Below are 91,383 nucleotides of genomic sequence, written 5' to 3'. Positions count from 1 at the left end.
CTGGAACGTCCCGCTGGAGCCCATTGCAAAAAAAGTGGCGCAATACAACGAAGGCAAGTAGGTCGATTTAGCGGCGCTTACACTGGGACGCGCATAAAGCCGCGCGCCCCATAACTAAAATGTTATGCATATTTAAGGAGATAGCTGGTGACCGAAGATAAAATCAAAGAAATTCTTGATATGCTAAATACTTTGAATGAATATTTCCTTTCTCTGCCTGATGATATGTTGCTTGATATTGATCCAAGGGATAATGAATCATTGGAAAGAGGATTGATTTTTATTAAAGAATTCAATGATAGCCTATCGCAATTTGCTAGCGGTTCAAACAGGATTGAGTTGCAGATAAAAAAATATTTTTCTATCAACCCAGAAGAAGATGATGTAGAAAAAGAAATTACGCAAGATAGAAAAAATAAACGTATTATCAAAGAGCTAGATGATTCCATTTCCCATACATTAGATGAAAACTTTACATACAAACGACCGTATGGATTTATTCTTCAAGACTCTGCATATAAAGGGTTGAAAACATGGAAAAATCTCTATTCTCATGTATTGAAAGAACTTAAGGCGTATGATCCTCAACGTTTTTCAAAATTACCAGAAGAAAAGAAATTTATTAGCAAGCGAGGAAATCCTCTTTTTTCAAGGAAGAACGATGAATTAAGAGTAGGTGAAAGATTTGGTCTAGATTTTTATGTAGAAGTGAATTTATCTGCTAATCATATAAAAAACACCATAATCGACTTATTAGGTTATTTTGGAATAAATTACAAAGAGATGAAAATTTATCTCAGGGAAGATAGAGATGCTTAACATACTTAAAAATCAAATGTGCATAACAAGGCGCTCCACCGGACGGCAATTCCGCTGCGCTTCATTGCCGCCGGTGAGCTTGGTTGTTATGTAGGTCATTATGCCCAGAGAAATATCAGAATCGGAAAGAGCTGCGGGAAGGTTAATCTTAGCTATCCAAAAAGAATGGGGGCTTGAATTGGGCGAGCCTGAAGCTGAGCAAAGTGAGTTGGTAATGGGCCGAGCGCACGAATTGCTACAAGCCCGTAATGCGGTTTCTATGCTGAGTGTTCTTGGTTCAAAATCAGTTGCAGAATTTCTAGGCGAAAGCTGGCTGCAATCTCATAAAGGGGTAAAGCCTTCAATTTGTGAATTGGAATCAGCAATGAAAAATGAACGTGCATAACAAATAGTTTAAGTCGTTCGCTTCGCTCACTGGGACGCGCATAAAGCCGCGCGCCCCATAACTAAAATGTTAAGTTATCTAGAGAGTTGGTATGTTAATCAACAAAATCACAATTAGCTTTTTTGTTTTATGTCTAACTGTTTTATCTAGCTATTCAATTTTTGCCGAAGATTCAGAATCAGCCTTATACCAAGCTTATGAAAACCATCAAAGTGGTTTGCAGATTCAAGGTGGCGGGATCGTTATAGAAATACTGCCTGATGATAATGAAGGTTCGCGACATCAGCGTTTCATATTACGCCTTGCAACAGGGCAAACTCTATTGATTGCGCATAATATAGACTTGGCACAGAAAATCGATAATCTCAAATTAGGTGATACAGTCGAGTTCTATGGTGAATACGAATGGAACAGTGAAGGTGGCGTAGTTCATTGGACGCACCATGATCCACAAGGTGGTCATTTAGCTGGTTGGCTCAAATATAACGGCCAGACATATCAGTAAAAACGTTACACATAATGAACAAAGTAAAACTTAACAAATAGTTTAAGTCGTTCGCTTCGCTCACTGGGACGCGCATAAAGCCGCGCGCCCCATAACTAAAATGTTATGTGTAAACATATATGAAAACTCAGTTCCTATATCATCCAGAAAATGATGCATATATTGCATCTGAAATTATCGAGGCTATAAAATTTCATCAATCGCATTCTTTGCAAGGCATGAGAATTGGAGATATTAATGCATTGGGTGACGATCTGTTCGAAGCAATCAAGAACTGTGATGTATTGATATTACTCATAGGCACTACCTTCGAGAAAATTGCACCGATAGTATGGATGAATGCGCTTCAGCATCAAAGGCCAATAGTTGGCATTGATATTCATACTATTCCTGACGAATGGGGTGAAACCAGAAAGAAGGGTGGTGCATTCAATACTGATGGAACCTTTGTGGGTGGTAAGAAGGCCGAGATCTTTAAGATCTATGATCTGCCAAAGGAACAAGATGGTATTTCATACATTAAGAACAATATTGAAATGTGGTGTGAAAAAGCAATTGAGCATGTTAGATCAAACTATGGAATCACATAACCAGTGCATCTTACCGGACTTGGGTAAACTGTCACCTTTTTCGCGCTGCGCTGCAAAAAAGCCGCCAGTTCACCCAAGCCGCAAATGCAGGCGTTATGCGGTAAAAACAGACGGATTGTGAGTCTTTAAAAGGATTTTGTTATGTTTTTGTTTACTCGAATGGGATGGCTTGTTCCAGTTTTATGGTTATCTGCTGTTTGCGTGGCATCTCAAGTTCCAGCCGGTTGGTTTTTTGAAAACATCCCACAGTTATCAGGAGTAGCGGCCATCTTTATTTTGGCTGCAATTCTCTCTACCCCGTTAGTGCTTATTGCAGGTTTGATTTTAAACAAAAACAAAGTGCAACGCACCATAGTAAGATATGGAAAGAAGAAAATAGTAAGCTGGGGCACTCACACTTTCTATTTCCTGCCAATTGAATATTGGGCTTGGCTTATTCCTGTGTTCACCATTTTATCCTGGGCCATTTGTTCATTCGTATGAACTCCCCCCATTAAATTGCCAACGCATATTACTCCGTATCAGCATGTAGCAAAACAAAAAGTGAATAAACTGAAAAACGCATAACCAATAGTTTAAGTCGTTCGCTTCGCTCACTGGGACGCGCCTAAAGCCGCGCGCCCCATAACTAAAATGTTGGGCAGGTGTTCCTGCGGCAGGCTGTCGCACTTAGAATTCAGAAGGTAGAAGAATGGAAGCAAGGTTCTACATTGAAGCGGGGCAGCCTAAAGTCATGATCGACGGAGAGTGGAATGCGCTTTCATTGTTCTTGGAGTCGGACTCTTCCTTTTCTGAAGCTGTAAGGCATATCGAACTAAAAAAGCAGCGGCGATGGATAGGCAACACCTCAGTGCTTCATCTCGTTTCTGGGAGTAAATTTGAAGTTTCTACAGAACTTGATCTAGAGCTAAAGAAAGTAGATATATACCAAAATCAACTACTAGCCTTAATTGGCGCTTGGCGTGAGTTTGAGAAAAAAAGGGAGCCTCATGTCGTCAACGTATAACAATCGCTATTCAGCGGATTTGGGCAGGCGTTGAGCTGCACGTGCTCGTTTGCAGTGTTTTCGGGCCGTCGGCAGGTTTATTTCGCTTGCAGGGTCAAAAGCGTGGTTGTTGGGTTTCGTGGCAAATAGCCAGTGCGGTGTAGCAGCCCAACAAAGTGTTCAAATTCGCCCCTATGGGGCAGGCAGGGCGGGAGCACACTTTGTTGATCTTTTAACCAAAGAATAACTGAGCCCGATAATAGTCATTCCAGCCGGCTCTTTTTAGCTTGTTTCTCTGACTTCGAGCACCACAATTGCTCTGTTTTACGATATTCAATACGAACCGCCGGAATAGCGCCATATTCTCGACCGCATCCTCCATCGCTATCCTGGAGGCATCCTCGTTAAACACCACATCAAGAATGTAATGCTGGCTGTTCTCGATCCGCCAATGCTGACGAATATAGTGCCCGAGCAACTTGTGCTTGGGGGATAACGAGCTGACATAGTAGGAGGTATCTACCGTTCCTTTTCCGTTAGCGCTGCGGTGACGCTCAACGGCTATGAAGCTGCGGATTGTCGGCCATTTCTCCGCCAGATCTGGCAGTAATTTTGCTTTTAATTGAAACACATAGCGTTCTTCCTGGCGGCCATGTCCACTCTCTTTGTGCTCGACGACAATCTTCTCTTTCTGGGCGTCAAACAGTGATTGAAATTGCGATTGAACCGCTTGATACAGCTTCGGTTGATTCTTTTTTACCTGTACCACTACATGAGCCTTCTTCTCGCTGATTTTCTCCAGAGTCTCGCGTTGACAATGCAACGCATCGAGTGTCACAACGGCTCCTTTTAGCTCAAGAATGTCCAGCATCTCTTTGACGGTTTCGATTTCCCCCTTCTTGTTAGGGGTTGCTTTCTGGCTTAACACCAGCCCATTTTCGGTATCGTAGGCTGTGACCAACTGCAGCGCATCCTTGGTATCACCCCGAAAGGAGTTGCGTAGCACCTTGCCGTCAAAGGCAATGATGGGTTTGCCCTGATAAGTGCGCTGTTCATTGACCCAGCACAGCAACGCTTCAAGCAAGGTATCGATGACAATGCAGCGCAGAATGCGGGCAACCGTGTGACGACGGGGGATGCCATTGGCAAAGGGGCGATGCTGACGGAGCCAATCGACTTTTGAATCGCCATAGGTTTCGATGTCATTCCAGCCCTCGGCACCACTCATGATGGCACTGATGACAAGGAACATGACATCAACGAGATCATGTTTACGATTGATATCAGAGCGAGTTTCTTCGACAAGGGTAAGGTGTTCAATCAACGTCATAGCGCAAGCCTCCTGCATGGAGACGCGATTAGATCACTGACGATCTGCCTGTTCAAATTTCATTAACAAAGTGCGATCCCGCCCTGATGGGGCAGGGAAGCTTCCATTGGCGACTGATTCTCCGAAAGGTATATCAACTTGAAAAGTATCAACTTAGCAGTTGCACTGGCCACGTACCTTATTTCAGCAATGGCGTTCACGCAAACACGAGAGGACACATGTGCGCCAGACGATTACGAGGCAGTGAAACAACATCTGAAGATCAACGAATTCGCACCGAGACAGGATGGCGGCAATGTTATTTCTGCCTCCTGCCGAATTTGGCCGTATAAGACCAATCAGCTTCTGGCAACATTCGCCTACGACGAGGGCGTCGAATATGAAAAGCGATTGGAAGTCCTGATTCTTGATAAAAGGACAAAGAACGTGATCAGTAGTTTCCGTAGCGATATTGGTGAAGACGCGGTTACAGAAGTAGGCGAGGACAGCCTCAAACTCGACACTGCACGATATAAGCTAGGCGAAAACGTAAGAGCATTCGGCATCAGATTTACGAGTTCTGCGCGCGGCGCTAGCTGCGGAGAAGGATACTGGGGCAATGAACTTACTCTGTTTGTCCCCGAGGGAAATAACCTACGACCTGTTGCCGCGCTGAATTTGTATCAACAACGGTGGCAGGGCTGACGCATCAGTGTTTATACTTTGAACAACCCCATACATTCGAACAAATATTGTTCATTCAGACAGCAGAGCCTGCGCTTGTTGGCCATGCTTAGATTACGTGATTTGTTTTGCTTCAGCATGTTCAGTATCCACTGCCTGATGACCGCTAAGTTTTCCCCAGCGAAGCCCGCTCTGGCCTGAAGTTGATCCTCTCCGAACGCAATATCTAAAGTCCAGTGCAGCAGATTTTCTACCGACCAGTGCGCTCGGGTTGCCTTCAGCGCTGAGGTGGCATCCAACGCTCGGCTACTTATATAAAATCTCACGAAATCATAGCCTTTGCCATTTTCAATTCGCTCAGCCTGCACGGCTATGATCGTCTTCGCTTTCCACTGCTGGCAAACTGGCATGCTTTCATCAACCATCAGAACCCAACAACGTCGATGCTCTTTTCGCCCATGTTCTGAGTCAAATTGTTCAGTAAAGCCGTGCCCCGAAACATCGGTTTCATTCTTATCCCAATACGCTTGGAACTGTTCTTTTACTTCAGTATTGAGGCTAGGTTGGTTGTCTTTCACTGCAAGCAGGTAATCACCCGACTTTTTGAGGATGGTGTCGGCGATTTTTACCTGTGTACCCATCGCATCAATACTGACTAAACACCCTTTTAATTCAAGAAGTTGGAGTAGCTCAGGTATTGCCGTGATCTCGTTAGATTTGTCAGCGACTTTTTGCTGGCCAACACACATCCCCAGCTCAGTTGACCAGACATTGACCATATGAACAGCGTTGGCACCTCGCCCTTTAGCGGTAGCACGAAGAGCTTTACCATCAACCGCTAGTTGGCCAACCAGCTTATCATCGCCCATGATGTCGCCGATCCACGCTTGAAAAATGGATTTCAGACTGGCGGGAGGCAGAGTGGCAAAAATGCGGTTGAATGTGTCGTGTGATGGAATGCCGCCAGGCAAGCTCAACCAGCGCCGGAACCATGGCTCTCGCTCTTGAGCAAACAAGGTAATCTCGCTCCAAGTATCAAAACCGCACATCATGGCGCAGATGGCCATGAAAACAACCTCTGACAAGATATGCGAGCACTTGGCCTGATTGCGTGGGTCTGGAATTGATTCAAGGTAGTCGAGCAAAGACTTCTGGGCCATAAAAATAAACAGTTAGTTAAGATCTCGACTATTTACAGCTTGGCAACGCAAGGTACAATTAAAATCGTACTTGGCGCCGCTCAACTGATCGATGCTTGATCAACTAGCGCAAAGAATGATCATGCGTCGGCCCTGACAACGGTGGCTTGAAGGTTGCCCGGCAGCGGCATCCCATGCTCTCTGGGAAGACGCCATGCTTACAGTCAGCATGGGCAAAAACAGTACAAATGGTTTTTTCGACTTGGTGGTTACCGCAAAGATCACTGTGAATTCGATTGAGGCATCCACCCGAAACCTTAAAGACCGCACAGAGCGGTACACTTTGCGGTACGACGGCAAGTATTACAAAAAAGGCAAGTCTGTCCCATGGTGGCTTGAGATCTAATCCACTTAGGCTACATGAGTGTTATGCCCAACAAATAGTTTAAGTCGTTCGCTTCGCTCACTGGGACGCGCAAAAAACACGCGCGCCCCATAACTAAAATGTTAGCGGTTATTTAGCATGCACAATGACGCCAAAGGTCGAGAAATACTTGAAGGGTCCATGGTGAGAATCATCGATCCGGATGAGCAATGGTTCAACTATCTAGCTAGTGATGCATATGCAATTCTTCAGGCTGCCTGCAAAGCGCCACTCAAGGTCGCCTATCTCGACGATGACGCAACCGTATCACTAGAGCTGCCGCCCACCCTTGAGTCAGACGGCGACTACGTATCCAACAGCATTACATTAAAAGCTAGCGAGGTGCTTCTAGTTGAAGGCAACCGCTAACAATGCGCTCAACGCTGCTCACTTCGTTCGCCGGATGTCCAAAAGCTACGCTTTTGGCCGCCAGTTAGCTTAATCGTTAGAGGTTAATGTGAAAATTCGCACAATCATTGTCACTCTTAGCCTGCTGCTGGTCGGGAGTAATATCTTTTGGCTATACAGAACGGTCGACTCTGCAGTCACTCGATCATATATGGAACAAGAGCTTTATGAGCTGAACGGCTCTAATACTCAAGCAATTGGCATGCTGAAAGAAGCGCTTGCTGGAAAAACCAAACAAAACGTACAGGCCATGGCAGCTAAATTCACAGACCTGCAACCGTTTGAAAAAGATGGCTGCTTGTGGTTCGGCTGGTATGGGTTCAAATTCTCAAAATCAGAAATATTTGTAGATATAGCTCCGACTCAAGAAAGCCAAAATAAACCAGTCTGCGAACCAGACCTCTAACAAATAGTTTAAGTCGTTCGCTTCGCTCACTGGCAGGGCGGGATCGCACTTTGTTAATGAAATTTGAACAGGCAGATCGTCTGTGATCTAATCGCGTCTCCATGCAGGAGGCACGCGCTATGACGTTGATTGAACACCTTACCCTTGTCGAAGAAACTCGCTCTGAGATCAATCGTAAACATAACCTGGTTGATGTCATGTTCCTTGTCATCAGTGCCATCATGAGTGGTGCCGAGGGCTGGAATGACATCGAAACCTATGGCGATTCAAAGATCGATTGGCTCCTGTTCAAAACAATCAATTACTGGCTAGCCGAAGCAGGCGTCATGATGTCCCAATGCACCTTGGTTGTGGCGTGGTTGACCAGGCAGCAGTTCCCCTGCGGCATTTCCTAGATTAGTTCAGACACGAGAATTTTTAACCAACGAATCAGTTGGGAAGACATAACCCGCTTATACGCACCTTCCCTTGCTTATCGACCCAGATGGTCAGAGAGCCGCATTGTACCAAGACTTGATGGTACTGCTGCCACTTGCTGAACTTGTGTTAGGATTTGCCCATCTGGTGCTCCCAGTAGTAAGCCTAAGAGAACAGATCACCAAACTGCGGGATAGTTCCCTGATTTGAGCAACAACGCCCCTTTCCCCACAAAAAATCCGGCGTACTGATCGACTGGATCTGTCCTAACGTCTCCAGCAGCATTAAGCGAATGCTGGTTTCAAGAGCAAACTCACACAACTCTGCACTGCTATCGTGATGAGCAAAATGGTGCTCGTTAACGTCTCCCTTCCTTGCCTGCAGCCGCGCATCGCAGCTGGGGCAACGACATGCACACGCCAATCCTCTTGGCACATCCTCAATGCTGACGATCTTTCGATCCGCTTCTCTGATCGCAAATGGAATCTTGTTAAATGCCGCCACCACATCCCCCTCGACGCTATTTATTCGCTGGATAAATCAGCAGATAAGAGCCGCATGAGGCAGTTTTATCATCAAGCTCACATTAAGTCATCATTTTGATTGCGTGACTTGTTCGTTATGATAGGTTAAGTCTCTATTGAACATATCTGACCGTAACCGCATGCAGGTTTTAGACGAGCTTCCCTATGCCCAGCGTGAGCGCTTGGCGTATATCGATTTTTGCCTCAACTACTTTGGCTCTATCACCCGTGCTGCGCTGATAGAGCGCTTCGGTATTGGCCCTGCGGCTGCGACCCGTGACTTCGGGGCCTACAAGGAGTTTTGTGCGGGCAACCTGGTGTTGCGTCCTCAAAACAAGGTCTATGAGCGGACGCCTGCATTCAAACCTTTGTTTGACCATGAGCCTACCGCCGCGCTCTCTTGTCTGGCTTTTGGCTTTGGGAATGGCATCACGCAACCCCAGTTGCCGAATGCGCGTTGCCTGGCACCGCAGCAACTGATCCAGCCCAAGACCGAAATATTGTCCGCTCTAATGCGGGCCATTCATCTACAAAAAGCCATCAGTTGCAGCTATGTATCGCTCTCGTCCGGGCGAACGCAACGTGAGCTGGTGCCCCACAGCTTGGCCAATGATGGTCATCGCTGGCATGTCCGGGCCTTTGATCGGCTCCGGCAAGCGTTCCGTGATTTTTCCTGTTCACGCTTTGAAACTGTCTCGCTGTTAAACGATGTTCCGCCGGAAAAAGAGACTCGCGAGTTTGATCATCAGTGGAACCGAATTGTCGATTTGGAGTTGATCCCGCATCCTGCGATTGCCTATCCCGAGGCCATAGCGATGGACTATGGCATGGTCGATGGTCAGCGCTGTGTGCAGATCCGCGCTGCGTTGGCGGGCTATCTGCTCAACTACTGGAATGTGGACTGTTCACCGGAGCACAGCTTGCCAGCTGAGCGTCATCCACTGGCCTTGAACAATCAGGCCACCTTGTATGGCGTTGAGAATCTGGTGCTGGCTCCAGGCTATAAAAATCAATGATCTCTGTAACGAAGCAATTGCACTAGATATGCGACAATGCGTCGGCAAACAAATGAATGAGTAAGAAATGAACGAGCAGTCTTTGTTAATAACGCTTGGCTTTAAATTTGGTAAGAATGGCGCCCATTCTGCCAGAAGCATGATGCTGGCCGAGCTAAGCACCCTGTTGGCCGCTCGCCCCCTCGATGCTACGCGAGCCGATTATCAGCAAGACGTGGAGCAATTTAATCTGCTGCATAAAAGCAGTGACAATGCTCGTAAGCTGACATTCCGCCATCTGGTTGATCTCTACGGTATGTCGCCCGATATCCCGCTGTTTCGCGTGTTTCGCCAGCTTTGGGAGCTCTCCGAAGAGGCGCAGCCGTTGTTGGCGTTGCAGCTGGCCCTGGTGCGAGATCCCCTGTTACGCCTGAGCTGGCCTTTAATTCTGGGGCTACAACCCGGTGAGCCTCTGGCGCGGGAGCAAGTTGAAGCGTGTCTCTCGCAAGAGGATCCCACCCGTTTCAGCCCAGCCTCTTTGAAGTCTTTTGCTCAGAACATCAACGGCAGCTGGACTCAAGCCGGTTTTCTGCAAGGCAAGACCCGGAAGGTTCGTTCCGAGCCCAAGGTCAATTATGTCAACGCGGCGTTTGCACTCTTCCTGGGGCACTGTGAAGGGCTCTCCGGACAAGGTCTGTTCAACACCCCCTGGTTTGCGCTGTTGCAACAAGACAAGGCCGTGGGTTATGAGCTGGCCTACATGGCCTCACTGCATGGGGTGATTACCTATAAGCAGGCTAGCGGTGTGGTTGAAGTCCGCTTTCCTAACTGGTCAATAACGGAGTGATAGCCATGGGCGACCGACTGTCAAAACTCATTCAGCGCTTCACCACCTATATTTCGGTGCCGTGGCGCTCCGTGCTCTCTGCCGAAGAGCGCGCCGTATTCGTGGTCTATCACAAGGAAGACGAGCTCAAGCTCCGGGCGCGGGTCTGTGAATTTGAAATCGCCGCAACCCAGCATGGCCACCGCTGGCAACTGCTGGACATCACCAATGGCTTTGCGCAGTGGATGGGTGAGCAGGACTACAAAGAGGCCTATTTCGACGACCCGGAGCTGCTATTGGCGAACTATGAGTTTTTTGCCGAAGAGCTGGCCCAGCGCCTGCGTGCTGAGATCGATCCAACGCTCGGTAGCAATGACATCGTCGCCATCCTCGGCACCGGTACCCTGTTTGGCTTTGCCTCCGTATCCGATCTCATCAAGACCTTGTCGCCTGCGGTCAAGGGCAAGCTACTGGTGTTTTTCCCCGGGGAGTACCACGACAACAATTTCAGTCTTTTGGACGCCAAAGATGGTTGGGGTTACCACGCCACCGCCATCTGCCACCATAACGAATAAGGACAGAGCACATGCTTAACCGTGAGATTTACGTCAGCGATCCGTTGCAATCCGAACTGGCTAACAACGGGGTTGCCGTGGTCAATGATGACCAAAGCGCCGAGTCGTTTGCCACTCTGCGCTATGAGCTGAAAACCTTCGTCTGTGACGGAGCCTATGAAGATGGCATGCAGAAGATCCTCAATGCCTACCTCAGCAAGCTCGAAGCCAAGGTGGAGCAATCCGGCGTCTGGATCAGTGGTTTCTACGGTTCGGGTAAATCTCACCTGGCTAAGATGTTGCGTACATTCTGGACTAACCAGCGTTTTGCCGATGGCTCCGATGCCCTGGGGCTGGCCGAGCTGCCAACCACCATCCGCGAGCAATTTGCCAAGCTAGAGCAGATCTCCAAAGGCTATCCTGGCCTGCATGCGGCCTCGGGTACCCTGGGGGCGGGGATGAAAGGCGATGTCCGCCTGGCATTCTTGTCCATCATTTTTAAATCCGTTGGCCTGCCGGAGCAGTACCATCTGGCACGGTTTGTCATGTGGTTGAACGCCGAAGGTGTGTTGCCGCAGGTGAAAGAGTACGTGCGCTTGCATGCCAAAGTTGCGGGTGAACAAGACGCCTGGCAAAAAGAGCTGCGCAATATCTATGTCTCGCCCATTCTGGCGGCGGCCTTGTTACAGGTCTTTCCGGATCTGGCGCCGTCGACTGCCGAAGTGAGCAAAGCGCTGCACGCCCAATTCCCCAACGTGGCCACCATTACCAATGATGAGATGGTCGATGCGGTGATGGATGCCCTGGCACGCGATGGTGAACTGCCTTTGACCCTCATCGTGCTGGATGAAGTGCAACAGTTTGTTGGTAGCGATGAAGATCGGGCCCATGTGGTGCAAGAGGTTATCGAAACCTGCTGTAAAGACAGTGCCTTCAAATCCAAGATGCTGTTTGTCGCCACAGGGCAAAGTGCCCTGAGCGATACCCCTAATCTGCAACGCCTGATGGGCCGCTTTGTGGTGAAGGTGCAACTGGCCGATACCGATGTGGATGCGGTCATCCGTAAGGTGATCTTGCAGAAAAAAGAGAGCGCCAAGCCGATGATCGACTCCCTGATCCAGACCAATCTGGGTGAGGTCACGCGCCATCTGCGCGGCTCCAAATTTGAGCATCAACGGGATGATGAGAAGTGGATGGTGGCTGACTATCCGCTGCTGCCGGTGCGCCGTCGCTTCTGGGAACGATTGCTGCCTGCACTGGATAAGACCGGCACCGGCTCACAGCTGCGTAACCAGTTGCGCATTACCCATGAGGCGACACGCTATGGCGCTGAACGCCCGCTGGGCTGTGTTATTCCGGCCGATTTTATCTATGACCAGATCGTCAATGACCTGGTCAACAGCGGCGTGGTGGGGCAGGAGATCTATGCCGAAATCGGCAAGCTCAAAGATGGCTCCCCCGAGCAGGTATTGCAGGGGCGAGTGCTGTCACTGATCTTGATGATCAGCAAACTACCCAGCGAAATTGACTATGGCATTCACGCCACAGCCGAAACCCTGGCCGATCTGCTGATTGAAGATCTGAATACCGAAAAACATGAGCTGCGGCCACGAGTGAATGACGCCCTGCAGGCGTTGGAGCAGGCGTCGCTGATCATGGCCGTGCAGTCGGCGGGCGGCGTGGAATATCGCCTGCAAACCGCTGAAAGCCAGCAGTGGTATGAGATGTTCCGCCAGCAACAGTCCGAGCTGCGTGCCGATCCGGCCCGTCTGGATGGCTTGCGCAACCAGCTGATCCACAATCTGGTGCGTAAGCTGGTCAGTCAGGTGCGCTTAACCCAAGGCAACGTGGCCGAGGGCCGTACCCTGAATGTGGCGTTTGATGATGAGTTGCCCAACGATGCCCAAGAAAAGCTCTATGTCTGGGCACCGGTCTTGTCCGAGAGCCGCCTAAAAGATCTGGCCCGCGCCGACAGCGCCGATAATGGCACCCTCTATCTCTATATCCCATCGGATCGTAAGAGTGCCTTGAATGCAGCGATTGTGGACAAACGCGCTGCCGAGATGACCTTAGAGGTCAAGCAGAATGAAATCAGAACCGAGGCTGGCAAAGAGGCTCGCACTGCAATGCAGTCCAGCCTTCGCAATGCCGAAGCGGAGGTCAAACGCCTGACCGCCGAGATGGAGGCCCTGATGTGGCTGCGTCTCTCTGGTGGCAGTGAGGTGGGCGGTGACACCCTGGCCGATCAGCTGCAAGAAGGGGCCAAAACAGCCTGCATTCGCCTCTATCGCAACTTTGATATGGCCGATCACAAGGGGTGGGCGACTGTCTACCAACGTGCCAGCCGGGAAGGGGGGGAAAATGCCCTCGAAGCGGTGGAGCACCAGGGTGAGGCGGATGCCCATCCAGTTTGCCGTGAGATCAAAAAATTCATCGGCCTGATGAAGACCGGTGCCGAAATCCGTGACCACTTCGGCAAAGCCCCTTATGGCTGGTCACGGGATGCCATCGACGGTGCCTTGTTTGCCATGCTGGCCGCGGGGGTCTTGAAGGCCACCGACAGCAAGTTCAATGCTACCGATGCTCGCAGCCTGGATCGCGCGCAGGTCGGGCAGACCCAGTTCCGTCCTGAAACCGTGACTATCTCCAAGGTGCAACTGCTTAAGGTGCGTGGCCTGATCAATGGCCTGGACGTCTCCTGCAATGGCGGTGAAGAGAGCAGCAAGCTTAACGAGGCATTGCTCAATGCCAAGGCGTTGGCGCGTAAACTCGGTGGCGAACCTCCCTTGCCGGTGCCGCCCTCAACCCAGCTGCTCGATGAGCTGATGGCCCTCTCCGGTAATGATCAACTGCTGGCGGTACACGACAAAAAAGATCAGCTCAGTGCCGACTACGCCAGCTGGAAAGCCCAGCTGGAGCTGGTGGCCGAGCGCAATGAGCAGTGGCGTAATCTGCAAACCCTGATGCACTACTGCCGCGATCTGGCGATCCACAAGGTGCTGGAGCAAGAAATCGCCGCACTTAAGGCGGGCCGCACCCTGCTGGCCAATCCGTCACCGGTCAGCCCCTTGCTCACCCAAGCTCTGGATGCCCTGCGGGATGCCATCATGTCCCACTGCAGCCGTTATGAGCAGTGTTACCACGACTGCTACCGTGATCTGGAAGCCGATCCCAGCTGGATCAAACTCTCCGCCGAGCAGCAAAAGGAATTGCTCGCCAAGCATCGCATCGGCGAGCTGCCAAAACTGCATCTGGGTAGCCAAGAGCAGGTACAGGCCTCGTTGGATAACTGCTCCTGGCAGGGGTGGAATGACCGGATTGCGGCACTGCCATCCTACTTTGATCTGGCCTTAAGCGACGCCGTTAGCCTGCTCAAGCCGAAAACGCGCAATATCTCGGCGCCCAAGACGGTGATTGAAACCGATGAGGATTTAAAAGCGTGGCTCGCCCAAGTGGAGCAGATGGTGCGCGCCGAGCTGGCCCAAGGTAATCCGGTCCGCGTCAGTTAAGTCGACAGACAGGTAGGGCAGCACGCCCTACCTGTTATGCCGCTTACGCGGCCTCTGTGACCGGATCCATTGTAACCGAATCCATGAGGGTACCAGCCGCCGCCCGGCGCAGTGCCTGCACCAACAGATAAAGAGTTCATCGCCATGAGACAAGCCCTGGATAAGACCCTGCGTAGCCAGTTGGAAAACGCCGTCCTCACCGCCCGTGAGATCACCGAAACCGCCTGCCGCGAAGAGATTGAACGCTTAGGCATTGGCGATGCCAGCGTACCGGCCTTTTTAAATGAGGCGCAGCGCAAGCTGCGTAACCGACTGCGCGCCCATGCCCGTCAGTTGGGGGATAAGCTGCATGCCAATGGGGAACAAGAGACCGCCCATCTGCAGGCTGAGATGGCCTATGAGCAGTGGCATCGCATGTTGTTTGCCCGCTTTTTGGAGCAAAACAACCTGTTGATGTACGACGCCCATACCCCGGTGACCCTCGATGAGTGCGCCGAGCTGGCCGATGAAGAGCCCGATTGCGCCAGCGGCTGGGAGTTGGCGGGGCGCCTGGCGGCCAAGATGCTGCCCCAGGTATTTCGTATCGACTCGCCGGTGCTGGAGGTGCGGCTGGCGATCAACCATCAGCGCACCCTCGAAGGGCTGATCAATAGCCTCGCGCCTGCGGTCTTCCAGGCCCAAGACAGCCTGGGCTGGTGTTATCAGTTCTGGCAAACCAAGCGTAAAAAAGAGGTGAACGACTCAGGCGTGCCGATTGGTGCCGATGAACTGAGCCCGGTCACCCAGCTCTTTACCGAACCCTATATGGTCTCATTCCTCTTGGATAACGCCCTGGGTGCTTGGTGGGCCAAGCGCCGGTTAACGCAAGATCACCTGCGCCATGCCAGCAGCGAGCAAGAGCTGCGCGAGCGCGCCGCCATCGACAGCGTGCCGCTCTCTTACCTGCGCTTTGTCAAAGTCAGCGATGCACAAGGCGAGATCTGGCAACCGGCAGGTGGCTGGTATGACGCTTGGCCCTCTGAGATCAGTGAGCTAAAAGCCCTGGATCCGTGCTGCGGTTCGGGCCACTTTTTGGTGGCGCTGTTTCTAATGCTGGTGCCGATGCGTATGCACCTAGAAAGCATCGATGCCCGCACCGCCATTGAGCGGGTACTCTCCCAAAACCTGAATGGCTTGGAGCTGGATGGCCGCTGCATCGAAATTGCCGCCTTTGCTCTGGCGCTGGAAGCCTGGCGCTTCCCCGATGCCGGTGGTTATCGCACTCTGCCTGCTTTGCAGCTGGCTTGCTCCGGCCAAGATGTCGAGGCGGCAAGCCTGGAGTGGCAGCAACTGGCCAAGCAAAACCCGCAGCTGGAGACGGCGCTCAGCTGGCTCAAACGCCAGTTTAAGGACGCACCCGTGTTGGGGAGTCTGATCGATATCCAGCGTGCCCCCTATGAAGGCAAAACCCAAGGTGCCCCGGCCCCCTGGCAGCAACTGCTCGATGCCCAGGCGCAAAGCGACAGTGAGAGCAAAGAGACACAAGTGGCCGCTCAGGGCTTGGCCCTGGCTGCCAAGCTGCTAGCCGGTCGTTACCATCTAGTGGCTACCAATGTGCCCTATTTGGGGCGCGGTAAGCAGTGCGCCGTGCTGCAGGATTTTTGTGAAAACTACTACCCGGAAGCCAAAGCCGATCTGGCCACCGCATTTTTGGAGCGTTGCCTGGACTTTAATCCTCAGGGTGGCAGTTCGACGATTGTGTTGCCACAAAACTGGCTGTTTTTAACCAGCTATAAGAAGTTCCGCGAAAAATTATTAACCGAGCAGAGCTGGAATCTATTAGCTCGTCTTGGCCCACGAGCTTTTGAAACTATTTCCGGAGAGGTGGTGCAGGCGATATTAATTACCCTAAGCAAAGGTGTGGCACCTAAAGAGGCGTTGCTGCGCGGGGTGGATGTGTCTGAGTTTAAAACTGCAGCAGAGAAAGCTGAGTTTGTATCAAAAAATAGACTTGAATGTATACAGCAGTCGGTTCAGTTAAGTAATCCTGATATGAGAATATCATTCAAAGGAATTATGGATGAAGATCTTCTCGAGAATTATGCAAGTAGTATTGAAGGACTGACGACTGGCGACATGCCCCGCTTTGTCCAGCTTTTCTGGGAAAAATATTTTTTCAATGGTGGATGGGTTCCATATATGGGGGGCGTGACAAGCAAATCATTTTTTGGCGGTAGAGAACAGTCATTGAAATGGGATGGCGGTCAGGGTGTGCTGCGTTATTTCCCTACAGCGCATAACTTTCCTAGTGAGTATATGAATGGGCATAAAATACTAGGGAAGAAAGGAATTCGAATTGCTCAAATGGGACAGTTTTCACCAACAATTACCTACGGCGAAGTGTTTGATAAGAATTCGGCGAATTTAGTGGCTCACGAATCAGATGAGCAAATAAATGCTGCGCTTTGGTGTTTTATTGAGGATGATGGTTTTTATAATAAAGTTAAGGATATCGACCAGGCATTGAAAGTAACCAATGCAAGTTTCTTGAAAATTGAGTTTGATAAAAACTACTGGAGCTCAGTTGCAAAGATAAAATATCCGCATGGATTACCAAAACCCTATACCAATGACCCAACTCAATGGATTTTCCATGGCCACCCTTGTGCCTCGGTGATTTGGGATGACACCAGCAAATGGACCAAAGAGGGGCCGGTTCGCTTTGATGACACCGTGCTGCAGGTGGCGGTAGCGCGCCTGCTGGGTTATCAGTGGCCAGCCGAGCTGGACGAGGCGATGGAGCTGGCCGATGAGCAGCGCGAGCTGGTGCGGCAGGCCGCCAAGCTAAATATCTATGCCGATGAAGATGGCATCGTCTGTTTGCCTGCGGTGCGCGGTGAAGCCCCGGCCCATACTCGCTTGGAAAAGCTGCTGGTGGCGGCTTACGAGGATGACTGGAAGGCCGGTGCCCTGGATAAGCTGCTCGCCGCCGTGGGCAGCAAGAGCCTGGATCTCTGGCTGCGCGATAAGTTCTTCGAGCAGCACTGCAAGCTGTTCCAGCACAGACCCTTTATTTGGCATATCTGGGATGGCCTTAAAGACGGCTTTGCCGCCCTGGTTAACTACCACAATCTTGACCGCGCGGGGCTGGAGCGCCTGATCTACACCTACCTTGGCGATTGGATCCGCATTCAGGAGCAGGGCGTCAAAGAGCAGCGTGATGGTGCCGAAGAGCGCCTCACCGCCGCTAAAAACCTGCAACAGCGCCTGGAGGCCATTTTGGCCGGTGAAAAGGGGCTGGATATTTTTGTGCGCTGGAAATCCCCAGCTGAGCAGCCCATCGGTTGGGAGCCGGATCTCAATGATGGCGTGCGCCTGAATATCCGCCCCTTCCTCAAAGCGGCCGATGTTGGTAAAAAAGGCGCCGGTATCCTGCGCTTTAAACCGAATATCAATTGGAACAAGGATCGCGGTAACGATGTGGAATCCGCCCCCTGGTACACCCTAGGCCTGCAATACGGCGAAAAAGAGGGCGCCCGCATCAATGACCACTACCTGTCGCTCGCCAAAAAACGCGAAGCGAGACAACAAGCCGCTGAAACCAAAATCTAAGGATGGATTGGATATATGTCTAAAAAAATCACTGGTGCCGAATATCCATTGAGCAAAATTTTTAGCTCGGATTTTCACTATGAAATTCCACCTTATCAGCGGCCCTATGCCTGGACGACTGAACAAGCTGGCGAACTGTTTGATGATCTTTATGATTTTTATCAGAATGAGCGTGAGGATAGCTATTTTCTGGGTAGTATCGTCCTTATCAAAGAAGAGAACCTTCCCCACTCATATGTCATCGATGGTCAACAGCGGTTAACAACGCTGACGATCTTCATTGCGGCCTTGACCTCGCTGTTAAGCGGCAGCGATCGTGATGAGTGCCTGACCTATGTCATGGAGCCTGGTAAGCGTCTACAAGGCATTGAAGCCAAGCCACGATTGAAACTTCGCCCTCGAGATAAGGACTTTTTCACCGAGACAGTGCAAAGCCTCAAGTTTGATGCCTTAGCCGCCAAACCTGATGCGGCGTTAGAAAATGAGTCACAAAAGCACATTAAAAATAACTCTGCTCTGTTACTAAATCGGCTGAAAAATAACTTTGCGACCCAAGAGCAACTACTGGAATTCGGCATATTTTTAATGACACGCTGCTTTTTGGTGGTGGTATCAACGCCAAGTCAACAATCTGCGTTTCGGGTCTTTTCCGTACTGAACAATCGAGGCCTCGATTTACTGCCTAGCGACATCATCAAGGCGGAGGCAATAGGTAAGATATCTGAGTCAAAAAGAGATAGCTTCAATGACCGATGGGAAGAGATTGAAGTTGATACCGGCCGCGATGGACTCAATGATCTGCTTGGTTTTATTCGAATGATTTACGCCAAGAGCAAGGCAAAGCGTTCTTTGCTCGAAGAGTTTAAGGAGCATGTTTTATCAAAATCAATATCAGCCGAATCATTAATTGATGATGTGATAGAGCCTTATGCTCAGGCGTATATGAAGGCCAAGTTCTCCTGTTACGAGTCCAGCCACAATGCTGGGGAGATCAATGCGCTCTTCAACTGGTTAAATCGTATTGATAACGCAGATTGGTTGCCTGTAGCCATAAGCTATTTAGAGCGATATGGTGACGATCATGGTGCAATTTTGACATTCATTCGAGATTTGGAGTGTCTAGCAGCTCAAATGCATATCACTGCTGCCAATATCAATCAGCGAATTGAACGCTATGCCGAAGTATTGAATGAGATCGAGCAGAGTAACGGCCCTGCCATTGAGAGCATAAAACTCAAAACTGGTGAGAAACGTGACTTTGCAGAGGTAATAAGCAGTGATGTCTATTTTCTGACTGCGAAAAGAAGAAACTATTTGTTATTGCGGGTGGACTCTTTCTTGAGTGATGGCGCTGCGAGTTATAACTATAACGTGCTGACTATTGAACATGTCTTGCCACAAACTGTGGCCTCGGGTTCAGAGTGGGAGAGTTGGTGGCCGAGATCATTGGATCGTGAGTATTGGTTGCATAAGCTGGGTAACCTGGTGCCATTAACAAGAACAAAGAACTCTGCTGCATCGAATTACAATTTTGATAAAAAGAAAGTCAGTTATTTCACCGGTAGATCGGGTGTGAGTTCTTATGTTCTTACCTCACAGGTTTTGGGAGAGGCTCAGTGGACGCCTGACATAGTTGAAAATCGGCAAAAAATGCTTGTGAACGTCTGTAAACAGAATTGGAATTTGCATTAGTATGCAGCCTCTGCAGTCGTACATTAGTTTCAATGCCCGCGAGAAAGAGAGGACGCCATGATCCACAGCTTAAGTACAGATAATGTCGGACCCTCCGCCCAGATGTCGCTGACCTTTGGTCAGCGGCTTAATCTGCTAACTGGCGACAACGGGCTAGGTAAGAGCTTTCTGCTGGATATCGTCTGGTGGTCGCTAACCCGTAAATGGCCTGCCGAAATCAACCCCAAACTCACCGCAGGCAAAAAGGCGCTGCCTGCAGCCGAAGGGGAAGCGCGCATCAGCTTCTCGTTTACTGGCAAGAGTAAAGTGGAGCAGTACGACAGCAGCTATGTGCGGCGCGAGCAGAGCTGGACCGGGCGTTCGGGCCGTCCAGCGAATCCTGGTTTGGTGCTCTATGCCATGGCTGATGGCAGTTTTGCGGTGTGGGATCCGCATCGCAACTACTGGCGCACCCAAGGCGATCTGGATATTCAAGAGCGATTGCCCGCCTATGTCTTAAGCCCCAGCGAGGTGTGGGATGGACTGGCCAGTGGTGAGAGCACCTGGTTGTGCAATGGCCTGATCCGCGATCTGGCCAGTTGGCAAAAAGAAAAAGGGGCTGCCTTCAAGCATCTGAAGGCGGTGCTCCAGGCGCTTTCCCCGACGCCTGACGAGCTCCTCACATTAGGCGACCTGACCCGGATCAGCCTGGATGATGCGCGCGATATGCCCACCATCCGGATGCCGTATCAAAAGGATGTTCCCGTGGTACATGCCTCCTCGGGCATGCGCCGCATCCTGGCCCTGGCTTATCTGCTGGTTTGGGCCTGGCAGGAGCATCAGCAAGCCGCCAAGCAGCTCGGTGAGCCGGTCACGCCGCAGATCACCTTTCTGGTCGACGAGATTGAGTCCCACCTGCACCCCAGTTGGCAACGCAGCATAGTGCCCACGCTGCTGACCGTGATGGCACAGTTGGATAAGCACGCCAAGGTGCAGCTGATCACTGCAACCCACTCGCCTTTGGTGATGGCTTCCGTCGAACCATTGTTTGATGACAATCAGGATGCTTGGTTTGATCTGGATCTTTGCCAAGGCAAAGTGGAGCTCACTCAGCGTGATTTCGAAAAACAGGGCGATGTAGTCAATTGGCTGACCAGCGAGGCCTTCGATCTGCCCAGTGGGCGACCCAAAGAATACGAACAGCTGATCGATAAGGCTTCGGCACTCTTGGCGCAACCGGCTCCCGATTCCCAGGAGTTAGCTGCCATGTATCAGAAATTGCTACTCGCGTTAAAACCGACCGATGAGTTTTTGTTTCGCTGGCGCGCCATCTGCGATAAGAAGGGTTGGTTGTCATGATCCCGGTACAACTGCAACCCGAGCCTGCTGATTTTAATGCCGAGGTTCGCCAAAAAGGGCGAGATTGGTTAGCCACCAAAGGTATTGCGTTGACTGCGGCACCACCCAAGGCATCGGATCTGCCCAACTATTGGACGCACTCCAACAAGCAGCTCTGGGACGCTTACAGCGGCATCTGTTCCTATTTGGCGATATTTTTTGAATGGACGACCGGTGCCGCCTCGACCGATCATTTTGTCGCTAAATCCCAGAATGCTGGGGAGGCTTATGAGTGGAGCAACTATCGACTCAGTGCCTTGGGGCCCAATCGCAATAAAAACAAGTTTGATGATGTGCTGGACCCTGTGGGTCTGGCACCCGTCACCTTTGTGATTAACTTTGCTTCGGGAGAGATTTTGCCCAACCCCGCATTATCTGCAGCAGATCACATTGCGGCACAAGCCACTATTGACCGCCTAAAACTTGATAGTGAAGAACATAGACGGATGCGTGCTAGCCATTTTGGTGATTACCTAGCGAATGACTGTTCATTGGATTTTTTAGCGAGAAAGTCGCCATTTGTGCATGCCGAAATTGTGCGTCAAGGGCTGGTTTAGCCCGAACCCTATACCGGATAAGTAGAGAGCAAGATGCAAGTTATCGATTATCTCGTTGCGCAGCTGCGGCAGTGCAGTCAGTTTAATTCCGCCGCCCAGGTAGCACCTGCCGTGGTGTTGTGGACCGATGAGACTCGCCAATGGCAGTCGGCGATGCCGGTGATCAAACGCTATTTGCCTGAGTTGTTGGAGCTTGGTGATTACCAGCCGCAAGATAGAACCGGCCCGGCGATCTGGCTCAAGTGCGTGATTGCCGGAACCTTGCCCGAACTGACCTTGCCCAATGACAGGATACCGATCCTCTATTTACCAGGCGTCGGACGTAAAGATCTACGCGCCATTTCACAGTGCCCAGCCTGGCTACAGCCGTTGGCGGAGCTGCAATATCGCGGCTGTTGGTGGGCCTATAACACAGCCGGGCGGGATTGGACGGTCAGCTCGTTTCTGACCAATCCCAAGGTCGGTTTGGCGCTGGATGTGGCCAAAGACAGTCGAGCCCAATCGGCTTTGCTATCTGTGCTGCCTGATCTGTTGGAAAGCCAGGTGGAAGGCCTCAAAGGCAAAAAAATTGAGACCTCGGATCTGCTGGCTTTGGCTGGTGGCGACCCAATCAAGAATCTGCTGACGTGGCTGGAAGCGCCCACCGAGAGTGAGGCGCAATGGCGTGCGGCTGGGCATTGGGATCATTTTGTCGGTCAATGTGCCGACAGTTTTGGCGTCGAGCTGGCAAAGGCGGACATAGCGACACTGTTGAGCTTGCTGTGCGAGGGGAAGGGGCCCTGGGAGCCGGTTTGGCAGCGTTTTGCCGATACGGCGCAGCATCATCCTCAGCTAATCAAAGCCTTGTTGGCCGTGCAGCCTGCGGATCTACTGTGTGAAGAGAGCCATTACTGTAGCGAGAATGCGCGTGCTGAAGCTGCCTTGGCGCAACAGTTACAAGCGCTGGCCGAAGAGGCCTCGTCGACCCTGAGGCAACAGCTTCTGGCACTGGATGAAGAACATGCCGAGCGCAGAGCCTGGTTATGGAGCAGTTTTGGATTGTCGCCATGGGCCAAGGTGTTACAGCCGTTGGTACAGATAGCTCAACTGACCCAGCAGCAGCCCGGTGGGGCGAATGTCGCCAGCATGGCCGAGCTGTATCAGCAGCGGCTGTGGCAGGTGGATGCAGCGGCACTGGAGGCGATGGCGTTAGCGGTGGATGGCGTGATGCAACACTGTATCGCAGCCCTGTTAGCCCAGATCTATACCCCCTGGCTTGAGGCGTTGACGCTGCGCTTTCAACAATTGGTGCGCGAAGAGGGATACCCAGGTAAACCGGGTGTGCAGGAGCCACCAGCCCGTTATCAGGTGGAGAGTGCGGCGTTCTTTTTTGTCGATGGGCTGCGCTTTGATCTGGCTCACCGCCTGCAGGAAAAATTACAGCAAAGTAGCCTCTCTTGCTCGCTGGATACCCGTTGGAGTGCTCTGCCAAGCCTAACGGCGACCGCCAAGGCGGCGGTGACTCCGTTGAGCGAGCAGCTAACCGGCGCGCTCGATAACGAAGATTTTATTCCCATTTTCGCCGAAGGCGGCAGCAGCTTTAGTTCTCATCATTTCAAAAAGGCCCTGGCGCAGATGGGGTGGCAGTATCTGGAAGGCCTGGACTGTGGCGATCCGGCACAAGGCCATGCCTGGTTGCAAACGGGTGATATCGATAACCTAGGCCATCAACGTCAGCAATTGCTGCCTCAGGTCATAGAGCCCGTGCTCAATACTGTGGTTGAGCGTGTGTGCGGTCTGTTTGCTGCAGGCTGGCGCAAGGTGGTGATAGTGACCGATCACGGCTGGCTTTGGGCGCCGGAAGGGTTACCCAAGAGTGACCTGGATAAGTTTATGGCGCAAAAGCGTCTAGCACGCTGTGCCATCTTAAAAGGCAATGTGCAGACGGCAGCACTGAAAATGCCCTGGCATTGGAACCCTAATGTGACGTTAGCCATGGCGCCAGGGATCTCGGTCTTTACCGCCGGGGATTATTACAACCACGGTGGCCTTAGCCTGCAGGAGTGTTTAACACCCGTGCTGCAGGTGGTGGCTGAATCGTCTGATAAAAAATTGTGATGATGGTGAGTATGGAAACTAGAACCATAACGGATGTGGACTTTTTCTTGCAGTTGGGTGCAGATATTGGGAACTGGTACAACGAGGCTGTCGAGGTTCAGAGCTTATTCCCTGATTTATCGTTAATGCGATTTCGACAAGTCATCGAGGCGCTGTGTAAACAGATGGCTCATGCTGCCAATGTAAATCTGTTTAATAGTGACAACCTATATGATTCGATACAGGAACTGACTCAGGCTAGGATTATTAGTAAGTCAGCGGCGGATAAGCTTCACCGGGTGCGTATAGCTGCCAATAGCCGGGTTCACGCTAAAGATAATGAAGGGGATAAACGGGTAAGCAAAGATATAGCCATCAAGGTTCGAGATATAATGGTTTCGTTACTGGCCGATATTGGCCCAGTCCTATACCCAAATGAAGGTGGCTATACTTATACCCCCAAAACAATAAAAACGAGAGAGCGGGATGAAATAATTTCAAAAGGATTGAACTCACTCGAAGCAAAAGACAAATTTTTAGCCGGATTAGCATTTCAGGAAAATGCGGATGATTATGCTGGTTCACTGTCTGGTCTTGTGTTAACCGAAAAGCAAAGAGTTCATGTTGGCAGTTTAACAGCCAGCGCCGCTCGATTTCTAAAATCGGCAATTGAAATTGATGCGGAGCTCGATGACATTCCCATTCCCCATTGGGCTACACCAGAAAAATATAACTCAATAGTCTATTCCAGAGCCAAGGTTGAATATTTATATAACTTTGCTCTGATTGCCTATGACCTAGATGAGCAATATGGATTCAGACGTGATGCGGAAAGAGCTATTCAGGCGGCGGCAGATAAGGGGCATCTTCCATCTATAGCAATGCTAGGTGTCCATAAGTACAGAAGTCGTGATTACAAGGAAGCCTATACTTTATTAACTAAGGCGGCAGAGGTAGGGGAATTAATTGCATTAAGATATTTGTACTTTTATTTTGTAGAAGGGGAGGCGTGTGAGGTCGATGAAGAAGAGGCAAAAAAATATATTCAAAAAGCGATAGATCTCGGGTGTGTTACATCAATGTACCAGTATGGTGTCGACCTTGACTCAGGCCTCAAATTAAATAAAAACAAATCACAAGCTATGTATTATCTACAGTGTGCTGCTGATGCAGGAGATGCCCCAGCGAAGCGATACCTATCAATGGGAGGAGTTGAAGGTTTTGCGAGCGCCATGCAGCAACAATTTATTAATCTGATATCAGCAATGGATAGTCAAAACAACAATAATAAGAACAGTAGCACATTCATTCGAGGGAACAAAATTGGTGTAAATGAGTTGTGTCCATGCGGCTCAGGACGGAAATATAAAAAATGTTGCAAGAAAAATGGTATGTAGAGGGTTGTGTTTCATTTGAATATTGAGCTTTCACGTAGTCTAGAGTTCGACATGGATTTTTCGATGTTAGATGTTTCAGAAAGCTCTCCTCTCTTAAAAAGAACAATAACCGCAGAATCAAACGCACAGCCTAACAATTCACTGACTTCATGCATATCATCTTCATCCATGGTCCGCTTATATGCATCGATTTGGCCAGAAAGGTTATAGATGCTAAAAATAGACGCCATGATGCGTTTATCCTCGGTCGTTTCGCCACCGCCAGGATTAACCACGGTATTAAACTCCAAGCGTTCGCCATCATTGAGCATCTTGATAAATTTTAGGGTTCTATTTTTGGCGCAGCTTTCGGTATAGTCGTTATAGGTTGCACCATTGACCCACTGAGCCTTGATCCAATTTTGTTTTTCACCACGTAAGGCTCGGCCTCGTTTTATAAATGGCCCACCATCCTTAAGTAATTCGTCACGAATATAGGTGATGGCATCCAGGTAATCACTATCTTGGGTATAGCGTGTAAAATCGAAATCAGGTTGTGCAAGGTGGGCTGGTACAACCAAATAGCCTGCAGTGATATAGATCTTACTGTCATCCAATTTTGTGCTGATACTGGATTCTGTGCACGCAGAGATGCTTAGGCCACGATCAAAGGCGGTCACCTGATATCGTGAGCAAATTGCTTCAAAGACCTGATGCAGTTTTTCAAAATCACAGCCTTCGGTTTGTTCTTCGAGGGCATCAAGAAGATCGCTATAGGCACCGATGGCATCTAAATTGGTATAGTGTAGTGCCGATCTGTTGTGATGATAGCCACAAGCTCTACCAATATTTGCTTGTACCACAGCAGCAATATTAGCGATAGTACTATCCCAGGAGTTTATTAATTCCTCTTTCATCTGTTGCCCGAAATTAATGCCAGCCCGGAAACCTGCTACGGTAATGGCAATTAATTTTTCATCAAATAATCTGGCTGCATCGTAGGCAATCTTCAGATCTTGAATCGTGCTTATCTCATCATCTTCAACACCCGTCAATTTCTGACCAATAATCAAAATTTGATCTTCGCTAATCCCTTGGTCAATCAACATGCTCTTAGCCGTAGCGGCTAATCCATTGGAAACACGGACTAAGCTCCAGCCTGGTCCGGGGTGCTCGTTAAATTGCCGGATAAATCGACGGCGCAGCAAGGAGTCCTGACAAAAATCGCGCTGTGTGGTATCGAGTTTTACTATTTGATGATTCTTGTGCATCTGACGAATGCCGTGATAATCGGCACTGGTTTTATGAAAAACCAATTTCGTGTGATAGTGATGGCGTAATATGGAATCACTACCGGCTGCAAACAAGGCGCTAAATGGTGTTGCGGAAATTAAGGCCACATTGCAGGCTGGGTTTTCTAAATCGAGATACTCAAATATTCGTCCGTAACGGATCCCATCCTGATGGCTGCCGTAGTGGCATTCATCAATGATAATAAGTTTAGGTGCTTGATACTTAAATTCGTTAGCAATCGCCTGTTTGAAGTTGGTGAAGTTACTAACAACCAGGTTGGGGCATAACGCAAAATCGCTCTTGGCTTGTTCTAATAGCGCGACATCTGCCATGGTGACTAAATAGAGCGTGTCTTTGAGTAAACGGCGATTACAAATATCTTCGTCAGAGAGGGAATGTCGCTGCAGACAACTTAGTGCCAGCGCGATACCAGACTTGCCTGATTGCATTTCGGCAGCCACCACCACAGCTCTGGCCCCTTCACGAAAAAGGCTATAAGCACGTTCAGCAGCTGTACGCTGGTGTTCATAGGTCGCTTGCGTGAGCACAGAGGCAATCTTTTCTCGATGACGTAATGCCTGGTTATTCATCTCTCTGACCTCGATTATCTATTGCGCTCAGTTTCAGAGAATTGAGACTCATCATTGATGGTGGTTTCATATTCTGGCTTCTGATTCTCAGCCATTTTTCTGCGGCTTATTACATCGTTGTATTCGCCACGTTTAAACAGTACCATCATGGTGTCATCAGGATCGATGTTGAAATGGTGACACATTTCATGCACATCTTCGTCCGTCATAATTCGTTTAGTGACATTATCCCGCCGTGACATGTTATAAATGCTAAATACTGTCGCAGTGACCAATTTTTGCTCTGTGTATTCGCCAGAACCAGGCATGACAACGGTATTAAACTCAAGCGGAATAGCATCATCGAGCATGCGAGTGAATTTTAATGTCCGCTCTTTCATGGTACCATCTTTAAGCGCTTTTTCTTTATTGTCGTAGGTGTCACCATTGACCCATTGCGCTTTCACCCAGTTTTTCTTGGCGCCACGCATGGCACGAGATGATTTAACGGCAGGACCACCACCTTTTAGCAGCTCTTCTCGAAGTAATGCGATTGCCTGCAAAAACAATTTATCATCGGTATGCTTTTTATAATCGTAATCTGGCTCGAATAGTTTTGCTGGCACGGCAATATAGCTGTCAGTCATATAGGTTTCGACATCACCAATGGGGCGACGCTTCTTGTTTTTAACCGTTAACCCGACATCTAGTCCGTTGACATTGAACTCTTGACAGACTTCCTCAAAGAACGCTTTAAGACCATCAAAGTCAGAGGCGGTATGCTCGTCTGTGTTTTTATCTAAGTAATCCAGGATGGCAGCATATGCCTGGGTGGAATTCAAACTGGTGAAATGGTATGCCTCTTTATTTTTGTGGTAACCACAGGCTCTACCAATGTTGGCTTGCACAACGGCGGCTACACTGGTAACCGTGCTATCCCAGGTGGCAATTAATCTTTGCTTCATGTCTTGACCAAAGTTGATGCCAGCACGGCAGCCTGCAACCGTAATCGCTATGAGTTTTTCATCAAAGTCGATGCAGTCATCAAATTCTTTTTTAAATTGTTCTATGGTGGTCAATTGATCTTCAGGAACGCCGCTTAAATCCTTGCCAAGGATAAATATGTTCTCCTCGGCAAATCCGGATTCAATAAATCCACTTTTAGCATCCATGGCCGCGCCTGGTGGAACACGCACCAAGACCCATCCTGCGCCATCATGAGCATGCAATAGTGATAGAAGTTTGTCTCGGGCGGATGATTCGAATAGGAAGTTACGTGAGTCGCTATCTAATGAGATTACCTTATTGTTTTCCAGCATCTCACGAATGCCATAGTACTCATTGCTTGTGCGGTGGAAAACCAATTTGGTGTTAAAATCTCGACGCAAAATAGAATTTTTTGCCGCTTCTTCTGCTATTTCTGCTGCTTGTTTGGCACCATTTTTATCTTTGTTATGAATGGCTATCTGCTCTTCATGTTTCGCTGCATCATACTCAGTTTCTGCGGCATATAGCGCACCGAAAGGAGTGGCGGATATAAAGACGACTTTACACTCTTTATTCTCTTTTTCTAGATAATCGAAGACCTTGCAATAACGAACAGCCGAGGCGTTTGAGCCATAATGACATTCATCGATCAGGATGAGTTTTGGTGGGTTGCCTTTAAAATTACGCTCCAGATCCTGTTCGAAGCGAACGAAGTTACTGACCACCACATTTTTTGCATCGGCGAGATCTTTTTCTGCCTGGTCAATCAGAGCAATGTCAGGCATGGTCACCATGTACAAGGTGTCTTTGAGCTTTGAACGATTACATAAATCTTCGTCAGCAAGAGAGAGGCGCTGTAAGCAACACAAGGCCAAGGCCACCCCTGATTTTCCCGCTTGCATCTCGGCGGCGGTGATCACAGCGCGGACCGGGTATTTGAGTGCTGCGAAGCTCTTGCGAGCTGCTTCGCGTTGATGATCATGGAGTTTGGTGCTGTTCAGTACATCCAGGACTTTTTGGCGCAGATTTTGTACTTTGGCGTTCATCTTCGGGTGACTCAACTGGGATCGCTATTGAGCTTTTATACTTTAGATGGCTCCTTATTTCATTAACTGTTGATGCAATAGTCGCTTGATTTTTATTGGATCTTTGAAAAATCGCCTTTCCAATGCAGGTGTAATGTCCCCATCAGCTCAAAAGCTGATGGGCTTTGCTATATCCAGCCCCGCTCTGCCATCGATACTCTTCCTTCTATTCCTATTACTAGATGATCCAGTACGCGGATTTCGACAATAGCCAGCGCGGCTTGTAGCCGCTCGGTGAGTGCCCGATCGGCTCGACTCGGCTCAGGCAAGCCGGATGGATGGTTGTGTACCAGGATCACTGCTGCCGCGTTGCAGGCCAGCGCAGCCTTGACCACTTCACGCGGGTAGACGGAAGCGGCATCCAGAGTGCCTTGGAACAATTCCTCGAACTTGATGACGCGGTGCTGACTATCCAAAAATAGGATGGCGAATACCTCGCGCTCATAACCCTGCAGTAGGGTTTGCAGGCAACTGTAGGTGAGGCTTGGCGAGGTGAGGGCTTTGCCCTTGGTCACGCGGGCTCGAGCCAGTCGATTGGCCATAGCCAATATTTCCTCGGTGGTAACGGGTTCGGTGAGGACATAGGTGCCCTGGGTTTCTCCGGCTTTGAATTTGTTGGTTGGCATGGTGCTGTCTCCAAAATAAAACATCCCCCGGCTGGTTGGCCGGGGGATGTTTTGGGGTTTATGTCGGTTTTGTCGGAATGGACTAGGGCGAGTGGTGTCTGTTGAGGTGATTTGTGCCTGTACGCAGTGGTCGCGCCAGGTAATCGGTGTGGATGGTTACCGTGCCCTGGATAAGTTGCTGGTGGAGCGCGAGCAGCGCCTGCTCCAGTACGGGCGCTGAGGCATCCGCAAGGGGATTGGCCTGCAAGTGCCAGAACTGGTGACGTTCGGCATCAAAGCTCAGCTCCTCCACTGTCTTGCGCTGGTCGTAGAAGTCACTGGCGTTGGTCAGTCCGACCAACTGCCAGGTAAGTCCAGACCACACCAGATGCAGGGTGGTGGATTGCGGTAACTGCGACAGACTGACCGGCGGGGTTGGCGTCAGATGCAGTAACCAGTGTTCGCCATCAAACTTGGGCTCGAGCCCGGCTTGGCGGGCCCAGTGTTGCAGTCTGATGGATGCGGATATCGAAAGAGGGAGCGTCGCAGTCATGACGGGTCTCCTAGTGACCATCGATGGTGACGTTGAAGCACTGCATCAGGGAATAGAAGAGGAAGTTGCGTTGCCACAACGTGAAGGCATCACAAGCCTCACGCAGTTGCAGCCGTCCCCATCCCAGCATGAAGTACTCGCCATCGAGCAGATTGAAATCCAGCTCTTTGCACAGCGGTGAGTCAGGCCCCTGAAAACAAAAGTCGGTTACTGAATCCACAAGCCAGCCGTTGAGACCGCGCACCAATCGAATATGGACTGGATGAAACCCGCCCCGCTCTGGGCTATAGCCAGGGTCCTCAAATCGCAGTGTCATGACGGTGACGTCTTCAAGGCAGATATCTGCCTGCGTGGTTTCGTGACGCAGCAGGGCCAGTAACTCGTCGCTGACCGGCAGCGGGAGTGAGTGCGTATCAAAGTCTAGACTCATGGTGACCTCCGGATACGGGAGCCGTGGGTGCGCCAAGAAGCTTGTCGAGTGCAAGGGTGACCCGTCGCCGGATGTCGTTTGTGATGTGATGCTGAAGCTTGGCCAGTACGGCACTGAGGACAGCCAGGTCATCGGTCAGCCCTAATGGCAGGACGTCCGGGATGGCATCCATGGGGGTGATGAAGTACAGCAGGGCGCTGTAGATGCAGAGCTTTTCCCAACGCGGGAGGCTGGGTTGTTGCGCCGCGAAGTACAACAGCAAGCTGATTTCGAGAAGATGGCGGCTGGCGTACTGGGCGATACGCCGTAATTTGTGCCAAAAGCCTCGCGGCTCCTGCGGCGTTTGCGGGGTGAGTGTTGAGAATGACATAGTCTGTCTCCTTCACGAGCTTGGGAAATAAAAAGAGGAGGCGCGTGGCCTCCTCTGGATTGGGACTATCGGGTAACGAAGCATCGGGTGATGAAGCGTGTTCGTCGACGGTGTTACTGCTCGGGGTTATTCAAAGCCGAACTCGGCAGGGCCGCGGTCCGTCATGACCACGGCCTCCAGGATGTTGCAGGCATTGGGGATGATGTAGAACTGATGACTCTTGCCGAAGGCGAGGCGCATGGGATAGTTATCCTTGAGGGTGGAGCAGTTGCCTCGATTAATCGTTACGCCGGTGATGACCAGCATGTCGGTCTTGCTGATCACCTCCAATGTCAGGCGGTTGTATTCATCGCGATAGACGCGCGCACCCAACTCATCGCCTCGAATGGTATTGGCTTGGGGGGCATCCTGCGTAGCCGGAGCATCCTCCTCTAGGCTCTCCATCAAGCAGCCAAATTCTGGGGTGCCCGTGGCAGGTAGGGCGCTTGCCGCTTCGGCAGTGGGCAAGGCGAGTGTTTTTCCATCCTGAGTCTCCAGCGTGATGGTTTTTGCTTGTCGCAGTTGGTTCCACATCTGATAGAAATTGTTGGCACCAACACGTGAGCTCGTCTCGTAGGGTGTGGAATAGCGTGTGCCATTCACAATCAGGTCGAATGACTGAGCCCCGTAGGAGCCATATTCTTTTCCGGCAATCTTGGCAATCATGCTGACCGCGTTGATGTCATTACAAGCAATATAAATGCTGTTATTTTCATCAACCGCGGCTGTGTATTCGCTGGTGCCTTGGCCCCAGCCACTGGACCAGCGCCCCGTTTCACCGTAAGCATGGGCGTACGTAGATAACAGCAGGCTGGATATCAAAATGATAGTTTTCATGGAATGTACTCCTTCATGCGGTCCATTCGAGGTGACCGGCAAACCGTGTGAGCGTCTCCCACCCGAACGCATCCATGACTCATGGGTGATCAGGGCGTTGTTGGATGTGCATGTGCCGTTGCTGAGGTCACGGGCTTGGCACATTCGTCCGGGTGGGAGAGATGAGATGGATGAGGTGGTTAGCCGTTACAACTACTCAGCATGATGAGGGCAAATGTGACGACCCAGCACCAGAAGTAGACAGGCTTTTGTTGCAGAGCCTTGGCTCGTTTCCACAGGTAAACCGGGACCAGCCACGCCATCTTGCCGTACTGAGTTGTATCGACCCCGGCCTTCTTCAGCGAGCGTTCATCCCAGTAGCTCAGCGCAATGTTGATGATGAGGGTGATGTAGAAGAACTCGCCTTCTGCTACAGCCCGCATGGCGCGGTGTTCACCGTTGTAAACCGCTCCGGCAACAAAACCCTCGCAGAAGATGCCAATAATCGGCGCAAAGGCCAAAATCCAGACCAGCGTATTACTGATGACCACAGAGGGCAGAGCGGGTGGCTGGGTCGGTGGTGGTATTTGGGACGCAAGTGGTGTGGCGTGCAGAGGCTGCCACTGGGTCAGACTTTGGTGCCACACCAGGGTCTGGGTGCTGATGTCACCGCTGCCGACCAACCCGATTAATTGCGCTTCCATGACCGGACCAATTCGTTGGCCATTCTTTTCGTAAAACCATTCACTCATTGGGTGACTCCTGTTCGTGTGATTGAGTTGGTTGTGGTGTGACTTCGGCCGCATGACGGCACGCAGCCTAAGGGTCAGAAAATTCCCTAATGAGACCCCATTGAGTTGATATTCAACTTGTTGGGTTATTGATGCCAATGGGTCTACAGTCAACCATTCAGGGTGGGTTTGGGATGTGTGACGGGCATTCATGTGGAGGAATTCTCCAATGTGGCAGGACGAGCGATTGGGTGTTAACGAGTGCCTGAATATCGGTTTTGACTTCAGTTGGGCAAACTCGTATCGAGCGCCGCCTCGTCGGTGAGTGGAGCGTGAAACAAAATGAGGAGGCAAGAGCCTCCCCATGGGGTATTTGTCGTTACTCGGTATTCGACTCTGTTTTTCAACATGAGCAAACGCAGTGCCTAGTTACTTTTTGTAAAGCACGCTGAGGGAGTTATCCACCAGATGTTTGACTATTTCATAGTCCGGGTTATAGGTGGCGAGGTTGTGTGCGGCGATGGAAATCGCTGAGGCGACTCCGGCCACACCCGTAATGCCACCGAAAATACTGGCACCCGCAGCGGCAATTCGGCCCTTGGTGTACACCCTGCATTTTAATCCTGCTGGCTCTATCGCATTTTCAATTTTTTGAATGGCACTACTCATTCGGCCGGATAATCCGATGACTTCGAAAGAGCTCCGAGAGCGGATCAAGGTGTTCAACTTGTCAGTATTCAAGTCGTCATAATTCAGCTTTTCCATGTGTTACTTGCTCCCATCTCAGGATATGAAGGCTTCTGGTGAATTGGCCTGGTATCGATGACTTCCATGCTGTCCAGAGAACTGACCACTTGGCGTCACGGTTAAGTCGACTGAACAACATGATAATCAACCTAACAGGTCTCTAGTCTACCTTTTGAGTCCTTATCGTCAATGGGTCTATGGCCAACCATAAAGGTTGACTGGAGGACTTATGACAGACATCAATCCTGAACAGCTTGCCAAGACGGTTGGCAGAGCTATTGCTCGTCAGCGTCAGCATGCTGGCTTGACTCAAGAGCAGGTTGCGGAGCACCTCAATATCGGGATGGAAGCCGTATCTCGGATGGAGCGAGGGATTGTGGTTCCGACCGTCATACGGCTGGCAGAGCTCGCTCAGTTATTTAAGTGCGAACTGGCGGACTTTTTGCGCGAGAGCAGTAATCGCCCTACCGAGCAGGGGATTGTACTGAGCCAGCAACTGGCTCGGCTCGATGATGCGGACCGACTCTTGTTGTTGGAAACTGTTGAGCGCTTGGTGGATCGACTGGCCGAGCCCAAGTCATCATAGAGCTCAGGCAAATAGCGATTACCGTCGCGGTTGTGACCCCTTGAACCCCAAGGGCGCAACCGATGGCGCCCCTGGGGTTGAATCGCTTTTGGGGAAACACGTCAGTGTGGAGCTCCCAGCTTGCTGGTCAGTCGGGACTGACGGATGGGCGTGGTGGGTTTGGGTTTAACCGCCGTAGGTGCAGGCGATGCTATGTCGCTGGTCTGAGTCGGTGGGTTTTCCGTTTCTGCCTCGGGATAAAATTCCTCCAGCATCTGCGGGATATCTTCCTCTGTTTCTTCAAACTGACCATTGCCCAGCAGCGCTCGGGCCATGGCTTCTAGCGCTTCGGTGTCGACCCCGGCCTCTTGTTGGCGCTCGGCCTCCTGCCGGGCGGCTTGGACGCTTTGCGCCAAGGTGCTGTCATCGCGCAACGTCAAATCCACGTAGTAGACCGGCGTGCGGTACGAGAGCGTAGTGCTCTTGGCGCGTAGGCGCAGCAGCAACGGTAGATAGCGAGTAGCCTGCCCGCTCACCGCCTCGAAGTAACGCAATCGAGCCGCCAGGGTGCGTACTGAGTTATAGCCGGTGGTGCGAAAGATAAAGCTGCCCAGCTCATCCTGCTGACCGTCGATTTGCACGTTCAGTCGACCATAGAGCTTGCAACCGGCCTGCTTGGCAAACGGGCAGCGGTCAGGTCCGGGGCAACTGACTTCTTCCAATCCCTCAGTCGTGACTCGTCGCGCCGTCTCACCATTGCCGACACACACCGGTCGGCCGCTGCTGCGGTCAAAGGCGCTGTACTCGGCTCTTAAGTTCAGCTCGGAGTCATTGAACAGTAACCGCACCGGGATGGCTCGGAGCTTGCCGTTAGCCGCTTGCTCGCTGTACTGCTGATGCAGCGGATGCAATACCCAGCCGTTGCGACCCTGTACCTGAGTGGTCAGGGTAAAGCTGTCATCCTTCTCCGGTATCCACTTCTCACCCTTTTGCACCAGATGGCCAATGCTGATGCGCCCAATCACCGGTGGGGTAATCGCCAGTCCTTTAATCATGATGCGCTCCTTCTATCCGTCTGAATCACAAAGCGCCGACTACCCGCAATCGGCTTGCTGTACTGCTGCACAATTTCTGGGTGCTCGGTACTGAGTCGGTCGATATCCGGAGCTACCCGGTCTTTGCTCTTCTTCCAGGTCACCTTGCCACCCGCGAACAGCGCCGTGGTGGCATCCCCCAAGGCATTCTGTACCCGCTGCTTGAGCTGGGACTCCTGAGCTTCGGTCTGCTCCTTGATGTCGCGCAATTTCAGCAAGTCGGCAAACAACTGACAAAACTCGGCCGAGTCGGTGAAATCTACCGACAGGCCATTGTCCTGCGGATAGAGCCACTGCAGCGCTATACCTGCATCACTCGAGCCATCGGGCTCGGGTTGCACATCCTCGGTGACACAGCGCCAGAACGCAGCCTCACGGGCTAGCAAGTCGGCTATCTTGTTCTCATCGCGCTCAATGCGATAAATCCGAAAGTCCTGCCCACCAATCAGCACGGCGACATCGGCCCAGGCTAGGCCTGTTACCGCCAACTGATGTAACACCTGACACTGATAGGCCACCGGCACGCCCTCTTCCCACTGCGGGGCCGAGTGGTAACTGGCAGTTTTGATTTCGAGGATTCCGGTCCCCTCCGGCAGGCCAATCACCTCGCGGTCGAGATTGGCCAGCAGATAGGGAAACTCCGGATGCTGCAGTACGGCATTCACGCGGCGTACTTTACGGCCAGTACGCTCGGCATAGACAGAAGCCAATACTGGCTCCAGGACTGTGCCCCACAGCACGGCCTCTTTAGCTGACAAGTCCTCGGGCTGCTTGCGCCCGGTCTTTTCCAACCACAGGCTCAGTGCGCTCTTGTACGGCGACAAGCCCACTGCGACAGCGGCATCAGACGAACCAATGCCCTGCTGGCGGATATTCAGCCATTCTTCACGGGATAAACCGACGGTAGAAGCCAGACGGATAGCCTGACCATAGCGTTGTTGTTTCATAACGGACTCCAAAACAAAACGCCCCGACAAGCCGAAGCCTGCCGGGGCGAGACGTGATAAGGGGGATTCAAATTGCGGGCATAAGTGCTGGTGTGGTTGCGGGTATAAACGCGGGTAGAAAACCAAACCCGGAGACGATTACTGCAGTAGCGCCAATGCCTGGGTCATGGCCTGTTGCTTCAGCTGAGCACCCTGCCCAAACCAGGCGGAATCCAACCGATAATCCTGATTACGCGCCCGGCGTCGATGGTCAACAAACTCAGTCATGGCATTGACCAGCCCCCAGGCGGTATTGCGACTGGACGAGAGCGTTGAACCGAGCCCGGTACCCTGATACAGACTCAGAACTTGCTGCAGGGTGCGGGAGGGCTCCAACGCTGACGGATTACCATCATCGGCCAGCGGCTCACCCAGCACGGTGCGAAAGTAGGCATCGGCTTCACTGCGCGATACCGGCCGCTGACTCAACTCCTTCAACGAGCGCATAAAGCTGTCCCAACTGGACAGCCCCAGACCCAGCGCATTCTTCACTGCTGCCGCATCAAACTGCGTGGAGTGGGGGACCTTGACCGCACCCTTACTGTCACCGGTCGCCATCTGCAGCGTGTTGTTGCATACCACCCTTACGGAGGTGAACTGAGCCGTGGTACACAGCGAGCCATCACAGCTGGTAGCCAGCAGCAGATAAGCCTTAACGGTATCCCCACCGCGCAATGCCGACTCCTGGCCGGTGCGCGCTAAGGCCCACAACTTGCGCCCGCCCTTCAAGACTCCTGCAGTTTCCAGCTCAAACCCTCCGGCCTTGACCAAATCCTTGTAGAAGCCCAGCACCTCATCCGGCTGAACCACCTTGTAGCGATTCGACACCACCGACAGTGGTGCCAGCGTATCGGAGCGGTACAGCACTTTGGCGTCTGTATGGGGTCGGATATGCAGGCCATCCGGTGCCACATTAAACAGCACATCACTCTGCGCGATATGCCAATCCATCCCGGCTTCAACCAGCCAGGTCTGCAACGGTTGATGGGCACTCAGACGATTGCCCAGACCATGCCAGGGCGTATCACCAACATACGCCATCGATTCGACGAGATGAGCCATAGAGCCTCCTGTGAACATGAAAATCACACGCCAGAAGAACGGCTCCTCCGGCGATCCACTGGGGGGATATAGGTCTATAAAAAATTGGAAATGGGGTTTCCTGCAAATAAACCATGGTCAAGAGATGATCGGATGGATTGAGCTGATTATTTACATCGCTACAACTGCTACTAGTAGCGGAATAGCGTGAACAGCTTTCGATCTAGAGTGAATAGAAGAAAATTATTCTTCCAAGGGGATATATACGTAAGGACGTATTCAGATTGGATAACTATTCGGCACTCTTCCATGCAGGTTGGATTACTGAGGGTCCTCTAACGGAAAATTTATGCCTCGTAAGTTCGGTTTGCTGGGGCTGGTTAGATGACAGCCACACATGCAATATCACGTGGTCACGATTGTTGCATGAATGAGAAATTTGTGAGTATCAGGCTGGCATCGTAACCATTTACATGCAATCTGCTTGGATAGCTGAAAACGATAGTTATCTATTGCTCTATTTCCGGGGGATGATGGATCCTCCCTGATTGTTAACATAGCACCATGAATTGAAAATCTTCGGAAATGAAGCCCACGGGCGCATGACTTCCTCAATGCCAACCGCATCATTCAGGAGTTTTGGAACAAGCTATGGCAGTCATGTCCGAGGTTCGCCTAGGTAACCGTTCACCATCCCCCCGTTGACAGTCAAATATGACGATCATCTCTTGATCCACTTTCGGGGGGTTGATAGATCCTCCCAGTCCGTCAACATAAGTCCATGAACAAGAAAAAACTCTTCGAAAATGCAGCGCCTCAGGCGCACGACCTCCATGATGCCAACCGCATCATCCAGGAGCTATGGAACAAGCTACGCGAGTACGAGGACCGTCTGGCTCTCTCTTCTCGTAACTCGTCCAAATCACCATCCTCCGACTCGCCCGCGGCTAAGGCGGAGCGAAAAAAGTTGCGACGCCTCGTGGCCGAAATCAGGTTGGCGCTCAGCCTGGACACCCGGGGCATCGACGAGAACTAAGTCCGCTGCAATCCACCGATCAGGTGGTTGCTTGCAAACCGGCATCCTGCTGCGCTGAATGTGGCGGAGAGGTCGTGGCCAATGCCGCGCCATCCTTTCGTCACCAGGTGTTTGAACTGCCCAAGTTGCCGCTGGAAATCACCGAATACCAGGTATTCCACGGCCACTGTCAGCACTGCGATGCGCTCAGCAAAGGCGAACTGCCCAATTCGGCACCCAACGGCCAAATGGGACCGCGGTTGCTTAGCCATATCGCCGTGCTAGCAGGGAAATATCATCTGAGTGTGCGCAAAATTCAGAGTTTGCTGCACGATCAGTACGGCATGACCTTTTCGGTGGGCGCCATCTCGGAAGCCCAGGGGCGTATCAGCTCGATGCTGACCCCCATCCATCAAGCGCTGAAGCAACATATTCAGAAGGCGCCGATCATCCATGCCGATGAGACCACTCATCAGCGCAATGGTGAGTCGAATACGCGATGGCTGTGGTTGATGGCAACGACCGATGCGGTATTCCAGAACATTCGTTACTTCCGCAGTCAGGACAATGCCAAGCATCTGCTGGGGGCGGTGACCCACGGTGTCGTGGTCACCGACCAGTGCGCCAGTTACCACTGGCTGGATCCGACACGGCATCAATTCTGCCTGGCCCATGTCCAGCGCAATCTGCAAGAGATGGCGGACTATGGCGGTGGCGGCCAGACGGCCTATCTGGGTCGTCGGCTGGTCGTGCTATTCAAGACGGTATTTCGCACCCAGCATCGTTACGAGTCGGGGCTGATCGGCGAACAGGTCTGGCTTAGGCGGATGCACCGATTAAGGCGCAGTATCAAGACGGTACTGTGCAAGGGTGCCGAGGTTCCCGTGCGACGTTATGCCGGTCGCTGCCAGCATATTCTCAAGTATGAAACCGGGCTGTGGGTATTCTTGCAGCATCCGGGGACACCGCTGACCAACAACGAGGCGGAGCGGTGTATCCGAGGCAGCGTGATCCTGCGGAAGATCAGCTTCGGTACGAGTTCGGACCGGGGTGACAAATTCCGCTCGCGGGTGCTGGCGGTGATTGAGACGAGCAAGAAGCGCCAGCTGTCGGCACTCGAAGTGCTGTGCCGGATCGTCACAGCGGTCATGACAGGCCAGCCCTATCCTGACGTATTCAACCTGACCCCGGCTTAGTCAAGCCGGGGCCGGTGAACGGTTACCAGTCATAGAGCTGTACTATCAATCGCGGCCACCGGAATCCAACTTATACTGATCAGGATCAATTGCACGTAATAAAGACATTCTGTATTGAGTGTCTTCGAGCATCTGAAACGTGGCAGGGTGACTGGATTTTGAAAGTGTCAAATAAGACTTCAGTCCTTCGTACTCTCTTACACAATTGTAAAGTGTTGAATTGGGTAGATATGTAATCAAGGATTTGTTTTTATCTGATTTAGTTAATGACGTTATTTTCTTTTCCCTCTCTGCATCATTAACTCCAACCAATGAATGCTGGATGCCAACTAGCTTTCTTTCGACTTCGTTCCATGTGTCTAAGATCGCTTGTGGAGGGCTTTTGATTGATGGACACAGACGAGTTCTTATGATGGTATTGTATTTTTCGATGCTGCGGAGCAATGTGTACGAATAGGGGGTAGAGATAAACGATTCAAAATTCAACTGAAGGGTGCTAGCATCACAAAAACGAACATCTTCATATCGAGGTTGCGTGTTAATAATGATTTGAATTAAAGGATTCAAACTTCCATTTTTAATTTGTGATTGTGCGGTTTTTATTGTTAGTCCAACAAAAAGTGTCGCTGCATAGTAAGGGAGGGGGCCGGCTGTATTTTCTAGCTGATTGGCATCATCGCCATCCAGTAGGTTGAGAGCCTCTTCAAGTCTATTTTCTTCTATATGGTTGAGTACGGTTAGCAAAAATGAATATGGTCTGAGGTAAAAGAGATTATCTCTGGATTTTACTGCTGAAATAAATTTAATTGACTTGCTGTATTCCGTGATCTTTCGAGTCTCATAGCCTGGGTGGGTTAATAGATGGAATAGTGTTTCAATGTTCTGGGTGAAATATGGGTTGGCGATTTTTTTATTATTTCCTATTGCTTTCTGCCAAAGTTTATCAATGTTTTTCTCTGCGTCTTTTGTAAAGTGTTGCCAATGCTTTTTATTGGCATAAATGCTCCGTATAATCATGCAGCTCAACGAATCTTGCCGTACGTCATCAAAGCGATCCGGACCTTTTTTTGTCATGTTGTTATACAATCTGGCTACTTTCTTTCCTAATCCTGTTTTGATATCAAATCTGATTATAGCCATAGATGCATGGAATGCTGATTGCAGTGATTCCAACAGGAGAATATGCTTTTTTTTCTCATCATTGTTTTTAATGTAATCTAGACTGGATATCGCCAACTTGATTCTTTGATCAATTGTGTCTCGTCGCTGTGCGCTATCTGCTCGTATGTCTCGAATATACGCCAGTAAATCATCTCGGTATAGATTGCAGTCATCACGAGATATCATTGCGCTGAGGAATTTTCGTGATGCTGATGCTACCTCATCATTGTTATCATCGATAGCGGTTAGCAAGCTAGCTAAATGCTTCATGAAAGGAGAACAATCATGGAAGTCTCCGAATATATCGATATAGCTAGCTAACAGCGGACATAAGATGTGTTTGATATAGGATTGATGAATGTCCTCTCTCGATAAGGGACTTATGACTGGTTTTGCAAAAATAAATGATACTGCCACCTCACTAAAATCGAGTATTCCGTTTACCAACGTAATACCCTCTATCTTGTCTCTTGGACTACAGATGCCTGTGATGATCTTCTCATTTAACGATTCTGTAAAGATGTCCTGTTGGCTGTCATAGCTGCGTTTTTCTCTTAATCTAGAGTTCCTATTATTCCTGTCATACAAGTCCATCACCCATAAAAACTCATCCATTATGCTTGCGTAACCATTTGTTTTTATTGATTTTAATGACATTTCGATCTTGCCTCCGCAAATTTGCCGTCATTGTGCTTGATTGGAATCTTATACCTTTGTGTGGACATCAACCACATCGAGGAAATCGTGAGTGAACAATTCTTCAGACTGTATCCAAGTGACTGATAGAAGCCGTTGTAGTCGCATCATCAGGCTCAAGGAGCTAATCGAGCTGATCGGTTTGAGCCGCTCCACAATCTACGACCGTTCGAATCCAAAATCGAAGCGATACGATCCTTTGTTTCCCAAACCACTCAAGCTTGGTTCGTCGGCTATTGGTTGGCTGCTTGATGATGTGTTGGCGTGGATCGGATCTCTTAAAAAATAAGTTCAACAATTTAACACAAGGAATAATGTTCATGTTTACTACCAACACTCAACATTGTGCAGCGTTTCATTTCCCTATGGCAGCGTTGGATGACAAGTTGCAAAGGCTTATTAAGCACATCGCACTAGAGACCCAAGCCTCGCCGGATTTAATTGCGTCATCGGTATTAGGTGTGATGGCATTAGCGTGCCAAGACTTATTTGATATATCGCCAAAGCAGAATCTGCGTATTCCCGTTTCTTTGTATCAAATTATTCTGGCTGAGTCAGGAGAGCGTAAGACTACGGTGGATAAGATACTCATGACACCTATTCGAGATCTTGAACGAAAGCTAGAAAGCGTTTATCTGACACGGAAAAAAGAATACGAGCAAGCTGTGAATATTTGGAATGTCGAATACCGTGCGTTGGAAAAGGCATTCGAACGTTCAGTAACTAAAGATGAAGATAAAAAGCTTTGTGCTGAAAAACTACAAGCGTGTTGGGAGCGTAAGCCAGTAGCTCCTATACGCAAGCGTTTGTTGATCAATGATGCTACTCGAGCGGCAGTGAAGTTGGCCCTAGGAATCGGCTGGCCTTCAATTGGATTAGTTTCTGATGAAGCGGGGAGTATTTTGAATGGAGAATTGCTGCGTGATACTCCATTACTCAATTCGCTTTGGAGTGGACAGTCTATCGAGGTGGCCCGCGCAGTAGGTGATAGTTACCGTATAGAGGATGCACGACTAAGTTGCATGTTGATGATACAACCAAAGTTATTTGAGGAGTTTGTAAAACGGCAAGGTAACCAGGCTCGGGCATCAGGTTTTTTTGCACGAACACTGCTTTGCCAACCAAGTTCCACTATTGGTCAGCGGTTTAACAGCGAGAATATATTTCCTAATTCATGTGTTATATCAACGCATTCGGATCCTTCTGCTCTGGAATGGTTTCATCTACGAGTGAATCAGTTGCTAGAAAAATCATTTGAGCGACGTGAAAATAGCCGTGAACGCATTTGTTTGACATTGTCCCCTGAGGCGCGGGTTAGATGGAATGAAGAGTATAATCGGGTTGAAGGTAATATGGGGCCACTCGGAGTGTTTAATAACTTCAAGGACTATGCATCAAAACAGCTTGAACATGTATCACGGATTGCAGGGATTCTAGAGGGATTCGTGACTGGGAGCTCCTTCGTGTCTGATGAAACCATGCTTGCGGCGATTCAGATAGCGAATTGGTATTTTCACTCTTTCATTAACCTTATGTCAGATAATGCTTTGCCTGAGGAAATTCTGGATGCAAATCTGTTGTGGATATGGTTGGGGAAAAACTATCTACAATATCCCAAAGGTGTTTTTAATAAAAACCAGATACTCAAATTTGGCCCTAACTCACTTCGGAGTAAAAGTCGACTAAATAGAGCTCTCGATACGTTAAGCAGTCAAAGTAAGGTTTATGTTTTTAAAAACGGAAGGACATCCTATGTTCAGTATTTGTGGCACTACAACATGAATTCTAGCATTTGAATAACTTCAGAGTATATATTGTAGTTGTTGGTTAGGGTTGTTGCAAAATAAGCAAGTGTTTTATGGTTCTTGCCGCCAAGTTCGTGGTTTAAATGTTTAGGTTGGCTGCGGTATATGTATTATATACATCGAATGTAAATATATGTATGGCAATATATGTATGGCAATATATGTTGGCTTTGTTTGGATTACACATATCCACAACCAATCGGTTAGTTAATTATCAGAGATTGATAGATACCCATTGAAAGATTAGATAATTAATTCGCTATCTATTATGCAAATAAGAGCATAGGGCACACTATGCTCTTATTAAGGAGAAACTATGCTAGTTACACCATCACACAGCTATATTTTAAATGACAGTGAATTTAACGCTATATATTCACAAGCAAAGAACATGTATGGGGAGATATCCCGATACCACTTGCGTCGAAGTCTGGGTGCCATCTACTCCTGTCTTGCAGCGTATCCAAGGATCTGTGCTATGCGTGTTGATCTACGCTTTGCCCAGGATACATGGGGTGGCAATCCTGATTTGCCAAAGTGTTTCCAACGTACTGACCCTGCAGTGATTACACGGTTTTTTGAATCACTCAAGAGCCAGCTTAAGGAAGAGCATCGACGCAAGGGCATGATGAGGGATGTGGCTTTGCCTGATTATATTTGGGTCAAGGAGCAGGACGATAGTCATTATCCTCATTATCATCTCGTCCTGCTATTCAATAAAGATATCTATGCGCATCTTGGTAATTATCAGGATCATGATGCACAAAATATGGCCAACAGAATACAAAAGGCATGGTGTAGTGCGCTAGGGCTAGGTTTCCCTGAGTATGCAATGCTAGTGCACTTCCCAAAGCATCCTACCTATATTTTCAATAGGAACGACGCGGTGACTCGCTCTGGGTCATACTGCGATTTTTTGCTTAGAATTGCATATCTTGCTAAGAAGAGGACTAAATTTACAAGGCCTGGTCAGCGTAACTTCGGCTGCAGCCAAGCTTAAAAATCCCTCTTCAAATTGACGAGTTAAAATTAATGCAGGGGGTGTTTAGCGGGGGCGTCAGGTATCCCCGCTTAATAATTCATTATATTTTTGCAATTCGTTCTTGAACATAAAGGACGATAGATACGAATACATGCACTGCTACGACTCTGCCCATGTATTATTAAATTCAATCATGTCTATTAACTAGCGTAAGGCTTGGCTTCCACGTCAATGCTGAGCCTACGCTAGCTGCTTGTTCAATATGTTCAGACCACCAGGCCATCATTTCTCGGCGTCGCTCCAGATAATCTGTGCGGTTGTAAGCGCTACGGACTTCATCTTTATCCGAGTGTGCTAGTGCAGCTCCGATAACGTCAGGATCAAAGCCTTTCTCATTCTGCCCAACGTTCGCAGACCGTGTGCGACAAGCGTTCCTTCATACCCCATCCGTTTCATAGCCGCATTGGCGGTTTTGTTCGTTAGTGTGTGTCTTCGGATCTCGTTGCTTGTAATAACCTGCCTAGGAACGAGAAATTCTTGATGACCACTGACAGGCTGTAACCGTTCTAGGAGGGGCAGCTCTACGATAACGGGAAGTCCCTAGACTTGTATCAATAAGTACGCGAGTAAGTACGAATTTCACAAAAAACACAAAGGGTCAGCCTCATCAAGAAGCTAACCCTTTGTTTTATATGGTGCCGGTAATAGGAGTCGAACCTACGACCTTCGCATTACGAATGCGCTGCTCTACCAACTGAGCTATACCGGCCTGGGGGGATATTCTCCGCATTTTATCTGTCAGATCAATCCCTTCGAGGCGCTTTGGTTCACGAAATGCTCCCCTGGTGGTGCGTTTGCCGTCTTTTTGAACAGGCTTGCATCAGCACGAGCATGACGCTTGTCTGCCGCTAGTCAAAGAAGTCGCTGATCTCTTTGCGGTCATACTCTTCCAGCTTTAGCCAGGGCAGGCGGTCGGCGGCGAGCGGGGTTTTGAGTTTGACCTCCATGCGGTACTGCTTGTAGCCATCGCGGGTATGGCGGTCGAGGGCCAGCGCCAGTTGCAATGATTCGGACCACAGCACGCGCATGATGGTATTGCCCTGTTCGCGCTGATACCAACGGGCGCCCGCGGGGGCCTCTTCATCGGTGGCGGTGAAGTCCGCCAGCAAGGCCGGATTGAACAACTGGCTCAGGCTGGTCCAGTCCGGGTTAAATCCCGCCTGGCCATACTCCATCGGTGGATAGTAGACCTGATTTTTATGGTAGTGGTCGACATAGACCAGACTCAGACTCTGATCGGGTTGCTGAGTCACCCAACGCGCCGCCATCTGGTACATAAAGTGTTTGTGTGGAGTCTTGGAGTTGTCGTGGATCTGGTGGAAGGCGCGGGCGACCGGCAACGGGATCAGCCGTTCACTCCAGAGGGTGTCGGCGGTGCGGATCCAGCGCTCCTTGTAACTGTGCTGCTGGGTGATGCCATCCGGGCTCACCTCTAGGGTGTGGTAGCTGATCAGGGCATTGATATCGGGTGGGGTGGTGGCTGCAGAAGCCGTAGCACACAGCAGCAAAGCCGGCAGCAGAGCCCGACACAGTAGCCCGGAAGCAGAACGCCAGAACAGAGTGAAACAGACAGACACGGCACAAAAACCCGGCATAGAGAGAACATCCTTTTTTTACATACGAAAAAGCAGGCCCTGTCGGGCCTGCCTGAGCGGAGCGGTGGATTAGAGATCCAGCGCCGTCTTCACCAGCTCGAACACCTTGGTGTTATCCAGGGTGCCCTTGAAGGTATTGGCATTGGTACCACTCGCAAACAGCATGACATCGCCACCGCCATGGGTCTCGGAGCCGAGTTTCACGCCACTTTCTTGCAGATAGTCATCGGCCATAACCTCGTCGCTGGTCAGATCGGTGCGGGTGTCCTTACGATTCGGGCCGTTGCCGAACGCCAGGGTGGTGATGGCATTGCCATTCACATCCCGCTTGATGGTCTTGTCGCTGCCTTCCTTGACCAGATCCAGAATGTTGTTGCCCTTGGCCGAATAGCCATTGAAGGTCATGGTGTGGTCATGGTCGGCGGTGACTACGATCAGGGTATCCTTCAGGTCTACCTTGGCCAGTGCTGCCTTGATGGCGTCATCGAAGGCGACGGCATCTTGCAGCGCCCGCTTGGCATTGGTGCCGTGCAGGGCATGGTCGATACGACCCCCTTCGACCATCAGGAAGTAACCATCAGAATTGTTCTTCAGGATGTCGATGGCCTTGCTGGTCATATCGGCCAGGGAGGGCTGGGTACTGGCGGCATTCTTTTGCCGATCCAAATCGTAATCCAGATGGTAGTCGGTGGTGAACAGGCCAATCAGACGGCTGGTGGCAGCTGGATCTACATCGGCCAAGCCGGCTTTGGTGGTCACGCTGGCATAGCCTTGCGCCTGGAGCTCGGCAGGCAGATCCCGGCCATCGGCGCGGCCACGCTTGTTGCTGGTCGCGTTGTAGGGGGTCCAGTAGTTGGCGCCGCCGCCCATCAGTACGTCCACGCCATCGCCCAGTGCGGTATTGAAACCGGCACCACCCGGGATGGCTTGCGCGGCTATGTCATAGGCGGCATCACGATGGCAGATGTGGGCATAGGTCGCAGCCGGGGTAGCATGGGTCAGCTCGGTGGTGGTGATGGAGCCCACCGCTTTGCCCTTGGCCTTGGCCAGCTCCAGCAGGGTCGGCACGGCTTGGCCATTGGTGCTGGCGCAACCACTAAGACCCTTGTTGCCGTTGGCGTCCTTGAGCACTGCTTCAGCCACAGTATCCGAGCTCATGGAGATGACTTCGTTGTTCATCTTCACGCCAGTCATGTAGGCCGCCATGGAGGGGGCCGAGTCGGTGGTCTGGGCATCGTGGGAGAAGGTCTTGATGCGTGCTGCGTAGTCCAGGGTTTCCATGGTCAGCAAGCCTTCTTCGCCGACGCTGTAGATCTGGGCGGCGGTGACCGTGGTCGGGCCCATGCCATCCCCGAGGAAGAAGATAACATTCTTGACCGGAGCCGCCAGAGCGGCAGATGAAGCAAGAGCCGTGGCGATGGTGGCACTGAACAGGATCGGTTTTAACATGATGAGAGTTCCTTGAATTCGGGTGATTACAGACCGGCGGCCGTCTTGAGCTTGTTGAATACGGCGGTGTTTTCCATGACACCGTGGAAGCTGTCGGCTCCCATACCGGTTGCCCCGAGGAAGACATGGGTGCCACCGTGGGTTTCACTGCCTGGGGTTCCGACTTCGAAGACCACTTCCTGGCGATAGTCATCGGCGCTGGTGGTGGCATCGTCGATGGCCGTGCGCGCACCCTCTACTCGGTTGGAGCCGTTACCGAAGCCGATGATGGAGTAGGGCATGCCGTTGGCATCGGTTGCTGGTTGGCCGACACTGCTACCGGCGTAGTTTTTCACCACCCCCAGAACACCGGCTTCGCTGTCGGTGGTCTTACCGGTGCGTTTGGCATAACCGTTCAGCACCAGCGTGTGGTCATGGTCGGCGGTGACCACGATCAGGGTGTTTTTCAGTTCCGGATCCAGCACCTTCATCTTGTCGATGGCGGTCTTGATGGCGGTATCGAAGGCAATGGTATCTTGCAGCGCCCGCTTGGCATTGGTGTCATGCAGGGCGTGGTCGATGCGGCCGCCTTCGACCATCAGGAAGAAGCCTTTCTCTTTCTGGCTCAACACATCGATGGCTTTGGTGGTCATGTCACTGAGCGATGGCTCTGTGCTGCCTGCAGTTTTGACGCGATCCAGCTCATAAGAGAGGTGGCTGCCGTTGAACAGACCGAGCAGGGGCTTGTCGGTGCCTGCGGCGTTCATCTCGCTCAGGGTGCTGGCGTAGTTATAACCCAGCGCCTGCAGCTCGCTGATCAGGTTGCGGCTGTCGGTCCGGGAGCCGGAGGCATCGCTGGGCAGAAATTGCTTGCGGCCACCGCCGAGGATGACATCCAGACCCGAGCCCAGGGCGCTGTTAAAGCCCGTACCATTCGGCACTAATTGTGCCGCGATGTCGTTTTCCAGATCCCGATTACAGATGTGAGCATAAGTCGCCGCCGGGGTGGCATGGGTGACTCGGGTGGTGGTCACAACCCCGGTGCCCATGCCGGAAGCCTTGGCCAGCTCCAGCAGGGTAGTCAGGGCCTTGCCTGCGCTGGTGGAACAGTCCGCTTGCTGGGTGGCAGCGCTATCCATGGAGATGACGCCGTTATTGCTCTTCACGCCGGTCATATAGGCCGCCATGGAAGGCGCGGAGTCGGTGACCTGGGAATCGTTGGAATAGGTCTTGAGGAACGCGGTTTCCGGCAGGGTATCGATGGTCAGGTTGCCATCCTCGCCGTAGGCGTAGATCCGTGATGCGGTCAGGGTGGTGATGCCCATGCCGTCACCGAGGAAAAACAGCACGTTTTTCGGCGTCGGCTCGACGGTCGTTTCGGTCGAGTCGCTGTTACAACCGGCGACGAGTAGACCGGCGGAGAAGAGTAGGGCAAGAGGTGCCAACTTGTGCATGGTAGTGAAACTCCTGGACTGAAAGTGGCTCGATACTAGGAGCTGGTTGTGACAGTTTTATGGACGAAACATGATGAAAATGACTAATTTCTGTGAAATTTGCCGATTTATTAATGACGTAGCAGCTAGTGTTTGTTATTTTTTAACGTTCATTCACTATTGTTGGTTATGCGATAAAATTGCATAAATTCAACAACAGCCTAGGAGAGACGCATGGACAATTTCGCATTTCACAACCCCACCAAGATCCTGTTTGGTACAGGTCAAATCGCGGCGGTCGGTCAGGAAATCCCGCAAGAGTCACGCATTCTCATCACCTATGGCGGTGGTAGTGTGGTCAAGTTCGGCGTATTGGACGAGGTCAAGGCCGCTCTGGCCGGACGTCCACTGTTTGAATTTTCCGGCATCGAGCCCAATCCGACCTATGAAACCTTGATGCAGGCGGTTGAGCTGGTGAAGCGGGAGAGCATTGATTTTTTGCTGGCCGTCGGTGGCGGCTCCGTGATCGATGGCACCAAATTTATTGCCGCCGCGGCCTGCTGGGGTGGCTCTGATCCTTGGGACATACTGCTGGATGGCGGTGCCACGGTTAAAACCGCATTGCCGATGGGTGCCGTGTTGACCCTGCCGGCAACGGGCTCGGAGATGAATTGCGGGGCTGTGATCAGTCGCAAGGAGACCCGGATCACGCTCCCGGCGGCCAACGGCGCCAATGCCGGAGTCTCGATGATTACCAAGAGTCAGCAGGACAAACTCTACTTCATGCACCCGGCGGTCTATCCGCGCTTTTCGGTGCTGGATCCGACCAAGAGCTACACGCTGCCGCCCCAGCAGACGGCCAACGGCATCGTCGATGCTTTTGTCCATGTCATGGAGCAGTATCTGACCTACCCGGTGGATGCCAAGGTGCAGGACCGTTTCGCCGAGGGGCTATTGCTGACCCTGATCGAAGACGGCCCCAAGGTGTTGGCCGAGCCGGAAAACTATGCGGCCCGCGCCAATATCATGTGGACGGCGACCATGGCGCTGAACGGTTTGATTGGTACTGGTGTGCCCCACGATTGGGCGACCCATATGATGGGTCACGAGCTCACGGCGCTGCAGGGATTGGATCACGCCCGAACGCTGGCGGTGATCCTGCCTGCGGTGCTGGAACAACAGCGCGACAGCAAGCGGGAAAAGTTGCTGCAATACGCCGCGCGGATCTGGGATCTGCACAGCGGCGACGAGGCGAGCCGGATCACGGCGGCCATTGCCAAGACCCGCGAGTTTTTCGAATCGCTGGGTGTCGCCACCCGATTGGCCGCGTATGGCGTCACCGCCGAAGCCATTGCGCCTGTGCTGGCCAAACTGGAGCAGCACGGCCGTTTCCCTCTCGGCGAGCGTCAGGATGTGACCCTGGACGCAAGTCGTCGCATTCTTGAGGCCTCGCTCTGAGTCTTTCTCGCTTGATTCCGCTAGGGTTGGGAGAAGAGAGCAGGAGGTTCGCGATGGCAAGATGGCGCTGTGAAGTGTGTGATTATGTGTATGACGAGGCCGAAGGGCTTCCCGAAGAGGGGATAGCGCCGGGGACTCCCTGGTCGCTGGTTCCCGAGGATTGGCTCTGCCCGGATTGTGGCGTTAGTAAAGCGAGTTTTGTCTTGGATGATGAGACCTGAGATAGACGCTATCTGAAACGACAAAGCCCCCGAAATCGGGGGCTTTTTTACGGATTTTTTCTGCAACAGCGCTTAGTGGCTGGTAACAACCACATCATCGGCGGTGTGAGTCGGCTCTTCGGCATGCCCTTCGGCACCGTGCATCCAGTAGATCAGCTTGTTGGCAAACACCAGCAGGATGGCGGCACTGGCCACGGCGGTGATGGCGATGCCACCGAAGATGGACATGGCACCGGATTCACCGACATAGGAGCCGATCATGCCGGCGGCATAGTTGGCCAGGGCGACAAAGCCGAACCAGGCACCCATCATCAAGGAGGCCAGACGCAGCGGAGCCAGCTTGGTGACCATGGACAGACCGATAGGCGACAGGCACAGCTCGCCCAGGGTGTGGAACAGGAAGGCGCCGACCAGCCAGAACATGGAGGTCTTGACGGTTTCATCGCCACCTTGCTGCAGTACGGCCCCGATCATGAACAGGAAGCCAACAGCTAGGAACAGCAGGCCCATGGCAAACTTCACCGGTGAGCTGGGTTCACGTTTCCCCAACTTGACCCAGATGGCGGCAACGAGCGGCGCTAGTGTGATGATGAAGAAGGGGTTCAGGGACTGGAACCAGGCGGTCGGTACTTCAAAGCCGCCCAGCATCCGATCGGTGTAGTTCTGGGTATACAGGTTCATCAGACCACCGGCCTGTTCGAAACCAGCCCAGAAAATGATGGTAAACAGACCCATCACCAGGATGACTTTGATGCGATCCACTTCCTGCTTGGTCAGCGGTGCTTTTTGCGCTGCACTGCGTTGTGCTGCGGCCCGTTGTGCCGCTGGCACACGACCGATATCGCCCAGATAGCGTTGGGACAACAGCGCCTGGATCAGCAAGGAGATGAGCATACCGATACCGGCAGCGACGAAGCCGGCTTGCCAGCCCCACTCGGCGGCAACGGCACCCGCCACAAAGCCCGCCAGCAGCGCACCCAGGTTGATGCCCATGTAGAAAATGGTGAAGGCACCATCACGGCGGTGATCACCTTGCTCGTACAAGTCACCCACCATGGTGGAGATGTTGGGCTTGAACATACCGTTACCGGCGATCAGTAGCGCCAGACCGACATAGAACACCTGGTCGACAAGACCCGGGAACATGGCATGGGGCAGAGCCAGAGTGAATTGGCCTGCAGCCATCATGATGGCGCCGAAAACGATGGCGCGACGCTGACCGAGGAAGGTATCGGCCAACCAGCCACCGATGAGCGGTGTGATGTAGACCAGACCTGTGTAGATGCCATACAGCTTGAGGGCATCGGCTTGCGTCCAGCCCAGGCCACCGGCAGTAGTTTGGGCAGTCAGATAGAGCACCAACAGGGCGCGCATGCCGTAGTAGGAGAATCGCTCCCACAGCTCGGTGCTGAATAACAGGAAGAGTCCCTTGGGGTGTCCCCACAGGGTACCTTGTTGTGACGGTATGGATCTGGACATGAACTTCACCTTGATTCTGTTGTTATTGTGTTCCCGCTCAGCGAGAGGCAAACGTTATAAAACAGCAACAGCGTAAAATCCAGAAAACAGATCAATTTTGTGGTGAATTCATCCGTATTGTGACGATTATTCCGATTTATGGGTTGTTCATTTGAGATTGGTTGGCGATATAAACGTTTTACTCGCTCATTGTTAGCATAAAGTTGTGGTCGGATCTCGGGCACAAAAAAGGGCGGTAAAACCGCCCTTGAAAACTGCAGTTGAGCCGGGCTGATCAGTCCAGCTGAGCAACCACCTCTTTGAGATAGGCTTTGAAGTCGGCACCAATGCTCTTGTGGCGCAGGCCGTAGACGATGTTGGCTTTCATATAGCCCAGCTTGCTGCCGCAATCGTGGCTCATGCCCTTCATCCGGTAGGCATCGACCTGCTCCTTGTCCATCAACATGGCGATGGCATCGGTGAGCTGGATTTCATCGCCCGCACCGAGCGGGGTTTTTTCCAGCAGCGGCCAGACATTGGCGGAGAGCACATAACGACCCACCACGGCCAGGTTGGAGGGGGCCTCCTCAATGGAGGGCTTCTCGACCATGGCGGTCATCGGCAGGGACTCACCGGCGGCTAGGGTGCCGCCATTGATATCGGCAATCCCGTAGTCACTGACTTTATCCTGTGGCACCGGTTCGACCATGATCTGGCTGACCGAGGTCTCGATGAAGCGTTTGACCATTTCGGCCAGATTGTCCTTGAGCGGATCGCTCGCCACTTCATCGATCAGTACATCCGGCAGCAACACGGCAAACGGGCTGTCACCGACCAGCGGATGAGCACAGAGGATGGCGTGACCCAAGCCCTTGGCCTCGCCTTGGCGGATGTGCATGATGGTGACATCTTTGGGGCAGATGTTCTGCACTTCGGCCAGCAGCTGACGCTTGACCCGCTTTTCCAGGGTTGCTTCCAGCTCGAAGCTCTTGTCAAAGTGGTTTTCGATGGAGTTCTTACTGGAGTGGGTAACCAGAATGATCTCTTTGATGCCCGCAGCAATCGCTTCTTTAACGACATACTGGATCAGGGGCCTGTCGACTACCGGCAACATCTCTTTGGGAATGGCTTTGGTGGCAGGCAGCATACGCGTGCCAAGACCGGCTACCGGGATAACGGCCTTGCGCACAATGATCTCTTTTTTCATGTTTCATCCTTGCTCAACAACGAGTGGCTAAGCACATGATAGCCGAGCTTGGCGTCCGCTCCAATCGGATTACTTGCTGCGGGTCAGCTGAGGTTCAGTGTCGAATGGGCCGCCTCAAGCCGGACAGCCCATTCCCCGGAGGGTGGATTAATCGAGGGTTAGCTCGGCTTGATGCTCACTGACAAATCGCTCACTGATACCGTTTACTTCCGCCAGCTCTTCCAGGCTCTTGAAACCGCCATGTTCGGTCCGCCAGGCAATGATGGCGTCGGCCTTTTTCTTGCCGATCCCCTTGAGGGCCATAAATTGTTCCGCGGTGGCAGAGTTGATAGGGAGCTTGGCGCTATCAACCTGCTGGGTTGTCGCCTGCGCATCGGTAGTGGCGGTATCGGCGGCGAACGCCATATTGCCGATAAAGGGTTGGGTTGCCAGTAACAGGGCAAAGAGAGTGGCTTTGAGTGTCATGCAAAATCTCCTGAAAAATAGTTAGGTATCAATGGCCTGAGGCCATGTTCAGCATCGGTAAGTTTTGCGCGGAAGAGGACTGTCAGTTCGTCCGGTTGGCATGGGGCGTATTACCGATATGGGTAGGACGAGGTATCCCGACTTGGCTATAACTCATTGATTTTCGATATTAGGCCGTCGATCATCTCTGGGGTAAGATGCGATCATCAAGAGGGAATACGATGATGCAACTGACAGACAAATTGATTGATTCGGTCATCAAGGTGGCCGAGGAAGCGGGGCGGGCGATCCTGGGGGTCTATGACGGCCCGATAAAGGTAACAGTCAAGGAGGACGAGAGTCCGCTGACCCAGGCGGACAAGGCGGCACACAACGTCATCGAGTATGCGCTGGAGCACCTGACGCCGGAGTGGCCTGTAGTGTCGGAAGAATCGGATGAGAAGGCTAAACAGCGCCGCACACAAGCCGAGTGTTACTGGCTGATTGATCCGCTGGATGGCACCAAAGAGTTTATTCGTCGTAATGGCGAATTCACGGTGAATATTGCGTTGATCCTGCACGGCAAGCCGGTGTTTGGGGTGGTGCATGTACCGGTGACGCGATTGAGTTACTGGGGCGGATTGGGACTGGGCTCCTGGAAGCGCAGCGATCAGGGACAGCAGGCGATCAAGGTCAGCCCGCCACTACCCGGGTTTCCGCTCAAGGTGGTGGGCAGTCGCTCGCATCTGACGGCGGAAACGGAGGCCTATCTGGCGGCGCTGGGAGAGTATGAACTGGTTTCAGTCGGCAGCTCCTTGAAGTTCTGCCTGGTCGCCGAGGGCAAAGCCCATCTTTATCCGCGACTGGGACCAACCTGTGAATGGGATACGGCGGCGGCACAAGCCGTGCTTGAGGGCGCCGGTGGCCATGTCGAGACCCTGGAAGGCGAGGCGCTGCACTACAGTAAACCAGATATTCTCAATCCCTGGTTTGTGGCCCGGACCTGAATCCTGGTTCGCGCGGAACTGGCGGCGTGAGTCGCTGATATGAAACGGGGGCCTAAGTGGGCCCCCGTTTCATGTGATGCAGTGAGCTCAGGTTGACGATTGGTTTACTGCAAATCGCTTTGGGCGATAACCTGGGCCGCCAGTGTCTGCAGATATTCGGCCGAGAGTCGCAACTGCGCCAGCTCTCCGGCGGTGAGCGGATACTCCAGAATGCGGGCGACGCCACAACTATCCACCAGGGTCGGCACACTCAGCACGCAATCCTCGATCCCGTATTGGCCCTCCAGCAAGACACCCACGGGTAGAATCGACCCTTCATTGAACAGGATCGCCTGCACGATCCGGTAGAGACTGGCGGCTATGCCATGGTTGGTATTCTGCTTGCGCTGGAAGATCTCGAAACCGGCCTGCTTGACCTCTTCGAGCAACTTGCTGTGATCGACGCGGGGGCGGCCAATCATGTCGCACCAGGCATCCATGGGTAGGCCACCAATATTGGTGATACTCCAGGGGATGAAGCTGGTTTTGCCGTGTTCGCCCAGCACATAGCCCATGACGTTCTTTGGATCCACTCCCACCTTGTCGCCGACAATTTTCATAAAGCGCGCCGAGTCCAGCACGCAACCGGCACTGATGACCCGCTCGGCTGGATAACTGGTGTTGCGGATGACAAAACGCGTGACCAGATCCACCGGGTTGGTAGCAAATAGCAGGATGGCCTCAGGGGCCACCTTCTCCAGCTCGCGGGCTATCTCGACGGTAATGCGGGCGTTGATCAGCGCCAGCTCATCGCGACTTTGCCCCTGCTTGATCTGCGCCCCGGCAGTGATGATGACCAGACGACTGCCCGCGCAATCGCTGTAGCTGCCATGGGTCAGTTTGACATTGCGGCTGAAGGTGAGGGATGTGGTATGGCCGAAATCCAGGATCTCGCCCTTGGCCTTCTCGTCATTCAGATCCACCAACACCAGATTGTCGCAGGCTCCATTGAGCAGCAGGTACTGACAGACAGAGACGCCGACTGCGCCTGCACCTATGACTGAAACTTTCATCTTGTTCTCCTGACGGAGCATCCCGAACCCGGATGCGATGTCTACTGTATTGCAAAACCTTTGCCATATATATATCTACATGAATTGCGATTAAGTAGTGCAAAACCACAACTTCAGACAATTCTACGGGTGCAATCGCTTAAGGCTGGTGCAGGAGAGGTGGCGAACAACCTGAGCGCTAGTGTGTGGCAAGATAGAACAGGACAAGATGCGGGAAACAAACAGGGCGGCTTGCTGCCGCCCTGCTGGAGATCCGGGAAGACGAGGCGGCTTAGAAGAAGGCTTGTTCCGGTTTGACGGTGATCTTCAATGGCTTGACGGTGACCTGGGCATAGACCCCTGCGGCGACATAAGGGTCGGCATCGGCCCAAGCTTGCGCCTCGCTCAGGCTGGCAAACTCGGCAATCACGGTACTACCGGTAAAGCCTGCGTCAGCCGGGTCCTCGGCATCGATGGCGGGATTTGGTCCTGCCAGCAGCAGACGCCCGGCGTCGTTGAGCGCCTGCAACCGGGCCAGATGGGCCGGACGGGCTTCCTTGCGCAGCGGCAGGCTGTTGCTCACATCTTCGGAATAGATCAGATACCACATGGTGGGCTCTCCTTGGCAATGGGATCAAAAACACAGGCGCCATGGGGCGCCTGTGGTGGTCACTCTTTTTGTTCGGCCGGTAGATGGCGGTAGAGGTAAAACACCGTCAGCAGGGTAAACAGCAGGGTCATCCCCAGTAGGCCGAAGACCTTGAAATTCACCCACACCTCTTGGGGCAGGTTGAAGGCGATATAGGTATTGGCGGCGGCACAAAGCGCGAAAAAGCCAGCCCACGCCAGATTGACGCGATTCCAGATCGCATCCGGCAGTTGCATCTCCTTGCCCAGCATCCGTTTGATCAGCGGCTTCTTGAACACCAGTTGGCTGACTAGCAGGGCACCAGAGAACAGCAGGTTGATGACGGTGACCTTCCATTTGATGAAAGCATCATCGTGGAAGAACAGGGTGAAACCACCAAACACCAGCACCATCCCCAGAGTGATGAGATGCATCTTCTCCAGCTTGCGCAGGGTGAACCAGGTGATGGCGATCTGCAGTACGGTCACCACCATCAGGGCGCCGGTCGCAGCATAGATGTCATAGAACTTGTAGACGGCGAAAAACACCAGCAGGGGGATCAAATCGAAAAACTGTTTCATGCCTGTACCTCATCAGCAACGAGGCCCCAGTCTAGCGACTGATCGATGAGAAACAAAGTAAAAAGCCCGGGATCCACAGGATCCCGGGCTCTGAAATATGATGCGTGGGTGTTACTTAGTAGGCCGTGGCGGCCTTCATCTCACGCACAAATTGCTCAAGCGCGGCCAGCATCTGGGCTGGGGCGGCCAGATTCTTCTCGATGATCTTAACCACCGCCGAGCCGGAGATGGCGCCTGCGGCACCCGAGGCGATGGCCTCCTTGACCTGAGCTGGCTCGCTGATGCCAAAACCCAGCAGCGCGGGGGCGGCATGGAATGACTTCAGGGTTTCAATCAAGTGACCAATCGGCTTACCCGCCCGGGTTTCGGTACCGGTTACCCCGGCGCGACTGAGCAGATAGGTGTAACCCGAGCCCAGCTCCGCCACTTTTTTCAGGGTAGCCTCATCGCCATTGGGTGGCGCGATAAAGATGGAGGCGATACCGACCTTATCGGCGGCTGCTTTATAGGGGGCGGACATCTCAACCGGGACGTCGGCGACCAGCACCGAATCGACTCCGGCGGCGACGGCGCGCTGATAGAAGCCATCGATGCCTTTGGCATAGACCAGATTGGCATACAGCAGCAGGCCAATCGGCAGCTTTGGGTACTTGGCACGCACCTGTTCGAGGATCTCGAAGCAGGTATCGGGTGTGGTACCAGCATTCAGGGCGCGTGTGGTGGCATCCTGAATCGTCGGGCCATCGGCCACCGGATCGGAGAAGGGGATGCCCAATTCCAGGGCATCGGCACCACCGGCCACCAGGGCATCGATGATCTGCAATGACAGCTCGGGAGTGGGGTCGCCCAGCGTCACGAACGGCACAAAGGCGCCCTCATTTTTGGCGGCCAGATCGGCAAACAGTTCAGCGTAACGGCTCATTACAGGGCTCCTTGCTTTTGCAGAATATCGGCGACGGTGAAGATGTCCTTATCGCCACGGCCGGAGAGGTTGACGATGAGCACCTGTTCCAGCTCCGGATTTTCACGGGCCATTTTCAGGCCATGGGCCAGGGCATGGGAGGATTCCAGGGCCGGAATGATCCCTTCATGCCGCGCCAGCTCCTGGAAGGCATCCAGGGCTTCCTGATCGGTGATGGAGACATATTCGGCACGCCCGGTGGCGGCCAGATGAGCGTGTTGCGGGCCGACGGAAGGGAAGTCGAGCCCTGCAGAGATGGAGTAGGACTCCTCAATCTGGCCGTGTTTGTCCTGCATCAGGTAGGAGTGCATGCCGAAAAATACCCCCTTGGTGCCATGGCCCAGCGGTGCGCCATGCTCGCCACTCTCGATGCCATGGCCACCGGGCTCGACACCGATGAGGCGCACTCCGGCGTCATCGATAAAATCGGCAAACATACCGATGGCATTCGAACCACCACCGACGCAGGCGATGACCGCATCGGGCAGGCGGTGTTCGGCCTGTTGCAGCTGTACCTTGGCTTCTTCGCCGATCATGCGCTGGAACTCGCGCACTATGGTCGGGAAGGGGTGGGGACCGGCGGCAGTACCCAGCATGTAGTGGGTATCTTCGTAGTTGGCGGTCCAGTCACGCAGCGCCTCGTTACAGGCATCCTTGAGGGTGGAGGAGCCTGCGGTGACCGGTACCACTTCGGCACCCATCAGGCGCATGCGGAAGACGTTCGGCTTCTGGCGCTCCATATCCACGGCGCCCATGTAGACCCGACACGGCAAATCGAGCAGGGCACAGGCCAGTGCAGTGGCCACGCCGTGCTGACCGGCGCCGGTTTCGGCGATGATGCGGGTCTTGCCCATGCGTTTGGCCAGCAAGGCCTGACCCAACACCTGGTTGGTCTTGTGGGCACCACCGTGCAGCAAGTCTTCACGCTTGAGGTAGAGCTTGGTCTTGGTGCCCTTGGTCAGGTTGCGACACAGCGTCAGCGGAGTCGGGCGCCCGGCGTACTCGGTCAGCAGGGTGCGGAATTCTTCATGAAAAGCGGGATCGGCTTGGGCATCGAGAAAGGCTTTTTCCAGCTGCAAGAGGGCCGGAACCAGGATTTGCGGCACGTACATGCCGCCAAATTCACCGAAAAAAGGGTTGAGCAGAGTCATCACAATCGTCCTTAAAGTAAGTTGCTTACCGCCATACCAGCTGGTTCGTCGCCATGAGTCATGGCGTGAATGGTCGCTTAGTAGGCGCGCAGCGCCGTGAAGGCGCGTTGGAGCTTGTCGGCATCCTTGATGCCGGGAGCAGACTCCACTCCTGAATTCAGATCCAGTCCGAGACAGCCAACTCGACTCGCGTGTTGGGCATTGTCCGGGTTGATGCCACCCGCCAGCATCAACTGGGTTTTATCCAGCTCATCCAGCAGGGTCCAGTCGAAGGCTTGGCCGGTGCCGCCGCTCTGCTGGCCCACCTGGGTATCCAATAGGATACGATCCACCTGGCTGGCTAATTCGTGGAGTTCGTGACGCGGCAATTGCTCACCGATGGCCACGGCCTTCCAGATCTGGCAGCCTTCCGGCAGCGCCGAACGCAGGGCGGTGATATAGGCGGAGTCCTCCTGACCGTGCAATTGCACCGCCGCCAGGCCTAACTGGTGCACGGTCTGCAGCACGGTATCCAGCTCGGCGTTCTGGAATACGCCGACATAACGCAGCGGGGCGGCCGTCATCACCGTCTTGGCCTGCGGAATATCGACACAACGCGGGCTCTTGCTGACGAAGATCAGCCCACCATGGACGGCGCCAACTCGATAAGCGGCTTGTGCCGCTTCTGGCGTGGTGAGGCCACACACCTTGTTCTGTCCCAGGATCAACTGGCGACAGGCTAAGTCCACATCGGCTTGCCCCATCAGTGAGGAGCCGACCAGGAAGCCGTTGGCGAAGGTACTGAGATCCTTGACCTGGGCATGGCTATGAATGCCGGATTCGCAGATGACGATGCGATCGCCGGGTAGGCGCGGGGCCAACTGTTTGGTGCGGTTCAAGTCGATGGTGAGATCCCGCAGGTTGCGGTTGTTGATGCCCACCACCTTGGCGCCCAGTGCTATGGCCCGCTCCAGCTCCTCCTCGTTGCTGACTTCGGTCAGGATCCCCATTTGCAGGCTGGTGGCGACGGCGGCGAGCTCGCTATAGGCCCGATCGGTCAGTACCGAGAGCATCAACAGCACGGCATCGGCCTGATAGTGACGGGCCAGATAGACCTGATAGGGGTCGATGACGAAATCCTTGCACAGCACCGGCACCGAGACCTGAGCGCGCACCTGGGGCAGAAAATCAAAATTGCCCTGGAAATACTTCTCATCAGTCAGCACCGAGATGGCGGCTGCATAACGGCCATACACAGCGGCAATGGCTGCCGGATCGAAGTCGTTGCCGATCAGTCCCTTGGAGGGAGAGGCCTTCTTGCACTCGAGAATAAACACAGTGCGCTCACCAGAGAGCGCCGCGGTGAAGTCCCGATCGCTGGGCGTCAGTTGGTCGATAAAACCGGCCAGTGGCTGGCTGGCCTTCCGGGCCTCAACCCACAACTGCTTGTCGGCGACAATTTTGCCGAGCACCGTCTGGTTGATGGATTCAAGATTCAGCATGGGTTTCCTTACTCCTCGCTATGACTCAGTACGGCCAGGCGGCTCACCCGGTCCAGGGCTTTGCCACTGTGCAACGTCGCCAGAACCAGCGCGGCGGCTTGTTTGAAATCGGGACTGACGCCACCCATGACCAGCAGGGGGGCCAGATTGATGGCGATGGCACTGTTCTGGGCATCGCTACCACGACCGGCGAGGATCATTTCGCTGATCTGGCGGTTCTGCTCCGGTTCACCGCCGCGAATGGCTTCCAGCGGGAACTCCTGCAAACCAAAATCAGCGGGGCTTAGATGATACTGGCGGATCTCGCCATCGATAATTTCAGCCACAGTGGTGCTGCCATGAATGGCAATTTCGTCCAGTCCAGAGCCGTGCACCACCATACCGCGGCTCAGTCCCAACTGCTGCAGAGTTTCGGCAATCGGTGCCACCAGGGACGGGCTGTAGACCCCCATCAGTTGGTAGCTGGGCCGCGCCGGATTAATCAGCGGGCCGAGCACGTTGAAGATGGTGCGGGTTTTCAGGGCATTGCGCACCGGCATGGCATGGCGCATGGCGCTGTGGTACTGGGGCGCAAACAGGAAGCAGACATTCTCTTCATCCAGACAGCGGCGGGCAATGGCCGGGCTCATATCCAGACGGACGCCTAATTTATCCAGCAGATCCGAAGAGCCGGTCTTGGAGGAGACGCTGCGGTTGCCATGTTTGGCCACCTTGATGCCGCATTCGGCGCCCACCAGCGCCGACAGGGTGGAGACATTGATGGTGTGCAGGCCATCGCCACCGGTACCGACGATATCGCAGAAGTCGTAATCTGGCCGGGGGAACGGTTTGGCGGCAGCAATCAGGGCGCTAGCGGCTCCAGCGATTTCGCTCGGCGCTTCACCCTTCATCTTCAGCGCAGTCAGCAGGGACGAGAGCACTATAGGGTCCATCTCGCCACGCAACAGCACCTCGAACAGTGCCTGACTGGCCTCAAGGCTGAGACTCTCACCGCGGTAGAGTTGTTCCAGGGACTCATGCATGGGCTGCCTCCTGCGGAGCTGTGATGAAGGCCAGGCTCTGGGTCAGCAGCCGCGCGCCTTCGGTGGTCATGATGGATTCTGGATGAAACTGGAAGCCTAATACCCGATCGGCGCGGTGCAGCACCGCCATCGGCATCTCCTGGTAATGGGCGACCACTTCCAGCTCGGCCGGAACATAAGTAGCGACCAGCGAGTGGTAACGGGCTACCGGCAACGGATTGGCAAAGCCCTGGAACATATCCTGGCCACTGTGCTCGATGAGCGAGCTCTTGCCATGGATGATCTCCCCCGCTGAGCCGACGGTGCCGCCATAGTATTCGCAGATGGCTTGATGACCCAGGCAGATCCCCAGGATCGGCACCTTGCCACGGCACAGACCGATCAGTTCAATCATGCAACCGGCCTCATGGGGAGCGCCGGGACCGGGGGAAAGCACCAGTACCACTTCTTCGCCACAGGCGGCGATCTGGGCGTAGATCTGGGCGGCCGGCATGCTGTTGCGGTAGATGCGCACATCACAGCCCAGGGAGCGGAACTGATCCACCAGGTTGTAGGTGAAGGAGTCGAAGTTATCGAGCAGGAAAATAGTTTTAGCCATGGGTCACCTCCGCGAGAGTCTTGCCGTGGGCCAGTGCAATGGCGTTGAGCACGGCGGCTGCCTTGCTGCGGGTTTCATCGGCTTCCGCCTGAGGACGGGAATCATAGACCACACCGGCTCCGGCCTGGACGTGGGCGACTCCGTGTTTGACAAAGGCCGAACGGATCACGATGCAGGTATCCATGTCGCCGTTGCCGGAGAGATAACCGACCGCACCGCCGTAACTGCCACGGCGCTGACCTTCGACCTCGCGAATGAGTTCGGAGGCGCGGATCTTCGGCGCGCCCGTCAGGGTGCCCATGTTCATGCAGGCCTGATAGGCGTGCAGGGCATCCAGATCGTGACGCAGGGTGCCGACTACCTTGGAGACCAGGTGCATGACGTGGCTGTAGCGATCAACTTTCAGCAAGTCGCGTACATAGCGGGTACCGGGTTCGCTGATGCGAGCTATATCATTGCGCGCCAGATCGACCAGCATCAGGTGCTCGGCGGTCTCCTTGCCATCCTGACGCAACTCCAGCTCGATGCGACCATCCAGATCCAGATTGATGCTGCCATCGGCATTGAAACCACGGCGGCGGGTTCCGGCAATCGGGTACATCTCGACCTGGCGGTTATGGGTCTCGAATTTCACCGCACTCTCCGGCGAGGCGCCGAACAGGGTGAAGTCCCGATCATTCATGTAGAACATGTAGGGGCTGGGGTTGGTCTTCTTCAGCTGACGGTAGGCTAGCAGCGGCTGCGGGCAGGGTAGGGAGAAGCTGCGGGAGGGAACGACCTGGAAGATGTCGCCCTTGCGGATATTCCCCTTCAGACGCTCTACATCGGCACAGAAGGCCTTGTCATCCCGGTTGGTGGTGACCAGACCGTCCAGCGGCAGGGCGGCGGGTAACTCGGGAGCGACGAAATGGTTGCAGCGTGCACTCAGGGCTTCGAGGCGGCCTTGCAGGCGCTGGAATTCATCCGCGAACGCCTCGCCACCAAAGGCCACGGCGCGCAGTTGACTGCGTTTGAGGCGATGGTCGATGTGGATCAGGGTTTCGGCCACATAGAAACAGAAGTCCGGACAGTCATTGCTGGCATCGGCTGCTGCGGGCAGGGTTTCGTAATTGGCAATCAGGTCATAGGCGAAGATACCGCCGAGGAAGATGGCTTCCTGGCCCTGTTCGCAATGCAATTGGGTCAGCAGGGTGCGCAGGGTATCCAGCACCGACAGCGCCTTGAGGCGGCTATCTTCATCCTGATCGGTGTCGATGGCCGGGAAGTCCAGGCTCAGAATGCTCTCTTGACGCGACTGGCTGACGGCTGGGCTCAGACCGCTTTGCAGGCGATCCAGCACCGCCAGTCCGTTGCGGTTCAAGGCCTCGGCGCTGACATTCAGGCCGCGGCAGGTTAAACGGACGCAACTGTCGATCAGCAGCAGACTCTGGGTACCCGCCTTGGTGTCGATTTCGGCGGATTCCAGCAGCAGACTATTGTCATTGGCCGTAGTGAGTTGAGCGAACAAGGCCAAGGGGTCGGCGACATAGGCGGCGTCGCTCATCAAGGCGTGCAGATGGTTGGGATGCAGCTCAGTCATGATGCGGAGCCTCCGGGGTGTCCTGTAGGTGGACAGTGCAGAACAGTTTCATGGCGATATCCTTTAATGAAGTGATTGAAAACAACAGCTTGCTTGTGTTGCTCTCACCATCGCCAGGTCTGTTTGTTGTGTTTTTGTTTCATCTCGTCCCTGTTTCCCGGATAATAAAAAAGCCCGCGGTTCCTGGCGGGCTTTTTCTGGGTATTCTGTCTGCTTAACCGTTTTTTGACATAGCAAAAGTCCCACGCCCGCTTATTTGGGAGTGTGCCACCACCAACGCATGTTCAGGGTGAAGTGCTGTGTCATGTAAAACGTCCTTGGATGACTGAAGTTATGCGACGGGATATCCCGCGAAGTGGCTACAGTAAAACGATAAAGCCGGAAGTTTGTCAAGTTTCTTTTGTAGTGGAACTCTCTGATGCGTATCGATCTGCATAGTCATTCAACGGCCTCCGATGGTCGTCTTACCCCGGCGGAGCTGATGCGCCGGGCGGTTACTCAACGGGTTGATGTCCTGGCTTTGACCGATCATGACACAGTGGCCGGTCTGGCTGAGGCCGCTCGCACCATCGCTGACGAGGCTCTGCCACTGACGCTGATTTCGGGGATCGAGCTTTCCACCAGCTGGGAATCCATGGAGATTCATGTGGTGGGTCTGCATATCGATGCGGACTCGGCTGCGCTAGCCGCTGTCATGCAACGGCAGGAAGCAGCTCGCGAGGCGCGAGGCCTCGAGTTGGGGCGGCGGCTGGCGAAGCAACGGATCGATAACGCCTATGAAGGCGCGCTGGCACTAGCCAATGGGGCCAGTCTGACCCGGGCCCACTTTGCCCGTTATCTGGTCGAAGCCGGTCACTGTCAGACTCAGCAAAAAGCCTTTGTTCTGTATATTGGTCGCGGCGGTAAGGCGTATGTCCCCCATGACTGGATCAGCATCGCCGAGGCGATTGCGGTGATCCATGCCGCAGACGGTTTGGCTGTACTTGCCCATCCTGGTCGCTATAAACTTTCTACCAAGTGGCTAAAACGTCTGTTGGCACATTTCAAAGAGGCGGGCGGTGATGCCATGGAGGTCAGTTTGCCCCAGCAAAGCCCCCAGGATCGGGCTAATCTGGGACTCTGGTGTCGCGAGCATCAGTTGCTGGCCTCGGTGGGTTCCGATTTTCATGCGCCAACCTCCTGGCAGGAGTTGGGGCGTAATCTCTGGTTGCCCAAAGATGTCACACCGGTGTGGCATACCTTTATCGACTCGGTACCGCCTGCCGTACCCGGCGCCGACGAGTCCAAGACATTCCGGGAGGAATTATGAGCCAATTTTTCGCGATGCATCCTGAAAACCCGCAAACCCGCTTGATCAACCAGGCGGTGGCGTTGATCCGCAGTGGCGGTGTGGTGATCTATCCGACCGATTCCGGCTATGCGCTGGGCTGTCTGCTGGAAAACAAGGCGGCACTGGAGCGGATCTGCCGTATTCGTCATCTCGACAGCAGCCACAATTTTACCTTGGTCTGCCGGGATCTCTCCGAGCTGTCGCTCTATTCCAAAGTGGATAATCAGGCCTTTCGTCTGATCAAGAACAACACTCCGGGGCCCTATACTTTCATTCTCAAGGCGACTAAAGAGGTTCCGCGGCGCTTGATGAACGAGAAGAAGAAGACGATTGGCATCCGGGTGCCAGCTAATCCCATTACCCAGGCTCTGTTGGCGGCGCTGGGTGAACCCCTGATGTCCACTACGCTGATTTTGCCGGGTTCTGAGGTTGCCGAATCGGATCCTTATGAAATCCGGGATCGGCTGGAGCAAGTGGTGGATCTGATTATCGATGGTGGTTATCTGGGTGAACAACCCACCACGGTCGTTGATTTTTCTGAGGATAGCCCCGAGGTGGTTCGCCACGGTGCGGGCGATCCAACCCCCTTCCTGTAAGGGATTATTTTTCATCGCCGAGAGGGCGATGAGCCCCATGATGGAGTCAAGACTCCTTGCAACAGAGTCCGGACAAGGATGCCCGGAGCGTTGCACATCCAGAGATGAACACCATGAGTGATAAGTTGCAGAGTGAAAAGTTGCAAAAAGTGTTGGCCCGGGCCGGTATCGGCTCCCGCCGCGAGATGGAAACCCTGATCACCGAAGGACGGGTCAGTGTGGATGGCAAGGTCGCGACGCTGGGAGACCGGGTGGGTCCCAACGTGGCGATCCGTATCGATGGTCATTCCATCACCGCCAAACCGGCAGAAGATGTCATTTGCCGAGTACTGGCCTATCACAAGCCCGATGGCGAGATGTGTACCCGTAAGGATCCTGAAGGTCGGCCGACGGTGTTTGATCGTCTACCCCGGATCCAGGATGCACGCTGGGTGGCTGTCGGCCGCCTCGACGTCAATACTTCCGGTCTGTTGCTGTTCACCACCGATGGTGAGTTAGCCAATCGCTTGATGCACCCCCGCCACGAAGTGGAGCGGGAATATGCGGTGCGGGTTTTCGGTGAAGTGGATGACAAGATGCTCAATCGCCTGCGTCTGGGCGTGCAGCTGGAAGATGGCCCGGCCAAGTTTGACAAGATAGTGCGTGCCGGTGGTGAGGGACTGAATAACTGGTTCAACGTAACCCTGCAAGAGGGTCGTAATCGGGAAGTCCGTCGTCTGTGGGAAACCCAGGAAGTGCAGGTCAGCCGTTTGATCCGCGTTCGTTATGGCGATGTCAAACTGGAGAAGAGTATTCCTCGGGGTGGCTGGATGGAGTTACCACTGGATAAGGTCAACTACCTACGCGAGTTGGTGGGCTTACCGCCGGAAACCCGCAGCAAGGTGCTGGTGGATGACAAGCGTAGCCAGTTCAAGCAAAGCGCCCAGATCCGGCGCGCGGTGCGCAAGCACCGGGAACTCCAGCACACCGATAATCGCCAGGCGCACCCGGAGCGCAATTATAGCGGCGGAGTCTCCCTTGATGGGCCAACACCGGTCAAACCAGCGGCCAAACGGCCGACTCGTTCTCAGGCGCAACGTACCCGTCTGGGCAGTGGTTCCGATGTGGCTCGGCCCACCGAACGCCGTCCGTCACCGCGGAAACCGCGCGGTTAAGGAGCCTGGGTCATGAGTGTGCACTCCACATCTTCTGATGCTGTCGGTACCTCGGCCCGCAAGGCGGTGGTGGTGTTCAGCGGCGGGCAGGACAGTACCACCTGCCTTATCCAGGCGTTGGCGCATTACGATGAAGTTCATGCCATCACCTTTAACTATGGTCAGCGCCATAGTCAGGAGATCGCCGTGGCTCAGGCGATTGCGGGTGAGTTGGGGGTGACGGCGCATAAGGTGCTGGATCTTTCCTTGCTCAACGAGTTGGCCATCTCGTCGTTGACCCGGGATGCCATCCCGGTGAGTTCGGCGCTTCAGGATAACGGCTTGCCGAATACCTTCGTGCCGGGTCGCAATATCCTGTTCCTGACCCTGGCGGCTGTGTATGCCTACCAGGTGGGGGCCGAGGTGGTGATCACCGGGGTCTGCGAAACTGACTTTTCCGGCTATCCGGATTGTCGGGATGAATTCGTCAAGGCCCTGAATCAGGCTCTGTGTTTGGGCTTGGAAAAGCCACTCCGGCTGGTGACGCCACTGATGTGGCTGAACAAGGCGCAAACCTGGGCGCTGGCCGATCGTTATGGTCGCTTGGACTATGTCCGAGCTCGCACTCTGACCTGCTACAACGGGCTGGTGGGTGAGGGCTGTGGCGAGTGTCCGGCCTGTGAGCTGCGCGCCCGGGGCTTGCAGATGTATCTGGCCGATCGGGAGCAAATCCAGGCACAACTGGCGACTAAAGTGGCGCTATAACCGTGCACTAGCAGCGGGCTGTTGCCTGCTGTCAACCGCCCGTCACTTGACCCGAAACACCGCTCCACATACTCTGTGGCGGTGTTTTTTTTTGATGAGGCCAATATGAACAGCGACAGTAGTCCCTCGTGCTACTTTTCTTCTTTCCCGTCAACCGCTCTCCGGTTACCCCTGCATGCTTGTTATCGTCTCTCCCGGCTGCTGTGAATGGCTGTGACGCCATGAATTTTCTATCTTTTTTTAGTGTTATTGCTGCTGTGGAGTCATGATGCTCGAGTTTGCCTGGATGATGGATCCGACCGCTTGGTTGGGGTTGCTGACGCTAGTGGTCCTGGAAATTGTTCTCGGGATCGATAATCTGCTGTTCATCGCCATTTTGGCGGAAAAATTACCGCCCGAATTGCGAGACAGAGCGCGCCGGATCGGCTTGGCGCTGGCGCTGTTGATGCGTATGGTGCTGCTGATTAGCCTCTCCTGGCTGGTTCGTCTCACCGAGCCGATGATTACCCTGTTCAATCATGACTTCTCGGGGCGGGATCTTATCCTGCTCATCGGCGGGCTGTTCCTGCTGTTCAAGGCGACGCGGGAGTTGCATGGCCGCCTGGAAGGGGAAGTTAACGGGGAGGGGGGAAGCAAGGTCTATGCAGCCTTCTGGACCGTGGTGGCGCAGATTGTGGTACTGGATGCCGTCTTTTCGTTGGATGCGGTCATCACTGCGGTAGGGATGGCGGAACACCTGTCGGTGATGATGCTGGCAGTGACCATTGCCATCGGTATCATGATGTGGACCAGCAAGCCGTTGACTGCGTTCGTCAATCGCCATCCGACCTTGGTGATCCTCTGCCTGGGCTTCTTGCTGATGATTGGCTTCAGTCTGGTGGCGGAAGGCTTTGGCTTCCATATTCCCAAGGGCTATCTCTACGCGGCGATTGGTTTCTCTATTCTGATCGAATTGTTTAACCAGATGGCGCGTTCTAATCAGAGTAAGTTGCTCGAAGGTAAGCTGCGCCGCCGCGAGCGCACGGCTGAATTGGTGATGCGTTTGCTGGGGGATAGTAAGCAGCCGGAAGGCGGCAGCTTCCAGGAGTCCTTATTACCCAGTGCCGACGAAAGTATGTTTGCCGATGAAGAAAAAGAGATGATCTCCCGGGTGTTGCAACTCTCGTCGTTGCCGGTACGGGCCGTGATGACGGTGCGCCGGGATGTGGAGATGCTGGATCTATCCGAGCCGGAAGAGCAAATTTTGCAACGACTGGCGGAGACTCCGCACTCGCGATTGGTGGCAATCCGCGAGGGGAACAAGGATCAGCCGCTAGGGATCATCCGCAAACGCGATGTGTTGGCCCGCTTGCTCAGCAAGCAGGAGTTACGCCTGGATCAGTTGGTACAGCAGCCGCTGTGTTTGCCGGAAACCATCAACGTCCTCAATGCATTGGAACAATTTCGGCAGGCCAAAAACTACCTGGCCTTTGTGCTGGATGAATTTGGCAACTTCGAAGGCATCGCCTCCATCCGTGACATCATGGAGGAGATTGCGGGTAAATTGCCGGAAACCGGTGAAGAGGATAACGACTTCGTGGTGCTGGGGCCGGATAGCTACCATGTGAGCGGCGACTGCCTGTTGCAGGATTTGCAGCGGCATATCGGTTTTCCTGCTCCGGCTACCGCCCATTACCATACCCTGGCGGGATGGTTGATGGATTGGCTGCAGCGCTTGCCGGAAGTGGATGAAGTATTGGAGTTGGATGGCTGGCGACTCACGGTAGTGGCGGTACGTTCGCACCGGATTGAAACCTTGTGGCTAACCCGCCAGGATCGGACAGTAGATGTCGAATCGCCCTGATGCACGGCAGCCTCGTGAGGGGCTCTGAGAGCATATGGGCCAGCAGTTGTTTAAGGCGCACCCTGGATATTCGGTTGCGTTCCAATGATAAACATGAGGATGTTGGATGAAGGCTAGATGGCACTCCCTGAGCAATGGACATTGGTTGCACGTCTGGGAGTTACGGCAGCGCCGATTTGAAGCTGAAGGGCGATGGGGACCCATTACCCTGCTGTTGTGTGCTATGGCGTTATTGCTCGGGATCCAAAATCCGCTGCTATATGGTATGGCGCCTGGCTTTGATGCTTCCTTGTTCGCCGCCATGGGCAAGATGTGGGCCGATGGCGACGTCTTGTATCGTGACATGCTGGATATCAAGGGGCCGGTCATCTTCTTGCTGGACGCTATCGGCTACAAGCTGGGCGGCTTTCCCGGAATTGCGCTGTTCGAAACGGCCTTGCTGGCGTGGGGTCTAAATAACAGTTATCGGGCATTGGCGCTGTTGGGGATTGCTCCGCTTGCGCGGTTGGCGTCTTTACTGGCAGTGATCAGCTTGTGCGGCTACCGCTATTACTACGGCAACATGACTGAGGATTACACCCTGTGTCTGGCGCTGATCGCCCAGTTGCCGTTTGTGCGCCTGTTGGTGTCTGGGCGCTTTAGCTGGTCTCAGGCCTGGTTACCGGCGGTGACGTTCGGCTTGATTGCCATGATGCGGTTGAATAACGGTGCTTTCTGGGGCGCCTGGTATGCCACCTTGTTCCTCGGCTGGTGCTGGCAGGGGCGTTGGCAGGATGGACTCAAACTGTTTGTGTCCGCCTTGTTCGGAATAGGCGTAGTCGCCGGACCTCTGGTGTTCTATTTCTGGCAACAAGGGGTCCTGGAGAACTTCTGGTTCTATTCATTTGCCATTTTCATGGGGCAAAGTTACGGCAGTGGTTTCTCGCCGCTAGTGGGTAGCGTTGGCTTGCTGCGTACTGGATTGATTCTCTTGTTACCGCTGGCCCTCTATGTGCTGCATCGCTGGCATCACGCTACTCCACAGGCCGAGCCGACGGTCGGCAAATCGCTAGTCGCTGTGATGTTGTTCGGCGCTCTGTTCGGGGTGATCGCTAATTCGGTTTCCGGGCATATTTTCGATCATTATGATCAGCTCTATTTGGCGTTTATTCCTTTGCCGCTGGCGCTGATTATCGAAGCGGTGCGCCGAGAGTGGGGGAGTGACTCGCCGCTGGTGTGGCTGGGGGCCCTGGTGGTGTGGGGCTGGGGTGTTTATCTGGTGATGCCCCATTGGTTTTTCAGCTGGAGTCGCTTCGAATGGCCGATGTTGCAAGTCGTGCAGGTTCTGGCGACTAGTTTGCTGTTTGCCCTGATCCTCAGTCTCCCGGTGTGGTTGAGAGTTCGCACCGTACAGGGGCGCAAACAGTTAACCGGGCTGGCTTCGATGGGCTTGTTGCTGGCACCTCTGATCTTGTTGGGTTATTCCGCTTGGATTGGTACCCATACCGGACGGCCATTCGGTGACTCAGGGCGTCAGCAAATTGCCCAGATCCGGGCGGAGACCAGCCCGGAGGAGCGGATCTGGATTGATGGCACCATGCCACAGTTTTATGTCTGGACCGATCGCAAGGCGGCCTCGGCCTATTTGTTCTTCGACAATGTGCACCCGCCGTTTGATGCCAAGGCGCGTGTGCTTGCGGATATCCAGCGGCTGCAGCCGAAATTCATCGTCATTCGTAAAAAGCGTCTGCAGCAATATGCGACTGATGCGGCCAGCTTTACACCGTCGCAACGGGCGTTCTACGACTATGTGCTGGCACATTACCAACAGGTGCAACCAGGTCTATTTAAGTTGAACAAGGCGAAATGATCCCTGACTTCAGGTGAAAATTGGCTATAAAAAAAGTCCGCATCTGCGGACTTTTTTTTTATTTTGACCCTGGTTTAGGCCAAGGTTTGAGTCGGAAAGACGCCGAAGTGTTCCATGGCGTAGGCCACGCGCTCTTCCACCGACATCGAGAAGTTTCCCAACTTCTCGATTTGACGCAGCCGTGGCAGCAGTCCTGCCGCGTTGGCGATCTGGATGGATAAGCCTGGGCGGGCATTGAGCTCCAGCAACATGGGGCCACGCTTCTTATCCAGCACCATATCGGTACCTATGTAACCGAGCCCGGACATTTCATAGCAAGATGCAGCAAGATTTAGCAACTTCAACCAGTGGGGGACCTGCAGATCGAACAGATCCTTATTGGTATCCGGATGATGACGCAGCGGCTGGTTGTACTGGACGCCGCGCACGGCGCGCCCGGTGCGCAAGCAGATACCTACACCGACCGCACCCTGGTGCAAGTTGGCCTTGCCATCGGACGAGGCGGTCGACAGACGCATCATGGACATTACCGGGAAACCCTTGAAGATGATGACGCGAGTATCCGGCACCCCCTCGAAGGAGTAGCCATCGAAGACATTATCAAAATGGATCAAGTCTTCGACCATGACGAAGTCGGGTTTGCCGCCCAAGGAGAACAGACCGGCCAATATGTTGGAGATATGGCGTTCCAGATCGCTGACGGTTTCTGCCTTGCCGTTGGGCTTATAAAACAGACCATCTTCCTGGCGCATGATGACCAGAATACCCTTGCCGCCAGATCCACGAGCGGGTTTGATGCAGAAGCCTGGCCAATCCTTGACCATGTCAGCAATCTTTTTGACTTCATGCTGGTGCTGGATGGTGCCGATCAGTTTCGGCACCGTCACACCGGCTGCGACCGCAATGTGCTTGGTTTTGAGCTTGTTATCCACCAACGGATAGAGCTTCCGTGGGTTATAACGGCCGATATAGTTCACATTGCGCTGGTTCATCCCCATGATGCCGAGGCTGGCCAGCTTGAACGGTGAGGTATAGCGTTCCCAGAGCCACATATTACTTTTTCAACTCATCAGCCAGTGGTTTGAATCGCTTCAGTTCGGAGAGGCGATAACCGGTGTAGTTACCCATCAGCAACACGGTGGCCATGATGACCAGCTGCAAGCCCAGATAGTTGAAAGTCAGATGCTGGATCAGGCTGTTATCCATCGCCAGGTAGGCCAGAACGGCAACCAGCAGGGAACCACCACCTTGTTTGACCACTTCCTTCGGACCCTCTTCTTCCCACAGAATTGACATCCGCTCTATGGTCCAGGAGAGAATGATCATCGGGAAGAAGGTGATGCGCATACCTTCGGTCAAGCCCAGCTTGTAGGTCAGTACCGACAACAGGGCAATGATGGCGATAACCGTGATGATCACCGTGGATATTCGGGCGACCAGCAAGAGGTTAAGCCGCGATAGATAGGAGCGGATCACCAGACCCACACCGACAATCGACAGGAAACCGAGCAGACCGACGACCAGGTTCGTCTGGATGAAGGCGACTGCGATCAACACCGGCATGAAGGTCCCGGAAGTCTTCAAACCGACGATGACGCGTAAAAACACCACCACCAGCACACCGATTGGCAGCAGTAGAATGCCCTTGAACAAGGCCTGCTCTTCAACCGGCAAAGTATCGATGGAGAAGTTGAGCATATTGGTGTGCTCAAACTTGGCGGTCAGTGCCCGGGCCACTGCAACTTGCTTTTGTACCACCGAATAGGTGACCCGGGAGTTGTTCCCTCCGGTGACATCCAGCAGTGGTTGAGAGTTGTATTCCCACAGCATCAGCTGTTCGGGACGCCCTTGCAGGCCAGTTTTCGGATCGAACAAGTCGTACTTGTCGTCCTGGAATACTTGCACGTAGTCGATCAGTTGTTGCCGACGACGGCCATCTTCCAATGTCAGGGCGCGTACCACCCGTGCCGGAATGTCAGCCTGGTTGAGCATATCGACAATCAGGTGCGCCCGACCCTTGTGGTTACGCAGCAGTTGGGCGTTCTGCTCCTGGTTATTAAACTCCTTCATGATTTCCCGAGTCAGGGTGAAGGCATCGGCCGAACGCTCCTTGGCCCGATCGAGAATTTGCACCATGGCGGTGGCGATGGGCTCCTTCTCGATTTGTTTCTCGACGACCGGTGGTTCGGCAGGGAGCGATTTTGCGTAGGGGTCACTCATCATCTCGGCGCGATAGTAAAGCTCCTGATGACCCTTGGCGGTACGAATGGACCATTCGGCACGGGTGATGCCGTTGCGATCCACGAATGATAAGCCATAACCTGGGCTCGCCGCCGATTCATCGACCAGGGTGAAGCCTGGCTGGGTTGCTGGCAGCGCCAGTGACGCTATCACGGGTTGATCTGCAGCATCAAATTCAACCTTGGCCTCGACTGACCAGACCTGACGGTATTCACCAGGTAGCCAAGGGACGTCAAAGGCAACGTGACGGTAGATCATCAGGCTGGTGCCAAGAATGAACAGCAGCGCAACTACGATATAAAAGGGGCGACGAGAGACCATGATTTACTGCTTGTCCTTGGACGGGGTGGTTTCCTTGGTGGTGTCAGTTGCGGCGGCAGCGGATACTGTCGGAGCAGCCTTCTTCACCTCTTTGGCTTTGGGTTCAGACTTTTTGGCCTCGCTTTTCTTTGGCGCGGCTTTCTTGGTATCGCTCTTCTTCTCGGCCGCGGCCTTGGCTGCCTTGTCACTCTTGCTCTTGGCGGTGATCAGAGTGGCAACATCCGGCTTGGGTTGTACAAATTCCCGAGCGACATCGACAACGGCAACATCCTTGATGAATTCACGACCCAGCAGCAAGGAGAAGTCCATTTCGGAGCGATCCTTGAGGCTGAACTCGGCCTTTTCGGTCAGTGAGCCGAGTTGCATGGTCAAACGAACCACGGGACGGCGGTCGGAACTTTCAGCCGAGGCTTGTTTGATGCGGACATAGCGCACAAATGGAGCTTCGATGTCCAGGCTCTTGCCATTGTCCAAAGGCATCTTGAACTTGACCCAGCGCTTACCTTCCCGCTCGAAGACAGTGATATCGGTGGCGCTGATGGAGGAGGTGGCTGCCCCGGTATCAACCCGGCTTTGGAAGGCGCCATTGGCCTCTTCCACGTACACCCATTCGGATTCACCCAGGATCAGCTTGCCATCCGGTGTGGTCAGACCCGGTTCAATAATCGGGCAGGAACTCTTGTCTTCACTGGACATGGTACTACGCACCACCTGTTGCATTTGTTTGGCGAGTTGTTGCTGCAAGGCTTTCAGCTCTTGAACTCCCTGCCGGCTCTTTTCTTGCTGAGCCTGGAGGATTTTCAATTCGGTACCGAGTTGATAGCTGTTATCCAAAAGTTTTTGTTGACCCTGCACCACGGTTTGCTGGATGCGACTCTCGCTCCCAATCAACTCGTTTTTTAACTGTTCCGGGGTGACTTCGGCCATGACGGCACCGGAGATGAGAAGCAGGGAAAAAAGTGCACTGCAGGTGAGAGTTTTAGTTGTCATAGACGTCGTCTGTAAGGATTAAACATAGTTTCGTTAGTGTATCTCAGCCGGGCAAGGCGGGACTAGCCTTCTGCGCAGCGAGATGCAATCAATACGGCCCGCTTCGGCGCCGGATGCCCTTCAATAGTAAGGGTTGAGTCCGATGGGTCAAGGAATTCAGCCAGAGAATCGTTCCTCATCCATGCAGTTTTGCGTTGTTCGTCGGTTGTGGTCACCGATTGGTCAACAATCCGGACATTTTCGAATCCGCATTTTTCCAACCAACCGGCCAAGGCCTGTGCCGAAGGAATGAACCAGACGTTGCGCATCTGTGCATAACGCTCCCCGGGAACCAGAACATCATCAGGGCCGCCATCGATCACCAGGGTCTCCAAAACCAGTTCGCCGCCATCGCGCAGTTGATCCCGAAGCTGATACAGATGATCAATTGGTGAGCGGCGGTGGTAGAGCACGCCCATGGAAAACACGGTATCAAAGCGTTCTAGTTTGGGCAGTTGTTCGATGCCCAATGGCAAAAAGTGAATATTGCCAGGGCGACCGGCTAACTGCTTGATGGCACTGAATTGACACAAAAATAGCGGCGAGGGATCGATACCGACGACCAAACGGGCCTCTTCACCCAGCATGCGCCACATGTGATAGCCACTGCCACAGCCGACATCCAGTACATAGCGCCCTTTGAGCGGTGATAGGTGGGGTAAAACTCGATCCCACTTCCAGTCGGAGCGCCATTCGGTGTCGATCTGCACCCCGAACAGGTCATAGGGGCCCTTGCGCCAGGGGTGCAGGTGCTGGAGCAGGTTTTCCAGCTTGCTGCGCTCACCCACAGTGATTTCATCCGGGTGCCCGAGCGTGACCGAATGTTTGAGATCCATATGGCGGGCCTGATAGCTCTCCAGCTTGGCCAATACCCGCTGCCAGCGCGGTAAATCGCCATGTTGCTGGTCATGTTGCCAGGCATGTAACTGGGCAGGAAGAACCGTGAGCCAACGGCTCAGCCGATCGGTAGCCAGAAACTGATAGAAGGAAGCGAAGTCAATCATGCGCTTGCTCCTTGTTTGATGGCGACCAAGGAGCCGAAGTTGAAGCATTGAAACCAGAGGTCGCTATGGACAAAACCGGCAGCGGCCAAGCGGGACTTATGGGTCGCGACTGTGTCGGCGCGCAGCACGTTTTCCAGCAGGGTGCGCTTTTGGCTGATTTCCAGCTCGCTGTAGCCATTGGCGCGTTTGAAATCCAGATGCAGATCGATGATGAGATCGCTGACCGGTTCATCTTCGAATTTGAATTTTTCGCTCAGAATGAGCAGTCCACCAGGCAGCAGACCCTGATAGATGCGTTGCAACAGGGGTAACCGTTGTTCAGGGGCTATAAATTGCAAGGTAAAGTTCAACACCACCACAGATGCATTCTCAATGGCGACATCGCAGATATCCCCTTCGTGGATCTCGACCGGAATGGTGGATTTGAACGCATTCAGATGACTGCGGCAGCGTTCGACCATGGCCGGCGAATTATCAATACCCACAATCGAACAGTCCTGATAGGGGACATGTCGCCGCATCATCAAGGTGGCGGCACCCAGCGAGCAGCCTAGATCGTACAGGCGGCTGCCCGGTTGGGCGAAGCGTTCGGTCATCATGCCGATGGCGGAGAGAATGTTTGAGTAGCCGGGGACAGAGCGCTGGATCATGTCGGGGAACACGTCGGCTACTTGTTCGTCAAAACAGAAATCGCCGAGTTGTGCGATCGGGGCGGCGAAGAGTTGATCTTTATTGTGCATGGTCTGGATAACCCGATGCTGGACGCTAAAAATAAGTTCAAAGAGCGGGAGGCGCTCGCAAAGTGGGCGCTATAGTAGCAGAAAAGCAGGGTATGGAGCAGGAATTGTGACAGAACACGCGCCAGCGGCGCCATTTACAGGCTCAACTCAGGGCAGGTGTTATCACGGCAGAATATTTGCCCTATAATGGCGGGCCTTTTCGCTTGGTAACATGAGTTCATTCGTTTCTAGCCTATGCCTATCTACGAATATCGATGTGATCAGTGTGGCCACTCGCTGGCCAAATTACAGAAGCTGACCGATACGCCCTTGACCGATTGTCCGGCATGTCAGGCCTCAGCGCTGAAGAAAATGCTGTCCATTCCCGGCCTTCATGTTTCGGGAGCTTGTCAGCAGATGACCAATTCGAAAGTGGGCCAGATGAATCATTGGCCCTCGTGTGAGGCTGGCGGCGGCTGTATGGGCTGCCCGGCCGGCAAATAACAATATTTCAAGGATTACTTCATGCGTACCATGTATTGCGGCCAGGTGAATGCCAGCCATGTCGATCAACCGGTGACTCTGTGCGGTTGGGTCCATCGTCGTCGTGACCTCGGTGGCTTGATCTTTATCGACATGCGCGACCGGGAAGGGATTGTGCAGGTATTCTTCGATCCGGATCGTCCCGAGGCTTATACCCTGGCATCTGATTTGCGAAATGAATTCTGCATTCAGGTCAGCGGTCTGGTGCGTGCTCGTCCGGCTTCGCAGGTCAATGCCGATATGGCAACTGGCGCTATCGAAGTTTTCGCTCACGAGCTGGAAATCATTAACCGTGCCGAGCCCTTGCCGCTGGATTTCAACCAGACCAACACGGAAGAGCAGCGCCTGAAGTACCGGTATCTGGATCTGCGCCGTCCCGAGATGGCGCAATCCCTGAAGACCCGCGCTCGCATCAGCAGCTTTGTGCGTCGGTTCATGGATAACGCCGGTTTCCTCGATATTGAAACACCGATGCTGACCAAAGCGACCCCTGAAGGTGCGCGAGATTATCTGGTACCAAGCCGGGTGCATAAGGGCAAATTCTATGCACTGCCGCAATCGCCGCAACTCTTTAAGCAACTGCTGATGATGTCCGGCTTTGATCGCTACTATCAGATCGTCAAGTGCTTCCGCGACGAAGACTTGCGTGCCGATCGCCAACCGGAATTTACCCAGATCGACGTGGAAACCTCCTTCATGAGTGCCGAGCAGGTGCGTGAGGTGATGGAAGAGCTGATCCGCGGTTTGTGGTTGGAGATTGCGGGCGACGATCTGGGTCAGTTCCCGATCATGACCTTTGATGAAGCCATGCGTCGTTATGGTTCTGATAAGCCGGATCTGCGCAACCCGATGGAGCTAGTCGATGTCGCCGATCTGCTGACTCAGGTCGAGTTTGCCGTATTTGCTGGCCCTGCCAATGATGCCAAGGGGCGTGTTGCCGCATTGCGCGTGCCGGGTGGCGCCCAGCTTTCCCGTAAGCAGATCGATGAATATACCCAGTTTGTTGGCATCTATGGTGCCAAGGGCCTGGCCTGGATGAAGGTCAACGATGCGGCCAAGGGCATCGATGGGGTGCAATCTCCGGTCGCCAAGTTCCTGAATGACGCTATCGTGCGGGAAATCCTGGCGCGAACTGGCGCTGCGGATGGCGACATCCTGTTTTTTGGTGCCGACAAGGCCAAGGTAGTCTGCGATGCCATGGGCGCCTTGCGCCTGAAGGTCGGTCGTGACCTGGATCTGGTGATTGCGGGTTGGAAGCCATTGTGGGTGATCGACTTCCCGATGTTCGAGGAAAATGGTGAAGGTGGTTTGACGGCGATGCACCATCCGTTTACTGCACCCAAGGAGATGACCGCCGAAGAGCTGGAGGCCGACCCGTGTGCGGCGTATGCCAATGCGTACGATATGGTCATCAACGGTTATGAAGTCGGTGGTGGCTCGGTGCGTATCCATCGCAGCAACATGCAGCAGACCGTATTCCGCATTCTGGGTATCGAAGAGCAGGATCAAAAAGAAAAATTCGGCTTCCTGCTGGAGGCTCTGAAGTTTGGTACGCCGCCACACGCGGGCCTGGCCTTTGGCCTGGATCGTCTGACGATGCTGCTGACGGGTACCGATAATATTCGCGATGTGATTGCCTTCCCGAAGACCACGGCAGCAGCCTGTTTGATGACAGATGCGCCGAGCTTCGGTAACCCGGCTTCGTTGGTGGAGTTGGCTATCAAGAGCACGGTCGATAAGGCCTGATGTTCGGGCTCACGGCCGAGCCTGAACCCTGAAATTCAGCGTGATGGTGAGAACCGTCACGCCATACAAACTGTGTTAACGGAGAGTTTTCTATGGCAGGTCATAGTAAATGGGCCAACATTAAACACCGCAAAGCAGCACAAGATGCCAAGCGGGGCAAGATCTTCACTAAATTGATCCGTGAAATCACGACTGCGGCCCGGGTCGGGGATGCCGATCCGGCAGCCAACCCCCGTCTGCGTGCCGCTGTTGCTGCCGCACTGTCGAATAACATGACCCGGGACACCGTCAACCGTGCGATTCAGCGGGGTGCCGGTGGTGGTGATGGCGCCGAACTGGAAACCTTGATCTATGAAGGATACGGCCCGGCAGGTTCTGCGGTGATGGTGGAATGTATGACCGATAACCGCAACCGGACTGTCTCAGAAGTTCGTCATGCTTTCAGTAAGTGTGGTGGTAATCTGGGTACCGACGGTTCTGTCTCTTATCTGTTCAGCAAGAAGGGCGTTCTCACCTTCGAAAACGTGAATGAAGATGTATTGATGGATGCGGCTTTGGAAGCCGGTGCTGATGATGTGGTTAGCAACGATGATGGTAGTGTCGAGGTCTATACCACGCCGAATGATTTCGGAACTGTTCTGGATGCGCTGGAAGCTGCCGGTTTCAAAACTAGCAACGCGGCTGTCACCATGATTGCATCGACTGAGGCTGAGCTGGATGCCGAAACAGCACCCAAGTTCATGCGCCTCATCGATATGCTTGAAGATCTGGATGATGTGCAAGAGGTCTATCATAACGGCTCCATCTCGGACGAAGTAGCAGCCACCCTTTGATATGGTTGCTGATGGACATTTGATACCAACAAGGGGAGCTATGGCTCCCCTTGTTGTTGAACGCGCATGAGGAGCAGCAATGAGCATCATATTGGGTATTGATCCGGGTTCGCGCATTACCGGCTACGGCATCATTCGCTCCCTGGCCGGACGCTGTGAATACCTGGGCTCGGGTTGTATCCGTACCAGTGGCGATGTTTTGGCGCCCAAACTCAAGCAGATTTATGATGGTGTCAGCGAGGTGATCCTGCAGTTTCGCCCCGATCTGTTTGCCATCGAACAGGTCTTTATGGCGCGCAATCCGGATTCCGCATTGAAGCTGGGGCAAGCGCGCGGCGCGGCGATCGTGGCGGCGGTGAATGCTGGCTTGGATGTTGCCGAATATTCGGCACGCCAGGTGAAGCAATCGGTGGTGGGAACAGGCGCTGCCGATAAAGAGCAGGTGCAACATATGGTGCGGCAGTTACTGAAATTACCCGGCAATCCCCAGGCCGATGCGGCAGATGCCTTGGCGGTTGCCCTCTGTCACACCCATACCATGCAGAGCTTGATCCGCATGGCGGGTCGTGGGTCGACGGTGCAAGGGGTAGTGCGCGGCCGTTTGCGTTGAGGCGATGTCCGTCGATTGTGGTAAAAAGCTGGATGCCCATCCAGTTATTCATTATTCTAGCGTCAGTGCAAGTTGACGGAGTATGTGCAGGTGATAGGTCGATTACGTGGCACCTTGATAGAAAAACAACCCCCGGAGATCCTGCTGGAAGTCGGTGGCGTCGGCTATGAGTTGCAGTTGCCAATGACCTGCTTCTACGAGCTGCCTCCCATCGGTCAGGAAGCCGTTCTGCATACCCATTTCGTGGTGCGCGAAGATGCACAACTGCTGTACGGTTTTGTGAACAAACGTACCCGAGCCTTGTTTCGCGAGTTGCTCAAGGCCAATGGTGTCGGCCCCAAGCTGGCGTTGGCGATTCTTTCAGGCATGTCGGCCAGCCAGTTTGTCAGTGCGGTCGAGCGAGAAGAGATTGGGTTGCTGGTTAAAATACCGGGTGTGGGTAAAAAGACAGCCGAGCGCCTGGTCGTCGAGATGAAGGATCGCCTGAAAGGTTGGAGTGAAGGGGCTCTATTTACGCCATTCACCGATGCGATGACGACTCTGCCGGGGGATGCGGATAAGCCCTCCAGTGTTGAGGATGAAGCCGTCTCGGCGTTGTTGGCGCTGGGCTACAAACCGCAGCAGGCCAGTTTGGTGGTCAGTAAGATCTATAAGTCCGATATGACGGTGGAAGCGGTGATCCGCGAAGCCCTGCGTTCCATGCTGTAAGGATGTTGAGCCATGATTGAAGCCGATCGCCTGATCGCCCCGAAAGAAACGCGTGAAGACGAGCTGATAGACAGAGCCATTCGCCCCAAACAATTGGCCGATTATCAGGGTCAGGATCATGTGCGCTCCCAGATGGAGATCTTTATTGAAGCCGCCCGGCGACGGGGGGAGGCACTGGATCATCTGTTGATCTTCGGTCCGCCTGGGCTTGGCAAAACCACCTTGGCGAATATTGTTGCCAATGAGATGGGGGTCAATATCAAGACTACTTCAGGTCCTGTACTGGAGAAAGCCGGGGATCTGGCCGCCCTGTTGACCAATTTGGAACCCAATGATGTGCTGTTCATCGATGAGATCCACCGCCTGAGCCCCGTAGTCGAAGAGGTACTGTATCCGGCAATGGAAGACTACCAGTTGGATATCATGATTGGTGAAGGGCCTGCCGCGCGTTCGATCAAGTTAGAGTTGCCGCCTTTTACCCTGATAGGTGCCACTACGCGGGCAGGATCTCTGACATCGCCGCTACGGGATCGCTTCGGCATCGTGCAACGCCTGGAGTTTTACAAAGTGGCGGATCTGTCCGATATCGTCGAGCGTAGCGCCCAGTGTCTGGGATTATCGATGGTAACCGCCGGAGCCTACGAGATTGCCTGCCGGGCGCGCGGGACGCCCCGTATTGCCAACCGTTTGTTGCGTCGAGTGCGTGATTTTGCCGAGATCCGCGCCGATGGCCATATCAGTGCCGAAGTGGCTGCAGCGGCGCTGGATATGCTAGATGTCGACAAAGAGGGCTTCGATTATATGGATCGCAAGCTATTGCTGGCGGTCATCGATAAATTTATGGGGGGGCCTGTGGGCCTGGATAATCTAGCGGCCGCCATCGGTGAAGAAAAAGATACCATTGAGGATGTCCTCGAACCTTTCTTGATCCAGCAAGGCTTCTTGCAGCGGACACCTCGTGGACGGATTGCGACCCAGCGCGCCTATCAGCACTTCGGTTTACAGCCCCAAATCACATCTTGAATATCAGCCGTCAGGCGTTGATCTGGCTCACCGCTGGCTGCGTACTGATTTGGAAGAATAAAAAATGCGGACGCAAGGTCCGCAGAGAAAAGTTCAAGATGTGAGTTCACGAGTAAGCAAACCATCAAGTGACACAAATAACGCGTAGGAACGCTTCCTGAGCGTCTCTTTGTGCACTGAAGGAATGGCGCCATTCTAGAAAGCTCGGCATATGTTAACAAATGATAAAAATCATCACTCGGTATGAGAAAAACTAATCCTGAGGCTTTTCGTGACTCAGCGAGGTTGTTTTATCGGCAAACTGTGATTGATTCAGGGTTCTGCGGCAGTTAATAGTCCGCTAACCCACTGGTATGGTTTAGTATTTAACGGGCATAGTCATTTGGATTTTGTGGTCTTTATTGCCTTAATTAGTTACCAAATGGTATAAAGTTACCTAAGAAATACAGCTTTAATCGCTAAATGTTGTAATTTTGTTGCATTTGATCTGGTTGTGTTAATGGCTGCTTGTTTGGTAAACGAATGCGCGGTTAAAAAACAACACCACAACGATGCAAGGAACGGCATTCCAGCAATGTGAAGGCCAAGGATAGATATCGGTGAGGAATTATCATGATTAATGAGACTGTGGTCGAACTGTCGCGGATCCAGTTTGCCGCGACAGCGCTCTATCACTTTTTATTCGTGCCATTGACCATCGGGATGACCTTCATTCTGGCGATCATGGAGTCGGTCTATGTCATGACCAACAACCCTATTTACAAGGATATGACCAAGTTTTGGGGCAAGTTGTTCGCCATCAACTTTGCGTTGGGGGTGACGACGGGTCTGACGATGGAGTTCCAGTTCGGTACTAACTGGTCCTACTACTCTCACTATGTCGGTGACATCTTTGGTGCTCCGCTGGCGATTGAAGGCTTGATGGCGTTCTTCCTGGAGTCGACCTTCGTCGGTATGTTCTTCTTTGGCTGGGATCGTATGACCAAGACCCAGCATCTGGCTTCTACCTGGCTGATGGCGATTGGTACCAACCTGTCTGCGTTGTGGATCCTGGTCGCCAACGGCTGGATGCAATTCCCTGCCGGGGCTGAATTTAACTTCGAAACCATGCGCATGGAAATGGTCAGCTTTGGCGAGCTGGTTTTCAACCCGGTTGCACAGGTCAAGTTCGTGCATACCGTGGCTGCGGGTTACACCACAGGTGCCATGTTCGTATTGGGTATCTCGTCTTATTACCTGCTGAAAGGCCGCGACATTCCGTTTGCCCGTCGTTCATTTGCGATAGCCGCAGCATTTGGTATGGCCTCGATTCTCTCCGTGCTGGTTTTGGGAGATGAGTCAGGCTATGAAATCGGCGACTTGCAGAAGGTCAAACTGGCGGCTATCGAAGCCGAGTGGGAAACGGAAGAGGCTCCGGCTGCTTTTACCGTCATTGGTTTGCCGAATCAGGACGAGATGCGTACCGATTATGCCATCAAGATCCCGTATGTGATGGGTATCATCGCGACTCGCTCACTGGATAAGCAGGTCACCGGTCTCAAGGATCTGGTCAGTGATCACGAACAGCGGATCCGTACCGGTATGCAGGCGTATGCCTTGCTGACCAAGTTACAAGCCGGTGACAAGTCAGAAGAAACCTTGAAGCAGTTTAATGCGGTCAAGCAAGATCTGGGTTTCGGCCTCCTGCTCAAGCGCTATACCGCCAATATCACGGATGCTACCGACCAACAGATTGCTCAAGCCGCCAAGGACAGTATTCCCAAGGTTGCGCCGGTATTCTTCTCATTCCGCATCATGGTGGGCGTCGGTGTTCTGATGCTGTTGCTGATCGGTTTGGCGTTTTATGACAGTGCTCGTCATCGCATCGGTGAACGCAAGTGGTTGCTCAAAGCCTTGTTGTGGGGGATCCCGCTGCCCTGGATTGCGATTGAGTGTGGCTGGTTTGTCGCAGAATACGGCCGTCAGCCCTGGACGATAGCAGAAGTATTGCCAACCTTTATGTCTGCTTCGACGCTGACCGAGGGCGATCTTTGGTTCTCGCTGATCGGGATCTGTGCTTTCTATACTGTGTTGCTCGTGGTGGAAATGTACCTGATGTTCAAATTTGCTCGCAAAGGCCCCAGCAGCTTGAAGACCGGCAAATACCACTTCGAAACGCATTCAGCCTAAAGGAGTTAGCGCATGTTGGATTATGAAGTTTTACGCGTGATCTGGTGGGCACTGGTTGGTGTCCTGCTGATCGGCTTTGCCATCACCGATGGCTTTGATATGGGGGTGGGTGCTTTACTGCCGATCCTGGGTAAAACCGACACTGAACGTCGGGTAATGATCAACACCATAGCTCCGCACTGGGATGGTAATCAGGTGTGGTTGATCACCGCTGGTGGCGCGATTTTTGCGGCCTGGCCAACAGTCTACGCCACCGCGTTTTCCGGTTTTTATGTGGCCATGGTTCTCACACTGATGGCGCTGTTTTTCCGGCCTGTGGGTTTCGATTATCGCTCCAAGATCGAAGATCCACGCTGGCGTTCAACCTGGGACTGGTGCTTGTTCATCGGTGGTGCCGTGCCTCCGATCGTATTCGGTGTGGCGTTCGGTAACCTGTTGCAGGGGGTGCCATTCAGCCTGGACACCTTCCTGCGCTCCAGCTATGAGGGTAACTTCTTCGGTCTGTTGAATCCGTTTGGTCTACTGGCTGGTTTTATCAGCTTGTTTATGATCCTGACCCAAGGCGCAGCCTGGTTGATGATGAAAACCGATGGTGAAGTTCAGGCTCGAGCTCGGACAACGGCTACCGTCACCGGTTTGTTAACCGCCGTTCTGTTTGCGGCTGCAGGCTACTGGATCGCGCACGGCATCAATGGCTATACCATCACCGAGTTTATGGGCGTTGGTGCTGCGTCCAATCCGCTACACAAGACCGTAGCGGTTGAAGCCGGAGCATGGATGAAGAACTACGACTCTTATCCTTGGATGATCACAGCTCCGATCCTGGGCGTGGTGATGGCATTGTTGGCATCCTTGTTTGCCAAGTTTGGTCGCAGCGCATTGACCTTCATTTGTTCATCATTGACGATGACGGGCATCATATTGACCGCTGGTTTCAGTATGTTTCCGTTCATCATGCCATCCAGCCTGAATCCGGCTCACAGCCTGACGGTCTGGGATGCAACCTCCTCGCAAAATACTCTCAGTGTGATGTTGGTTGCGGCAGTTATTTTTGTTCCCACCATTCTTGGTTATACCACTTGGACTTATATCAAGATGTTTGGCCGAGTGAACAAAGATTACATCGAAGCCAACAAACATTCGGCCTACTAAGGAGAGCAGCTATGTGGTATTTCACTTGGATCCTGGGGTTGTTGCTGGCCTGTTCATTCGGCATCATCAATGCGCTCTGGTTAGAACACACTGAAAACTTGGACCGCAAACTCGATTGAGTCACTTAGTCCGCAGAAGCCACCCGAAAGGGTGGCTTTTTTGCTATTTGCTGTTACAAAAAAACAAGTGATTGAGATCACCTTCTTTCCCCAATCTAGCTGGGGTACACTAGGCCCAAATTATCAAGCTGGGAGTTCGCTCTTTCATGCAGGCTACGTCGTTTCAGTTTCCGGTGCGGGTCTACTACGAAGACACGGACGCCGGTGGCATTGTCTACCATGCCAATTATCTGAAATATCTTGAAAGAGCACGAACTGAGTGGCTACGCGCCATGGGGGTTGAGCAGGATGTCTGGTTACAGCATTCGATTGCCTTCGTGGTTCGGCATATGGATCTCGATTTCCGTCATGCCGCTCGCTTCAATCAGCAATTGCTGGTTACCAGTCGTATCGCTGAGCTCAAGAGAGCCTCTCTGGTCTTTGCCCAACACATTGAAGATGAAACTGGTCGGCCTATCATTGCTGCCCGGGTGACCATTGCCTGTGTCAACCTGGATGTTATGAAACCAACCGCATTTCCTGACGTAATCAAGGGAGCTTTTACCTGTGCAACCGTCGCAACTATCGTTTACTAACCTGATCCTCGAAGCCAGCCCGTTGGTTCAGATCGTCATGCTGATCCTGCTGGCCATGTCAGTAGCATCCTGGGCTGTGATCTACCAACGCACCCGGCTATTGCGTGCCGCCAAACTTTGCTCTGAGCAGTTTGAAGAGCGGTTCTGGTCCGGCATCGATCTGAACCGTCTATATCAGGAGTGCTCTGCACGTCGCGATGAGTTGACCGGGATGGAGCAGATCTTTTTTGCTGGTTTCAAGGAGTTTGCTCGCTTGCATAACGGCGGCCCGCGGAGTCAGGAAATGGTGATGGATGGTACCTACCGGGCGATGCGAGTCTCTTTATCCCGAGAAGTCGATGATCTGGAAACCAGCTTGCCCTTGCTGGCTACCGTGGGTTCTATCAGCCCGTATATCGGTCTGTTTGGAACTGTGTGGGGGATCATGCATGCCTTCATCGCATTGGCTGCGGTGAAAAACGCCAGCTTGGCGATGGTGGCGCCACCTATTGCTGAAGCCCTGATTGCTACCGCCATGGGTCTGTTTGCCGCTATTCCAGCTGTTGTTGCTTTCAACCGTTTCAGCACCAAAGCGGGCAAGTTGGAAAACGCCTATATCAACTTCATGGATGAGTTTTCTACCATCCTGAACCGTCAGTTGGTTAACAAGGGTGATCAATGATGCAAGTTCATCCCCGCAGCAAAAAACGTGCGGTTGCTGAGATCAACGTCGTTCCCTACATCGATGTCATGCTGGTGTTGCTGATTATTTTTATGGCCACCGCTCCTGTCATTATGCAAGGGGTCACGGTTGATCTTCCGCAGGCTGATTCCCAACCGATGTCCGAGGATCAAAAGGTACCGGTCGTGGCATCCGTGGATGCCACGGGGCGCTATTTTCTCGATATTGGTGACTCCCACCGAGAGACGTTGGACTTGGTCGATCTAGCCGGGCAAGTGGCGCAATATTTGCGGATGAACCCGGAGTCTCCTGTCGTGGTTCAGGGCGACGCCAAGGTACCCTATGATGCGGTCGTACAACTGATGGCCGCGCTGAAGGAAGCGGGTGTCCCGAGCGTGGGATTGATGACCGAACCTGTCGGCAATAAGAAATAATCGGAGTAATCGACGGTGAAACGTAGTATGACCGGCCCGGTGGTGGTGTCACTATTGTTGCACGCTTTACTCATTCTAGCCTTTGTCCTCAAATGGAATCTTGATAAGCCCAAGCGTCCGGGAGGCGGTGGCGGCGGTGGCGTGGTCCATGCGGTCGTGATCGATCAATTGCAATTCAAGCAACATGCGGAATTTGCTAAACAGCAGAAGCTGCAAAAGCTGGAAGAAGAGAAAGAGCGAATTCAGGAACAAAAGAAAGAAGTCGAAGCCGTCCGTCAGCAGAAGGAAGCTGAGACGATTCGCTTGCGGAAGGAACAAGAGCAGCTCAAGACCAAGAAAGAAACAGAGCGTAAGAAGGAAGTGGAGCGTCAACGTCTTGAGGCTGAAAAGAAAATTGCGCTTGAGAAAAAGAAGAAAGATGAGCTGAAGAAAAAAGAGCTGGAACAGCAAAAACTTGAGGAAGAACGCAAGAAGAAGCTGGAAGAGCAAAAGAAAGCCGCCGAGGACAAAAAGGCCGAAGAGCTCAAGAAAAAAGAAGATGAACTGAAAAAGAAAGAGGCTGAGCTGAAGAAAGCAGAACAGCAGAAAAAAGATGAAGAGCTGAAAAAACAGGCGGAACTGAAGAAAAAAGAAGCTGAGAAGAAAAAGCAGGAGCTCGAGCGTAAGAAAGCTGAAGACGCGAAGAAAAAAGCGCTAGAGAAGAAGCAAGCGGAGCAGGCTCGAAAGAAAAATCAGCAGGATGCCAAAAAGCTCGAAGAGGATCTATTCAGCGATCTCGAGAGCGATACTCCTGGTGCCCCAGGCAACAAGGCTGGCCCAGGAATGGGTGGTGATGGTGATGCGTATGCTGGGCTCATCAGCGAGATGGTGCAACGGAATATGTTGATCGATAACACCATGTTTGGCAAAGAAGCCATTTTGCGCGTGAATATCGCGCCCGACGGATTGGTGTTATCCATAGGTTCTTGTGATGGCAACCAGGCTATTTGCTCAGCTGGTATCGCGGCAGTGAACAGGATTGGCAAGTTCCCTGCGCCGCCGAAGGATAAATACGATGAGTACAAGGTGTTGGCGTTGAACCTTAAACCTGGTGCGCAGTAGTACCAAGTTGCGACAGGGTTCAGGAATGCGGGGTAACAGCCTCGCGTTTCATTGGTTGTTCGTTGTACAACTTGTTCACTAGGCGTGATGAGCATGGATTTCAACATGAACAATATAAATCGGGTTTTGGGTAGTATCGTCCTGACCTTGATCCCCATAGTTTCTTGGGCGGCAAAGCCGGTGGAAGATTATGAGGTACAGGTCGTGCGAACTATCCAGCAGCACTGGCAAGGCGATAAGCGTCTGCATGGTCGGCAATGTGTGGATCTCAGTGTCAAACTTGCCGCTGACGGAAAGGTAATCGCTTTGGGACAGGGCTCGGGGGATGACGCTGTCTGTAATGCTGCGAGAGCGACAATAAGTCGAATGAAGCGCTTACCGGCGCCCCCCAAAGATAAGTACGAACAGTACAAGAATATGTTACTGACATTGCAACCTGGAATTAGGTAAAGATGAAAAGAATCGTAGGTCTTCTGATGGTCTGGTTGCTGACCAGCCAAAATGCGTTTGCTGAACTGCAGATCCTGGTCACGGGCGGGGTCGATAGTGGTCGTCCTGTTGCCATACCGCAATTCAAATGGGCTGGGGGTACCCAGTTGCCTGAAGATGTCGCTAATGTCATCAGTTCTGATTTGATGCGCAGTGGCAAGTTCGCTCCTCTGGCCCGAACTCAGATGCCTCAGTCTCCCACGACAGCTGCAGAGATCACCTATCCGGTCTGGGCCAATATGGGGATTGAAGCCATGGTGGTCGGACATATTGAGCCTGCCGGTGCGAACCAGTACAAAGTAACCTTTGAGTTGGTGGATGTGCTCAAGGGCAAGAATGGTGGTGCTGATGCCGTGCTGGATAGTCGCGTCGCCACAGTTCCTGGTAAACAATTACGACAATATGCCCACCGGATCTCGGATATCGTCTATGAACGCCTGACTGGTGAGCGTGGCGCATTTTTGACTCGGATTAGTTATATCTCCTTTAACCATGGTGCTCAGTATCCATATCAGCTGATGATGGCCGACTATGATGGCTACAATGAGCGGGTATTACTGCGTTCCCGTGAACCCTTGATGTCTCCTTCCTGGTCCCCCGATGGCCGTAAGCTGGCTTATGTCAGCTTCGAAAAGCGTCGTGCCTCCATCTATATCCAGGATCTCTATAGCCAGTCCCGCTCCCTCGTTGCATCCTATCCCGGTATCAATGGGGCTCCGGAATGGTCCCCGGACGGTCGTAAACTGGCCCTGGTTCTGTCTAAGGATGGCCAGCCAGATGTTTATATTCTGGATGTCGGTTCACGCCAGCTGACACGAGTAACATCCGAACGTTCTATTGACACTGAACCCTCGTGGACTCCCGATGGTCGGGGCTTGGTATTTACCTCGGAGAGAGGTGGAAAACCGCAAATTTATAGAGTAGATTTGGCCACGGGCGCTACACAGCGTGTGACTTGGGAAGGTGACATGAACTTGGCTGCATCTATGAGTCCGGATGGTAAATCATTAGTGATGGTCAGTCGGGTTCAAGGGCAATATCGCATTGCTCGGCAAGACCTGGAATCAGGAGCCGTGTATGTATTGTCACAGGCTTCTTCTGATAAGTCTCCGAGTGTCGCACCAAACGGTAGCATGATTATTTACAGCACCGTTTATCAAGGAAAACAAGGTCTTGCGCTAGTTTCTTCCGACGGCAGATTCAAGGCAAACCTTCCTTCGACCACGGGTGAGGTGCGAGCACCTGCCTGGTCACCATTCCTGAACTAACCCTCAAATTAAAATATTCAAGGAAAAAAGATGCAAATCAATAATCTGCTGAAAAGCCTCATGATCGCTCTGCCTATGTTCACTCTGGCTGCTTGCAGCAGCACCGAAGATTCAGGTGCCGGCGTTCAAGAGCAAGGCGTTGAAACTCTGAATGGTGGCGATCAAGGTCTGTCTGCCGATGAGCAAATGCGTCAGAAGTACGAAGCTTTGCGCCAAGACAACACCATCTATTTTGGTTTTGACCAAGATGCTATCGATGGCCAATACACCGAGCTGTTGCAGGCCCATGCCAACTTCCTGCGTGAGCACAACACCATCAAGGTATTGGTAGAAGGCCACACTGATGAACGCGGTACCCCAGAGTACAACATTGCCCTGGGTGAACGTCGTGCCAAAGCGGTTGCCAAATACTTGCAAAATCTGGGTGTTGATGCGACCCAATTGTCAGTTGTGAGCTACGGTGAAGAAAAGCCTGCTGATGCCAGCCATTCAGAAGACGCTTTCTCCAAGAACCGTCGCGCTGTTCTGGTTTACTAAGGTCTAACGGTTGATGAATACCGTATCGATGAAAGCGGCCATTTTGATGGCCGCTCTTTTTTCCGTTGGTTTCCCAAACTTGCTGCATGCCGATGAGTTGTCGGTAGAGGAGCGGTTGGCGAAGCTGGAACGATTGGATAATTCCCGCAATCTCGTTCAAGTGGAGATGCAACAGCAGATCGATGCACTAAGCGATGAGGTGCGTCAGCTACGCGGCAGTCTGGAAGAGGCCAATTACAAACTGCAACAAGCGACTGAGCGACAGAAGGGGTTGTATCAGGAGCTTGATAAGCTCAAAGCCAGTCCAAACCCGGCCGGAGTGGCTGCTGGTGCTACGGCGGCGGCAAGTGCTGGAGCCAGTTCTGATGGCGCACAGGCGGCGGGTACACCGATTGTCGGTCAAACGACTCCGGCTGCTAAGGCGGCGAGCGCGGAAGAGACCCAAGCCTATGATGCGGCTGTCAGCTTGGTGATGAAGGATAAAAACTTCGCCAAAGCGGTGCCTGCCTTTGAGGAATTCATCCAGAAGTATCCGCAGTCTGGTTACGTGCCGAATGCTCATTACTGGCTGGGACAGTTGTTGTACAACCAAGGTGATAAGGATAATGCCAAGGCGAACTTCCTGATTGTTGCACAGAAGTTTAAGGATTCTCCCAAACGAGCCGACGCTATCTTGAAGCTCGGGATGATTACCTTGAGTGAAGGTGACAAAGAGAAAGCCAATAAATTCTTCCAATTGGTCGTTAAGCAATATCCGGACACGCCTTCTGCCCAGTTGGCGCAAAAGGCACTTAATGCCAAGTAGCCTGCAGGCTGAATAGTGTGAAATATTCAGCCATTGGATGAAGGCTGACCAAACGGACGAAAATCTGAAATTTTCTGTTGCGTCAGTCATCTAAATCCGTAATATAGGCCGCCGTTGGCGACCGGAAGCATAGCTACCGGCGATAACAAAAAGAGTGGGTCGTTAGCTCAGTCGGTAGAGCAGTTGACTTTTAATCAATTGGTCGCAGGTTCGAATCCCGCACGACCCACCAGATATTCCCAGGTCGCTTAGCTCAGCTGGGAGAGCACCTCCCTTACAAGGAGGGGGTCATTGGTTCGATCCCAATAGCGACCACCAAGTTTTAAAATGGGTTGGTAGAGCAGTTGACTCTTAATCAATTGGTCGAAGGTTCGAGCCCTTCACAACCCACCAGCTTTGTAGCGTTGTCAAAAACGCAGTGTTGTTGAGAATGGGTTCGAGGTTCGAACCATTTCCACAACCCACTAGATAGTCCCAGGTCGCTTAGCTCAGCTGGGAGAGCACCTCCCTTACAAGGAGGGGG

At 52.9% G+C, this 91,383-nt stretch carries 86 protein-coding genes, 3 tRNA genes and 1 pseudogene; 53 read left to right on the top strand and 37 right to left on the bottom strand.

The features are described 5' to 3' along the window. Positions 1-147: 147 nt before the first annotated feature. The 6 genes from ACYVG7_RS01445 (at position 148) to ACYVG7_RS01420 (ending at position 3,305) form a co-directional block, all read left to right on the top strand. Positions 148-819, top strand: coding sequence for a hypothetical protein (locus ACYVG7_RS01445; RefSeq protein ID WP_460881472.1), 672 nt, complete (start codon positions 148-150; stop codon positions 817-819). 100 nt (positions 820-919) lie between these two features. Continuing rightward, positions 920-1,204 (top strand): hypothetical protein, encoded by a 285-nt coding sequence (locus tag ACYVG7_RS01440; protein WP_080689278.1) that lies wholly within the window; start codon positions 920-922, stop codon positions 1,202-1,204. Positions 1,205-1,295: 91 nt separating this feature from the next. Further along, positions 1,296-1,709 carry a DUF3465 domain-containing protein gene (locus tag ACYVG7_RS01435; protein WP_460881471.1) on the top strand — a complete coding sequence of 138 codons (414 nt, stop codon included), beginning with the start codon at positions 1,296-1,298 and terminating at the stop codon, positions 1,707-1,709. Between the two features lie 119 nt (positions 1,710-1,828). Then, positions 1,829-2,299, top strand: coding sequence for a hypothetical protein (locus ACYVG7_RS01430; RefSeq protein WP_460881470.1), 471 nt, complete (start codon positions 1,829-1,831; stop codon positions 2,297-2,299). Positions 2,300-2,440: 141 nt separating this feature from the next. Further along, positions 2,441-2,782: a hypothetical protein gene (locus tag ACYVG7_RS01425; protein ID WP_460881469.1), complete on the top strand. Its 342-nt coding sequence runs from the start codon at positions 2,441-2,443 to the stop codon at positions 2,780-2,782. A gap of 208 nt (positions 2,783-2,990) precedes the next feature. After that, on the top strand, positions 2,991-3,305 hold the full coding sequence (locus ACYVG7_RS01420; protein WP_460881468.1) for a hypothetical protein: 315 nt from the start codon (positions 2,991-2,993) through the stop codon (positions 3,303-3,305). 211 nt (positions 3,306-3,516) lie between these two features. Here ACYVG7_RS01420 and ACYVG7_RS01415 read toward each other — a convergent pair whose 3' ends face one another. Then, a complete protein-coding gene (locus tag ACYVG7_RS01415; protein WP_460881467.1) occupies positions 3,517-4,614 on the bottom strand; it encodes an ISAs1 family transposase in 1,098 nt (365 codons plus the stop codon). Between the two features lie 138 nt (positions 4,615-4,752). On the opposite strand from ACYVG7_RS01415, the gene ACYVG7_RS01410 reads away from it, so the two are divergent. Continuing rightward, positions 4,753-5,298 (top strand): PA3715 family protein, encoded by a 546-nt coding sequence (locus ACYVG7_RS01410; RefSeq protein WP_460881466.1) that lies wholly within the window; start codon positions 4,753-4,755, stop codon positions 5,296-5,298. 11 nt (positions 5,299-5,309) lie between these two features. On the opposite strand, the gene ACYVG7_RS01405 is transcribed toward ACYVG7_RS01410, so the two are convergent. Then, positions 5,310-6,437, bottom strand: coding sequence for an ISAs1-like element ISKpn9 family transposase (locus tag ACYVG7_RS01405; protein WP_041204928.1), 1,128 nt, complete (start codon positions 6,435-6,437; stop codon positions 5,310-5,312). Positions 6,438-6,939: 502 nt separating this feature from the next. Between ACYVG7_RS01405 and ACYVG7_RS01400 the strand changes: the two genes are divergently transcribed. The 3 genes and pseudogenes from ACYVG7_RS01400 to ACYVG7_RS01390 form a co-directional block, all read left to right on the top strand. After that, on the top strand, positions 6,940-7,209 hold the full coding sequence (locus ACYVG7_RS01400; protein ID WP_460881465.1) for a hypothetical protein: 270 nt from the start codon (positions 6,940-6,942) through the stop codon (positions 7,207-7,209). A gap of 88 nt (positions 7,210-7,297) precedes the next feature. Beyond that, complete coding sequence (locus ACYVG7_RS01395) at positions 7,298-7,654, top strand: hypothetical protein (RefSeq protein ID WP_460881464.1); 357 nt, start codon at positions 7,298-7,300, stop codon at positions 7,652-7,654. Between the two features lie 119 nt (positions 7,655-7,773). Continuing rightward, positions 7,774-8,018: pseudogene (locus tag ACYVG7_RS01390) on the top strand (transposase family protein); the annotation flags it as partial. 218 nt (positions 8,019-8,236) lie between these two features. On the opposite strand, the gene ACYVG7_RS01385 reads toward ACYVG7_RS01390, so the two are convergent. Beyond that, on the bottom strand, positions 8,237-8,575 hold the full coding sequence (locus ACYVG7_RS01385) for a competence protein CoiA family protein (protein ID WP_460881463.1): 339 nt from the start codon (positions 8,573-8,575) through the stop codon (positions 8,237-8,239). 160 nt (positions 8,576-8,735) lie between these two features. On the opposite strand from ACYVG7_RS01385, the gene ACYVG7_RS01380 reads away from it, so the two are divergent. The 10 genes from ACYVG7_RS01380 (at position 8,736) to ACYVG7_RS01335 (ending at position 25,169) form a co-directional block, all read left to right on the top strand. After that, positions 8,736-9,611: a WYL domain-containing protein gene (locus ACYVG7_RS01380; protein ID WP_460881462.1), complete on the top strand. Its 876-nt coding sequence runs from the start codon at positions 8,736-8,738 to the stop codon at positions 9,609-9,611. A 67-nt stretch (positions 9,612-9,678) separates the two neighbouring features. Next, on the top strand, positions 9,679-10,437 hold the full coding sequence (locus ACYVG7_RS01375) for a hypothetical protein (protein ID WP_460881461.1): 759 nt from the start codon (positions 9,679-9,681) through the stop codon (positions 10,435-10,437). 5 nt (positions 10,438-10,442) lie between these two features. Beyond that, positions 10,443-10,991, top strand: coding sequence for a BREX protein BrxB domain-containing protein (locus ACYVG7_RS01370; RefSeq protein ID WP_460881460.1), 549 nt, complete (start codon positions 10,443-10,445; stop codon positions 10,989-10,991). Positions 10,992-11,002: 11 nt separating this feature from the next. Beyond that, entirely contained in the window at positions 11,003-14,479 is a 3,477-nt protein-coding gene (gene brxC, locus ACYVG7_RS01365; protein ID WP_460881459.1) for a BREX system P-loop protein BrxC, read from the top strand. 144 nt (positions 14,480-14,623) lie between these two features. Next, on the top strand, positions 14,624-18,070 hold the full coding sequence (locus tag ACYVG7_RS01360; protein WP_460881458.1) for an Eco57I restriction-modification methylase domain-containing protein: 3,447 nt from the start codon (positions 14,624-14,626) through the stop codon (positions 18,068-18,070). Between the two features lie 15 nt (positions 18,071-18,085). Then, positions 18,086-19,762, top strand: coding sequence for a DUF262 domain-containing protein (locus ACYVG7_RS01355; RefSeq protein WP_460881457.1), 1,677 nt, complete (start codon positions 18,086-18,088; stop codon positions 19,760-19,762). A gap of 57 nt (positions 19,763-19,819) precedes the next feature. After that, positions 19,820-21,100, top strand: a complete 1,281-nt coding sequence (locus ACYVG7_RS01350; RefSeq protein ID WP_460881456.1) for an AAA family ATPase — start codon at positions 19,820-19,822, stop codon at positions 21,098-21,100. Then, a complete protein-coding gene (locus tag ACYVG7_RS01345; RefSeq protein WP_460881455.1) occupies positions 21,097-21,696 on the top strand; it encodes an HNH endonuclease family protein in 600 nt (199 codons plus the stop codon). The genes ACYVG7_RS01350 and ACYVG7_RS01345 overlap by 4 nt, the downstream gene beginning before the upstream one ends. Before the next feature lie 33 nt (positions 21,697-21,729). After that, positions 21,730-23,793 (top strand): BREX-1 system phosphatase PglZ type B, encoded by a 2,064-nt coding sequence (gene pglZ / locus ACYVG7_RS01340; protein WP_460881454.1) that lies wholly within the window; start codon positions 21,730-21,732, stop codon positions 23,791-23,793. Between the two features lie 11 nt (positions 23,794-23,804). Beyond that, on the top strand, positions 23,805-25,169 hold the full coding sequence (locus ACYVG7_RS01335; RefSeq protein WP_460881453.1) for a DUF4145 domain-containing protein: 1,365 nt from the start codon (positions 23,805-23,807) through the stop codon (positions 25,167-25,169). Between the two features lie 11 nt (positions 25,170-25,180). Here the strand turns inward: ACYVG7_RS01335 and ACYVG7_RS01330 are convergent, their stop codons facing one another. From ACYVG7_RS01330 to ACYVG7_RS01290, 9 genes are all read right to left on the bottom strand, one after another. Beyond that, positions 25,181-27,031, bottom strand: coding sequence for a DEAD/DEAH box helicase family protein (locus ACYVG7_RS01330; protein WP_460881452.1), 1,851 nt, complete (start codon positions 27,029-27,031; stop codon positions 25,181-25,183). Positions 27,032-27,045: 14 nt separating this feature from the next. Beyond that, positions 27,046-29,043 carry a DEAD/DEAH box helicase family protein gene (locus tag ACYVG7_RS01325; protein WP_460881451.1) on the bottom strand — a complete coding sequence of 666 codons (1,998 nt, stop codon included), beginning with the start codon at positions 29,041-29,043 and terminating at the stop codon, positions 27,046-27,048. A 167-nt stretch (positions 29,044-29,210) separates the two neighbouring features. Beyond that, positions 29,211-29,708 carry a RadC family protein gene (radC, locus tag ACYVG7_RS01320; RefSeq protein ID WP_460881450.1) on the bottom strand — a complete coding sequence of 166 codons (498 nt, stop codon included), beginning with the start codon at positions 29,706-29,708 and terminating at the stop codon, positions 29,211-29,213. A gap of 82 nt (positions 29,709-29,790) precedes the next feature. After that, positions 29,791-30,240 (bottom strand): hypothetical protein, encoded by a 450-nt coding sequence (locus ACYVG7_RS01315; protein ID WP_460881449.1) that lies wholly within the window; start codon positions 30,238-30,240, stop codon positions 29,791-29,793. Positions 30,241-30,250: 10 nt separating this feature from the next. Further along, a complete protein-coding gene (locus ACYVG7_RS01310; RefSeq protein WP_460881448.1) occupies positions 30,251-30,670 on the bottom strand; it encodes a DUF2787 family protein in 420 nt (139 codons plus the stop codon). Next, positions 30,654-31,040, bottom strand: coding sequence for a YkvA family protein (locus ACYVG7_RS01305; protein ID WP_460881447.1), 387 nt, complete (start codon positions 31,038-31,040; stop codon positions 30,654-30,656). Before ACYVG7_RS01305 ends, ACYVG7_RS01310 begins: the two co-directional genes overlap by 17 nt. Before the next feature lie 126 nt (positions 31,041-31,166). Continuing rightward, a complete protein-coding gene (locus ACYVG7_RS01300) occupies positions 31,167-31,916 on the bottom strand; it encodes a hypothetical protein (RefSeq protein ID WP_460881446.1) in 750 nt (249 codons plus the stop codon). Positions 31,917-32,095: 179 nt separating this feature from the next. Continuing rightward, positions 32,096-32,647: a DUF4339 domain-containing protein gene (locus ACYVG7_RS01295; RefSeq protein WP_460881445.1), complete on the bottom strand. Its 552-nt coding sequence runs from the start codon at positions 32,645-32,647 to the stop codon at positions 32,096-32,098. Between the two features lie 408 nt (positions 32,648-33,055). Beyond that, positions 33,056-33,391, bottom strand: coding sequence for a hypothetical protein (locus tag ACYVG7_RS01290; RefSeq protein WP_460881444.1), 336 nt, complete (start codon positions 33,389-33,391; stop codon positions 33,056-33,058). Between the two features lie 211 nt (positions 33,392-33,602). Here ACYVG7_RS01290 and ACYVG7_RS01285 point away from each other — a divergent pair, with 211 nt between their 5' ends. Next, positions 33,603-33,959: a helix-turn-helix domain-containing protein gene (locus ACYVG7_RS01285; protein WP_460881443.1), complete on the top strand. Its 357-nt coding sequence runs from the start codon at positions 33,603-33,605 to the stop codon at positions 33,957-33,959. Positions 33,960-34,060: 101 nt separating this feature from the next. On the opposite strand, the gene ACYVG7_RS01280 is transcribed toward ACYVG7_RS01285, so the two are convergent. From ACYVG7_RS01280 to ACYVG7_RS01270, 3 genes are all read right to left on the bottom strand, one after another. Then, the gene (locus ACYVG7_RS01280; RefSeq protein ID WP_460881442.1) at positions 34,061-34,993 is read right to left on the bottom strand and encodes a recombination directionality factor; all 933 of its coding nucleotides are present in this window, start codon (positions 34,991-34,993) and stop codon (positions 34,061-34,063) included. After that, entirely contained in the window at positions 34,990-35,979 is a 990-nt protein-coding gene (locus tag ACYVG7_RS01275; RefSeq protein ID WP_460881441.1) for a YqaJ viral recombinase family nuclease, read from the bottom strand. The genes ACYVG7_RS01280 and ACYVG7_RS01275 overlap by 4 nt, the downstream gene beginning before the upstream one ends. Before the next feature lie 138 nt (positions 35,980-36,117). Continuing rightward, on the bottom strand, positions 36,118-37,080 hold the full coding sequence (locus ACYVG7_RS01270; protein WP_460881440.1) for a DUF932 domain-containing protein: 963 nt from the start codon (positions 37,078-37,080) through the stop codon (positions 36,118-36,120). A gap of 760 nt (positions 37,081-37,840) precedes the next feature. Between ACYVG7_RS01270 and tnpC the strand changes: the two genes are divergently transcribed. Continuing rightward, positions 37,841-39,270, top strand: a protein-coding gene (tnpC, locus tag ACYVG7_RS01265) for an IS66 family transposase (protein ID WP_460881439.1) whose coding sequence is annotated in 2 segments (ribosomal slippage) — positions 37,841-38,027 and positions 38,027-39,270 — 1,431 coding nt in all. Because the reading frame shifts where the segments join, the coding sequence is not laid out codon by codon here. Between the two features lie 45 nt (positions 39,271-39,315). Here tnpC and ACYVG7_RS01260 read toward each other — a convergent pair. Further along, positions 39,316-41,088, bottom strand: a complete 1,773-nt coding sequence (locus ACYVG7_RS01260; protein WP_460881438.1) for a hypothetical protein — start codon at positions 41,086-41,088, stop codon at positions 39,316-39,318. A gap of 91 nt (positions 41,089-41,179) precedes the next feature. On the opposite strand from ACYVG7_RS01260, the gene ACYVG7_RS01255 reads away from it, so the two are divergent. The 3 genes from ACYVG7_RS01255 (at position 41,180) to ACYVG7_RS01245 (ending at position 43,932) form a co-directional block, all read left to right on the top strand. Further along, the gene (locus ACYVG7_RS01255) at positions 41,180-41,416 is read left to right on the top strand and encodes a helix-turn-helix transcriptional regulator (protein ID WP_460881437.1); all 237 of its coding nucleotides are present in this window, start codon (positions 41,180-41,182) and stop codon (positions 41,414-41,416) included. Between the two features lie 31 nt (positions 41,417-41,447). Continuing rightward, positions 41,448-42,923 carry a YfjI family protein gene (locus tag ACYVG7_RS01250; protein WP_460881436.1) on the top strand — a complete coding sequence of 492 codons (1,476 nt, stop codon included), beginning with the start codon at positions 41,448-41,450 and terminating at the stop codon, positions 42,921-42,923. Between the two features lie 325 nt (positions 42,924-43,248). Next, entirely contained in the window at positions 43,249-43,932 is a 684-nt protein-coding gene (locus ACYVG7_RS01245; RefSeq protein ID WP_460881435.1) for an inovirus Gp2 family protein, read from the top strand. 675 nt (positions 43,933-44,607) lie between these two features. Here the strand turns inward: ACYVG7_RS01245 and ACYVG7_RS01240 are convergent. The 4 genes from ACYVG7_RS01240 to ACYVG7_RS01225 form a co-directional block, all read right to left on the bottom strand. After that, a tRNA-Thr gene (locus ACYVG7_RS01240) sits at positions 44,608-44,683 on the bottom strand. A 139-nt stretch (positions 44,684-44,822) separates the two neighbouring features. Beyond that, positions 44,823-45,569, bottom strand: coding sequence for a hypothetical protein (locus ACYVG7_RS01235; RefSeq protein WP_460881434.1), 747 nt, complete (start codon positions 45,567-45,569; stop codon positions 44,823-44,825). Between the two features lie 69 nt (positions 45,570-45,638). Continuing rightward, positions 45,639-47,018, bottom strand: a complete 1,380-nt coding sequence (locus tag ACYVG7_RS01230) for an alkaline phosphatase (RefSeq protein ID WP_460881433.1) — start codon at positions 47,016-47,018, stop codon at positions 45,639-45,641. A gap of 26 nt (positions 47,019-47,044) precedes the next feature. Further along, positions 47,045-48,451 (bottom strand): alkaline phosphatase, encoded by a 1,407-nt coding sequence (locus ACYVG7_RS01225; protein ID WP_460881432.1) that lies wholly within the window; start codon positions 48,449-48,451, stop codon positions 47,045-47,047. Positions 48,452-48,664: 213 nt separating this feature from the next. Between ACYVG7_RS01225 and ACYVG7_RS01220 the strand changes: the two genes are divergently transcribed. Together ACYVG7_RS01220 and ACYVG7_RS01215 are read left to right on the top strand one after the other, a co-directional pair. Further along, positions 48,665-49,888, top strand: coding sequence for an iron-containing alcohol dehydrogenase (locus tag ACYVG7_RS01220; RefSeq protein ID WP_460881431.1), 1,224 nt, complete (start codon positions 48,665-48,667; stop codon positions 49,886-49,888). 53 nt (positions 49,889-49,941) lie between these two features. Then, positions 49,942-50,109 (top strand): rubredoxin, encoded by a 168-nt coding sequence (locus ACYVG7_RS01215; protein WP_460881430.1) that lies wholly within the window; start codon positions 49,942-49,944, stop codon positions 50,107-50,109. A 72-nt stretch (positions 50,110-50,181) separates the two neighbouring features. Here the strand turns inward: ACYVG7_RS01215 and ACYVG7_RS01210 are convergent, their stop codons facing one another. From ACYVG7_RS01210 to ACYVG7_RS01200, 3 genes are all read right to left on the bottom strand, one after another. After that, the gene (locus tag ACYVG7_RS01210; RefSeq protein WP_460881429.1) at positions 50,182-51,588 is read right to left on the bottom strand and encodes a peptide MFS transporter; all 1,407 of its coding nucleotides are present in this window, start codon (positions 51,586-51,588) and stop codon (positions 50,182-50,184) included. Between the two features lie 274 nt (positions 51,589-51,862). Continuing rightward, the gene (galU, locus tag ACYVG7_RS01205; RefSeq protein WP_460881428.1) at positions 51,863-52,774 is read right to left on the bottom strand and encodes a UTP--glucose-1-phosphate uridylyltransferase GalU; all 912 of its coding nucleotides are present in this window, start codon (positions 52,772-52,774) and stop codon (positions 51,863-51,865) included. A 147-nt stretch (positions 52,775-52,921) separates the two neighbouring features. After that, complete coding sequence (locus ACYVG7_RS01200; protein ID WP_460881427.1) at positions 52,922-53,239, bottom strand: ComEA family DNA-binding protein; 318 nt, start codon at positions 53,237-53,239, stop codon at positions 52,922-52,924. 224 nt (positions 53,240-53,463) lie between these two features. On the opposite strand from ACYVG7_RS01200, the gene cysQ reads away from it, so the two are divergent. Beyond that, positions 53,464-54,225: a 3'(2'),5'-bisphosphate nucleotidase CysQ gene (gene cysQ / locus ACYVG7_RS01195; protein ID WP_460881475.1), complete on the top strand. Its 762-nt coding sequence runs from the start codon at positions 53,464-53,466 to the stop codon at positions 54,223-54,225. A gap of 104 nt (positions 54,226-54,329) precedes the next feature. On the opposite strand, the gene ACYVG7_RS01190 is transcribed toward cysQ, so the two are convergent. The 9 genes from ACYVG7_RS01190 to ACYVG7_RS01150 all read right to left on the bottom strand — a co-directional run bounded on the left by ACYVG7_RS01190 (position 54,330) and on the right by ACYVG7_RS01150 (position 63,257). Further along, positions 54,330-55,277, bottom strand: coding sequence for an L-lactate dehydrogenase (locus ACYVG7_RS01190; protein ID WP_460881426.1), 948 nt, complete (start codon positions 55,275-55,277; stop codon positions 54,330-54,332). Between the two features lie 271 nt (positions 55,278-55,548). Continuing rightward, a complete protein-coding gene (locus ACYVG7_RS01185) occupies positions 55,549-55,866 on the bottom strand; it encodes a YciI family protein (RefSeq protein WP_460881425.1) in 318 nt (105 codons plus the stop codon). 59 nt (positions 55,867-55,925) lie between these two features. Next, complete coding sequence (locus ACYVG7_RS01180; protein ID WP_460881424.1) at positions 55,926-56,465, bottom strand: septation protein A; 540 nt, start codon at positions 56,463-56,465, stop codon at positions 55,926-55,928. Positions 56,466-56,580: 115 nt separating this feature from the next. Then, a complete protein-coding gene (gene trpA, locus ACYVG7_RS01175) occupies positions 56,581-57,387 on the bottom strand; it encodes a tryptophan synthase subunit alpha (RefSeq protein WP_460881423.1) in 807 nt (268 codons plus the stop codon). After that, a complete protein-coding gene (gene trpB, locus ACYVG7_RS01170; protein ID WP_460881422.1) occupies positions 57,387-58,577 on the bottom strand; it encodes a tryptophan synthase subunit beta in 1,191 nt (396 codons plus the stop codon). The genes trpA and trpB overlap by 1 nt, the downstream gene beginning before the upstream one ends. 77 nt (positions 58,578-58,654) lie before the next feature. Continuing rightward, positions 58,655-60,058, bottom strand: coding sequence for a bifunctional indole-3-glycerol-phosphate synthase TrpC/phosphoribosylanthranilate isomerase TrpF (trpCF, locus tag ACYVG7_RS01165; RefSeq protein WP_460881421.1), 1,404 nt, complete (start codon positions 60,056-60,058; stop codon positions 58,655-58,657). Positions 60,059-60,066: 8 nt separating this feature from the next. Further along, positions 60,067-61,080, bottom strand: a complete 1,014-nt coding sequence (gene trpD, locus ACYVG7_RS01160; RefSeq protein ID WP_460881420.1) for an anthranilate phosphoribosyltransferase — start codon at positions 61,078-61,080, stop codon at positions 60,067-60,069. Next, positions 61,073-61,678: an aminodeoxychorismate/anthranilate synthase component II gene (locus tag ACYVG7_RS01155; RefSeq protein ID WP_460881419.1), complete on the bottom strand. Its 606-nt coding sequence runs from the start codon at positions 61,676-61,678 to the stop codon at positions 61,073-61,075. The genes trpD and ACYVG7_RS01155 overlap by 8 nt, the downstream gene beginning before the upstream one ends. Further along, on the bottom strand, positions 61,671-63,257 hold the full coding sequence (locus ACYVG7_RS01150; RefSeq protein WP_460881418.1) for an anthranilate synthase component 1: 1,587 nt from the start codon (positions 63,255-63,257) through the stop codon (positions 61,671-61,673). Before ACYVG7_RS01150 ends, ACYVG7_RS01155 begins: the two co-directional genes overlap by 8 nt. Positions 63,258-63,675: 418 nt before the next feature. On the opposite strand from ACYVG7_RS01150, the gene rnm reads away from it, so the two are divergent. The 6 genes from rnm (at position 63,676) to ACYVG7_RS01120 (ending at position 70,773) form a co-directional block, all read left to right on the top strand. Continuing rightward, on the top strand, positions 63,676-64,566 hold the full coding sequence (gene rnm / locus ACYVG7_RS01145) for an RNase RNM (RefSeq protein WP_460881417.1): 891 nt from the start codon (positions 63,676-63,678) through the stop codon (positions 64,564-64,566). After that, positions 64,563-65,183: an L-threonylcarbamoyladenylate synthase gene (locus ACYVG7_RS01140; RefSeq protein WP_460881416.1), complete on the top strand. Its 621-nt coding sequence runs from the start codon at positions 64,563-64,565 to the stop codon at positions 65,181-65,183. Before rnm ends, ACYVG7_RS01140 begins: the two co-directional genes overlap by 4 nt. Positions 65,184-65,296: 113 nt before the next feature. After that, positions 65,297-66,337 (top strand): 23S rRNA pseudouridine(2605) synthase RluB, encoded by a 1,041-nt coding sequence (gene rluB, locus ACYVG7_RS01135; RefSeq protein WP_460881474.1) that lies wholly within the window; start codon positions 65,297-65,299, stop codon positions 66,335-66,337. A 12-nt stretch (positions 66,338-66,349) separates the two neighbouring features. Further along, positions 66,350-67,081 (top strand): 7-cyano-7-deazaguanine synthase QueC, encoded by a 732-nt coding sequence (gene queC, locus ACYVG7_RS01130; RefSeq protein WP_460881415.1) that lies wholly within the window; start codon positions 66,350-66,352, stop codon positions 67,079-67,081. A 265-nt stretch (positions 67,082-67,346) separates the two neighbouring features. Then, positions 67,347-68,924, top strand: a complete 1,578-nt coding sequence (locus ACYVG7_RS01125) for a TerC family protein (RefSeq protein WP_460881414.1) — start codon at positions 67,347-67,349, stop codon at positions 68,922-68,924. A gap of 106 nt (positions 68,925-69,030) precedes the next feature. Then, on the top strand, positions 69,031-70,773 hold the full coding sequence (locus ACYVG7_RS01120) for a hypothetical protein (protein WP_460881413.1): 1,743 nt from the start codon (positions 69,031-69,033) through the stop codon (positions 70,771-70,773). Positions 70,774-70,847: 74 nt separating this feature from the next. On the opposite strand, the gene ACYVG7_RS01115 is transcribed toward ACYVG7_RS01120, so the two are convergent. The 5 genes from ACYVG7_RS01115 to cmoA all read right to left on the bottom strand — a co-directional run bounded on the left by ACYVG7_RS01115 (position 70,848) and on the right by cmoA (position 76,108). Then, entirely contained in the window at positions 70,848-71,825 is a 978-nt protein-coding gene (locus ACYVG7_RS01115) for an alpha-L-glutamate ligase-like protein (protein WP_460881412.1), read from the bottom strand. Position 71,826: 1 nt separating this feature from the next. Further along, the gene (locus ACYVG7_RS01110) at positions 71,827-73,335 is read right to left on the bottom strand and encodes an inactive transglutaminase family protein (RefSeq protein WP_460881411.1); all 1,509 of its coding nucleotides are present in this window, start codon (positions 73,333-73,335) and stop codon (positions 71,827-71,829) included. A gap of 3 nt (positions 73,336-73,338) precedes the next feature. Then, on the bottom strand, positions 73,339-74,325 hold the full coding sequence (locus tag ACYVG7_RS01105) for an ATP-dependent zinc protease family protein (RefSeq protein WP_460881410.1): 987 nt from the start codon (positions 74,323-74,325) through the stop codon (positions 73,339-73,341). A 62-nt stretch (positions 74,326-74,387) separates the two neighbouring features. Then, positions 74,388-75,368, bottom strand: coding sequence for a tRNA 5-methoxyuridine(34)/uridine 5-oxyacetic acid(34) synthase CmoB (gene cmoB / locus ACYVG7_RS01100; RefSeq protein WP_460881409.1), 981 nt, complete (start codon positions 75,366-75,368; stop codon positions 74,388-74,390). Then, positions 75,365-76,108, bottom strand: coding sequence for a carboxy-S-adenosyl-L-methionine synthase CmoA (gene cmoA / locus ACYVG7_RS01095; RefSeq protein WP_460881408.1), 744 nt, complete (start codon positions 76,106-76,108; stop codon positions 75,365-75,367). Before cmoA ends, cmoB begins: the two co-directional genes overlap by 4 nt. Before the next feature lie 234 nt (positions 76,109-76,342). Here cmoA and ACYVG7_RS01090 point away from each other — a divergent pair, with 234 nt between their 5' ends. From ACYVG7_RS01090 to ACYVG7_RS01000, 19 genes are all read left to right on the top strand, one after another. Further along, on the top strand, positions 76,343-76,591 hold the full coding sequence (locus ACYVG7_RS01090; protein WP_460881407.1) for an FmdB family zinc ribbon protein: 249 nt from the start codon (positions 76,343-76,345) through the stop codon (positions 76,589-76,591). Between the two features lie 21 nt (positions 76,592-76,612). Beyond that, positions 76,613-78,376, top strand: coding sequence for an aspartate--tRNA ligase (aspS, locus tag ACYVG7_RS01085; RefSeq protein ID WP_460881406.1), 1,764 nt, complete (start codon positions 76,613-76,615; stop codon positions 78,374-78,376). 92 nt (positions 78,377-78,468) lie between these two features. Continuing rightward, positions 78,469-79,209 (top strand): YebC/PmpR family DNA-binding transcriptional regulator, encoded by a 741-nt coding sequence (locus ACYVG7_RS01080; RefSeq protein ID WP_460881405.1) that lies wholly within the window; start codon positions 78,469-78,471, stop codon positions 79,207-79,209. Between the two features lie 79 nt (positions 79,210-79,288). Then, positions 79,289-79,819 (top strand): crossover junction endodeoxyribonuclease RuvC, encoded by a 531-nt coding sequence (ruvC, locus tag ACYVG7_RS01075; protein ID WP_460881404.1) that lies wholly within the window; start codon positions 79,289-79,291, stop codon positions 79,817-79,819. A gap of 90 nt (positions 79,820-79,909) precedes the next feature. Next, on the top strand, positions 79,910-80,527 hold the full coding sequence (gene ruvA / locus ACYVG7_RS01070) for a Holliday junction branch migration protein RuvA (protein WP_460881403.1): 618 nt from the start codon (positions 79,910-79,912) through the stop codon (positions 80,525-80,527). Positions 80,528-80,539: 12 nt separating this feature from the next. Continuing rightward, positions 80,540-81,550, top strand: a complete 1,011-nt coding sequence (ruvB, locus tag ACYVG7_RS01065) for a Holliday junction branch migration DNA helicase RuvB (RefSeq protein ID WP_460881402.1) — start codon at positions 80,540-80,542, stop codon at positions 81,548-81,550. 612 nt (positions 81,551-82,162) lie between these two features. Beyond that, positions 82,163-83,719 carry a cytochrome ubiquinol oxidase subunit I gene (locus tag ACYVG7_RS01060; protein ID WP_460881401.1) on the top strand — a complete coding sequence of 519 codons (1,557 nt, stop codon included), beginning with the start codon at positions 82,163-82,165 and terminating at the stop codon, positions 83,717-83,719. Positions 83,720-83,731: 12 nt separating this feature from the next. Next, the gene (cydB, locus tag ACYVG7_RS01055) at positions 83,732-84,871 is read left to right on the top strand and encodes a cytochrome d ubiquinol oxidase subunit II (protein ID WP_460881400.1); all 1,140 of its coding nucleotides are present in this window, start codon (positions 83,732-83,734) and stop codon (positions 84,869-84,871) included. An 11-nt stretch (positions 84,872-84,882) separates the two neighbouring features. Next, positions 84,883-84,990, top strand: a complete 108-nt coding sequence (cydX, locus tag ACYVG7_RS01050; RefSeq protein ID WP_460881399.1) for a cytochrome bd-I oxidase subunit CydX — start codon at positions 84,883-84,885, stop codon at positions 84,988-84,990. A 146-nt stretch (positions 84,991-85,136) separates the two neighbouring features. Beyond that, positions 85,137-85,565, top strand: coding sequence for a tol-pal system-associated acyl-CoA thioesterase (gene ybgC, locus ACYVG7_RS01045; RefSeq protein ID WP_460881398.1), 429 nt, complete (start codon positions 85,137-85,139; stop codon positions 85,563-85,565). Beyond that, complete coding sequence (tolQ, locus tag ACYVG7_RS01040; RefSeq protein ID WP_460881397.1) at positions 85,537-86,226, top strand: protein TolQ; 690 nt, start codon at positions 85,537-85,539, stop codon at positions 86,224-86,226. The genes ybgC and tolQ overlap by 29 nt, the downstream gene beginning before the upstream one ends. After that, positions 86,226-86,660, top strand: a complete 435-nt coding sequence (gene tolR / locus ACYVG7_RS01035; protein WP_460881473.1) for a protein TolR — start codon at positions 86,226-86,228, stop codon at positions 86,658-86,660. The genes tolQ and tolR overlap by 1 nt, the downstream gene beginning before the upstream one ends. Positions 86,661-86,675: 15 nt before the next feature. Then, on the top strand, positions 86,676-87,761 hold the full coding sequence (gene tolA, locus ACYVG7_RS01030) for a cell envelope integrity protein TolA (protein ID WP_460881396.1): 1,086 nt from the start codon (positions 86,676-86,678) through the stop codon (positions 87,759-87,761). 105 nt (positions 87,762-87,866) lie between these two features. Continuing rightward, positions 87,867-88,211, top strand: a complete 345-nt coding sequence (gene tolA, locus ACYVG7_RS01025) for a cell envelope integrity protein TolA (RefSeq protein ID WP_460881395.1) — start codon at positions 87,867-87,869, stop codon at positions 88,209-88,211. Positions 88,212-88,213: 2 nt separating this feature from the next. Then, entirely contained in the window at positions 88,214-89,518 is a 1,305-nt protein-coding gene (tolB, locus tag ACYVG7_RS01020) for a Tol-Pal system beta propeller repeat protein TolB (protein WP_460881394.1), read from the top strand. Positions 89,519-89,548: 30 nt separating this feature from the next. Then, a complete protein-coding gene (gene pal / locus ACYVG7_RS01015; protein ID WP_460881393.1) occupies positions 89,549-90,055 on the top strand; it encodes a peptidoglycan-associated lipoprotein Pal in 507 nt (168 codons plus the stop codon). Positions 90,056-90,068: 13 nt separating this feature from the next. Continuing rightward, a complete protein-coding gene (gene ybgF / locus ACYVG7_RS01010) occupies positions 90,069-90,860 on the top strand; it encodes a tol-pal system protein YbgF (RefSeq protein ID WP_460881392.1) in 792 nt (263 codons plus the stop codon). Positions 90,861-91,016: 156 nt separating this feature from the next. Beyond that, positions 91,017-91,092: transfer RNA gene (locus ACYVG7_RS01005), tRNA-Lys, on the top strand. Positions 91,093-91,102: 10 nt separating this feature from the next. Beyond that, positions 91,103-91,178: transfer RNA gene (locus ACYVG7_RS01000), tRNA-Val, on the top strand. Positions 91,179-91,383: the final 205 nt, after the last annotated feature.

The sequence above is a fragment of the Pseudaeromonas pectinilytica genome (assembly GCF_054780855.1).
This window is presented reverse-complemented; position numbering and strand designations above follow the sequence as displayed.

Excerpts from the sequence above, each read along its gene's own strand:
- ACYVG7_RS01440 (WP_080689278.1), top strand. The coding sequence starts at position 920 with ATGCCCAGAGAAATATCAGAATCGGAAAGAGCTGCGGGAAGGTTAATC.
- ACYVG7_RS01435 (WP_460881471.1), top strand. The coding sequence starts at position 1,296 with ATGTTAATCAACAAAATCACAATTAGCTTTTTTGTTTTATGTCTAACT.
- ACYVG7_RS01430 (WP_460881470.1), top strand. The coding sequence starts at position 1,829 with ATGAAAACTCAGTTCCTATATCATCCAGAAAATGATGCATATATTGCA.
- ACYVG7_RS01425 (WP_460881469.1), top strand. The coding sequence starts at position 2,441 with ATGTTTTTGTTTACTCGAATGGGATGGCTTGTTCCAGTTTTATGGTTA.
- ACYVG7_RS01420 (WP_460881468.1), top strand. The coding sequence starts at position 2,991 with ATGGAAGCAAGGTTCTACATTGAAGCGGGGCAGCCTAAAGTCATGATC.
- ACYVG7_RS01415 (WP_460881467.1), bottom strand. The coding sequence starts at position 4,614 with ATGACGTTGATTGAACACCTTACCCTTGTCGAAGAAACTCGCTCTGAT.
- ACYVG7_RS01405 (WP_041204928.1), bottom strand. The coding sequence starts at position 6,437 with ATGGCCCAGAAGTCTTTGCTCGACTACCTTGAATCAATTCCAGACCCA.
- ACYVG7_RS01400 (WP_460881465.1), top strand. The coding sequence starts at position 6,940 with ATGCACAATGACGCCAAAGGTCGAGAAATACTTGAAGGGTCCATGGTG.
- ACYVG7_RS01380 (WP_460881462.1), top strand. The coding sequence starts at position 8,736 with ATGCAGGTTTTAGACGAGCTTCCCTATGCCCAGCGTGAGCGCTTGGCG.
- ACYVG7_RS01375 (WP_460881461.1), top strand. The coding sequence starts at position 9,679 with ATGAACGAGCAGTCTTTGTTAATAACGCTTGGCTTTAAATTTGGTAAG.
- ACYVG7_RS01370 (WP_460881460.1), top strand. The coding sequence starts at position 10,443 with ATGGGCGACCGACTGTCAAAACTCATTCAGCGCTTCACCACCTATATT.
- brxC (WP_460881459.1), top strand. The coding sequence starts at position 11,003 with ATGCTTAACCGTGAGATTTACGTCAGCGATCCGTTGCAATCCGAACTG.
- ACYVG7_RS01360 (WP_460881458.1), top strand. The coding sequence starts at position 14,624 with ATGAGACAAGCCCTGGATAAGACCCTGCGTAGCCAGTTGGAAAACGCC.
- ACYVG7_RS01355 (WP_460881457.1), top strand. The coding sequence starts at position 18,086 with ATGTCTAAAAAAATCACTGGTGCCGAATATCCATTGAGCAAAATTTTT.
- ACYVG7_RS01350 (WP_460881456.1), top strand. The coding sequence starts at position 19,820 with ATGATCCACAGCTTAAGTACAGATAATGTCGGACCCTCCGCCCAGATG.
- ACYVG7_RS01345 (WP_460881455.1), top strand. The coding sequence starts at position 21,097 with ATGATCCCGGTACAACTGCAACCCGAGCCTGCTGATTTTAATGCCGAG.
- pglZ (WP_460881454.1), top strand. The coding sequence starts at position 21,730 with ATGCAAGTTATCGATTATCTCGTTGCGCAGCTGCGGCAGTGCAGTCAG.
- ACYVG7_RS01335 (WP_460881453.1), top strand. The coding sequence starts at position 23,805 with ATGGAAACTAGAACCATAACGGATGTGGACTTTTTCTTGCAGTTGGGT.
- ACYVG7_RS01330 (WP_460881452.1), bottom strand. The coding sequence starts at position 27,031 with ATGAATAACCAGGCATTACGTCATCGAGAAAAGATTGCCTCTGTGCTC.
- ACYVG7_RS01325 (WP_460881451.1), bottom strand. The coding sequence starts at position 29,043 with ATGAACGCCAAAGTACAAAATCTGCGCCAAAAAGTCCTGGATGTACTG.
- radC (WP_460881450.1), bottom strand. The coding sequence starts at position 29,708 with ATGCCAACCAACAAATTCAAAGCCGGAGAAACCCAGGGCACCTATGTC.
- ACYVG7_RS01315 (WP_460881449.1), bottom strand. The coding sequence starts at position 30,240 with ATGACTGCGACGCTCCCTCTTTCGATATCCGCATCCATCAGACTGCAA.
- ACYVG7_RS01310 (WP_460881448.1), bottom strand. The coding sequence starts at position 30,670 with ATGAGTCTAGACTTTGATACGCACTCACTCCCGCTGCCGGTCAGCGAC.
- ACYVG7_RS01305 (WP_460881447.1), bottom strand. The coding sequence starts at position 31,040 with ATGTCATTCTCAACACTCACCCCGCAAACGCCGCAGGAGCCGCGAGGC.
- ACYVG7_RS01300 (WP_460881446.1), bottom strand. The coding sequence starts at position 31,916 with ATGAAAACTATCATTTTGATATCCAGCCTGCTGTTATCTACGTACGCC.
- ACYVG7_RS01295 (WP_460881445.1), bottom strand. The coding sequence starts at position 32,647 with ATGAGTGAATGGTTTTACGAAAAGAATGGCCAACGAATTGGTCCGGTC.
- ACYVG7_RS01290 (WP_460881444.1), bottom strand. The coding sequence starts at position 33,391 with ATGGAAAAGCTGAATTATGACGACTTGAATACTGACAAGTTGAACACC.
- ACYVG7_RS01285 (WP_460881443.1), top strand. The coding sequence starts at position 33,603 with ATGACAGACATCAATCCTGAACAGCTTGCCAAGACGGTTGGCAGAGCT.
- ACYVG7_RS01280 (WP_460881442.1), bottom strand. The coding sequence starts at position 34,993 with ATGATTAAAGGACTGGCGATTACCCCACCGGTGATTGGGCGCATCAGC.
- ACYVG7_RS01275 (WP_460881441.1), bottom strand. The coding sequence starts at position 35,979 with ATGAAACAACAACGCTATGGTCAGGCTATCCGTCTGGCTTCTACCGTC.
- ACYVG7_RS01270 (WP_460881440.1), bottom strand. The coding sequence starts at position 37,080 with ATGGCTCATCTCGTCGAATCGATGGCGTATGTTGGTGATACGCCCTGG.
- ACYVG7_RS01260 (WP_460881438.1), bottom strand. The coding sequence starts at position 41,088 with ATGTCATTAAAATCAATAAAAACAAATGGTTACGCAAGCATAATGGAT.
- ACYVG7_RS01250 (WP_460881436.1), top strand. The coding sequence starts at position 41,448 with ATGTTTACTACCAACACTCAACATTGTGCAGCGTTTCATTTCCCTATG.
- ACYVG7_RS01245 (WP_460881435.1), top strand. The coding sequence starts at position 43,249 with ATGCTAGTTACACCATCACACAGCTATATTTTAAATGACAGTGAATTT.
- ACYVG7_RS01235 (WP_460881434.1), bottom strand. The coding sequence starts at position 45,569 with ATGCCGGGTTTTTGTGCCGTGTCTGTCTGTTTCACTCTGTTCTGGCGT.
- ACYVG7_RS01230 (WP_460881433.1), bottom strand. The coding sequence starts at position 47,018 with ATGTTAAAACCGATCCTGTTCAGTGCCACCATCGCCACGGCTCTTGCT.
- ACYVG7_RS01225 (WP_460881432.1), bottom strand. The coding sequence starts at position 48,451 with ATGCACAAGTTGGCACCTCTTGCCCTACTCTTCTCCGCCGGTCTACTC.
- ACYVG7_RS01220 (WP_460881431.1), top strand. The coding sequence starts at position 48,665 with ATGGACAATTTCGCATTTCACAACCCCACCAAGATCCTGTTTGGTACA.
- ACYVG7_RS01215 (WP_460881430.1), top strand. The coding sequence starts at position 49,942 with ATGGCAAGATGGCGCTGTGAAGTGTGTGATTATGTGTATGACGAGGCC.
- ACYVG7_RS01210 (WP_460881429.1), bottom strand. The coding sequence starts at position 51,588 with ATGTCCAGATCCATACCGTCACAACAAGGTACCCTGTGGGGACACCCC.
- galU (WP_460881428.1), bottom strand. The coding sequence starts at position 52,774 with ATGAAAAAAGAGATCATTGTGCGCAAGGCCGTTATCCCGGTAGCCGGT.
- ACYVG7_RS01200 (WP_460881427.1), bottom strand. The coding sequence starts at position 53,239 with ATGACACTCAAAGCCACTCTCTTTGCCCTGTTACTGGCAACCCAACCC.
- cysQ (WP_460881475.1), top strand. The coding sequence starts at position 53,464 with ATGCAACTGACAGACAAATTGATTGATTCGGTCATCAAGGTGGCCGAG.
- ACYVG7_RS01190 (WP_460881426.1), bottom strand. The coding sequence starts at position 55,277 with ATGAAAGTTTCAGTCATAGGTGCAGGCGCAGTCGGCGTCTCTGTCTGT.
- ACYVG7_RS01185 (WP_460881425.1), bottom strand. The coding sequence starts at position 55,866 with ATGTGGTATCTGATCTATTCCGAAGATGTGAGCAACAGCCTGCCGCTG.
- ACYVG7_RS01180 (WP_460881424.1), bottom strand. The coding sequence starts at position 56,465 with ATGAAACAGTTTTTCGATTTGATCCCCCTGCTGGTGTTTTTCGCCGTC.
- trpA (WP_460881423.1), bottom strand. The coding sequence starts at position 57,387 with ATGAGCCGTTACGCTGAACTGTTTGCCGATCTGGCCGCCAAAAATGAG.
- trpB (WP_460881422.1), bottom strand. The coding sequence starts at position 58,577 with ATGACTCTGCTCAACCCTTTTTTCGGTGAATTTGGCGGCATGTACGTG.
- trpCF (WP_460881421.1), bottom strand. The coding sequence starts at position 60,058 with ATGCTGAATCTTGAATCCATCAACCAGACGGTGCTCGGCAAAATTGTC.
- trpD (WP_460881420.1), bottom strand. The coding sequence starts at position 61,080 with ATGCATGAGTCCCTGGAACAACTCTACCGCGGTGAGAGTCTCAGCCTT.
- ACYVG7_RS01155 (WP_460881419.1), bottom strand. The coding sequence starts at position 61,678 with ATGGCTAAAACTATTTTCCTGCTCGATAACTTCGACTCCTTCACCTAC.
- ACYVG7_RS01150 (WP_460881418.1), bottom strand. The coding sequence starts at position 63,257 with ATGACTGAGCTGCATCCCAACCATCTGCACGCCTTGATGAGCGACGCC.
- rnm (WP_460881417.1), top strand. The coding sequence starts at position 63,676 with ATGCGTATCGATCTGCATAGTCATTCAACGGCCTCCGATGGTCGTCTT.
- ACYVG7_RS01140 (WP_460881416.1), top strand. The coding sequence starts at position 64,563 with ATGAGCCAATTTTTCGCGATGCATCCTGAAAACCCGCAAACCCGCTTG.
- rluB (WP_460881474.1), top strand. The coding sequence starts at position 65,297 with ATGAGTGATAAGTTGCAGAGTGAAAAGTTGCAAAAAGTGTTGGCCCGG.
- queC (WP_460881415.1), top strand. The coding sequence starts at position 66,350 with ATGAGTGTGCACTCCACATCTTCTGATGCTGTCGGTACCTCGGCCCGC.
- ACYVG7_RS01125 (WP_460881414.1), top strand. The coding sequence starts at position 67,347 with ATGATGCTCGAGTTTGCCTGGATGATGGATCCGACCGCTTGGTTGGGG.
- ACYVG7_RS01120 (WP_460881413.1), top strand. The coding sequence starts at position 69,031 with ATGAAGGCTAGATGGCACTCCCTGAGCAATGGACATTGGTTGCACGTC.
- ACYVG7_RS01115 (WP_460881412.1), bottom strand. The coding sequence starts at position 71,825 with ATGTGGCTCTGGGAACGCTATACCTCACCGTTCAAGCTGGCCAGCCTC.
- ACYVG7_RS01110 (WP_460881411.1), bottom strand. The coding sequence starts at position 73,335 with ATGGTCTCTCGTCGCCCCTTTTATATCGTAGTTGCGCTGCTGTTCATT.
- ACYVG7_RS01105 (WP_460881410.1), bottom strand. The coding sequence starts at position 74,325 with ATGACAACTAAAACTCTCACCTGCAGTGCACTTTTTTCCCTGCTTCTC.
- cmoB (WP_460881409.1), bottom strand. The coding sequence starts at position 75,368 with ATGATTGACTTCGCTTCCTTCTATCAGTTTCTGGCTACCGATCGGCTG.
- cmoA (WP_460881408.1), bottom strand. The coding sequence starts at position 76,108 with ATGCACAATAAAGATCAACTCTTCGCCGCCCCGATCGCACAACTCGGC.
- ACYVG7_RS01090 (WP_460881407.1), top strand. The coding sequence starts at position 76,343 with ATGCCTATCTACGAATATCGATGTGATCAGTGTGGCCACTCGCTGGCC.
- aspS (WP_460881406.1), top strand. The coding sequence starts at position 76,613 with ATGCGTACCATGTATTGCGGCCAGGTGAATGCCAGCCATGTCGATCAA.
- ACYVG7_RS01080 (WP_460881405.1), top strand. The coding sequence starts at position 78,469 with ATGGCAGGTCATAGTAAATGGGCCAACATTAAACACCGCAAAGCAGCA.
- ruvC (WP_460881404.1), top strand. The coding sequence starts at position 79,289 with ATGAGCATCATATTGGGTATTGATCCGGGTTCGCGCATTACCGGCTAC.
- ruvB (WP_460881402.1), top strand. The coding sequence starts at position 80,540 with ATGATTGAAGCCGATCGCCTGATCGCCCCGAAAGAAACGCGTGAAGAC.
- ACYVG7_RS01060 (WP_460881401.1), top strand. The coding sequence starts at position 82,163 with ATGATTAATGAGACTGTGGTCGAACTGTCGCGGATCCAGTTTGCCGCG.
- cydB (WP_460881400.1), top strand. The coding sequence starts at position 83,732 with ATGTTGGATTATGAAGTTTTACGCGTGATCTGGTGGGCACTGGTTGGT.
- cydX (WP_460881399.1), top strand. The coding sequence starts at position 84,883 with ATGTGGTATTTCACTTGGATCCTGGGGTTGTTGCTGGCCTGTTCATTC.
- ybgC (WP_460881398.1), top strand. The coding sequence starts at position 85,137 with ATGCAGGCTACGTCGTTTCAGTTTCCGGTGCGGGTCTACTACGAAGAC.
- tolR (WP_460881473.1), top strand. The coding sequence starts at position 86,226 with ATGCAAGTTCATCCCCGCAGCAAAAAACGTGCGGTTGCTGAGATCAAC.
- tolA (WP_460881395.1), top strand. The coding sequence starts at position 87,867 with ATGAACAATATAAATCGGGTTTTGGGTAGTATCGTCCTGACCTTGATC.
- tolB (WP_460881394.1), top strand. The coding sequence starts at position 88,214 with ATGAAAAGAATCGTAGGTCTTCTGATGGTCTGGTTGCTGACCAGCCAA.
- pal (WP_460881393.1), top strand. The coding sequence starts at position 89,549 with ATGCAAATCAATAATCTGCTGAAAAGCCTCATGATCGCTCTGCCTATG.
- ybgF (WP_460881392.1), top strand. The coding sequence starts at position 90,069 with ATGAATACCGTATCGATGAAAGCGGCCATTTTGATGGCCGCTCTTTTT.